Origin of the sequence: Acinetobacter sp. WC-743 (assembly GCF_000335555.1) — a bacterium.
Classification (GTDB): domain Bacteria; phylum Pseudomonadota; class Gammaproteobacteria; order Pseudomonadales; family Moraxellaceae; genus Acinetobacter; species Acinetobacter bereziniae.
The window spans coordinates 1-85,244 of the sequence record NZ_AMFQ01000113.1 but is presented as its reverse complement, the minus strand read 5'-3'; the positions used below and the strand labels follow the sequence as shown (position 1 = coordinate 85,244).

Genomic DNA, 85,244 nt, shown 5'->3' with positions numbered 1-85,244 from the left:
CAGGATCAAGTTGACCGAGTTCTGCGATTTCAGAAACCTGTGCAATGGTGACATCCGCCGCCATCGCCATAATCGGTCCAAAGTTTCGTGCAGATTTACGATAGACCAGATTGCCCCAACGATCGCCTTGATGGGCTTTGATCAAAGCAAAATCAGCTTTGATTGGATACTCAAGCACATAGTCTTTTCCGTCGATATGGCGGGTTTCTTTTCCTTCGGCAAGCAATGTACCAAAACCTGTTGGTGTGAATACTGCCCCTAAACCCATTCCCGCTGCTTGAATGCGGCATGCCAAGTTTCCTTGAGGAACAAGTTCTAATTCAATCTTGCCTGCATGATAGAGTTCATCAAATACCCATGAATCAGACTGGCGCGGGAATGAACAGATGATCTTACGTACAGCCCCTGATTTGAGGAGTTTTGCCAAACCATAATCGCCATTGCCTGCATTGTTGTTGACAATGACCAAGTCTTTGACGCCAAGCTCAATCAATCCATCAATTAGTTCTGCGGGTTGTCCTGCCGTTCCAAAGCCGCCAATCATAATGGTTGAACCATCCTTGATTTTTGATAGGACTTCCACCATGGATAAAGAACTTTTATCAATCATAAGACTTAACCTTTGTCTATGTTTCCAAATTGCTATGCATAAATGAGTCAGAACATATTTATGCATAGCGATCTAAAACAGGTCATGAGATAAACGCTGTTATCTCACGACCTAACGCATAAAAAATTTCTAATTAAGCACTTGCACGGCGACGATCTACTTCAGTCGTTGGTGCATCTACTTTTTCTTTTACTAATTCAACATTGAAAGTAATGTGTTTGAATGGTTTGTTAACACCACGACGAGCAAGTTCAGCTTCATCAGTGACATCTTCAGCAGTAGCAACTAAACCTTCACGTGTAGCAAATGCAAAGTCATCCCATAGGTACTTGTCACCTTCAATATTAAATTGAGTGGTGAGTTTGCGATAACCTGGTGCAGAGACAAAATAGTGAACATGCGATGGGCGATTTCCATGACGTCCCAGCAAATTGAGTAGCGCTTGTGTCGTACCTTCGGGTGGACAGCCATAACCCACGGGCATGGTGGTTTGCGCGACATACTGACCATTGGCATCAGTTAAAATACTACGACGTAAATTAAAATCAGATTGAGATTTATCAAAGAAAGAATAATTGCCTAGACTATTGGCATGCCAAACTTCAACTTTGGCACCTTCAATAATGTTGCCATCTGCATCTGTGACTTTCCCCTCGATAAACAGGGTATCAACATGATCTGATTCAGAACCATCATCCATACGGGCAAAGCCCACGGATTCAGGTGCACCTGCAACATATAATGGACCTTCGATCGTGCGTGGTGTTCCGCCTGTAATACCAGCTTTCGCATCTGCTTCATCAGCACGTAAATCTAAATAGTGTTCTAAGCCTAATCCTGCTGCCAACAGACCAAGCTCGTTGGCTTGACCAGCATCGGTAAAGTATTCTAAACCTTTCCAAAGTTCAGTTTGAGATATATCCAAGTCTTCAATAGCTTGGAATAAATCTCCGAGTAAACGAACGACAATTTGCTGAACACGTGGATTCACTTCACCTGTTGCAGTGTCTACATTCATTTGTTGAACTAATTTATCTATTTCTTGGCGGTTCATACTGATTCTCCTGAAGTATGAAAGGTGTTACGTGGCTTGCTTTGCTTACTCATGGTTGATTGATGAAATATTTAAACCAACAGCTTTGCTTGCTCCATTGCTCACCACAGTCCTTGTTAATTACGGTGATAAAAAAATGATCAATACAGTTTAACTGTCATCTTCACGCACAGATGATGGATGACGATTTAAAGCCATCACTTCAATATTCATGTAAGGGTACAGTGGAAGACCTTGTAAAATGCTATGCAGTTCTTCGTTGCTCTCAACATCAAAAATACTGATGTTTGAATACTGTCCTGTAATGCGCCAAATATGACGCCACTTGCCTTGTCGTTGTAAATCTTGTGAATATGCCTTTTCAACAGCTTTAATTTCATTGGCTTTTTCAGCAGGCATATCCAGTGGGATATTTACATCCATTCTGACTTGGTAAAGCATGGGAACTCCTTGAATTATTTACGACGTAGCTTGTCAATTTTGTCTTCATCCAGTTCAATACCTAACCCAGAAGCTGTCGGAATTTTCAGCTCAAAATTTTCATATTGAAGTGGTTTTTTTAAAATTTGTTCTGTGAGCAGCAATGGACCAAATAGTTCAGTGCCATAAGCCAAGTTACTGAATGTTGAAAAAACATGGGCTGAGGCGATCGTACCTACAGGTCCTTCCAGCATGGTGCCGCCATAGAGATCGATTCCCGCTAGATTGGCTAACTTTCCAACTTCACATGCTTCAATTAAGCCACCTGATTGAGCGACTTTTACTGCAAAAACGGATGCTGCATTGCATTTCGCCAGTTCATAAGCACTTTGTGGTCCCATCAAGGACTCATCTGCCATAATCGCAATATCAAACTTTCGCGTTAAGCGTTGCATAGCATCAATATTTTGAATTGCACAAGGTTGTTCGATCAAATCAACCCCGCCATCTTGAAGCATTTTGATGCCTTTAATTGCGGTTAATTCAGACCATGCTCGGTTGACATCGACTCGAATTGAAATCTCACTGCCCAATGCTTGTTTAATGGCCAACACATGTTCAATATCTTGCTCTAAAGGTCGCGACCCAATTTTTAATTTGAAAATGTTATGACGTTTTGCGGTAATCATTTTCTTGGCTTCAGCAATATCTTTTTCGGTATCGCCAGAAGCCAATACCCACAATACTGAAATACTGTCGCGTAAACGCCCACCTAATAATTCACTGACAGGAATTCCCAAACGTTGAGATTGAATATCCAATAAAGCAGTTTGAATGGCACATTTTGCAAAACGGTTACCATTGATATTACGCTGAATCACTTGCATGGTTTGTGCAATATTCAATCCAGACAAAGTCTTGAGTAAAGGTGCAAAATAAGTGTCAATATTGGTTTGAACACTTTCAGGACTTTCTTCACCATAACCTAAACCACCTATTGTGGTTGCTTCACCCCAGCCAACAAAACCATCTTCAGTCGTGATTTTAATCAGCACCAAAGTTTGTGTTTGCATCGTCGCAACCGCCATCTTATGAGGGCGTATTGTCGGGATCTCGACTAACAGTGTTTCTATGGACTTATACATACTGCGAATTTCTTAAGTATTAATCTATTTATATACCCTAAATTAATGTAATATCTTTAACTAGGCTGGATTTGGTATTTTTAGATACTTAAAAAGTATATTTTGGTGCGAGATAGATAAAATGGAATTAAGACATCTTCGTTACTTTGTGACTGTGGTTGAAGAGCAAAGTATTACCAAAGCGGCTGAAAAATTATGTATTGCGCAACCGCCCCTGAGCCGACAGATTCAAAATCTTGAACAAGAACTGGGCATCCTATTATTTGAACGTGGTTCGAGACCTGTAAGAACAACGGAAGCAGGGCAGTTTTTTTATCAACATGCAGTACAAATTTTAACCCATACTGCTCAAGCGGCATCTATGGCAAAACGGATTAGTGCAGTCAATAAAATTGTACGTATCGGTTATGTCAGTTCACTTTTATATGCGCTGTTACCCCAAATCATTTACTTGTTTCGTCAACGTCATCCTGATATTGAAGTGGAATTAATTGAATGTGGGACCAAAGACCAAATTGAAGCATTAAAGCAAGGTAAAATTGACTTAGGTTTTGGTCGTTTAAGAATTAGTGATCCTGCGATTAAACGCATTGTACTCCGTGAAGAAAAGCTGAAATTGGCTGTACATAAAAATGATCATCTCGCTGAATATATCGACCAAGGTGTTTATTTATCACAAATTACTCATGAAACGATTTTCTCTTATCCCGCAACTCAAAAACCCAATTTCTCTACCTTAATTCAGTCGATTTTTACTGAACTGGGATTGGTACCCAAAAATATGGTTGAAGTGCGTGAAATTCATATGGCTTTAGGCTTGGTCGCATCAGGCGAGGGGATTTGTTTGATTCCTGAAAGTGCCAGTGATATTGGGATGAAGAATTTAGTTTATGTGCCTATTTTAGATTTGGAAGCCTATAGTCCAATTTCGCTATCAGTTCGAAATATGGATCAAAGTAGTTATGTGCCGAACATACTTGCATGTGTGAGAGAGGTTTTTGAGCAAGAAAACATTAGCTTAAAAATGAATCTGTAAATGGTCTCAATCTATGCAACTACTGCATGGAAACGTTCTTATATTCTGGATTTGGAATACATGTGCTTAGAACGCTTCCATTTAACACTTCAAGTTTGAATGAAATAGTGCAATTCATTTTTAAACCATTGATCAATGCTTTAAATTTTTTTCCATTGCAGATTTTCTTCATCAAAATTGATTAAAAAAGATGTTCCCGATTCATCACCAACCAGATAAGAAGATGGATTGACCATGAGGACTTTTAATAAGGTTCCTGCTTCAATGGTGATCGGGCGTAAATTTTCTTTCGTTAATGTAACGGGTTGAAGTAATTCAATGATTTCCATTTTTTAAATTAACCTGTTGTTTGACTAAAAATTCATTCATTCATCATGACATAAATGAAGACCTGAGGCTGAAATTTAAATTAAAAAGGTTCAATTTAATGTATTTATATGTAATCTAAAGAATATTGATCAAGATTAAGCTAGATTTTGATGTGTATGCAAAATCTAGCTTTTCATGTTTACAAAGTGATGTTAGCACCAAGAACTTTAACAAATTGGGCTAACCAAGCAGGATGTGCAGGCCATGCAGGCGCAGTCACCAAATGACCATCAGTCACGGCTTCAGTAACAGCTATATCTGCATATTGACCACCTGCCAGTTTAACTTCAGCGGCACAAGCAGGGTAGGCAGAACATAGACGACCTTTTAATACATCAGCAGCAGCCAGTAGTTGTGCGCCATGACAGACTGCGGCAATCGGTTTCTTTACAGTATCGAATTCACGCACAATTTCAACAACACGTGCATTCATTCGCAAATACTCAGGCGCACGACCACCAGGAATTACCAAGCCGATATAATTTTGCACATCAACTTGGTCAAAATCATAGTTAATTGCAAAGTTATGACCACGTTTTTCACTATAGGTTTGTTCACCTTCAAAATCATGGATTGCCGTGGCTATACTGTCACCATTTTTCTTATCTGGGCAGACCGCATGGACTGTATAACCTAAGCCTGTAAGGAATTGGAAAGGAACCATGGTTTCATAATCTTCAGCATAATCACCGACTAACATCAAAATTTTTTTAGACATTTTTTCACCTGCTGTTCAAAAAATAGTTATCCTTTCAGGTAAAATAACATGCTCAGATTGCAGTTTTAAGTTGAATTTATACGGCTTTAGTCTTAATTTTATTCAGAACGTTGTAATCAATAGATATGTAAATTTCTTATTCTAAAGCAAGACTTTTCAGCTTGAGAAAATAACGCTTGAAGCTCAATCCACAACAGGAAGAAGTCGCCGACTTATTTTAAAAGTGATGAATACAGGATTAAAAAGGAAAAATATGAAAAAGTATCTTTTGGGTATTGGTTTAGTGCTTGCAGCAACAGTAAATCATGCTGCGACGCAACAAACAGTGTATCGGGGAATGGGGGAGGCATCTTCACAATTTCCAAGCTTTAAGAAAATGTTCAAAGATGGACTAATCAATAAAAAGGCAGAAGTTTCTAGATATGATTACAATGATGTCTATCGACTTAAGAAACCCCTAAATTTTATGGGACAAAGCGTCGTTTTGGTTTCAGATGAGTATATGTCTCAATACGCTGGGTGTTGTGTAAGTGAGGGTTGGGGAGCACTTGTCGCAAAAAATACAGATTTAAAACAATTAACTCAATTTGCAAAAGCCAATCAATGTTCATTGACTGAAATGGATCGAAGCAGTACAGACTACTATTATTACAAGCTGAAACAACTGCCAAAAGCACAATATTATGAACTTTCTTGTCGTGAACGAGATCTAGAAAACCAGCAGTAATTTGCATTCAATTCATTCGCCAAATCCTCTTTAAAGGGGATTTGGGTTTTATTCGCGATGTGTTTTATAAACGTTGCATTTTAAAGAAGTCGAGATTTCCAAGTTAAATTGAAGACAGTTAAACCTAATAATAACGTGACTACAGAATCAGTACACCTGTTCCTGCACCAATCAACATTAACCAAACTGGATGAACATTTTTAAACACACTAAGTACTATAGTCAGGACAACGATTGCAATCAGTAAAATATTTTGTGCAGATGCCTGAGCAATAATCCATGCACTGACAAGCACTAAACCTACAGTAGTGGGCTTTAATGCTTTTTCAAATCTCGCACGTAATGGATGGCTTTTAAAATTATTCCAAAATTTCAGTGCATAGACAGTGATAATTGAAGAAGGTCCGAATTTGGCAAAAGATGTAACAAGCAATCCCATCGGTCCTGCAACATGCCAGCCGACTAAAGGCACAATCACCATATTTGGACCAGGCGCAGCCTGTGCCATAGCAAACATAGAACTGAATTGTTCAGCGGTCATCCATTGATGAACCACAACAACTTGATGCTGCATTTCTGGCAAAATGGCATTACCACCGCCAAATGCCAGTAAAGACAATTGAGTAAAAACTAAAGTGAGTGCGATAAGGACATACATTTTGTTTTACTCCTGAGTGAATCTACGTTGTTTAAAGGCTAAAACAGCCATATTCACAGTGACTAAAATCAACAACGTCAATGCCAAAGGCAGTTTGATCAGCAACATGAAAATAATGGTCAGCAAGATGGTGAAATAAGTCAGTTTACTTTTCATGATTGGTTTCAACATTTTAAAGCCTGTGGCAAACAGTAAACCTGCTGCTGCAGCCGCTAAACCTTGGATCATGTGGCGAACGAGGACAATATCTTGGAAATTGACATACATTTGATACAGTGAAATCACAATCAATGTGGGTGCCAACATCAATCCGAATACCGCACTGAATGCACCTTTAACACCAGCAAAATCATAACCAATCGCGACAGCCATATTGACAATATTGCCGCCGGGTAGAATTTGGCAGACCCCAAGCAAGTCTGTAAATTTTTCAGCGGTTAGCCATTTTTGATCTTCAACAATTAAACGATGAGCCAGTGGTAGTACACCACCGAACCCCATTAAGCCAAGCTTCATAAAGCCTAAAAATAATGCTTTGCAATTCGGTGTTTCAATGGCTTGCTCCATTGGCATTGCTTCACTATTCATTTAGACCTCTTCAATTTGCTGTGCTGAGTGGATTGAATGTGATTATCTGCTTGTTGAGTTATAATTAAAAATGCTATTTTTGCTGTTATTCATACCTAAAAAGTATGGTTGTATTGAATTGTTTTCTACAACATGACGCATTATTCGCTTGATACATTTTTATATGGAGGGAGCCACATGATTGATATTCATAAACTCAATGCTTTTGTTGCTGTGGTTGAGGAAAGTAATATTTCTCGTGCAGCCGTACGTTTGAATATGCAACAACCACCATTAACACGCATAATCAAAAGTCTGGAAGATGAATTAGATACCCAATTATTAAAGCGATTACCTCGTGGAGTCGAGGCAACTGAAGCAGGTAAAGCACTCTATCAAGAAGCAGTCACGATCCTTGCACATGCCCAAGCGATTCCTAAACGTGTGCAGAATATCTCGAAAGGATTGGAAGGGCAGATCAATATCGGTTTCACCAATTCAGTCGGTTTGCATTCATTTTTACCTGCATTGTTACGGAATTTCCGTGAGAATTTTCCTGCTGTATCCATTCATTTAGAAGAAGATGCCAGTAGTTCATTGATTGATTCAATTATTAATGAAAAAAATGACATCGTATTTTTACGTAAACCCGCGCCGATAAACTTGGGGTTAAAAAGCTTACATGTCTTGGATGAGCCATTGATTGTTGCTTTGCCGAGTAATCATCCTTTAGCTTTACAGGGTGATGTGATTCATCTGTTGGATTTAGAACCCTATGACTTTGTACTATATCGTCGTTTGGCGGGGCAGGATTTATTTGACAATATTTTGGCATGTTGTTATCAGGCGGGTTTTAGTCCAAGAATTGTCCAAGAAGCACCTCGCTTAACCTCAAGTTTAAATTTGATCGCTGCAGGGATTGGCTTATCTATTGTTCCAGAAGCGATTCGCAATTTTTGGAATAAGCAGATCGTTTATAAAGCATTACAAGCAGATACCACTTGTATTGCACCGATTTATGCGGTGTATCAACAAGATACTGAAAATGTACGTTTAAAACATATTTTAAATTTACTGGATTAATGACATCATTTTTTGTATTTAAAGCAGGGCGTTTTTAGAACAGATATTCGTAAGTCCTATCTGACAATGACTCTATCGAGCATATGTATCGGTAAGCTAAGCGAAATTAAAAAATTAACGCAATCATTGCATTTTTGCTACACATAAAAGTTGAGCTCGGGATTAGTATTATCTTTTTAAATTCAAGCGTTAAAATTAAAATTGAGGATAGGCTTTTGAAACTCAAATTTGTAAAAAATGTTTTAGTATCAGCAATGATGTTGTCCTCTACAGTTTTATGGGCAGAAACAGTAGCGACAGCAGTTCAAATGACGCCTACCACTGTAAAAGATCAGAAAAAATCGGGGATTGACCATCAATATTTTGATCAAACTGTAAAAGGCAGTGATGATTTTTATCAACATGTGAATGGTGGCTGGATAAAAAATACGGAAATTCCAGCAGATAAATCTCGTTGGGGCACATTTGATATTTTGCATGAAGAATCATTAAAACAATTGCACGATATCGTCGATGAATTGTCTAAACAACAGTTGGTTAATGGAAGTTCTGAACAAAAAGTTGCGACCCTATATGCTAATTTTATGGATGAAAAGCGTATAGAAACATTAGGTATTCAACCGATTCAAGCTGAAATCGAAAATGTTGATGCCCTTAAAAATAAAAAAGATATTGCCCAATTAGCCGCACATTTTTCAAGAATCGGTGTCACCAGCCCGTTTGATGTTGGTGTTGATCAAGACATGAAAAACTCTACACAAATGATTGCAATGATGGGACAAAGTGGTTTAGGTTTGCCTGATCGTGATTATTACTTAAAAAATGATGCAAAATTTAAAAAGGTACGTTCACAATATTTAAGCTATATCGAGAAAACGCTAAAATTGGCGGGTGATACTCAAGCTGCACAACATGCTCAAGCCATTTTAAAATTAGAAACGCAGATCGCGAAAATACAGTGGAGTAATGTCCAAAATCGTGATGTAACCAAACTCTACAATATTTATAAGGTTGAAGACTTAGCCAAACTTAGTCCAAAAATTGATTGGAAAACCTATTTAGAAAAACAAGAATTGGCAGATAAAATTAAAACCATACAAGTGATTCAACCGAGTTATTTTAAAGGTTTGAGCCCAATTGTTGACAATACATCGTTGGATGCTTGGAAAGCTTATTTCAAGTTCCATTTGGTGAGTGATTTTTCACCTTTACTCAGTAAAGCTTTTGTAGATAACAGTTTTGATTTCTATAGCAATCAACTCCGAGAAATCAAAGAACAAAAACCGCGTTGGAAGCGTGGTGTGCAATTGGTCGAAGGTACTTTGGGTGAAAGTCTCGGACAGATCTATGTGAAAAAATATTTTTCTGCTGAGAAAAAGCAACGCATGGAATTACTGGTTCAAAACCTGATGAAAGCCTATTCACAAAGTATTGAACAATTGGATTGGATGAGTCCAGCAACCAAAGTCCAAGCACAGAAAAAGCTGGCAAGTTTTGCGGTGAAAATCGGGTATCCAAACAAATGGCGTGATTACTCAGCCTTGGACATAAAAAATGATGATTTGATTGGTAATGTGATTCGTTCACGTGAGTTTGAACATCAATATGCGTTGAATAAATTGGGCAAACCGGTTGATCGTGATGAATGGGGAATGACACCACAAACGATAAATGCGTATTACAATGCTTCTTTAAATGAAATTGTTTTCCCTGCAGCTATTTTGCAACCTCCATTTTTTGATATGAATGCTGATGATGCAGTCAACTACGGTGCGATTGGTGCAATTATTGGTCATGAAATCAGTCACGGTTTCGATGACCAAGGCAGTCAATTTGATGAGTTGGGCAATATGAAGAATTGGTGGACTGCCGAAGATCATCGAAAATTTAAAGAAAAAACCAATGCACTGGTGGCTCAATACAATGCCTATGAACCGATCAAAGGCTACCATGTTAATGGTGAATTAACTTTGGGTGAAAACATAGCCGATAATTCTGGCTTGGCGATCGCCTATAAAGCCTATCAATTGTCCTTAAATGGTCAGCCTGCACCAGTATTAGACAATTTAACCGGTGAACAGCGTTTCTATATCGGTTGGGCTCAAGCATGGCGTTCAAAAATCACTGATGCGATGCAAGTGGAATTCCTAAAAAGAGATCCACATTCGCCAGATAAAGTGCGTGGCAATGCAACTTTGCTGAATCAAGCACCATTTTATGATGCATTCCATCTTAAACAGGGAGATAAAATGTATTTGCCTGCAAATAAACGTGTCACTATTTGGTAATACCAAAAAAAACCTGCCAAGCTTGTTGATGGTTTGGTAGGTTTTTCATTCTCATCTCTATTACTGGCTCATTATTACCTTTTGAAAATCGCTGTTTAGGTTGAGCTTTTCTGACTTTAAATTAATTGATTATCCCTAATTCATTTTTTTGTGATTTTTTTATCATTTTATTCGGATAAATAGTGAATAAATTCAATAGAATAAGTTTGTTATTTTGGATTGATTACGCTATTTTGTTAAAAAAATACAATTGAGAAATGTTAGGTGAATTTAAAAGCATTCTTGTGGTTTGCTGGGGCTGGTTGTTTACTACAGGCTTGTACAAGCATTAATACTTCAACATCTGATACATTTAAACAATATGCGTCTCCGCAAGAAATGATTGATAAGAAAAATATCAATGATAATCAACGGTCATCTAAAGAATATGTTTATGATTGGGGACCTAAACAAGGTCATCAAACGGTGCAGTCATTGACACCGAAAACTTATTTAAACAGTTATTGTGTTGCTAAAGGTGGGCGTTTTAGCCAAGTTCAAACCAGTACGATGAATCTGGTCAAAGATGTATGGACAAAGAAATTATTGAATACCTATAGCAGTGTAAAACAAGGAGTTGGTGCATATCACTGTGTCGAAACGAATGGTCAACAATGGTATGTTTCAATTGAACCGTTATCTGAACGAAAGCTAGAGCAGAGTGAAACCCGTGCTGTTATCTTGCAAACCAAAATTATATCTCTGGATGAATTAAAAAAACTGTATAACACTAAATCCAATGTCACAAATGCCCAGCAAGAAAAGAAAGCAAAAAATCATCCTGCTAAAAGTACTGAAATAAAAGCCAATAATTCAAAAAATACACCTGTAAATATTGCCGTGAAAACTGCTCCTATAAAACCGATCGAGGAAAAGAAACCAGTTACGCAGATTGTGGAGGAAGTGAAAGAAAAACCGCAAACTGAAAAAGTAGTGACCACACCACAAGCACAGCAAATGCAATTATATAGCGCTGCACGTAAAGATTTAGGACGTGGACAAAATCAGATTAATGCCTGTAATAATGCTGAACGCGCCTATAATTATGGGCGTTTACATGGAGCAAGTGGAATCAATGTCTATGCAGAATCAGGTGTTTTGGTGGCAAGATGTTTAACCAATGTACCGAGTTATAATCAACGGTTCTCTAATCCGCAAGATCGAGCTAAACGGATTTTGCAGAATTTATCCACCAACCAAAATCATGCTGTTGCGAAACATATGTTAAAACAAATGAAGTGATAATGACTTGGTCGTAGTAGCTCAGTGGCATTGATTCAAACCTCAATTAGTCTAAGATTCTTGCAAGCAAATGAAATATTGCTTTGATGAGATTGAAAATTGAGCGAATGATCAGTTGAAAAATAACCTCAACAATAAATTCTTTTATAAAACTCCCCAGTTTTTTTAAGATGCGAAAGACCCATTTAAACATTGCACTGATTTTTTTAAAGATATAATCAAATATCCTTATAAAAGGTTTATGTTTATGCAATAGCCAGCACTGTTGGAGTTTGCTTATGCTGATTCTTGGAGGATGCTTACAAAAAATCAGCATGTACAGCCAAATCGAGAAAATAATACCTATACCTGAGAGTGTGATGTACAACATTGACATAAAGTTTTGTTTTTAATTTTCACATGATGTTTGCAGTGTATTCTAATCACATTCATGTAAATTTTTTTAGATAATGATCAATTTCTAAAAAAAGACATTGAAAAGCATGTATCGAAAAAATATTCAGCAACAAACGAACAGAAGAACCAGTAGACTGGGAAAAACTTTAGTGTCTTGCTTGAAAATGAGAACTCGGTCAAGTTACAGAGTCACAAAAGTGCTGATTCATCATTTATGTTAAAACTGGATCAGTCTTCAATTGGAAATTTTCCCATGTCACGCCCAGCTCTTTCCCTTATTTCAAATCAGTTCTCAAAACTTGGACGCACTGTGTTGATCGCTAGTGCATTGATGGGAACTACACAATTTGCTGTTGCAGGGCCTACAGTCGACCAACTGAGCGATTGTTTAGTCAAAGCGACAACTGCGACAGATAAGACCACTGTATTGCAATGGACTTTTGCCGCCTTATCAGCTCATCCTGACTTAAAAGCATTAAGTAATGTCAGTGATGCTCAAAGAACCCAACTTGATCAGAAATTCGCTCAGGTTTTACAACGTGTTATTGTTGAACAGTGTTCTGCACAAGCCAAAGCTGTTATTCAAACTGAAGGCTTACAAGCTGTTGGTGATAGTTTTCAAGAATTAGGGCGTAGTACAGGAGAAGATATTGTTAAAAACCCTGAGGTGAAGAAACAGTTACAGGGTGTACTACGCTATGTCGACTTAAACAAACTGGTCATGACATTTTTAACTCCAGATATTTGGAATAAATTGGGTACGATTCGTCAATAAACCATCTTTCTAAGCATCTTTAGCAAAGTGCGTTTTGTTCACTATATGAATTAAAAATTGTAATGCTATCCCCTGACTCTTTCTTATTTATGATTAAGGAGGGTAGAGGGGTATCCACAAAAAAAATTAAACTTAAACTGATTTTATGCCCATAAATGATAGTTGCTTGCACCTTATTGAAAGATTAGTTTTTTAAACTATTTACATGCTATCTTGATGATTGAATTGTAAGAATGCGCTAGGTCAATGGAATGGATTTTGTAAAACTGTTTCTTTATAAACAATGGTCAGATCAACGCTTATTCAAAGCCATTGCACAGATCGATCAAGAAAAATATTTAGATGATTATCAATTTGCCAAGCAGCAATTCAATCATATGATCATTGTCGAAGAGTTATTTCGAGCCCGACTAGAACATAAAAAAGCGTTACATACACAGACCAATACTGAAGTTTTACCTACATTTGATGAGTTACAACAACGGATTGAACATTCTCATGCGTGGTGGATTGAATTTGTAGAAAATATTCAATCAGATCAACTTGCTGAAATTGTGCATTTTCAATTTATCGATAAAAAAACAGGCTCTCTTTCAATAGAAGAAATTCTTTTTCATATCATCAATCATGGCACATACCATCGGGGGAATATTGCCCATGCTTTGCATCATGCTCAAGTGATTCATCCAGCGGATACATATACAGTTTTTATTCATCAACGTGAACCTGAGCGTAGAGCAGGCTAAAGCGTTTCATTTTCCAAATATTAAATTAAAATTTTTAACAATAGACCCAGACCTATGGATAAGAAAGCAGTCAAGATTTTACTTAAAGCCATGAAGCACTCACAGGATGAATGCTTAGAAAATTGGTTTTATTGGGACAGGTATATGAAATTTATTACGGATGATGAATTTGAATACGCAAAAAGTCATTCAGTCATGTTTGAACCAGAGAAAATAAGCCATAATGAGATTTGCACAAGAATCAAAAATGCAGTTGATCATATTGAAAAGCACGATGTCGTAAATGCATTTATCTATAGCCTCAGTACTAGACAATTAGAATATCGTTCCTTTTTATCAAGTTATTGTATTGGCAAAAGTTTGATCGAACATGATTTTGTAGCGAGCCCAGAGCCGAATTCAACAATCTGTGCTGTGTGCGGTCTACATCGATTTGAATTTGAAGATCTGATTGAATTTAATACGATGAATTATTTCAAATACAAACATGGAAGCTGTACAGTGAATTTGATTTCAGTTCTATTCGATTTAGAGCAGTTTCCTAGACTTCCTGTTGTTAAACCAAGTGAGGTAGATTTCAGTATTCTCAACCAACTCAAATCAATTATTGAGCATGCACAACCCAATGACAGAATAGCGCAATTGAAGAAGAGTATTGCTCAAGCTGTTAAATCAAATGATGAAGAGCGTTTGGGGCTTTTAGAAATTTTTGGTGTGATTGGAATTTTGCATGATGATGAACATTTTGGCTATGTAGACCAATATGTGACTTATCCTGAAAGGGTACATCGCCCTATTAGAAATGATGATGTGAATTACCCTACAAGATGGTGGCAAGGAAAGTTTGGCGTTGATCAAGAGAAATGGGATTATTGGTTTAAGAGTAAATAATCAGCAGTAGATATAAGGCATGGCAGTGAAAGCTTTATAAGATTAAACAATAGATTTATCGCATTGATTTTATTGATCTAGAAATTACATTTAATGAATGAGCTTTTCAACGCATTGACTACAAGAGATTTTTGCTTTCTGAAATAAAAAATAAGTCCTATGATCGTATCAATTGTTTTATAGATTGGTTAAGATTTAATTGTCAAAATTCAACCAATACGTATGATTAATTAAATGATACGCATGAGGTAAAATCTTATGCAAGCGAAATTGACCTTATCTATAAATAAAAAAGTGATTGAACGCGCGAAACTTTATGCTCAGGAACATGAGCAGAGTGTTTCGAGTTTGGTTGAAGCTTATTTAGATCGTATTTCAGCACACATTGAAACTTCCAGTAATATTCAAGCACCTATTACTGGAAGCTTAATCGGTATGTTTGCCGATCAAGACCAAGGGCAGGATTATAAGACACTGCTTTATGAAGCTTGTATGGAAAAACATAAATGAGCGAGCGGATATTTATTGATTCTGATGTGATTTTGGATGTGGCTTTAGCGCGTCAGCCTTTTGTTCAGGCAAGTCAAATTGTTTTAACGCTGTGTGAGAAAGGGTAATTTACAGGGTGCGTTTCTTCGGACAGTATTGCCAATATCTACTATATTTTGCGTAAGTTGGGGGTGATGAAAAAGCTCGTCTTTTTATTCAACAACTTTTAAAATTTTTGGTGATCATCCCTGTTGATCATGTTGGGATTTCTCAAGCGTTAGTGTCTAAGTTTTCTGATTCTAAAGATGCAATTCAATATTTATCTGCGTTGAGTTTTGGTTGCCGCAAAATCGTGATGAGAAATATTAAAGATTATAAATTTGCTGAAATAAGTGTTGTTTCACCGAGTTTTTTTGTGGAGTGATGGTACTTTGCTACAGGAAAAATTGAGAAAACAATAGATTTGAATATATGCCAATTTTTTTAAAGCTAAACATACCAATGCTTTAAAAAAAGAAAACCCGCTCTAAAGCGGGTTCTTTTCTAAGATTAAAGCAACTTAATCTAGTAATTTTTTCATTAATTCATTAACTTGAGCAGGGTTGGCTTTACCACGAGAAGCTTTCATCACTTGACCGACTAGACCGTTAAATGCTTTCTCTTTACCAGATTTATACTCTTCAACCATTTTTTCATTGGCAGCAAGTACTTCTTTGATAATAGCTTCAATGGCACCTGTATCAGTTTCCTGTTTCAAGCCTTTTTCAGCAATAATGGTATCGGCAGTTTTGCCTTCTTCCCACATAAAGCCAAAGACTTGCTTGGCAATCTTACCGCTAATCGTGTTGTCGACAATACGTGCGATCATACCGCCTAACTGTTCAGCAGAAACAGGAGAGTCAGCTAACTCTAAGCCAGCTTTATTTAAAGCACCTGAGAACTCACCCATCACCCAGTTTGCCGCAACTTTACCTTGAGCTGCGCCACCAGAAGCTGCAACAACCGCTTCATAGAAGTCTGCTAATTCACGAGAAAGTGTTAATACATGTGCATCATATTCAGTCACAGCGAAATCTGCGATAAAACGTGCACGACGTGCTTTCGGTAACTCAGGAAGAGCCGCACGTGCCGCCTCGATCTGTTCATCCGCAATGATCACAGGCAACAAATCAGGGTCAGGGAAGTAACGATAGTCGTTGGCTTCTTCCTTAGAACGCATTGAACGTGTTTCCATTTTATTTGGATCGAACAAACGCGTTTCCTGATCAATTGAACCACCTTCTTCCAAGATGTCCATTTGACGTTGGATTTCAACATTGATGGCTTGTTCGATAAAACGGAATGAGTTGAGGTTTTTTAACTCACAACGTGTACCAAATGGTTGTCCCGGACGACGTAATGACACGTTACAGTCAGCACGGAATGAACCTTCAGCCATGTTACCGTCAGAAATTCCTAACCAACGCACCAAAGTGTGAATAGATTTGATATAAGCAACAGCTTCTTCAACTGAACGCATATCAGGTTCAGAGACAATTTCAAGTAAAGGTGTACCAGCACGGTTTAAGTCGATACCAGACATGCCTTCAAATTGATCGTGGATTGATTTACCTGCATCCTCTTCCAAATGTGCACGAGTTACGCCTATACGCTTGACTGTGCCATCTTCAAGCTGAATGTCGATATGACCTAGCCCAACGATAGGATTGTCCATCTGGCTGATTTGGTAGCCTTTTGGAGAGTCTGGGTAAAAGTAGTTCTTACGTGCAAATACCGATGCTTGATCGATATAGGCATCAATACCCAAACCAAAACGAATCGCAAGATCAACCACTGCTTGGTTGAGTACTGGCAATACACCCGGCATCGCCAAATCAACAAGGCTGGCTTGGGTATTTGGATCTTGACCAAATTCAGTCGAAGAACCTGAGAAAATTTTAGACTGAGTTGCAAGCTGAGTGTGAATCTCAATCCCGATAACAACTTCCCATCCGTCAATCAACTTTGAAGGTGCTAATTTTTGAGCTTCAGTCATTATGCATTCTCCTCAGCAATTGCCGCACGTTTGGTATGCCAGTCCGTGTTTTGTTGATATTGATGAACAATCGACAACAGTTGTGATTCTGACCAGTAGTTACCAATGAGCTGTAAGCCTACAGGTAAGCTGTCTTTGTCAAAACCAACAGGTGCATTGATGGCTGGTAAACCTGCCAAGTTTACAGCAAGCGTATAAATATCGCCTAAATACATTTCTGTTGGACTGAGGTTTGCGCCAATTTTGTAAGCTGTGGTTGGTGCAGAAGGTGCAGCAATTACATCAACATTTTCAAATGCAGTTAAGAAGTCTTGTTGAATGAGACGACGTACTTTTTGTGCTTTTACATAATAAGCATCGTAATAACCCGCTGAAAGGGCATAAGTCCCAATCAAAATACGACGTTGCACTTCAGCACCAAATGCCTCAGAGCGAGAGCGTTTATGTAAATCTAAAATATCTTTTGGATTTTCACAACGATAGCCATAACGAACACCATCATAACGTGACAAGTTTGAAGATGCTTCAGCAGGCGCAATCAGATAATAGGTCGGTACATAAGCTTCAGTCATGTTGAGATCAATCTCAACCAAAATGGCACCCATGTTTTCCAATGTTTTTAACGACTCTTCAACACGTGCTTTGACCTCAGCATCTAAACCTTGAACATTGAAGTATTGTTTTGGAATACCAATACGCAAGCCTTTCACTGCTGTTGCATTTAAGTTTGCAACATAGTCATCTACTTCTTTGTTGATTGATGTTGAATCTTTTGCATCATGACCTGCGATGGTGTTCATGAGAAAGGCACAGTCTTCAGCAGAACGTGCCATAGGTCCACCTTGATCTAATGATGATGCGAAAGCAATCATCCCGAAACGAGAGACACGACCATAAGTTGGTTTTAGACCTGTCAAACCACAGAATGATGCAGGTTGACGAATAGATCCCCCTGTATCTGTGCCCGTTGCAAAAGGTGCAAGATCAGCGGCAACAACTGCAGCAGAACCACCAGAAGAACCACCCGGAACATGTTCTAAATTCCATGGGTTTTTCGTCGCACCATAAAATGAACTTTCAGAGGTAGAGCCCATGGCAAACTCGTCCATGTTCACTTTACCCAACGTCACTAAACCAGCGGCTTTTGCTTTGGCTACAACAGTCGCATCATAAGGTGAAATAAAATTATCCAACATTTTTGAACCCGCAGAAGTTTTAATTCCTTGAGTACAGAAAATATCTTTATGTGCCAGCGGAACTCCAGCCAAAGTACCCGCCGTGCCATTTTTTAATAAATTGTCAGCAGCATCAGCTTGAGCCAAAGCATATTCGGGAGTAACCGTTACATACGAATTAACACGATCATCAAGTTTCGCAATACGGTCTAAATAATGTTGAGTCAACTCGCGAGATGAAAATTGTGCAGATTTTAAACCTTCTGCCATTTCACGAATCGATAAACGGTGTAAATCAGTCATGAGTACAATTCTTTACGATTAATTTTTAAAAATAAGTTTAACTGATCAAATATTATTCAATCACTCTCGGAACAAGGTACAAACCATCCTGAACTGCAGGAGCAATGGCTTGATATTCTTCACGATGGTTGCTTTCCGATACAACATCTGGACGAAGTGGTTGTGGATGATCGAATGGGCTCTTAAGTGGCTCAACACCATCGGTATTGATCGCTTTTAAGGTCTCCATCATCCCTAAGATTTTATTTAAACTTTGAGCATATTCAGCAGATTGCGTATCATTCAGCGACAATCGAGCAAGATTGGCGATTTGCGATACAGTTTGTGCATTTAATTCTGCAGAATGCTGAACATCTGAACTTGACATGATGTCTCACCTAATCAGTTTTAAAAAAATTCAAAATATCGTGCGTTATAATAAGCGATTGACTTGTTCAAATCATCACATTTAGTTAAAGTTGCCATCTTGCGTCCATATAAAGTTTAAACTGAGAACGACCCGTGATTCTAAAACGACTAATTGGCTTGTTTTCGCCAGATCTAGCCATTGATTTAGGTACTGCAAATACACTTATTTATGCACCAGGAAGGGGCATTATATTAAACGAACCGACAGTTGTGGCGATTCGTCACAGTGGTTCGCAGAAAATTGTTGCAGCTGTGGGTTTAGATGCTAAGCAAATGCTTGGTCGTACCCCAGCCAATATTTCTGCAATCCGTCCGATGAAGGATGGTGTTATTGCTGATTTCGAAGTCACTGAAACCATGTTAAATCAATTTATTGGTAAAGTGCATGAAAAACGCCTATTCCCACCTGCGCCTCGTGTTGTGGTTTGTGTACCGTGTAAATCAACTTTGGTAGAGCGCCGTGCGATTCGTGAAGCTGTATTCAATGCTGGTGCCCGTGATGTACGTTTGATTGAAGAGCCTATGGCTGCTGCGATCGGTGCGGGTATGCCTGTAGAGCAAGCATGCGGTTCTATGGTCGTTGACGTTGGTGGCGGTACAACTGAAATTGCCATCATTTCCCTACAAGGGTGTGTATACGCAGATTCTTTACGTATCGGCGGTGATGTGTTTGATGAACAAATTATTAATTATGTACGTAAAGCACATGGTTGTGTAATTGGTGAAACGACTGCTGAGACCATCAAAAAAGAAGTTGGAATGGCAGTAGCAGACGGCAAGACTTTAGAAATTGAAGTTCGTGGTCGTAACCTTGCTGAAGGTGTTCCACGCGCGATTACAGTGACTTCCGATGAAATCACGCAAGCGATTGCTGATCCATTACAAAGTATTGTATCTGCTGTGAAATCTGCACTTGAACAAACTCCACCAGAATTATCTTCAGATATTGCTGAACGTGGAATAGTTTTAACAGGTGGTGGAGCATTATTGCGTAATCTGGATAAATTACTTGCCCAAGAGACAGGTTTACCTGTTGTTGTTGCTGAAGATCCTTTAACTTGTGTGACTCGTGGCGGTGGAAAAGTCTTAGAATTCTTTGACAATCCAAACCATGATATGCTTTTTGTAGGCTAAACTATACTCGATTAAGTTTAAGGATGAGGCGGTGCAACCGAATCTCTTTTCAAGACAACCGCCATCTTTTCGCTCTTTTATCATTGCGGTCATCACTTGCTTGGTAGTGTTGTTCTTTAACTGGCGCATGCCTCAAGTGATTCAACCTGCAAGAGAGGTCTTGTATGCGGCATATAATCCAATTTATGCCTTAGCAAGTTATCCTGTATTGTCGAAAGAATGGCTGAATCAACAAACAAAATCTGAAGCTCAGTTGCGTCGCGAAAACACTGCGATGCAAGCTGAATTGCTTCAGGCTCAGGTTCGTCTGCAAAAACTCTCAGAACTTTCTGCTGAAAATACCCGTTTACGAGGATTACTCGATACACCGTTAATTATTGATGGACGTATGGAGATTGCGGAAGTGATTGGAACAGATGCTGATCCATTACGTCATATCATTATCATCAACCGTGGTTCAGCCAATCATCTTAAAGTCGGTCAAACTGTTTTAGATGATAAAGGGATCATGGGGCAGATCATCAACGTTTATCCTCATAGTAGTCGTGTAATGCTGCTTTCTGATAAAGAACATTCTTTATCTGTACGACTTGAAAGCTCAGGTATGCGAGCCATCGTGACAGGAACAGGTGATTTAGGGCATTTGAAAATGGAATATGTTCCAACGAGTGCCAACATCAAAGTGGGTGATAAGGTTTATAGTTCTGGTTTAGGTCAGCATTTTCCAGCGGGCTATTTGGTCGGTGCTGTGTCTAAAGTGATGCGACATAATACTGGAGAGTTTGCACAAATTGATGTTGTTCCAGCTGCACAGTTAGCCGGTGGGCATCACGTTGTAGTACTTTTCTCGGATTCATTAGCGATGGAGCAGCCAAATGTTGATCGCTAAAAAGTTACCATCAGAAAAACAACGTAAAGATCCGCTATGGATTATCATTGTTTCAATCGTAATTGCTTCGATTTTGGTGGTCTATCCGATGTCCTATGCAATAGCAGGATGGCGTCCACTTTATATGTTTTTAATCATGCTATTTTGGGTGCTGTGTCAGCCAACTTGGTGTGGTATCTGGTTTGCATTTACGCTGGGTCTGTTTACTGATCTTTTGCTAGATGCACCTTTGGGCATGAATGCATTAAGTTATGTGCTGATTGCTTTTTTAACACGTTATTTTATTCGAGAGAGACGCGTGCTGACATTTAGTAACCTTTGGGTGATCACTATGTTGGCGATTCTTGCACATTTAACCTTTACCTTTATGGCGCAAGTGATGGCAGGAACGCATTTTTCGATAACACGTCATTGGCAAACTTTGATTTCCAGTATTTTTTGCTGGCCAATTCTTTATTATTTATTAAAAAGATGGCGCATTTAATTCTTGCTTCAAGCTCGCCAAGGCGTCAAGAACTGTTGTTACAACTGGGCTTGGCGTTTGACGTGCATAGCCCGGATGTTGATGAATCTGTAAATGAACATGAGCAGATTGATCACTATGTGTCGCGTTTGGCAAAAAGTAAAGCGCAAGCCGTTCTAAGCTTGTATCCTGAGGCGACCATCGTTGCTGCGGATACCAGTTTGGTTGTTGCTGATCAAATTATAGGTAAGCCAACATCCAAACAGCATGCTTTCGAAATTTGGGGAGTATTGTCAGGGCGGAAACATGAGGTGCTGACAGGAGTTTGTGTTGCAAATGCCAATCAATTATTGAGTACCGTGGTTCGCACAGAAGTTGAGTTTCAAGCGTTAAGTCTCAAAGATATGGAAGACTATTGGGCAACAGGTGAACCTCTAGGCAAAGCGGGTGGATATGCAATTCAAGGCATTGCTGCGAAATATGTGACACGGATAAATGGTAGTTATAGCAATGTGGTTGGGCTACCATTACATGAAACGATACAATTACTTGATCGTCTAGATCAATGCAGTTGAGGCACGAAATTAACTGCAAAAAAGAATTTTTATAATGTTTTGAGTTGAGTTATGTCTGACGAGTTACTGATTAACGTCACACCTATGGAGTGTCGTGTGGCGTTAATTCAAAATGGTACGGTCAATGAACTGTTTGTTGAGCGTACTGTTAAAAGAGGGTTGGTCGGTAATATTTACAAAGGAAAAGTCGTGCGTGTCCTACCTGGGATGCAAGCTGCTTTTGTGGATATTGGCTTGTCTCGTACTGCATTTTTACATATCAATGATATGATTTGGCCACGTCATCAGCCCACGCCGAATGTTTTTGAACTCTTACAACCCGGTCAGATTCTAACAGTACAAGTGATGAAAGATATGTTAGGCACTAAAGGTGCACGACTGAGTACTGATCTTTCTATTCCTTCACGTTATCTGGTTTTGATGCCTTATGGTAGTCATATTGGTGTATCACAACGGATTGAATCTGAAGAAGAACGTGACCGTTTGCGTTCAATGATTGAAAGGATTCAAGAAGAGCATAAGCTTCCGGGTTCAGTTATTGTACGTACTGCAGCTGATGGAATTGATGAAGCATCTATCGCGCAGGATATGGCTTATTTAGCGAAGCTTTGGGAATTTATTCAGAAAAAGCAAAAAATTATTGCAGTTCCCTCACTGATTTTTGAAGAACTTCCATTACCTCAACGGGTGATTCGTGATCTCGCCAATGAAGATACTGCCACGATCTATGTTGACTCTCGTGAAATACATGCCAAGTTACAAGAGTTTGTCGCTGAGTTTGTTCCGAGTATGGGTAGTCGTTTACAACATTATCCAGGAGAGCGCCCACTTTTTGATTTGTACAATGTTGAAGAAGACATTCAAAAAGCATTACAAACTCGGGTTGCATTAAAGTCTGGTGGTTATTTGATGATTGACCAGACGGAGGCAATGACCACGATTGATGTCAACACAGGTTCTTATGTGGGTGGTCGTACGCTTGAAGATACAGTCTTCAAAACCAACATGGAAGCCACCCAAGTCATCGCTCGACAGTTACGTTTACGCAATTTAGGCGGCATTATCATTATTGATTTCATCGATATGCAGGAAGCTGTACATCGTGAAGAAGTCATGAACCAGTTTGAGAAGATGCTTGAGCGTGATCATGCCAAGACAAAAATTACCCAAGTGTCTGAACTTGGTTTGGTGGAAATGACACGTAAACGTACACGTGAATCACTGGAACATTTGTTATGTGAATCATGTCCAACCTGTCAGGGGCGTGGATTTGTGAAAACAGCAGAGACAGTGTGTTACGAAATTTTTCGAGAAATTCTTAGATATACACGAGCTTATGAATCTCAGAGTGGCTTTACTGTTATCGGTCATCCATCTGTGATTGATCGACTCTTAACTGCAGAAGCCCCAGCTGTCGCGGATTTGGAGCATTTTATTAATCGTGTGATTAAATTCCAAGTTGAAAATTTATACACGCAAGAGCAATACGATATCATTTTAAGTTGAAATTGTAACAGGATGTCGTTAAACAGTTGTTACATCTGAAATTTTACTTTTTGAGCTGATTTCACAATACTAGATTACAAAGGTAGCCAAAGACTCTCTCCCTACCAGTCTTAGCAAGTGAGGTCATAAAATGAGCGTAAGTGAACAATTAATAAGTCGCGGTATCAAACATGTATTAGAAAACCAACCAAAGAATACATGTGTAATGTTAGATGACAATGGTCAAGAAGTGAAAATTACCAAAGACATGGTTGTAAACGTCTGTCACCAATTACTCAATAAGTGTCGTAACGTAAAAGATTAAGGGGCATTAATAAGCCCCTTAATTTTTTTAGAATTAAATTTTCGTGAATTGAATCTAAGAACAAAAATAAATCTAAATAGAAGATTGAGTAGAAAAGCCTAAGCAGGCTTTTCTACTGTGTTGGACTCAACAATCAGATCTTGTGCATAGACTTGTGTATCTTCGTTTTTTTCAACTGCCTTTTCAGTAGCTTTTTGCGTGACATTTTTCTGTGTAATCAGTTGTTCAAATTTTTGAATCTCATTCTCTAAATGTGTCAGTAGGTTTTGCAACTTCGGTAAAGATTTACGGCAGCCAGTTAAACCCACTTCCAACTTATCTAGATAACTGGTCATAGTAATATTTAATGCCTGACCATCTAGCACAATTGATGCTGGGTAAAGGGCATCCAGTTTAGCACCATTCCAATATAGTGGTTCTCTTGGACCGGGTACGTTAGAAATAATCACATTAAACGCCTGACGCTTAGGCATAAGCCCTGATGCAATGTTGATTCCCGCAGCACCAAAAACAAAAGCACTATAGTTCAGAATTTGGTCTGAACTCATACGTTTAAAGCGATTCTTTGCATTTTGCACACTACGTCGAATGATGTCTAAACGTTCTAATGGATCTTCTTTATGCGTGCCTAAATTCGCTAAAATCATGGTGATACGGTTACTCATATCTGAATCATCATCACGAAGAGAAGCAGGCACCATCGCAATGAGCGGTTTCTTAGGAAGTGCGTCTTGAGTAATTAAATAATCACGGATTGCGCCAGAGCAAACTGCGAGTACGACATCATTGATGGTTACACCCAGTGCTTTGGAAATATTTCTAAAACGATCTAGTTCAAAAGATTGGGCTGCAAAACGACGCGAAGAGCTTACTCGTTGATTAAATAAACTGCTCGGGGCTTGAAAGCTTGAAACATAATCAGGATTTTTCCCCATTTCTTTAAAGACTGTTTGAAATAATTCCTGAGTTACTTTTGGTGCTGCTTCGACTTGCCCCTTTAACGCGGCAAAAACTTTTTTGACTCGTCCAAGTTTGGTTTCTTTAAGACGTTTGGCACGTTTGCCTTCAACACACCAAGGGGGAACAATGGTTTTGGAATGCTCATCTTTAGAGAAAGACTTTTCTAAAAGACGCATACCTGCTACACCGTCAATCATTGCATGGTGGATTTTAAAGTACATGGCAAAACGATTGCCTTCGATCCCTTCAATGATATGACAGGTCCAAAGCGGTTTTGCACGATCAATCAGTGCGCTATGTTCTTGTGAAATATAAACCAATAATTCACGGATACGCCCGGGATGAGGTAAGGCGATATGACGGAAATGGTGGTCGATATCAAATTCTTCATCTTCGTCCCAAAATAAGCCATTGAGACGATTGTTAAATGGTGGAACTGGAATAGACTTTGAATTGCGAATATCAGCGACAAGGTCTTGTATAAACGTCGATGGTGCATGTTCAGGTATTTGGAATAAGAACAATCCACCAACATGCATCGGTTGTTGTCTTTTTTCTAAATTTAAAAAAATGAAATCAATGGGGTGTAATGGGCGCATGGTCTTGGATTGCCTCACTGCAATTTCTACAACAACTCATTTATGAGTGTTAGATTGTTAGAATTATAGAACCGAGTAAATAGTATAAAACTTTTTCAGGGATAAAATCCAAGCATTTCGATGAATGTAAAGTTTACAAAAAGTCATTAAATTTAATGACTTTTTTTTTACCATTATTTTTTTAAGTTACCCGCATGTAAACCGCATTCTTTATGCGTTGCTTCTTCCCACCACCAACGACCTTCACGTTCATGCTGATTCGGAAGCACTGGGCGAGTACATGGCTCACAACCGATTGAAATAAAACCTTTTTCATGTAAAGGATTATAAGGAATTTCCATCATGCGGATATAGTTCCATACATCTGCACTGGACCAGTTCGCCAAAGGATTGTATTTGATCAGCTGTTTTCCTTCACCTGAAAAACCTGCATCAGCTTGAATGACAGGAATCTCTGTACGTGTTCCTGGGCTTTGATCTTTACGTTGACCTGTAATCCAACCATCTAAAGTTGCCAGTTTTTTACGTAAAGGCTGTACTTTTCGGATACCACAACATTCTTTATGATCGTCTTGGTAAAAACTGAAGAAGCCTTTTTCATTGACCAATTGCTGAACAGCTTCTGATTCAGGAAAGCAAATCTCAATTTTAATACCGTAGTGCTTACGCACAGTATCGATAAACTGATAAGTTTCAGGATGCAAGCGTCCAGTATCTAAACTAAATACACGAAATGGCTTGCCTAAATTATGTGCCATATCAATCAGAACAACATCTTCTGCGCCAGAAAATGAAATTGCGATTTCACCCTCTTGAGAAAGTGCAAGTTCTAAAATTTCAGAAGGGGATTTGTCTGCATACTCTGTTGCTAAAGCGTCAACAAGATCTATGGTGGGAATGGCGGTCATATCTGCTCCTGGCAGTTAGCTTGAAGCTATGTTGTTCATCAACATTCTTAAAAGATATTTTAATTTAAGCATTTTAGCAAAAATTAAAGCAATTCAACTTTGTGTGAATGTTATCTTTGAGATGTGCAGATATTTTAAAGTAAATGAAATATTGTGCTTAGCAGATTAATTAAAATACTTATGAATAAAAAAGATTTAATCGATGGATTCATCTGAAGGGTAAAGTACCAAAGATACTTAATCGGATATGGATAAAAGCAGCATAATGCTCTCACCAACACATGCTGTCATTGATCAATGATTCGCTATCTCATTCTACAGCAAGGTTTTTATTAATCAGTGCCTTGTTAAGCTGTTTCTCAGTCTTATTTTATAAGTATTTGAATATTCTTTTAGGAATCTGATCAGATAATCCAGATTTTTTCATTTTATTGGCATAAATCAAATAATTTGACCGAGCTTGGCTTTGATTTTTTAAAGCCAAATAAGCATCAGCTAAATTTAGATAAGCGACTGTCCGATTTGGATCGAGCTGTATAACCTTTTTCAAAATTTCTAAAGATACTTTAGGATGACCCAATTGATTTAAATAGAAAGCAGCATCATTGAGTTCAACCACATCATCAATGTTATAGGAGGAAAGTTGGCATTGTAGTGTTGTAATTTGTTGTTCTATATTGGATATTTTGTTTTTATTGAGATTTTTCAAACTATTTGAGGTGTTGTAATGAAAATATGTGACTAAACCTCTACCCCCAGCAATATCATCAACCCAAACAGGTGTGCTTTCTTTCTTATCCCACATTCCGCCGCAAGTGTTTGAAAGCATTTTAGGAATAGCGTCAACAATGACCTGATTTTTATCATTGATAATTAGACAGTAATTTTCATTGCCTTTTGCTATAGGTAGACTGAGAAAGGAGTAGTTTTGTGTGCGATATATATAATCCTTTGGAATATCTTTTAATGAGAGACTGACTTGAGCATGGTCGAGATCTAAAGCACTACAATTTGTATAGCTCAGAAAACTATCATTCGCATATACGTAAGTACATATGCTACTCAAGAGAAACGGTGCTATTTTTTTCATAGTGTTGTTTGCCTAAATTAATTTTTATATGACTCAATGATGCGGTGCTTTTGTTCCCGTTTTTATAAGTGTAACAATAACAGTTAAAGCTGAGAGAGTCTCTACATGCAGTTGTTGTACTAAGGATGAATTGTGCTGGTACGACGATCTATGACTATTCAAAATGAATTGAGTTTAAAAAACTTTCAGCATTTTTTTTAAACTTTAGTGCTATGATAAGCCCAAAATTTTTAACCGACATTGGGAGAACCCATGGAAATCGTATGTCTTGATCTTGAGGGTGTATTGGTTCCAGAAATCTGGATCAATTTTGCAAAGAAAACAGGGATCAAAGAATTAGAAGCAACAACGCGTGATATTCCTGACTACGATGTGTTGATGACTCAGCGTTTAAACATCTTGAAGCAACATGGTTTAGGATTAAATGACATTCAAGCTGTGATTGCTGATATGGGACCATTTCCGGGTGCAAAAGAATTTGTTGAGTGGATTCGCACACACTTCCAATTGATCATTCTTTCAGACACATTCTATGAGTTTGCACATCCGTTGATGCAGCAACTAGGTTGGCCAACAATTTTCTGCCATAAATTAGAAACTGATGAAAATGGCATGATTACAGCATATAAATTGCGCCAGCCAGACCAAAAGCGTCAAGCTGTAAAAGCATTGCATGGTTTAAACTTCCGTGTGATTGCAGCAGGTGACTCTTATAATGATACAACGATGTTGGGTGAGGCGGATCATGGCTTCTTATTCGACGCACCTGAAAATGTGATTCGTGAGTTTCCTCAATTCCCACCAATTCACGGTTATGAAGCTTTAAAAGAAGCGATTCGTAATGCATCAATTCGCGATATCCCGGCTTAATTTTAAGTAAAATCAAAAGGCGCTTAATGCGCCTTTTGATTTTTTTAATGTGTCTCGTCCTGAAATAAGTGTCAACCTATCTCAGGACTAGACAAACATGAACAAAGCCAAAGAGTTAAACGTACTCAGAGGGATTATTCTTTTGCCTGTAAAATGATGGTGATACAGGAAGTTGAAAAAGAGCAACTTACTTACAAGCAAGTTTAGGCAAAATATGGTATTCAAAGAAGATCAACAGTTCTTGTCTGGCTTCGTAAGTTTGAACAACAAGATTGGATTTCGAAGACCACGCCAAAATCCTCTAAATGTCAGCTGACTCCACAGTAAATAATCTGTCAATTAGAAAAACAATTGGTTGAAGAGAAATTGAAGACTGAATTTGTAGATGATGCCATTTGCCATCTAGATAAAGAATGTAGGACTGACTTTCAAAAAAGTATATCGAGCACGTTTCGAAGATTGGAAAAGCAAAAGACGATTAAGTGTTACTCGTTTATGCCAATGGCTTAAGATTTCAACACAAGCTTACTATCAATCTGAAAAAATGAGCTCAAGTTAGGGCACCACACTTGGAGAAGTATTCGAACGACGCATTAACGAATATTCAAGAATGGCAAAATTGCTAATGAACATACAGCTGATACAGAAAAATTGAGTGAAACATGTCCTTCAAGTTATGAGCAATTCAGATAACCACTGAAATGTTATGTAGAGGTATCTTCATGATATATTCTTCTAGCCGTAGTCTTAATAACTTGTTCTATTGTTCGGACATTTGATACGCCTCATACTCAATTTGTAAATGGTCAAGTGTTGGTTTTCCTGCTTCACGGAAGTTAAAAAGTATTATTCAGGTGTACCGATGATTGTTTGCAAAATGTTAGAGAAAAAATGGCTTTATAGAAAATTTTTGCTCACCATAGGTGGAAATTCTTATTGTATAGAATATCATGGGCGAGGAGCAGGATATGAATATGTTACGCTTGATGGAAGTGCTGTAGCTGGTGGAACAAGTCAGCCTTGGTTTATTCCATCATTCACTTTTGAGATTGAACAGCATAGAATCGTATTAAATGTTCGTGTTTGGGCGTGGCTTGCGATTAGGAGTATAAAGATTACTCTCGATGGAATAGAGGTTTTTTCCATTTAACGTTAGGTCAATAATTTAGAAAGTCTAAAATTAAAATAATAAAGCTTGTGTGAAAATTTAGATAATTTTTCAAAACTCAAAACCCTTAAAACTTGAGTCAGGGAAATGTAAAGAAATCACACTTTGGATTATTGGTATTGCCTAAGTACAATGAATGCGGTGTTTTGAATGATGCGAAGAATAGAGCGCTTAGCTGAGTGCTATGATTAATATAACAACATCGATCTACAAACTCATTTTCATCGGATTTTTTATTCATTGCCTATTTTTTATTCTATATTTTAACTTCATAATTAATGGGTATAGTGATGAAAAAATTAATAATAGCAATACTAACTGGATTGATAAGTGTGAGTAGCTGGAGTGCTTGTACTTATAATTTTGATGCTACACAGGTGCAGATTAATGCCGCAAATGTAAATGGGGGAAGGCAAGTTAAGTTGATGCCATCAATAAATTTAATTGATCAAAAAGGAATAGGTTTTATTGAATATCTTAATGGAGTTGCTATTGATCAGATTGTAGCCTCATCAAAGGGTTTTTTAAATACTGATTTTAATAAACCATATATAGACAAAAAAGTGATTACAGAAGGTATTCTAGCAAGTGAATTTGTTTTTGATGTGTCAAATCTCCAAAATATCAATTTGGGAAATAGCAAAGAAATACAGCAGTTTTTTGGGCAAGTGATTGGATCATCTTCTTCAAAAATCGAGATTCAGTTAGATATTGGTTATTCTATTGTTAATAATAATTCAGATTATTCAAATGGTGAATATATAACATTAACAGCTGTATCAACCAAATTTGATACCAATAATGAAGTAATTGTTAAAGATGTAGATAGAAAAGTTCATCAAGTAAATACTCCATCATTAGGAAAAGTGATTTTTGGTATTTATTTGAATCAAACAAGCAAACAATTTGGCTACATGATAAATGGAGTCAATTATGGTTACTTAAATATTAATATGCAGAATCCCGTTAATAATATGGGGTATACATTGGGATTACAACAAACTCCAAATCCAAACTCAAAATTCATTGGAAAGCAGGTTAGTATGCAATTGATTACTGACTCTACAAAAATGACCCAAACCTATCCAATAGGCACCAAAGACATCTGTGGCAATACTATTTAACCAAACACCCTTTTACTAACTCTCCAAGTGGGAGTTAGTTTTTTTATATTAGGTTCTTAAAATGAATTCAAAATACTTTTACTCTTGCTGTTAAGCTCTTACACTTATGCAAATCAAGCCGATGAATGCAAAATCATTGAAGAAACAGCAGACATGATCATGCAGCTCAGACAAGGTGGAATTAATTTAAAAAATGCGATCAATCTTAAAGACCAATTAAGTGAACTTCAAAAGAACTTACTGCAAATCATGATTATTGATGCTGAAGCGGTACAAGTTTATGCAACCAATCTAGGTAAACAAAATGCAATAGATGAGTTTGTTGCGGATTGGAAGAAGTCATGTAATGAATCTGAAAATTAATCATTATTGAAAAAATATTGATATTAATCTTAAAAAACAATAGTTAGTATTCTTACAACTTTATAAGAGAGAAATAAAAATGCTTAGAAGAATTATGATTTTTTTAACCTCACTATTGCTGTTATTAAATTCAGCTTTAGTGAACGCTTCAATTGGGGGATGGACATGATCAAACCCAACCGCTATTGGAGCTTCAATTTTATATGATGGCACTAAAGGGGCAGCTACCTCATCAATTCTAATTTCTCCAAATGCTTCGCAAGTTGCTAAGGTTTTACGTGGTGGATTAGTAGGGTATGCACTTACATTTGCTGTTGAGCAGTTATTGGGTGCTGTAGATTGGGTACTGGATCCAACGAACAATCAAGTTAAGTATAAAGAATATTTCGGAACTATTGGATCATATTACAGGAGCGAAACGGTTTTTAATGTTGTTAATTGCAATGGTAACGATATGCCATACTTTAGCTCATCTGGGGATGCTGTGTCATATGTTTCAGGTTGTATGAGAGCAATTGGTTGGGGGAACCTGTATGCAATTTCGTTACATCAAAATTATATATATGCAAGTCACCTATAGGTCATCCTGTTGAAATTCGATTCTATGGAACACAAACTGAGGTAGAGAAAAACCTTTCCCTCATAACCGCGGCTCAACAAGTCATCGAGAATGCTGAAAGTGATAATCTTGATGCACAATTCGCCGTTTTAGCAGCAGCAACAAATATTCTATCTGAAGCTGAACAGGATGATGCGAAAGCGAAGCCTTTTGAAGATGAATTGGAACGCAATGCTGATGATAAATGTAAAGATCATAATTTCAAAATGGACAGTCAAGCTGCCATTGTGGAATGGAGATATAATGAATTAATTGCAGACAGATACAATCTGTTTATAAACAACAAGAGTGTATCTAATCCTCTTATACTGAATGGGGTCAACAAAGGATCATGGGACGGACATGTGGATCAATATAAGTATGCTCAAGGTGTGCTCAGAAATTTTATTACCAAAGCCTCTAATGCAGGATGCCTAGCAACACCTAGAGCTGATAAATGGGTAAATATAGAACCACCTTCTCAACCTGGATCTTCATTGTAAGGATATTTAAATGATTAATGTGGTTATCAGTGAGTACTCTAAAAAGTTTTCAGTTAAAAAAGTATGTTTTTCTAATTCATTTGGTCCGTTCCGTATAACGTATCAAGATAAAAATGGTGTACCTATTCTTGAGCGATTAGATGAAGAATCTTTTCAACGTAATGTTTATTCAACAGTAATATTTGTTGGTGCTGAATATAGAAAGGTAGCATATAGGAATCATATAAAAGACTCAGAAAATCAACGTTTGACACTAGAAGATTATAAGCTGGTTGGCGATGAGTTCATTCTTATTAATAAGATTGTAACTGAGCTTCACGATCCCAATAACCCTTATGAATTTAAACAGTCTTGTTATGATGGGAAAGGCAACCTTCATTACGTATCAATGGATATTGAAGGTGAGTCTAAACGATTTGACTCAGAAGGTAGAGAGATAGATGATTCATTGGATATTAAAGGATTGGAAACTATTGAGTATGTAGAGTCTCAATATTTAGAAGAGGCAATTAAAAACTCGTCAAATTTAAATTCCAATAGATAAAAATATGAAGTGCAACAATAATGCAACTAATTAAATTAAGTTATTGATTTTTATTAAATGTAAAGGCGCTTAATGCGCCTTTTAATTTGCACCAGAAACTGATGATTGTCGTCATTTACAAACTTATGGCGATTGAATTGCTCATTTTTAAATTTTTTAAAATGCTATGCTTTCGCGTTTTTGATAGTTCTTGTAGGTTAAAAGTGGCAGTTCATGATTTTCTTTTTAGTTATACTGTTTTGCCAAAAACTTCAGTATTTAAAAAATCAGCAGATGATATGAGATCAAAAATTGCTGAGATAAAAGTTTCATCATGGGTAAAATATACGGGTGTAGAAGTATTTTCAGGAGAGCTTGATTTGACTGGCATTGACCAGAATAAAAGAATCCAAGCGATGGATATAATAAAAAATACAATAAATGAAATATTAATTAAAAATCAATGTGTGTCAAAAGTCATGGTCAATGTAATTTTAATGGTTGATCAATTGGGTAAACCAATGCATTTTACTATTTGGAATTGATCGTAAAAGCTAGGAGGAAATACCTAATTAGTGGTTATTCAGAGAGCCTAAAGTCTGTATTGTCTGACTTGCTATGCGGAAATCAGGTGTAAATTTCATCCATAAAAAATAAAGAATTTGTTGGGTTTTTAACATGAATAATCACGAATTTGTTAAGTTCAAATGAGTTGGTTCTAAAAGTAATATTGTCGAATTTGGAGATATTCATTGCGTTTGGTAAAGAGCAATGAACATATAATTAAGTTAGATGAAAGGGTTTTGTGTTTGATGTTCTAGTGGCGAATAATTCAGAGAATGAAGGAATTAGAAGCGATGACCGAATGTAACTTTTCTTTGATAAGATCTTTATTTTTAAATGGATGTAGCAAATTGATAAGGATGTTGTTATGAAAAAAATATTATTTTTAGGTTTAATTTCATGTTTAACACAAGTTAGCGCATTAACGCCTAAAAGTGGAAAAGCACCAAGTTACTGTGAGCAGATTGTTTATGCGCATGGCATATTATTAAAAGCACAAATTGAATGTGGGTACCGTAAAAATAACAATAAACTAATTTCTAGTTCTACACAGTGTGTTAAAGATCAACTTGGTGAAGAATATGGTAAACAAGTGCTTAATTCTGGTATGAAAGAGTTTGATCGACATGTCAATAAAGACGGGAAAGAATCAAGTTGTAAATATGTTCTAGAAAAATTTCCAGATTATGTATGGAAATAAATTTTTATAAGATATTGATTAATATGTAAATATAATTTTAACGTGTCAATGGTTTGACTACAGCAAAAACTAAACCAAGTGGTAACAGGTATGATGAACAGTTTCATTTAAAGGATCAAATTATTGCTAAATCTTATTTGCGAAAAGCTTGTTTGAATAAATCAAATACTGAATTAAATGATATTTTTTCGATGTTTAAATGCAAACATAAGAGCCAAAGAAGCTAATAAAATAATCATGAGAATATAAATATCAGCAGTAAAAGTAAGACCGACATGGCTGACAAAATATCCCGCAATAATGGCAGGTATACTAAATGCTAAATAACTTTCAACATAAAATGTTGCCATTAACCCAGCACGTTGTTCAGGTAAAGCCAAGGGCATCACAGTACGGATTGCGCCCATAAATCCTGTACCAAATCCGACTCCAGTGACAACCGAACCAATAAATAGTAAGAGTGTAAGAGAGAAGTGAATGCCAGATAGAATTATTGCTGCACCAAATAGAATACTTAGCGAACCAGTAGTTAAGATTTTAAGTGTTTTTGCGCTACGGAGGGCTAAAATTCCGATTGCACCCGAAATGGTCAAAGTAATAAACATCATACCATTGAGCCATGCTGATTGAACTTTAAATGCTTGGGCTAATAGGGAAGGCATTAAGGATAAGAAAAAGCCACTGACCATCCATAAAGAAATATTGATTGGACTAACAATCCAAAGTGCTTTACGTGCTTGTGGTGGAACAGTAAGACGCGGTTTAAGTGATGAAAATGCTCCAGAACGTTTTTCAGCAGTCTCAGGGCTAAAATATACAATACACAAGGTACAAAAGAAAATAAAAATGAATATTTCAAAAATTAAAGTTAGTGCATGCGTTGATGTCGCCAATACAATACAGGTCATGAGCATGCCGATTGCCATACCCAACATAGGAGAAATACTGTTGATTAATGAACCATGAGTTTTACTTAAATCTAATAAAGCTGCACCAAAGGTTGATGCAGCCAAAGCTGTGGCGATTCCTTGTAAGGCTCGAGCAATAAATAACATTTCAATATTTGAGGCAAACAGAAAGAACCCCATAGAAATGATCTGTAAAAAGAGAGCGGTAAAAATAACTGGTTTACGCCCAATATAATCTGACAAAGAACCCATTACCAATAATGTTGCGAGTAAAGCAAAGGCATAAGTTGCAAAAATTAAGGTCAATAAAACGGGTGAAAACTGAAACTGTTGTTGGTAGAGACGATACAAGGGGGTAGGTGCGCTTGAAGCTGCCAAAAATGCCATCAAAGTAAAGGTATGTGTATAAAGTGCAGTTTGAGGGCTAAATTTAAATGAAGTCATTTGATGATTGAGATTATTAGAATTACTCATCATTTAAAACGCATATAAAAGAAAGGATAGATTCTGTTATACCTGATTTTAGTTGAAAGGCAAGAAGTGATTAAGGTTTTATTTGTGATAATTGACCATATGTTATATTTAACATGTTGAATATTATGGTTATTTTAATATTTTAAGGATGTGGTTCTTCAGCTTATATCAAAGGCTTCCATGCCTAAACCTAATTGGAATGTCTTGGTGTTAAAGTGCGCCTTGAATCAAAGGATAGGCATTATCAAGTAAGATTTTTTGTGCCACCGCATTAGGATGGATTAAGTCTTTTTGCATGAGGTTTTTATTGCCTGCAATGCCGTTCATAAAAAAGGGGTGCAGTTTTACTTTGTACTGTTGGCTTAAGGTTTGGTAATTTTTTTCGAAAGCTTGGCTATATGCTGCGCCGTAGTTGGGAGGAATCTTCATACCCAACAATACTACTTTGGCTTGGCTTTTTTGACTTTGTTGAATCAATTGAGCAAGATTTTTTTGAATCATTTGTGGTGGTTGACCACGTAAACCATCATTCCCACCCAACTCAATCACAACCACATCAGGTTTATGAGTTTGTAATAATTTAGGTAAACGCGCTAAAGCACCACTGGTGGTTTCTCCGCTGACACTGGCATTTACCACTTGGTGTTGTTTGGGAAATTGCTGATTTAAGCGTTGCTGGAGTAATGCGACCCAACCCTGTTGTGGGTTTAAACCATAGCCCGCACTTAAGCTGTCACCTAAAATCATGATCGTTTTTGCAAAACTACTAACGGGCAACAGACAGATCATGCTAAAAAATAAACAATGAAAAGCGCTTTTCATTATTTTCAAATTTAACAACGTTTTGATTTGCATATTTAAGGTACTTTACAATGTCTAAGGTTCAGGATGCTTTAACTTCTCCCATCATGCCACAAGTGATAATTTCTGCACAGCAACTTACACAAAAGATAGAATTACCTCATCAAACGCTTACAATTTTTGAAAATTTAAATCTCGACATTTATGCAGGCGAACAGGTTGCAGTTACAGGGCGCTCTGGTTCGGGTAAGTCAACCTTATTGGGTATTCTGGCAACTTTAGATCAGGCGAGTGCAGGTCAACTCAATGTATGTGGTGAGCGTATTGAACATTTAAATGAAGAGCAACGGGCTTTGGTGCGACTTAAACACATTGGTTTTGTTTTCCAGGCTTTTCAATTGTTACCGCATTTGTCGGCTTTAGAAAATGTCATGTTACCTTTACGTTTACATTCTGATTTTAATTATGCACACGCAGAGCAAAAAGCACTCGATTTATTGGAAAAAGTCGGTTTAGCACGCCAAAGTCAACAAACACCCAAAGTATTATCTGGCGGAGAGCAACAACGTGTTGCGATCGCACGTGCGCTTATTTCAGATCCACAGATTATTTTTGCTGATGAACCAACAGGTAATTTAGATGAGCATACTGCGTATGAGATTGAGCAGTTATTATTTAGTTTGAATCAAGCATTAGGTACAACCTTAGTTTTAGTCACACATAACCCACAATTGGCAGCGCAATGTCAGCGTCATTATGAGTTAAAAGATGGTCATTTGATTGAACATTTACGATCCCCACAGAGAAGTGAGGTTGTTTAAATGTTGAATCTTTTTAAACCTTTATTTCGGCAAAGTTTTGCTAGCTCAGGCATTTATTTACTGATCATTGCTTTGAGTTTAGCCATTAGTGCGACCACGGCTTTAAAGTTCAGTAACGATCAGGTTAAGCAAGCAGTTACTTTACAAGCCGCTAAAATGCAAGCTGCTGATTTGGTGCTGAGTGATACCAATCCAATTGACCCTCAATGGTTGAATAAAGCTGAACAACTCAAGTTAAAACAGTCACATGTTACGATGTTCAGTTCTATGGCGTCGACTCGTGATCAATTTGTGATGGTCAATGTCAAAGCCATTGATCCATCATTTCCTTTACGTGGTGAGTTAAGGATTCGCCCACAACAGTCCTTACAAAATGGCGGAATTTGGCTGAGTAAACGAGCCCAAGAATTATTAAAGCTCAATATCGGTGATCAAGTTCAAATTGCAAATGGTCAATTTAAAGTCACGGGCATCATTGAACATGATTCTAACCAAGAGTTAGGTTTTTCTGCATTTTCACCGACAGTGATTATTGCTCAGGCTGATGTTGCAAAAACTGGGGCAATCCAAATCGGCAGTCGCATTGAGTATCGGCTGTTAATGGCGGGTGAAAAACAGTCGATTGAAGCTTATCAAGCCTTCTTTAAAGCATTCAAAGCGCAAGAAAAGAAAAATTTTGCCCAGCAATTTACACAGGATCAGCAGAAAAATTCTACGACTTCAGAAACAGGGCAGTCAGCGTCTGAAACGCAACTCATTCATACCCCATCTGAACCATCTCCACAAGACTTGCAAACAGCGGATCAAGCTTTAGATGCCCAGAGCAACTTAAGACTACGTAATGCGGATGAAGGAAACTCACGTTTACTGAAACCGATTGAAAATCTTGATACGTTTTTACAATTGGCAAATATTCTAACGATTCTACTCTGTGGTTTAGCGATTGCTTTAACCAGCCAACGTTATGTGCAACAGAATCAAGATCATATTGCCTTGATGCGTTGCATGGGCGCAACCAGACGACAGATTTTTCAAGCTTACTTGAGTTTATTGACTGTGGTGATTTTGATTGCGATCGTGATTGGAAGTTTGTTGGGACTGGTTTTAGGTTATTCATTGCTACAACTCATGTTGCAAATGATTCCAAACCTAGAATTACAATTTTCAATATGGCAGATATTTTTAGGTCCATTACCGATCGCTATTTTCACCAGTGCAATTGTACTGATTGGATTTATTCTGCCGAGTTTATGGCAATTGCTCAATACACCTCCGATACGTGTTATTCGCCAGCAGGAAAAATCAGCAGGCTCTATATTATGGATGATGGCGACAGGTTTAATCAGTCTGATTATTTTTAGCTTGGTATTGACTGAGAATCTAACGCTGACAGCAGTGGTCATGGGTGCAGTCATTGTCCTCACGGGGTTATTGTATGTTGTGGTTTGGTCAGTCTTAAAGACGCTGAAAGCAATGAAAAGTCGTTTCTCTGCTTATATTCGAACACCTTCCCAAACAACTTTGCAAATCACAGCTTTGGCACTAGGTTTGAGTTTAATTACGGTATTGGCTGTATTACGTACTGATTTATTGGAGCGTTGGCAGCAACAGTTGCCTGAAGGTACTCCAAATCAATTTATTTATGGTTTACCTCCATTTGAACTTGAAGCATTTAAACAACAGTTGGCGCAACATCACTGGGAAAGTACACCACTATATCCCAATGTTAAAGGGCGCTTGCTGGCTAAAAATGGTCAGGCTTTTCCTGATTCGTTGGTAAAAAGTAATAATTCATTACGCCGTGAGTTAAATTTAACTCAAGCAGATCATTATCCACAGGACAATATCATTGTTGCTGGTCAGTCTAAATTGACAGAAGTTGGACAAGTTTCGGTTGAAGCAAAATTGGCTGAAGAGTTGGGGATTAAGATAGGGGATCGTTTAACCTTTAGTTTGCCAGAAGGAAACTTACAAGCTCAGGTGGTAAATTTACGTACTGTTCAATGGCAAAGTTTTAGCCCAAATTTCTTCTTTATTTTTACGCCTAAGACATTGGATGAAAATGCAGGAAGCTATTTAGGAAGCTTTTATGTGTCACCTGCGGACAAAGCTAAAATGATCAGTTTAATCCAACAATTCTCAAATACAGTGTTTATAGATGTGTCTTTAATTTTTGATGAAATTAAACAACTGGTTTCTGTCTTGGTGAAAATTATTACAGTATTGGCTGTCTTGGTCAGTTTGTCGGGTTTTCTTGTTTTGATTGCTTGTATTAATTTGTTGATGGATGAGCGCAAAAGAGAAGTCGCGCTATTACGTTCATTCGGTAGCTCAAAACGACAGTTAAAAAACATGATGAGCATGGAAATAGGTTTTATTGGATTGTTGGCAGGGATTGTGTCGTGTTTCTTTGCTGAAGTAATTAGCGCAATTGCCAGTTATCGTATGGAGATGCCTTTACAATTTCACTGGGAAATTTGGTTTATTCTGCCTATTTTGATGGCGGTCTTATGTGCAGTAATCGGAAGATACCGTTTAAGCTATTTGTCAGATATTCCACCTTTACAGAGCTTAAGAGAACTGAATTAAAACAAGATGATTGAACAGCAATCATTGCGCTATTCTGACGATTCCAGTTTATGGATATTATGAAGTGATGGCAATAAAGAGGCTCACTTTTTGGTGAGCTTCTTTGAATTACAACTTTAGATGTAAAGTGTCACATTGAATGCGTTATATCGCCAAACAATGATCCATAGTAGTAATTTTATGAATCAAGAAAACTTATATTTTGCTGTATGCATTTTTCAACAGATTGACTATAAATACTCGACTGAAATACTTTAATTTTTAGGGATGATTTAAATTTTGCAGATACACTGCTGATCAAAATTGAAATTGCGCTCGCATTTGTGAAACTGCTTCTTGCCAAAGTGGTGTAATTGGACCCACCAAATGTTGGCAATATAGATATGTTGCATATGTAACAGCGATGCCTAAAATCATAATGATCACATTTACAGCAATCGGTGCTTTCATACGTTGCATGACATACCAAGCTAAAGCCATCACAGCTCCCATTAACATGCCTCCAATATGCGCAGCATTGTTGATTCCAGAAGCAAGGAAGCCGAATGCTAAGTTGATTGCAAGCACCGTTAAGAGTGATCTTTTATCCAGAATAAATCTCTGATTTGGAGTAGGTGGGAATAAAGAAAGTAGGGTTAAAGCACCCCCTAAGCCCATTACTGCCCCAGATGCTCCAGCGGATACATGAGGAATCAGTTTTTGGTCAAAGTGCTGTAAAAATTCATAACTATTCCGAATATCCAAGTAGCTACTGAGTAGACTTCCCATCAACCCCGCTAATAAATACAGTCCCAGGAAATAAAATTTCCCAAAGGTTTTTTCAGCGACATCACCAAAAATATACAGTGCCCACATATTCATCAACAGATGCAAAATGCCAAAATGAAAAAACATACTGCTGAATAAACGATAAGGTTCCTCTAGAAAGGTTAAAGGTGCATAATCAGCACCCCAACGCAAAGCATCCAATGTGGTGGGGTCAGTAATATTAACGCCTGACAAAACTTGGATGGCGAATAAACCTACATTGATTGCAATTAACAATAAGGTGATTTTGCCAATCGTGTTGGGTGAGTTATAGATGGATGAGTCTTGATAATTCGACATGCTATTTCTTAGCTTTTTATTGATAGATTCAGCTTAACATGAAATGTCAGCATTTTCGGAGTAAACAGCTGAGATGAAAGCTTTTATTGTTCGTGCTTTGTTAATCATAATCAGTATTTTGATTTTGATTCAGCTATGGATTTTCTCCAGTTTAGTGTATTGGCGTACCCATGATGTAGAAACCACAATGTTTATGCGTTGGACATATTTCTCAGACTTTAAACCGATTGAACATCAATGGCGCAATTATGATGAGATAAGTGACAACATTAAGCATGCGATTGTTGCGGCTGAAGATGCCAAGTTTTTAGATCATCATGGTTTCGATTGGGATGGGATCGAAGATGCTTTGCAACGTAATTTAAAGAAAGACAAAGTTGTCGCTGGGGGTTCAACCATTTCGCAACAACTGGCTAAAAATTTATTTTTCTATAACCGCCGTTCAGTGATTCGTAAAGGGCAGGAAGCCATTGCAACGACCATGATGGAGCGTATGTGGACTAAGCAGCGTATTCTTGAAGTGTATATGAATTCTGTTGAGTTTGGCGATCATATCTATGGAGTAGAAGCAGCCTCACGTTATTATTTTGGTAAAAGTGCAAAAAGTTTAAACCGAGAGCAAGCTGCCTTTTTAGCGGTGATTTTGACCAATCCCAAATACTATCAAGAAAATCGCAATGATCCTAAATTGCTCTATCGAAAAAAACTGGTATTAAAATATATGCGTTATACCCGTATCCCAAATTAATCTGCAATATTTAAAAAGTGAAATTATCATGTTAGGGTCTGTGGACAATTCGTCTATGTTTGCGACTAGGTGTGTTTTTTAGACGATTCTAGGCATGAAATACGAAATTTAGTCATTCTAAATGAGTAGTTCGTAACGACGAAGCGACAAAAAACACACTAGTCCCGAAGGGTTGTGGCTAAAATTATCTCAGGCTATGTTATGAAACTTGAAAATAGTCTCGCTATTCTCTTCATTTCATGCCTTGCCTGCTCAATTTTAACCTACAACGCAAGTCATTTATGAAATGTCCACAGCCCCTAAGAAAAGCACAAAAAAATGTGCTTTTTTTATATCGTGATGCTTTTTTTATGAAATTGTCATAAATTTGAAGCATACTAGAATAATGACATTTTCCAGATGCAGGTTTATTGCATGAATACCGCAGTGACTCCAACAACACCGACAGAATATTCTTATAATGAACGATATATCAATCGTGAACTTTCTATCTTAGATTTCCATTTGCGTGTTTTAGAGCAAGCTGTTGATCCTCTGCATCCGCTATTAGAGCGTATGAATTTTTTGCTGATTTTTTCTCGCAACATGGACGAGTTTTTTGAGATTCGTGTCGCTGGAATGATGGAGCAATTAACGCTGGGGAATGAAAGTCGTTCACCTGATGGGCTTACACCTAAGCAAGTTCTAGATCAAATCTCTAAAACAGCCCATGAAGCCATTGAACGTCAATACCGTATCTTAAATGAAGAGATCTTCCCGAAACTCCGTGAAGAAGATATTTGTTTCTTACGTCGTGGAGAACTGACACCTGCTCAATCGGTGTGGATTAAAAAATATTTTCAAGAACAAGTTGCGCCTGTATTGACACCAATTAGTCTTGATCCTGCGCACCCATTCCCACGCTTAGTAAATAAAAGCTTAAACTTTATTGTCACTTTAGAAGGTAAAGATGCTTTTGGTCGACAAATTGATTTAGCGGTTGTTCCAGCACCTCGTTCTTTACCGCGTGTGGTACGTTTACCTGATGAGTTAACAGGTGGCAAAGAACACTTTGTGATGTTGTCTGCGATTATTCATGAACATGTCTCTGATTTATTCCCAGGGATGACTGCAACAGGTTGCTATCAGTTCCGTGTGACACGTAATGCAGATTTAGCGCTGAACGAAGATGTTGAAGACTTGGCGAAAGCACTTAAAGGTGAATTGAGTTCACGTCGTTTTGGTCGTGCGGTGCGTTTAGAAGTCACTGAAAACTGTCCAAAACATATTTATGAATATTTGTTGGATGAATTTGATTTAGAAGAAGAGCAACTTTATAAAGTCGATGGACCAGTAAATCTCGCACGTTTAGTATCGAACTTTAAACGTCCACATATGCGCTATGATTCACATGTGCCTGCAATTCCAAAAGTATTGAAAAAGTCTGAAAATATTTTTTCAGCGATGCAGAAGCAAGATATTCTTTTGCACCATCCCTTTGAATCTTTTGCACCTGTAATCAATTTGTTGCGTGAAGCAGCACGAGATCCTCAAGTCCTTGCGATCAAACAAACCTTGTATCGTAGTGGAGCGGATTCAGAAATCGTACAGGTATTAGCCGAAGCGGCGCGAAATGGTAAAGAAGTCACAGCAGTGATTGAACTGCGTGCTCGTTTTGATGAAGAATCAAACATTGCTGTTGCCAATGTACTGCAAGAAGCAGGTGCCGTGGTGGTGTATGGTATTGTGGGCTATAAGACACATGCCAAAATGATTTTGGTGGTTCGCCGTGAGAATAATAAACTTGTTCGCTATGTTCATTTAGGAACTGGCAACTATCATGCAACCAATGCACGCATATATACCGATTATGGTTTATTAACCACAGACAAAGAACTCTGTGAAGATGTGCATCGTATTTTTCAAGAGTTGACGGGCATGGGTAAAATGGCGAAGTTGAAAAAACTTCTACATGCACCGTTTACCTTACATGCACAGTTAATCGCTTATATTGATGATGAAATTGCCAATGCCAAAGCGGGTAAACCAGCTCAAATCATTGTGAAGGTGAATGCTTTAACAGAGGTTCAGTTAATCAATAAGTTGTATGAGGCTTCGCAAGCAGGTGTACAAGTCGATTTGATTATTCGTTCAATCTGCTGTTTACGTCCAGGTTTATCAAATCTCTCGGAAAATATTCGTGTACGTTCAATTGTTGGACGTTTCTTGGAACATACCCGTGTTTATTATTTTGGTAATAACGGAAATGCCCGTATTTATTGCTCAAGTGCGGACTGGATGGATCGAAACTTATTTAATCGTGTCGAAGTATGTTTCCCAATCGAAGATCCTGCACTGAAAAAGCGTATTTATCAGCAAGGTTTGGTGAATTATCTTAAAGATAATACTCAAGCTTGGTTGTTACAAGGTGATGGTACATGGGTTCGTGCTCAACCTAAAGAAGGTGAAACTGTACACAATGCACAAAAAACCTTATTAGAGCATTTTAACGGCTAAATTTAATATTTCACGATTTAAACCCGATTGATTTCAATCGGGTTTTTTTGTTTCTTCAGAATATGGCTAGAGATAAACCCGTTTATAAAACAAAGGTAGTTAGCTGAAAGTTAAAGCGGTTTAGCTTTGAGTTGAAACAGTATCAAAGGGAGGACAAACAAATAAATAATTGCAACGATTAACCAGATTGCACCCGACCATTGAGTATGAAAGTGAAAATAAATACTCGAAAAAAATAAGGGGGCAATGACTGAGGCTAGACTCACGGTAGATGCAATCAAGCCCTGAAATTGACCTTGTTGATCTGCGGAAACTCTTGCAGATGCTAACGCTTGTAAGGATGGTGTTCCAATACTGCCTAAGGCAAAAATTGGCATGATGACAAAGATGATCCAACCTTGTTGAGCAAAAGCCATGATATTTAGAGCAACCAAGAGACTGCCTAATCCAATGAGTACGGTATTTCGTTCACCCCAAAATTTGACAGCATGTTGAGGGAGCAAGGATTGAACCAGAACTTGGCATAATCCAAAAGTACCTAAAGAGAGCCCGACCCAAAAACTGTTCCAATGGAAGGTGTCATGTCCCCAAAGTGCCCAGCAAACCCCATAAGCCTCACCACAGGCACTGAATATAAAAAATATTACCATTAGAGGAATTAGGTTTCTTTGACTAAGTGCAACTTTAAATATTTTAAATGGATTTAAACTGGCATGGTTTTGAATGGTGGCATGTTGGGGGCGAGATTCAGCCAAAGCAAAGAGAGCAATTAAAAAATTCAATCCCGTCAAAAATGCGGCGATCAGAAAGGGGAGTTTGAGTCCGTATTGTCCTAATAGTCCACCGAGTACAGGACCTATAATGAAGCCCAAACCAAACATGGCATTGAATCTACCAAAGTACTTGGCGCGATTTTCTGTTGATGAAATATCAACGATATAAGCTGAAGCGACAGCCATATTGGCACTGGTCATTCCAGCAATGACTCTTCCGATGAACAACCAACTTAAATGCGAAGAGAAGGCCAATAATAGATAGCTGATCGTTGAGCCAGCTAAAGAAATTAACAGTACAGGTCTTCTTCCTATTTTATCGCTTAAACTGCCTAAAATCGGAGAGAAAATGAATTGCATCATTGCATAACAACCGATGAAAAAACCCATCAAGAGTGCTACGTTTTGTTGTTGGCTTAGCGTTTTAAGTAATGAGGGGAGTAATGGGAATACAATTCCGATTCCAATCGAATCTAAAACAATCGTTGAAAAAATAATAAATAAAGGTCGATTCATGGTGCGTCCTATCGAAAATTCAGGCACAGAAAAACTGTGGAAACCTGTTAACGATGCTTGAAATATCCAAGCCCTTGGGAACGCTGACCAATAGAGTGATTGGCTATGTGTCGCTTACAGCATTTTCAATGATTGAAAATAAAATCAAGTAAGTCGATTTTTCGCGATTTTTTTTATCGTAACAATACATACAAAATTAGAGTGCTAACTTTGTACTGAACAAATATTAGCATCTTTGTTTACTAAAAAACATCGTCTTTAAAATTTGGCAAACCCGCTAAACATAAATTCGGTGATTCAATGAATTATTTGCTTAACATTAAGGATTAAAAAAGGAGTCATATTTGACTCCTTTTAGAATTTCTTAGATTAACGTAAATTGGTGGTGATCTTTTGAAGAATTTGCAACAAGACATCAAATTCACTTTGCAGAGGTGTGCTTTTACGTGTGACCAAAGCGAGTGTACGAGATGGTGCATTTTCAATTGGTTTTACCACAATTTGATCATTGTTTTTCAGCATATGGGCATGAATCGCAATCTCAGGGAGTAAGGTATAGCCCAAGTTTGAACTCACCATTTCAACCAGTGTTGGTAAAGAACTTGCCTTTAAACGATGATCATTTTTACGTTCACCAATTGGGCAAACACTTAACGTATGATCACGCAGGCAATGTCCTTCTTCAAGCAACATCAGATGTGACAAATCTAGGTCGTCTAAACTTCTTGCATTTATGGCATTTTGATCTGCTTTATTGCAAACCAAGAATAAATCTTCTTTTGCAATTTCAGCAACTTTTAGACCGCGTGTGTCAAAAGGCAATGCCAGCATGATCACATCTAAATTACCATGCTCAAGTTTTTCAACAATTTTTTCACTTTGTGCTTCGTGTAAATGTAGTTGAATCTTAGGAAGTTGTTTATGCACTTCTTCCAAAAGTTGAGACAAAATAAATGGTGCGATGGTGGGAATGATCCCTAAATGTAAATCACCAGTCAAAGGCTCACTCATTTCACGACTTAAACGCATTAAGTCTTGTGCATCGGCGAGTAGAACACGGGCTCGGGCAACAACTTGTTCACCTAAGGGAGTTAAACGTACGTTTTGGCGATCACGTTCTACGAGTACGCCACCCAATAAACGCTCTAACTCCATAATTCCACCCGATAATGTGGATTGAGTTACAAACGAACGGCGCGCTGCTTCAGTAAAGTGCAACGTCTCAGACAATGTCACTAAATATGACAACTGTCTTAGGGATGGTAATGCAGCCATAGTGTCCTAATGCTTATGATTTAAAATGATGTGCAAATAAGCCGCTAAGTTGAGGAACAAAATGCGGTGGGATATCATGCCCCATTCCTTCAATTAATTCAAATTTAGCGCCCGAAATTGCTTTCGCAACTGCCTTACCATGACTTGGAGGTAGTAAACGATCTTTAGAACCATGTAACACCAGCGTTGGCTTATTGATCTGTTTATCCAATTTAAGTAAGGAACCTGTACATAATATTGCTAAAAACTGTTGAAGTACACCCGCAGGATGATAACTACGGCGATATAATTTACGCGCGGTCTGAATTGCCTCAACTTGATTAATATAACCTGGTGACCCAATCATTTGAAAAACCTTGAGTGAATGATTCACAATCCCTTCTTCATCGCGAGATTCAGGCTTGCCTATTAGACTAAAGAGTTGCTTCGGAAAAGGCGGGGGTAAAAGCGGTTGGTTGTTACTGGTAAACAAAAGTCCAACTTTCTCAATTTTTTCTGGATATTTTGCCGCTAAAATTTGAGAAATCATTCCACCCATTGAAGCACCGAGAATATGCGGTTTTTCAATTCCTAAGCGATCAATCAATAACGCGACATCATCTGCCATATCAAATAGATTGTATGGTGCGCCATCATTCGGTAAGCCTAATGCAAAACGCCCCATGAGTTTATACGAGTTTAAACGTGGACCTTTGTGGCGAATTTTTGACGATAAGCCAATATCACGATTGTCAAAACGAATGACATGAAAGCCTTGATCTATGAGGGACTTACAAAAAAAGTCGGGCCAAAATAACATTTGCGCTCCCAATCCCATAATCAAAAGAATCGAAGGGTGTTCGGGGTTTCCTCCTGTTTCGACATGAAGTTGAATACCATTACCTAAATCGACTTTGGTTTCATTCATGAATGAAGCATACGGTGAAATTTGGAATTGAAGTGCGCTATTCATTGTTATTTTCCTAAGCAAGGATATTTTGATTAAAAAATATCCTTGCTATTAAACCCTTAAACTGATGCAGGAATCAAGTCTGGAACCAGTTTTGTTAAAGTAAGGCGTTGTTTACCTGCTGTTGCTCCTAGTAAGACGAAACCACGTAATGTTCCATCAGCATCAGTGGCTTTAGATAACATTCCATCATCAAACTCTTCATTTTCCCAAGTCACTTCAACATCAATTGGAGCAGGAAGGACCGTCAAAGGCGCTGCAGGGGTTTTAACCGCGACAGGCATTGCTGGGTAATGAACTGTGGTCGTTTGACCACTTAATGTTTTGGCTAAAGCGCGAGCTTGTTGCATGATTGGCATTACATATGGCAACAGTGTTCCATTTACTTCCGCACAGTCTCCAATTGCAAAAATATCCGCTTGATTGGTTTCAAGTAAAGTATTGGTAATCACGCCGCGACTGGTGTTGATTTCTGCTGTCTTTGCCAACGCGATATTCGGTTGTAGACCAATCGCGGAAAGGACTACATCTGCGACCAATGACTGACCACTTGCCAATGAAACGATATAACCACGTTCGGTTTTAGATACTTTTTCTACAGTTGTACCTAAAACAAAGTTGATGCCCGATTCTTCAAGATTTTCTTTAAATGCTTGTGCGACATGCTGCGGAAGCAGACGACCTAAGGGTTGTGGTGCCAAATCAATCACTGTGACTTGATGACCTGTATTTTGTAAATCATTGGCAAATTCGCAACCGATCAGACCAGCACCCAAGATCACAACACGTTTATTTCCACATTCACCTGTCGTACAATGTTCCAGTGTTTCTCGAAATGCACGATAGTCAATCAGCGAGTTCACGACATGGATGTCGTCACTACCATCACCAGCAATGGCTAAGCGAATTGGGTTTGCACCAACAGCAAGGATGAGTTTCGAGTAGGCTTGAGTTGAAGTCTGACCATCTTTTTCAAGGGTCAACTCATGCTTTTCTGCATCAATGTTTTTTACCCAAGTTTCTTTTTCGATGCGCATATTTAATTGCGTACTCATTTTTTCAGCATCGCCTAAACCTATTTGCTCAGGTGCTTTTTTGCCAACTAAGGCATTCGACAATGTAGGTTTTGCATAATTGACCGCATCATCTGCGCAAATCATCACTAACGCTTGTTCAGTGTTTAACTTACGGAATTCTCTTGCCAGTGTATAACCTGCCATACCAGAACCGATGATGATGATTGGTTGCATATCTTTCTCCATACATGCCTAAAAGAGTGGGGGAATTGAATAATTTTTATGACGTAATATACGTAAAAAAGACCATGTAAACATGGTCTTTACGCGATATTTTAGATTTCTACCATTTCAAAGTCTGCTTTAGAAACACCGCAGTCTGGGCAAGTCCAGTCATCTGGGATATCTTCCCATTTGGTACCTGCTGCGATGCCGTCTTGTGGCCAACCCTCTGCTTCGTCATAAATCCAACCACAAACGATGCATTGATATTTCTTCATCTGATTCTCCGATAACTGACAGGTAGATTGCTTTTCTGCCAGTAAAATTCCATCCGCTGCTTGACTCAAATAATATGCAAATAAAGTGTGTACATATTCCTCTAAATTTTTACGCAGTTCTGTGTCTAAAGTAAAGTAAATATCGGAGTTTATCTCACTCTTGTAAAAGCTGAATGGCAGGTCAGGACAAAAGCAATGTTTATTATGCCAACTGATTGGGTAAAGTTTTTAAAGAAATTGATTTTTAGTAAATGTCAATCTGATGCCCTAAATTGTTTAAATCATTGAATATAGACTAAGGTCTGAATGATAAATTATAAAAGTATTGTTAAAATAAAATAAGGTTAAACTATAGTCAGTATTTTGTATAAAAATGGCTTTAATAAAATCAATAGCTTAAATAAGTGTAAGATTTTTCTGGGTTTGGTGTCGCTGTCAATTTTGCTTAAAAAGCGTTAAAATTCACGCATTAATTTTCTTTTAAATATCTCCCTAATGATGAACATGTCTACTGCTTTGTGGTCAAGTATTCGTACTGTCCAAGATTTTCCAAAACCAGGTATTTGTTTTTATGATTTAACCCCATTGTTTATGAACAATCTGGGTGAATTGGCTGATGCATTGATTACAAGTATTCCTGTTGAACAATTGGCAGAGGTGGAGAGTTTTGTTGCGGTAGAAGCGCGTGGTTTTGTTTTAGCGAGCTTATTGGCACAACGTACAGGCAAGGGGTTATTGCTGGTTCGTAAAGCAGGAAAATTGCCACCACCGGTTGTTGGCGTGGGCTATAGTCTGGAATATGGTTTAGATCGTTTGGAAATGTCCGCTAACATTGCACCACAAAAAGTGATTATTGTGGATGATGTATTGGCAACAGGTGGAACACTCAAAGCAGTCAACCAATTGATGCACAAATGTCATCATACAGTATTGGGTGCGAGTATTTTTCTTGATTTGCCTGACTTACATCAAGACTTGGGTTTAAAGATTTGGTCTGTCTTAGATGAACGCTCAAAACCCGTAGAAAAAGCAGTCGCTTAATCTGTTTAAAAGCCTTGTTTTAACAAGGCTTTTTTATATATGCATCGACAAGTTTAGCCTGTTCATAGAAATCAATAAATAAAAGTCTGTTCCATATAGCGAATTAAGCGATTTAGATTTTCGGGTTGAGCCAATCGATGATGTCCCCCTTCAACAGTTTCAATCTGCATATATGGGTCTAATTGTTCAAAAACTTTGTACATATCCAAGACTTCATCACCCAATTCAATATATGCAATTTGAGGAATATCATGCTCAAGATCAGCTTCATTGATCTCAGGATAATCGTCACGAAAGTCAGGTTTTAAACTTGGATTGGCAATCACAGTCGGGATACGATGTTTCTGAGACATTTTTAATGACCAATAGCCACCTAAACTATGTCCTACCAATAAATCTGGCTTAATTTTTTCAATGATATCGTGATAAAAACGTTCAACAGTTTGATAGTTTAAATTGCGATAATCCACATTAATGCAATATTTTTTAATTGCATTGATGGCATGGAACTTGGTTGATTCTTTAGATGAATCCAAGCCATGTAAAAATAAAATTTTAGTATTGCTCATTGTTATCACTTGCATATTGTCTTTATATCTATAGACAGAAACAATAATTCATGGATTTAAAAACTTTCCATTTCAACTATTTTTGGTATGAAGCTAGTGTACTGAGCAAGATATTTTTTATAACTTAGCTTTTGGTCTAAGAACTTTTATTTTTTTCATCAAATAAATTAGATTCTTTTGTAATGTATTGAAAAATAAATATTAAAATTATTTCTATTTAAATGCCTTGTTAACAAAAATTAATCATTTCTATCCGTGATTATACTAAGCTATATGCAACACAATTAAAAAAGAGATTGGGATGATCACATTAAAATACGATATCAAAATCCATGCAACTGCACAGAAAGTATGGAATATTCTTTGGGATACGCACACTTATTCTCAATGGACACAATCCTTTTGTGAAACGTCACAAATGCAATCGGATTGGAAAATTGGTGGTGAGACATTATTTCAAGATGCCAATGGTGATGGAATGGTTGCTACCATTGTCGAGTTAGAGCAATTTAAAAAAGTGGTTTTCAAACATTTAGGCATATTAAGAAATGGTATAGCGGATACCACAAGTGCCGAAACCCAAGAATGGAATGGCACATTTGAGCAATACCATCTAGATGAACAAGATGGTATAACCACTTTACACGCTGAGGTTGAAACTGCTGAAGAATATCAAGAAATGATGGATCGTGGGTTTCAACAAGGCTTTGCTGTTGTCAAATCATTGGCAGAACAACCTTAGTTAAATCAGACCTTTTTATTGATTTAGTAGGTTTAAGATAAATTGATGTTGTTTCGTTTTTGGGTGCATGACATTGAATAATGATCGGTTGTTCGATAGAAAAGGATGTTAATACACCTGAAATATTGCGTGGGTAAAAGCGAATTTTTTTAAGTAAGGGCTCTAATATCATTTTAATGTCATGATTTATTTTAGGGACATATTCCATTTTTCGAATTTGTCCTTCTGTGCCAACGAGAAATTTGACATTCAATGCGATATTTCCCTGTGAATCAAATTGTATTTTAGGGTTCGAGTTTGCATCTACAGGTTGGCAAAACGGTTCTAACACACTTTGTAATTGGGAAAAATGAGGCTTGATTGCATAGCTAATGGTCTTAGGAAATTTGATAAATAAGCTGTATTTTCCATAATAATATGTTGTTCTTGCAATATTTTCTTCATCAAGATTGAGGGGTTTATTTTTAAAATCATTATTGACCTGAGGAAGTTGTGCCAATGTTATTGTGTTGGCGATTTCTAAAGCTCTTTTGTTGAGTGTTTTTTGTGTGGGGTGTGGATTCATCAATTTAATTTGAATCTTTTGAGTCTGCTGATTTGGGCTGATTTCCAATTGCCAAATATAATCTTGATTTGCAATATTTGTCGTTTCAATTTTTATTGGGAGATCTTTGCGAGTATTACTCATGACAATGATTTGCTCTGCGGTAATTTCGCCTGAAAACAACAAAACATTGAAAAGAATGATACTTTGGGCGAATCCTTGCCAGTATTTATTCATGATTTTTAATTTTTACAGGGTTCATTGAGTTATATTCATACGCATTATGTTGTAAATCTGCTATGCTATGCAACTTCCGTTTTTTAATATAATCGAGGCAGAGATGACGCAACAAAACGCTCAATCGACTTCTGAACAACCCATTTCCGAAAACGATTTAATCGCACAGCGTCATGCCAAGTTAAAGCAAATTCAAGATCATGCCAAGGAAACTGGTGTTAGCCCGTGGCCAAATACTTTTAAGCGTGAGCATTACGCACAGGATTTACAAGATCAATTTGCAGATCAAACGAAAGAACAAATTGAAGCTGGTGAACAAGTCCACGTTTCTGTCGCAGGTCGTGTGATGTTGAACCGTGGATCATTTATTGTGATCCAAGACATGACAGGTCGTATTCAGCTCTATGTTCCTCGTAAAGAACTTGCTCCTGAAGTATTGGAAACTGTAAAAAGTTTAGATCTAGGCGATATTATCGCTGTTCAAGGCTATATTGGTCGTTCTGGTAAGGGCGATTTATATGTGCATATCGAACATTTTGAATTATTGACCAAATCTTTGCGTCCACTTCCTGATAAGTTTCATGGTTTAACTGATACTGAAGTGAAGTATCGTAAACGTTATTTAGATTTAATTGTGAATGAAGAAACACGTAAAACTTTTGAAATTCGTGCAAAAGTAGTCTCTGGTATTCGTAATTACTTAACCAATGAACGTTTTATGGAAGTTGAAACTCCGATGATGCATGTGATTCCAGGGGGTGCGTCAGCGCGTCCATTTGAAACACATCATAATGCATTGGACATGCCATTATTCTTGCGTATCGCACCTGAACTATATTTAAAACGTTTGGTTGTTGGTGGTTTTGAACGTGTATTTGAGATTAACCGTAACTTCCGTAATGAAGGGGTATCAACACGTCATAACCCAGAATTCACCATGATTGAGTTCTACCAAGCTTATGCTGACTACAAAGATCTTATGGCTTTGACTGAAGGTATGTTGGAAAAACTGGCGATTGATATTCTAGGGTCAACGGATGTGCCTTATGGGGATGAAGTATATAGCTTCAAAGGTCCATTTAAGAAAATCTCAATGTTCGATGCAATTTTAGAGCATAACCCATGTTTGACTGCAGAAAATGTATCTGATCGCGAGTTCTTGGCGACATTTGTACGCGAAGAGCTTAAAGAGCAAGTGAAGCCTGGCTTTGGTTTAGGTCGACTACAAACGATCGTATTTGAAGAAACTGTTGAAACTCAATTACGTCAGCCGACATTCATTACTGAATATCCTGCTGAAACTTCACCTTTGGCACGTCGTAATGATGACAATCCACATATTACGGATCGTTTCGAGTTCTTTATTGGTGGTCGTGAGCTTGCAAATGGTTTCTCAGAGTTAAACGATCCAATTGACCAAGCTGAGCGTTTCCAAGCACAAGTTGCTGAAAAAGATGCGGGTGATGATGAAGCAATGCACTTCGATGCGGACTTTATTGAAGCATTAGAATACGGCTTACCTCCAACAGCAGGTGAAGGCATCGGTATTGACCGTTTGGTGATGTTGTTTGCTAATGCACCAAGTATTCGTGATGTGATTTTATTCCCACATATGCGCCATAAAAATTAATTGATGCGATTAAAAAAGCCACTGAATTCAGTGGCTTTTTTTATTTTTAAATAGATTTAAGCAGATTAGAAATGGAATACACCTAAACCATTTTTGATTTCATCTAAGGTATCTTGGGTAATAACACGGCATTTTTCAGTGCCTGTTTTTAAGATGTCCATGATGTAATCTGGGTCTTTTGCAAGTTCCATACGACGTTCACGAATTGGTGTGATCAACTCTTTTAAAACACCTTCAAGGCGCTTTTTCACTGTGCCATCGCCTAAACCACCGCGACGATAATGTGCTTTCAGTTCTTCAACTTCTTCTTTGTTTGGATCGAAAGCATCTAAGTAGGTAAATACAATATTACCTTCTACTTGACCTGGATCTTCGATACGCAAGTGATTTGGATCAGTATACATTGCATTGACCGCTTTTTTGATGTCTTTATCTGTCGCATCTAAGACAATGGTATTGCCCAAAGATTTTGACATTTTAGCTTTACCATCAAAACCAGGTAAACGACTCATATTGGATAAAAGTGCTTTACACTCAGGTAAAACCTCTTGACCAATTTGACGATTTAAACGACGAACAATTTCGTTGGTTTGTTCGATCATTGGAATCTGGTCTTCACCTACAGGAACGACTGTCGCTTTAAATGCAGTAATGTCAGCAGCTTGAGCAACAGGGTAGCACAAGAAACCTGCTGGAATATCTCGTTCGAAGCCACGCAATTGAATTTCAGCTTTAATTGTTGGATTACGCTCTAAACGTGACACAGTGACAAAGTTTAAATATAACATGGTCAGTTCATTCAATGCTGGTAAGCATGATTGAACACAGATCGTGGTTTTGGTTGGGTCAATACCAACAGCCAAATAGTCTGTAGCGACTTCAATAATATTGCGGCGAACTTTTTCAAAGTTATCAGCATTATCAGTTAAAGCCTGAGCATCAGCGAGAAGTAGATGCTGATGATGAGAATCCTGTAAGCCTACTCGTGAGCGCAAAGAACCTACAAAATGTCCCAAATGTAGTTGTCCAGTAGGACGGTCGCCTGTCAAAATCACAGGACGATTATCTTGATTCGTCATTATCGCTTCCAAAGTCTTTATAGAGACAGTCGTGTTTTGTGAATGGGTACTATTGTACGAGATAATTTATTTTAATGTCAGCGAAAAATAGCGCAGAACCAATTTTTATGGATAAATGTGAAAATCTACAAAATTTTATATAGAAAAATGAAATTTCACTTTAAAATAGTGTGATAACTAAAATTTTGGATAAGAAATGGCAAGTAGTTTATTAATATTATTAGATGATATTGCAGCAGTGCTTGATGATGTTGCGGTCATGAGTAAAATGGCAGCAAAAAAAACAGCAGGCGTTTTAGGTGATGACTTAGCACTCAATGCACAACAAGTCAGTGGTGTTCGAGCTGAACGTGAACTTCCCGTCGTTTGGGGTGTTGCGAAAGGTTCATTTATCAATAAACTCATTTTAGTACCATTAGCTCTATTGATTAGTGTGGTTGCCCCTTGGCTGATTAATCCTTTATTAATGATTGGTGGTTTGTTTCTATGTTATGAAGGTGTAGAAAAAGTACTGCACAGTTTGAAGCATAAAAAAGCCACAACTGAAGAGGGTGCTCAACAAGAGCTTGAGCAGATTGAAACTGATTTAGCAACTTTTGAAAAAGAGAAAATTAAAGGTGCGATACGCACTGACTTTATTCTTTCTGCTGAAATTGTGGTGATTTCTTTAGGTACGGTTGCAACCGCTGCTTTTGGTACAAAAGTCATGGTGCTGTCCGTGATTGCCGTGATTATGACTGTAGGGGTCTATGGCTTTGTTGCGATGATTGTCAAAATTGATGATTTAGGTTTGTACTTGACGCAACAAGCATCGAATGTAAAACAAAGTATTGGTCGCGGCTTATTGGCATTTGCACCGAAACTCATGAAAACATTAACTATTGTTGGAACAGTTGCGATGTTCCTTGTGGGAGGCGGGATTATCAGTCATGCGGTATCTACTTTGCACCACTTGACTGAAGAAGCTGTCGATCATATTGAACACATTCCAACAGTGGGAAATATCATTGGTGCACTCACACCGACACTGATCAATCTGGTCATTGGTATTGTTGCTGGTTTGGCTGTGGTATTGGTGGTTGGACTGATTCAAAAATTACGTGGTCAATCTAAAACTGCTTCATAAAACAATCATTGTAAAACTGATTCCAATTTAAAAATAAAAGGACAAATCTATGCGTTGGAAAGGACGTAGAGAAAGCGATAATGTCGAAGATCGCCGTGGTGGTGGCGGTGTGAAAGCGGGTGGTATTAGCATTTTAGGATTGGTTGTTGCTTTTATTGCTTGGAAATTTTTTGGTGTTGACCCGCAGCAGGCATATCAAGCAACCAAGCAAGTCACCTCAGGTAATGTGAGCCAGAACACTGCACCTGCCAATGCGACGCCTGAACAGCAAGAAACAGCTTCTTTTGTTAAAACAGTCTTAGCAGATACGGAAGATACTTGGAAACAAGTGTTTATTCAACAAGGTGCCCAATATACACCACCAAAACTGGTGATGTTCAGTGGCGCTGTGCAATCAGGTTGTGGAACAGCTGAGTCTGCGATGGGACCGTTTTATTGTCCAGCAGACCAAAAAGTTTATATTGATACTCAATTCTTCAAAGATATGCGCCAACAAATGGGTATTTCAGGTGAAAAAAACCAATCTGAGTTATCTGCACAAGATGAAGCAGGTGATTTCGCACAAGCTTATGTAATTGCACATGAAGTTGGTCATCATATTCAAAATTTATTGGGTATTTCTTCGCAAGTTCAACAGGCTCGTCAACGTGCCAATCAAGCTCAGGGTAACCAACTTTCAGTGCGTTTGGAATTACAGGCAGATTGTTTAGCAGGTGTATGGGCGAATCGTACACAACAGCGTACACAATTTCTTGAGCAAGGCGATATCGAAGAGGCAATGGATGCCGCAGAGAAAATTGGTGATGACTATTTGCAGAAAAAGGCACGTGGTTATGCTGTTCCAGATAGCTTTACCCATGGTACCAGTCAACAACGTATGCAGTGGTTCAATACAGGGATGAAATCAGGCGATATCAATAGTTGTGACACGTTTAAATAAGTTGTTTAAGTTCAATGATTTAAAAAAGAGCACAAGATATGCTCTTTTTTTCTAAATAGATTTTCCAAGCCAATTTTTTATGTTAAAAAATATAACGAAAAAAGTCAGACTGTACTTTTTTTTGTAAAATTATATTGATTGTTAAATGGTCTTTTATTCTATATTTAATAAAGAAATGATTGAGTGTTTGATGTGCATTTAAATTAAAAATCGAAAATAGGGTTCGAATGGGTAATTATTTCTTTCTCCAAGTTTTTACAGTAGTTTTTGCGCTTTCTATTGCGACGACCATATTTAATAAACGTATACTCGGTTTTCCTCAAGCGATTGGTGTACCTATCGTTTCTGCAATTTTTGTCTTTATCTTGCAATGGGGTGCCAGTTTACTGAATGGTAACCAATTTATCTCGATTAATATTCATAATATTGAAGAGGCAGTGCGCCATGTCGATTTTTATGATTTTTTAGTCAATGGTGTGATTTGTTTCATTCTGACATCATCCGCATTGAAATTTAAAGTTTCTGATTTAAAAGTCTATTGGAAGCCGATCAGTATCTTAGCCACAATTGCACTATTGTTGTGTGCAGTATTTTTTGCAGGATTGGTGTTTGGCTTCCAGTTCTTGATTGGAAATCCTGTGCCTATTTTAGTGTTGTTATTACTTGGTTCAGCACTTGGAGCAACGGATCCAATTGGGATTAAAGGCGTACTGAGTTCAGTACGTGCACCACATCATTTGATGGTCAAATTAGAAGGTGAATCCTTATTTAATGACGCAATGTGTATTGCCGTGTTTATGACCTTATTGAATGTCCTTGAAGGTGAACATTTCAGTCTGATTGCAACCCTACAAACCCTATTATATGAAATTGTAGTGGCTGTGATCATTGGTTGGGCATTCGGTTTAGGGATTTTACGTTTATTACGTGGTAAACATGAGATGGAATCTCTCATCTTAACTACGGCATTGTTGGCGTGTGGTTCGTATCTTGTGGCATTGTTTGCGCACGCATCTGCACCAATTGCTTGTGTTATTGGTGGTTTGATTGTCGGGAATAAATGGAAAGAAATTCTACAAGACCGTGAAATTCGTGAGGTCAATCACTTCTGGCACACGGTAGAAGGGATTATTAATTCATTCTTATTCACTCTGATTGGTCTAGAAATCTTTATTTTGGATCTTAGTACCAGTCTTATTCTGGGTGGTATTTTTGCATTCTTTGCCCTGCATTTATCACGTTTTGCGGCAAATTTCCTTGCTTTTGCATTCTTCCCATCATTTCGAAAAAAGAGCTATAACGGTAGTCTTGCCATTTTGTCATGGGGAGGGGTTCGAGGAGGTATTTCACTCGCATTGATTCTTGCCGTGGCAAACGTACCAGAGTTACGTGATTACAGCAGTATTTTGATTGGTTATACTTTTATCAGTGTATTACTTTCAGGCGTGGTCTGTGGTCTGGGCTTACCTGCGGTAATGAATGCTTTTTATTACAATCCCAACGAAGAAACTCAAGGTTTCAAAGGCTGGTATCAACGCATGTGCAATAAAATGAATCGCAAAGGATTTAAATATATTGTGGGTGAGGATGCTGAAGGTCACGAAACAATTACGATTTATAATCCGGAAGCATTGGTTGATAAAAAATCTGATGATGGCGTTGCAACCGTTCATCACCCAGAAAAGGCTCAAGAAGTGAAGCGCTTGGAAAATCCAGCAAATTTCTGATTCAAAAAGTCACATTCAAATGTTGAACTTTAATGTCATACCAGCTTAAAAAATACCCTTCAACATGAAGGGTATTTTTTAAGGTCTCATAGATTAGCGAATCATTATTTCGCATTTTTTGCCAAGAAATCCAAATACGGCTTAATCAACAATTGCTCTTGTTCAAGAAGTGGTAAATGTCCTACACCTTTTAAGATTACAGGTTCTTGAGCATTTTTTAATAAACCCTTCAATTCAGCAGCAGCTTCAACATTGATAATTTGATCCTTATCACCCCATGCAATTAATACAGGCTGATCAATAGAGCGTGCTGCAATCGCAAATGAGTCAGGGGTAAACAATTTAGACATTACAATCAATTGTTCAACCAATTTTGTTGTGTTCGCAGATTGACTGATCATCAGTTTTTCTTGAGAGTCTTTTAATTCTTTTGGAATAAATGGTGGAAGGCTAGTCGCTATCTTCATTAAGCGATCAAAGTCGCCAGGTTTACTGACTATCATATTGCGTAAAGTGGTTGGATCTTTAAGATATGGCGTATTGGCAGATTTAAATACGCCTGCACTGTCGATTAAGAACAGTGACTTGGTATCGACAGGATACTGAGCAGCATATAGTAACGAAATCGAACCGCCCATTGAATGTCCAGCAATATTCAGACCATTCTCAACTTTGATTGCTTCTGCAAAACGACGTAACCTTTCAGTCAAATTCGGGAGTGAGTAATCAAAATCATTTGGAACTTTACTATCACCTTGACCTGGTAAATCAGGAATTATGACATGATAATATGGCGTTAAATAACGTGCTACACGGTTCCAGTTGTCTCGGCTACCTGCCAGCCCATGTACAAGCATAAGCGTCGGTTTTCCTGCGGGTCCACCTTCACTGTATGCCCAGTCAATATCACCAACTTTGACACGTTTGGTTTCCATTCCAGCCCAAGCGCGCTCTTGTTGAAGAACACTTTGAATATCAATACTTGGAGCTGCATAGGTATTGGACAAACCGAGTGATGTCACAGTGCCCATGACCAATGCGGTAGATAAAAGCAGTTTATTGAAGATTCCTTTCATTTTTGCATACTCTTGTTGTTGTATTTCAGGTAGGGTTTAAGATTAGAATATGTACTATTAAATTACATTTGCCTAAAATGTCAGAAGCTTATTTTCTAAGTCAATTTTGTTGAGTTATTTTCAACATTTTTTAATTATTCAAATGTAAAGGTCTAATGCAGAATCATGAACTGGCGCAGATGATTTTAAATGTCATCGTGCAGATTCCAAAAGGCAAAGTGGCAAGTTATGGTCAAGTCGCAAAGTTTGCTGGTTTACCAAAACATGCACGGCTTGTCGGGCGTGTACTGGGACAACTTCCAGAAGATCATGATATTCCGTGGTATCGGGTCGTCAACTCACAAGGTCGTATCAGTCTGAATAAATTGGATGAACATGGTATGTGTATACAGACGGCAAAATTACGCGAGGAAGAGGTGGTCGTTGTTGATGGCAAAATTAATTTAAAAAAATACCAATGGGCACCTTAAAATTAAAAACCTCACGATAATTCTAGCGTGAGGTTTTTAGACATTGAGTCAATTTATTTAATGACTAAAACAGGAATTTGTAATTCAGTTAACAAATTTTGTGCAACACTTCCCATGATAATTTTTTTCAATCCTGTACGCCCATGTGAGCTAAGGATGACTAAATCAGTTTTTAAATCTTGCACGGCTTGATTTAATGTATGCGCAATATTTTCACCTTCAAGTAAGCGAGTTTCTACTTGGACGCCTTCTGCAGCGAATTGTGCTTTGGCTTCGTTGATATTGGCTTGAATAAATTCACGGGCACGTTCAATGAGCATATTACTTTGACCGTTTGCCAAATATTCTGATGCAATATATGGGTCCAATGTCATGACTTGTACAACTGTAATTTTACTCTTAAATGCTTTTGCAAATTCCACAGCATGTTTAACAACAGATAAAGATGTTTCTGAGCCATCTACAGGCACGAGAATGTTTTGATAAGCCATGACTATTTTCCTTATTTTAACAAAAAGCTGAATTGAATATTTATACGCATCACCAGTCTATAACATGATCATAACGCGAATATGAAATGAATAAAACCCAGTAAAAGCATAGGGATAATTAATATAAATATCATAAATTTAAATCAATGCATTAGCATAAACTCTCATTAGTTATGCGAGGGCTCCTTGTGATACTGTGCTGAGACAGGAATCCGCCAAAAATGAATTTAATTCACGCTATAATTAATATGTATTTTATTGTTTTTAAAGATTAAATTACTTTGATTTATAAAACATATAGAGAATAAAGTACGGATAAAAAATCAATTGAGACAATTGGTAAATTGTAAATCAAAAACATGCTTTAGAATGAACTTGAAACAAATTTAAAGGGAATAAGACTGCTCCACATCATTTATACAAAAACATTGAGGAAATGATCATGGAATATCAAACAGTTATTATAGAAAAGAAAAATGGGGTAGGTTATTTAAAGCTTAACCGTCCAGAACAATTGAATAGCTTAACGCCTGAGATGAGTCTAGAAATTATAGAGATACTCAGGCAATGGAAAGAGGATGTTGAAGTTCGTGTGATTGTCATTGCAGCTGTTGGCAAAGCATTTTGTGCAGGGCAAGCAATAAGTCCAGAAGTTCTCAATAGTGGAGTCATTGACTTAGGTGAGGTGTTGGAAAAATACTTTAATCCACTCTTAGACATTATCAATGATATGCCCAAAGTCATCATCTGTGCGGTGAACGGCATCGCTGTTGGGGCGGGGGCGAGTTTACCATTGTTATGTGATATTACACTTGCAGCAAAATCAGCAAGTTTCTCGCAAATCTTTAGTAAAATTGGTCTTATTCCTGATTGCGGTGCAACATGGTTACTTCCACGCTTGATTGGCTTTGCTAAAGCCAAAGCATTGATGTTGACAGCAGAAAAGATCAGTGCAGAAGAAGCTGAACGAATCGGAATGATTTATAAAGTCGTGGCAGATGATCAGTTGGCTTTAGAAGTTGTACGTTTAGCTGAGTATTTTGCTACGCAAGCCAGTTTGAGTTTTGCATTGATCAAACAAGCGATGCGGGTCACCATGCACAATGATTTTTATACTCAAATTAAAGTTGAACAGGATTTACAAAGAAGGGCGGGTCAGTCGGAAGATTTTTTAGAAGGAGTCCGTGCTTTTTTAATGAAAGATCAAGCCCATTTTAAAGGACGATAAATCATAATGCCTATCTTTAAAAGCCAATCTAACAGCATTGTTCAATGGATAATATTGACATGGGTGTTCTTGCTCTCTCATGCTGCTGTTGCCGATCAAATTAAAGCTATTCCTTGGATAAAGTTAAAAACAGAAAGCTCACAAGCTAAACAAATTTGTCAGGCATTAAAAGTCAATTGTGGAAAGGATGTAGAAGTTCGGAAAAAGCCATCAGGGGCTGACACTCATTTATATTTAACTGACGATACACCGCAATTAATCGAATTTATAAAAGAAAACAATCAGTATGTTGTACTGAATTCTTGGAGTTTTCAGCAGTATCAGCATCATGGTCGTAACAGTGATTTTGATAACGAATTAAACAATGATGGATTGAGTATTTATCCTGCATTTTATCCTTTAAATCGTCAAAAGCTTGCTATTGCTGTAGTTAAGCGCTGGAGTACGACTTACTCTGGAGGTGGAAGAGCAGAAGAGATCGCTGATTTTGTCATGTTAGAACCGAATCATGCCTATAAACTGGCGTTGGCTGATGTTGCTTTTCATTCATATGAGATGATTCGAGCCTGTTTTTCTCAAGAGGAATATCAATCTTCTCCACACTGTCATGATGAAAGTGGTTCTAATTTATCCATTCAATTTAAAGATATTGGCAAAGAGTATTATCAATGGCGGTTAAATTTTACTGATTTTAATTGGGAAGCGTTCAAACCTGAATCATCAAAAGTTGTAGAAAAGTCGTATAACATTATGGTGCCTTTTCAGCAAAAATAGTGACCTGATATTTTGAGTAAATAATCAACAAGATTACACAATACATAATTTAATTATGTATTGCATAAATTATAGATTTCTTATAGGATGAATTTAGAGTAAAAGTTCACTGTCACCAAACTGATATTTTTGGCATTAGACAGGCTGAATGATGGAATGAAAAGGACCAGCTTTCATGGTGCTTTGATCAATGAATCAAAGTAACGATAAGCTGTTCTCAGCATTAAAAAACGGATGAATTTATCTAAATAAGGGAAACTAGATGGATATTTTAGATAACCCATTAGAATTATGTGGTTTTGCTTTTATTGAATTTGTATCGACGGAAAATGGATTAGATCAAATTTTTGAAACCATTGGTTTTAGCAAAGTTGCAAAACATAAATCTAAAAAAGTGTATTTGTGGCGTCAAGGTAATATCAATATTATTTTGAATTATCAACCAGAGTCTTATGCTTCATTCTTTTTCAAAGAGCATGGACCTTCTGCTTGTGCAATGGGATTTAGAACCCGTGATGCAGCTAAAGCTTTTAAAAATGCTATAGCACTAGGCGCTGAACCTATGTATTCACAAGCAGGACCGATGGAATTGAATATTCCAGCGATTAAGGGAATTGGAGGAATGCCAATTTTCCTTGTAGATCGTGATATTTACGAAAATGATTTTGTTTTCTTTGATGATGTAGAAAAAAATCCGCGTGGCGCAGGGCTTAATGAAATTGATCATTTAACCCATAATGTGTATAAAGGTCGCATGGAATATTGGGCGAATTTCTATGAAAAAATCTTTAATTTTCAGGAAATTCGTTACTTTGACATTAAAGGTGAATATACCGGTTTGACCTCTAAAGCATTGACTGCACCAGATGGTATGATCCGTATTCCATTGAATGAAGACTCAGACAAAGGGAATGGTCAAATTGCAGAATTTCTGGCTGATTTCAATGGTGAAGGTATTCAGCATATTGCCTTTATCACAGACGATTTAATTTCAACCTGGGATAAGTTGAAAGGTTTAGGTTTGAAGTTTATGACCGCGCCACCAGAAACTTATTATGAAATGTTAAAAGATCGTTTACCTGGTCACGGTGAGCCAACTGAAGAGTTACAAAAACGTGGAATTTTGTTAGATGGAAATACCAAAGAAGGCGAGAAAAAGCTGTTATTACAGATTTTCTCTGAAAACATGCTTGGACCAGTTTTCTTTGAGTTTATTCAACGTAAAGATGATGATGGCTTCGGTGAAGGAAACTTTAAAGCATTGTTTGAATCTATTGAACGTGATCAAATCCGTCGTGGTGTATTAGAAGCCAAATAAAGTGATTGGTATCAGTAGAAAAAGCCAAGAAAGTGTTTTCTTGGCTTTTTTATTTGGGAGATAAAGCTATAACTTAACGCGTTTGAATGTATTGATTAATTGCAGCCACTTCATGCCTAAATAATTCAAGTTTTTCACTGCCTGTATGCACAGGTAGAAATACTTCACTATCCAGAGCCACAATGCAGAATTCCATAGCTTGATGTGCATTAAAAATAGGTAAACCAATAGCATTGATGCCTGTAAGAAGATCACCTTGAGCAATTGCCATACCTTGTTCTAAAGTGGTTTCTTTAAGTTGAATAAATTCATCCCAATGACTCGGTTTAATCTGATAATGATTGATTGCGGCTTTTTCCCATTCCGCAAATATCAATGGTTTAATAATTGGCTCAGGTAAATATGCTGCAAAAACTCGCCCAGCAGCTGAGTTGACCAATGGCATAATTGAACCGACTTTGGTGACAATTGAAATTGGGTGATTAGATTCAATCGATTGTACAACCAAAGGACCTTTAGGTGACCATTTACTGATTTGAATACCACAGCCAATTTTATTTTGTAATTCATAAATTCGATGCTGTACCAACTGTAGGGCATCGGTATGTTGAATGCAGTTTAAACCTAAACGCCAAGCCTGATCACCCAGTGCATATTGACCATCTTCCAGTTGCTTTGCATAGTTCATGCGTATGAGGCTAACTAAATAACGATGTACTTTGGCAGGATGCATATCCAGCTTGCTTGATAGTTCTTTTAATATAATCGGTTTGTTATGTTCCAAAAGGGCATTGAGAACGGCTAAGCCCACTTCAAGTGATTGAACGCCACCAGATAACTTTTCTTCAATCATTCAACAACCCTTGATCGCATTTAATCTTGCAGCTTTGATTTGCTGTCGATATTTGATTTTACATTCAGCACATAATGCCTGAGCATGCTACAAAATAGAAATCATCTTTTTAAATGAGATAAATAGATGAATAGCATAAGCATACTATGCATTGAGTATTTTAGTGTGACTTTACCACGTATTGTATATCAACATGCTCAAGTTAAAATAACAGACCTTGCTGAAATTTAGGCAATAAAAATCGGGATCGAAGCCATTGATCTTCCATCCCGATCAGATTGTGCTTTATGCAGCTTGAATATTTTTAATCCTGACTGCTGTCGCCGCTTGAATGTCATCAAAACTGACATTATCTGCTAACTCAACCAGTTCTAAACCATTCTGAGTTACATCGAGTACACCTAAGTCGCTGATAATACGATGAACCACTCTGCGACCAGTCAATGGTAGGGTGCATTGAGGTAAAATTTTAGCTTGACCCTCTTTGGTCGTATGCTCCATTAAAATCACGACTTTTCGAACACCTGCAACAAGATCCATTGCACCGCCCATGCCTTTGACTTTTTTACCCGGAATCATCCAATTGGCGAGATCGCCATGTTCAGAAACTTCCATCGCACCTAAAATAGCAAGGTCAACCCGACCACCGCGAATCATGGCAAATGATTCTGAACTTGAAAAAAATGCACCACCTTTTTTAACGGTGACAGTTTGTTTACCAGCATTGATCAAGTCCGCATCTACATTGTCTTCAGTTGGAAATTCATCAATGCCCAATAAACCATTTTCGGATTGTAACCATACATCCATTCCTTCAGGGATGTAATTGGCAACCAAAGTCGGTAAGCCAATGCCGAGATTGACATAGAAACCGTCTTGCAACTCTTTGGCAGCACGTTGAGCCATTTGTTGTTTTGTCCAAGCCATTCTGTCACTCCTTATACTGCAACTTTTAATGTACGTTGTTCGATACGCTTTTCAGGCTGAGCATTGAGTACAATGGCATTGACATAGATTCCTGCTAAATGAATGTCATCAGGATCAATTTCACCAAGTTCAACAATATGCTCAACTTCAACAATCGTATAACGACCTGCCATTGCACACTCAGGATTGAAATTACGTGCAGTTTTTCGGAATACCAGATTACCAGCTTTGTCCGCTTTATAAGCTTTGATTAATGCAATATCTGCACAAAGTGAAGTCTCTAGGAGAAAAGACTGACCATTAAACTCACGAAGCTCTTTACCTTCAGCAATACTGGTACCAACACCAGTTGCAGTATAGAACGCTGGGATTCCAGCTCCGCCTGCACGAAGTTTTTCTGCCAATGTGCCTTGAGGTGTCAATTCAACTTCAAGTTCACCATTTAAAAACTGTCGTTCAAATACTTTATTTTCCCCAACGTAGGATGAAATCATTTTTTTGATTTGTTTAGACTGCAATAACAGCCCTAAACCATAATCATCCACGCCTGCATTATTACTGATGCAGGTTAGTTGCTTTACTCCACTTTGTTTAAGCGCTTTGATCAAAGCTTCAGGAATACCACAAAGTCCGAATCCGCCCACAGCAATGGTTTGTCCATCTTGCACGATACCTTGCAGGGCTGCTTCGGCACTCGTTGATACTTTATTGACCATAATGATTACCCTAACTCAGCTTCATGTAAGAAATGCGTATGTTGAGGTGCGCGTTTGGTTCTACTCCATTCATCCAGCATATCGACCTTCATTTCTTCAGTAATTTTTGAAATTTTTGCATCGGCATGAACATCGTTATATGTTAGTTCTAAACGATGTCCATTCGGATCAAAGAAGTAAATCGAATGGAATATCCCATGATTGGTAATACCGAGCACTTTGACACCATTGGCTTCAAGATGAGATTTTGCAGCAAGCAAGGCATCTAAGTCTTCAACTTCAAATGCGATGTGTTGAACCCATTGAGGCGTATTTTCATCACGTCCCATTTCTGGTTGAGTCGGTAATTCAAAAAATGCCAACACATTGCCTTGACCTGCATCAAGAAATAAATGCATATAGGGATCAAATGCTTTAGTTGATGGAACATGGTCTTCTGCAAAAGCCAGAATAAACTCCATGTTGAGCATTTTTTTATACCATTCCACCGTTTCTTTGGCATCTTTACAACGATAAGCCACGTGATGAATTTTTTTAATTGCAAAGCTCATGATAAAACTCCTTTTTTTGTTTATTCCCAATCTGGTTGTTGTTCTGGGATCGCCCTTAAGAATGCAGGCAGGCTTAGGCAGTGTTGATCAATGGATTGAATCTTTGGAAAGTCGCTTAGATCAACATTGAAACGTTTGGCGTTATACACTTGAGGAATCAAACAACAATCTGCAAATGTGGCTTGAGTGCCGAAGCAGAATTGACCATTTGAGTCTTTTAATTGCATCTCTAAGCTTTTAAAACCTTCAATAATCCAGTGTTGGTACCATTGATTTTTCTGTTCATCATTTACAGCGAGTTCATGTTTTAAATATTTCAGCACTCTGAGATTATCTAAGGGATGAATATCACAGGCGATGGTTTGTGAAAAAGCACGGACATTGGCGCGCTCAACAAGATCTGTAGGTAATAAAGGAAGGGATGGGTAACGTTCTTCCAGATATTCCAAAATATTGAGTGACTGTATAAAAGACTGATCTTGATCAATCAAACTTGGTACAAGCTGGCTTGGATTGAGTGCGATGTAGCTTTCTTGTTGTTGCTCATTTTTGAGCAAATGGACAGGCTGTATGACATAATCTAATTGCTTCAGGTTTAAAGCGATCCGAACTCGATAAGCCGCAGAGCTACGAAAATAACTATACAGTTTCATCACACAATTCCTTGTGCTGCTTAAAGCTAAACTGTTTGGCTGGTAAAATCGTATTTGCCACCTGACCAAAGCCTACTCGAATAGCACCTTTTTCAGCATAGCCTTTCATCACTATACTGTCGCCATCTTCAAGGAAGCCGCGCTTTTCACCATTGGATAAGGTGAGGGGTTTTGTGGTGTTCCAAGTAAGCTCCAGTAAGCTTCCATAAGAATTTTCTGTAGGACCTGAAATTGTGCCAGAACCCATTAAATCTCCGACTTGAACATTACAACCTGAAATGGTGTGGTGAGTCAGTTGCTGTGCCATTGACCAGTACATGTATTTAAAGTTGGTTTGGCAAATCACTTCAGTATGTTGTGATTGCGCCGTTTGTAGTTCCACACTGAGATGAATATCAAAACTGTTGGGAGTATGTTCTTTTAAATAATCTAATGGCTCTGGCAGTTGTTGCGGACCTTTGACTTTAAAGGGTTCTAAGGCTTGCATCGTTACCACCCAAGGTGAAATTGCACTGGCAAAGGTCTTGGCATTAAATGGACCTAAGGGCACATATTCCCATTGTTGAATATCACGTGCAGACCAATCATTCAGCAAGACCATGCCAAAAATATGATCCCACGCATCTTCAATTGCAATCGGTTCACCCAACTCAGTTGTCTTACCTACGATAAAAGCTGTTTCGAGTTCAAAGTCGAGTTTACGGGTTGCCGAAAAGAGAGGGCGTTCTTCATGAGGAAGTTTAATTTGACCAGAAGGGCGGACAATCTCCTTACCGCTAACAACCACAGAACTGGCACGACCATTATAACCCACAGGTAGCTCACTCCAATTTGGAAGCAAGGCATTTTTAGGATCTCTAAACATAGTTCCAACATTGGTTGCATGTTCTTTAGAGGAGTAGAAATCCGTATAGCCAGAGATTTGTACTGGTAAATGTAAGGTGACTGTATTTTGTTTGAATAATACTTTTTGGCGTAATTCCGGATGATCACGAAGTGTTGGATTGTCTGCAGAAAGCAAGTCTTGTAGGGTTTGGCGAATGTAATGCCAATTTTTTTTACCTGTTTCGATAAATTTATTCAGGCTGCTTTGATTAAAACACTGAGTTTTGCAATTTGGAAGTAATCCTAATGTTTCTAAAGCAGCGAGGTCGATTACCCAATCACCAATCGCGACACCGACACGTTTATCTCCCTGAGCGGTTTCACTAAAAATGCCATAAGGTAAATTATGAATGCTGAAATCAGATTGAGGTGCGATCTCAAGAAAGGTTGTTAAATGTTGTGTCATGGTGCGCTTTCCTTGTCTCTTATGAATGAGAACTTATTTCGTTTTCTCTTTTTCCACTCAAGCTTATGAAAAACAAATAAATATTATTGTTTTTATCCGTCTTCATTATGCTGACTAGTCCAGAATGATCTACATGATGATTTCTATCATACTGAAAATTAATAATTACGCAATACATAATTTAATTACATAATTCATAATAATTGTTATTTGTTGAAATTTCTGCTTATATGCGCAGTTATGAGAAAAGTAAATCAATTATTTTTCGATTAGATATAGGCATTTTTGATTAACTTATGATATACGTAATTTTGAATATAAAAATTACGCGACAAGGATGAGAATAATCATATGTCAGAACACGAGCAAGGAAACCTGAAACATGGTTTAAGCAATCGCCATATTCAGTTGATTGCACTGGGTGGTGCAATTGGTACTGGATTGTTCCTCGGGATCTCGCAGTCGATCAAACTTGCGGGACCTTCGGTGATCCTCGGTTATGCGATTGCAGGGCTGATTGCGTTTCTTATGATGCGACAGTTAGGTGAGATGGTGGTGCAAGAGCCAGTCAGTGGCTCATTCAGCCATTTTGCTTATAAGTACTGGGGCTCATTTGCAGGGTTTATGTCAGGCTGGAACTATTGGGTACTCAATGTTCTGGTTTGTATGGCTGAACTCAGTGCAATTGGTTTATATATCCAATATTGGTGGCCTGAAATCCCAACATGGATTTCAGCATTGGCGTTTTTTATTTTAATTAACGGCATTAATCTTCTGCATGTAAAATTTTTTGGTGAAATGGAGTTTTGGTTCTCCATCGTCAAAATTTTGGCAATCTTGGCGATGATTGGCTTTGGTTCCTATTTACTTGCAACGGGTACAGCAGGACCACAAGCAAGTATTACCAATCTCTGGGCATTGGGCGGTTTCTTCCCATTTGGTGTTGAAGGGTTGATCATGGCAATGGCAGTGATTATTTTTGCTTTTGGCGGTATTGAATTATTTGGAATCACTGCCGCAGAAGCGAGAGATCCTGATAAAACTTTGCCTAAGGCTGTGAATCAAATTATTTATCGTATTTTGATTTTTTATATCGCAACACTGTTTATTTTGTTTGCCTTGTTCCCTTGGAACAAAATGGCGGAAGGTGGAAGCCCTTTTGTTATGGTCTTTGCTTCGCTGGATAGTCAAGGCGTAGCGACTCTGTTGAACTTCGTGATTCTTACTGCAGCAGTTTCGGTATATAACGGAACGAGCTATTGTAGCAGCCGTATGTTATTGGGTTTGGCTCAACAGGGCAATGCACCGAAATTCCTTAAACATATCAATAAACGTGGCATCCCAACCAATGCAGTGCTTGTTTCTGCATTTGTCACTGTTTTATGTGTATTGTTGAATTATGCATTTCCAGAAAAAGCATTTGGTTTGTTAATGATGCTCGTGGTTGCCGCGATTGTGATTAACTGGGTGGTGATTTCATGGACACATCTAAAATTCCGTAAAGCTATGCAAGCGCAAGGGCAAACCACCAAATTCCCTAGCATTGCTTATCCATTCAGTAATTATCTGTGCATGATTTTTATGTTCGGTATTCTTGTTGTGATGTCATTTACACCTGATATGCGCATCGCCGTAATGATGATTCCTGCTTGGATATTGTGTTTGATGTTTGCCTACTATCTAAAACAAAAAAAGTTAAAGAATGCGCATCGCGATGTGGCTTTAAATTCCGATCTATAAGCAACGATTGGTTAAATCTTATAAAAGGGTTAAATGAAAATTTACCCCTTTTTTGTTTTGATAAGATTGAGCCTACATTTTACTGATTGGCTTGATTTTTTAAGAACTGTATTAGCTGAATTAGATCATCAGTCTGTAATTGCGCTCGCATTTTTAATATTTGCTTTTCATCAAGGTCATAAAGCCTTAGGGAGAGTAGTTGTGCAATCTCTTGCTCAGTAAAGCGATATTTAATGAGCTTCGCAGGTACACCGCCCACAATTGCATACGGTGGGACATCTTGGGTGACTACTGCACCTGTTGCAACAACAGCACCTTCACCGAGTTTTACCCCTTGCATGATCATGGCGCGACTCCCAATCCAACAACCATCCGCAATGACTGTATCCCCAGCAGGTAAAAAACTACGGGTATCAAAAGGAAATGTTGAGATCCAGTCAGGACGGTGTAACTGATTCCCTCCCATCATGATTACGGATTCAGCACCAAAACAAACGAAGTTACCGATATACAATTGGTCAATCGGCTTTTCAGTAGTGGATGCTTTGTCATGTAAATAACGCACTACACAACGCTCAAAACCTTGATCCCAATACGCTGAGTAATAGGAGTAATTACCTTTTATATGAATGTTTGGATTTTTAACAGTTTTGGAAATAAATTCAAATTCACACCAGTGTTTTACTGGTGAATTTATCGAGTTAGGCATTCTAAAGGTTGCTTGATGTGCGGAGAGTGTTGTGACTATTTTATATGAGCTTTATAGGATTGAGCTATATAAATTCAATAAAATAGCCTAAGTAAATCAGCATCATTTCCATATTCTATCTTTAAAAAGTGAGAAATATTTGAATGATATTTCAGCTTGGTTTGTTTTAAATAAGTTTTAAATGAAGCAAATGCGAGCCATGCGTATGACGAATATGATCTGCACGATGGTTAAAATAGCGCTCAGTGATCTGTTGACCTGATAAATCTTCCAAGACTTGATATCCCATTTTGATCACTGCCTGATGTAAAGCATCTGAACCAAAAGTACCGATCAAAGGTTCTTTAAGAAATTGAGTAAATTGAGTTAAAGCGAACGCACCAAACCGTTCTATACCTTGTAATTCTCTATAATCAATCGAGTAGTCCATAACCACTTCACTTTGTTTATGTGCAATGGATGCAATATTTTGCAAAGTGGCTAATGTGGTTTGCGGTGTTAAATAATGCGTTGTGCCTAACCAAGAGAAAAAAGCAGGGTGTTTAGATTGGAAACCACTACGGGTTAAAGCTTCAGAAAGCTTTTCTTTTTCAAAATCAATGCTGACAAATTCTACATTTTCAGGCAATTGTTGGGATTTAGAAATCTTTTTTAACTTTTGTATTTTGGTCTTCTGTGTATCAGGATGATCAACTTCGAATATTTTAAGTTGCGGATATTGAGCTGCTAAACGTAAAACAAATGAATCTAAGCCTGCACCGACCAAGACATATTGATGAATTTGATGGTTCTCAATTGCATGTTGTAAAAGATCTTCACAATATCGTGAACGACCAACCACTTGCCCAGTCAATTTACCAAAGGTTTGATTCATCAACTTTGAATTAAGCGTTTTGCAAAACAAGGCATTATTCAGTAATACCCGCCAGCGACTATTGGTCATTGCTAAAGCGTACGGATCTGAAAATACAGGATCGCTAGCGTTCAAATGGTGGTTGGCACGCAGAGCAGCCGCTGCTTCTGCTGTGCGACTTACACGCCCAGCTTTCATATTGTTCCTCAAGAAATTTTTATTTTCCATCAATCTAATGCAAATAGATTATTTAACAATGGCAATAAATTTGGACAAGGTGGTGATAATTGCTATTTTTAAGGCATCAGATCTTTCTCTGTATAGCCAATTTGTTAAAAACTCATCCAATAAAATATAATTTATCCTAAATGAAAATATTGAAAAATTAGAATATGTAATTGAAAAATATAACTTTTATTTTTTTGTTTTAGCTCTGGAGTGTAAATTGATTTGCGTAAGCGATGCCTCCTTAACAATTGCATATGATGGATTAGTTTTTACAGGTTGTTTGAATTATTGTTGTTGTAGAATCAAATATTATTCTCGAAAAGAAAAAGGGCTGAATAATCAGCCCTCAATATGATGAGTAGTTTTACTTAGATATACTCAACACTGACCACTTCATATTCTACTTCGCCTTGAGGCGTGACGATTTTTACTTCATCGCCTTCATTTTTACCTAAAAGACCACGTGCGATAGGAGAGTTCACTGAGATTTTATTAATTTTAAAATCTGCTTCATCATCACCTACAATCTTATAGGTTTTCTTTTCTTCAGTATCTAAGTTTTCAATCGTAACTGTTACACCAAAAACAACACGACCTGTTTGCTCAAGTTCTTTTACATCGATCACTTGGCAAGCACCGAGTTTACCTTCAATGTCTTGGATACGACCTTCACAGAAACCTTGTTGTTCACGTGCTGCGTGGTATTCTGCGTTTTCTTTTAAATCCCCATGTTCACGAGCTTCTGCAATTGCAGCAGTAATACGTGGACGATCAACAGATTTCAACTGTTGTAATTCTTTCTCTAAGGCAACCTTGCCTTCGGGAGTCATAGGATAACGTTGCATTGTTGTCCCTCAGTTTCGTATTTAAAAAAATACTGGTTTAGAAATGAAAAAAGCCCGCCACCGATAAGGTGACGGGACTTATCGGAAACGAATTAACCTAGTGTTTGCAAATCTTGCAAGCGATATACATCCATTGGCAATTGAATTGCTAAAGCTTGGCATACAGCATCAGCACCATTCAAGGTTGTTGTGTAATACACTTTACCTTGGAGTGCAGAGCGACGGATTGAGAATGAATCCTGCTGAGCTTGTTTGCCTTCAGTGGTATTGATAATGAGGTGAATCTCGCCATTTTTCAAGCGGTCAACAATATTAGGACGACCTTCTGTGACTTTGTTCACACGTTCACATTCAATACCAGCGTCTTTAATGACATCATAAGTACCGCCAGTTGCGATAATTTTGAAGCCTAAATCCACCAATTGTTTCGCAATACCAGGTGCACGAGGTTTGTCTGAATCACGTACTGAAATAAATACATGTTTCACTTCACCTTCAGTTGGCTTTCCTGGTAAACGATCATTAGAGCCTAACACAGCTTTGTAGAAAGCTTCACCAAAAGTTTTACCAACACCCATAACTTCACCAGTAGATTTCATCTCTGGTCCAAGAATTGGATCAACACCTGGGAATTTATTGAATGGGAATACTGCTTCTTTTACTGCAAAATGAGTTGGGATAATTTCTTTTGTGAATCCTTGAGATTCTAAAGATTGACCCGCCATACAACGTGCAGCAACTTTTGCTAACGATTCACCAATACATTTCGATACAAATGGTACTGTACGAGATGCACGTGGGTTAACTTCAAGAATATAAACATCGTTGCCTTTTACAGCAAATTGAACGTTCATCAAACCAATAACGCCAAGCTCTTTCGCCATAGCCACTGTTTGACGACGCATTTCGTCCTGAATCTCTTGAGAAAGAGAGTAAGGTGGAATCGAACATGCTGAGTCACCAGAGTGAATACCTGCTTGTTCGATGTGCTGCATAATTCCACCAATCACAACATCTTTACCGTCAGATACGCAGTCAACATCAACTTCTGTCGCATCATCAAGGAAGTGATCGAGTAATACAGGTGCTTCGTTAGATGCTTGAACCGCATCACGTAAGTAGCGCTTAAGTTCATCGTCATTGTAGACGATTTCCATTGCACGACCACCAAGCACATAAGAAGGACGTACTACCAATGGATAACCCACTTTAGATGCTTCAGCCATACCTTCTTCAGCAGATTTTACAATGCTGTTGCTTGGTTGGCGAAGATTCAAACGTTGAATCATTTGTTGGAAACGTTCACGGTCTTCTGCACGATCAATTGCATCAGGAGATGTACCAATAATTGGAGCCCCAGCTTCTTCCAAAGCACGTGCCAATTTCAATGGTGTTTGACCGCCATACTGCACAATGATGCCTTTTGGCTTTTCAGTACGCACGATTTCAAGTACGTCTTCCAGTGTGATTGGTTCGAAGTACAAACGGTCAGAAGTATCATAGTCTGTTGAAACAGTTTCTGGGTTACAGTTGACCATGATGGTTTCATAACCATCTTCACGCATAGCAAGCGCAGCATGTACACAGCAGTAATCGAACTCAATACCTTGACCAATTCGGTTAGGACCACCACCGATGACCATAATCTTGTCTTTGCTAGACGGATTAGATTCACATTCTTCATCATAAGTTGAATACATATAGGCTGTATCTGATTCAAACTCAGCAGCACAGGTATCAACACGTTTGTAAACTGGATATACACCCAAGTTCCAACGATGCTTACGGAATTGCTTTTGCGAAATACCCATTAAGTTTGCGATACGCAAATCAGATAAACCTTTACGCTTAAATGAACGGATATTGTCAGCGTTTAAGTCACCAAAACCTAAAGTTTTAATTTGTTCTTCAGTCTTGATGATGTCTTCGATTTGGATCAAGAACCAACGATCAATATTGGTTGCAGCGAAAACTTCTTCTAGAGTAAAGCCATGACGGAAGGCATCAGCAACATACCAAATACGATCTGGACCAGGTACTTTAAGCTCAACTAAGATTTTATCTTTTGCGCCTTCTGTACCCACAGCGATTTGTTCATCGAAACCACAAGTACCGACTTCAAGACCACGTAATGCTTTCTGTACAGACTCTTGGAAGTTACGACCAATCGCCATCACTTCGCCCACCGACTTCATTTGTGTTGTCAATGTTGCGTCAGCTTGTGGGAATTTCTCGAAGTTGAAACGAGGAATTTTAGTCACTACATAGTCAATTGCAGGCTCGAATGATGCAGGTGTAGTACCGCCAGTGATGTCATTTTTCAATTCATCAAGGGTATAACCGACTGCAAGTTTCGCTGCAATTTTTGCAATAGGGAAACCTGTTGCTTTAGATGCAAGAGCCGAAGAGCGAGATACGCGAGGGTTCATCTCGATCACGACCATACGACCGTCTTTCGGATTAATACCGAATTGAACGTTTGAACCGCCGGTTTCTACACCAATTTCACGAAGTACCGCTAAAGACGCATTACGGAGTAATTGGAACTCTTTATCAGTCAGTGTTTGTGCAGGCGCAACAGTGATCGAGTCACCTGTATGGACACCCATTGGGTCAAAGTTTTCAATGGTACAAACAATGATACAGTTGTCGTTTTTGTCACGCACAACTTCCATTTCGTATTCTTTCCAACCAATCAATGATTCATCGATCAACAATTGTTTAGTTGGCGAAAGATCGAAACCACGCTCACAAATTTCAATAAATTCTTCTTTGTTGTAAGCGATACCACCACCTGAACCACCCATCGTAAATGATGGACGAATGATGACAGGGAAACCAAAACGCGCTTGAATTTCAAGTGCATGTTCCATGCTTTCAGCAACATCGGCACGAGGACATTCTAAACCGATCTTACGCATTGCGATGTCGAACAATTTACGGTCTTCAGCTTTTTCAATCGCTTCTTTGGTTGCACCGATTAATTCAACATTATATTTTTTTAAGATACCGTTGGCATCAAGTGCAAGTGCACAGTTCAATGCCGTTTGACCACCCATAGTTGGAAGAACAGCATCTGGGCGTTCTTTCTCAATGATCGCAGCTACAGTCTGCCACGTAATCGGTTCAATATACGTTGCATCTGCCATTGTTGGATCAGTCATAATGGTGGCTGGGTTAGAGTTCACCAAAATAACACGATAGCCTTCTTCACGAAGGGCTTTACATGCTTGTGCACCTGAGTAATCGAACTCACATGCTTGTCCGATGACAATCGGACCCGCACCAATAATTAAGATGCTTTTAATGTCTGTACGTTTAGCCATGGTCGCTTCCTTAATTACTTCTTAGATGCTTCAATAAGTTCGATGAAATGATCGAACAATGGGGCACAGTCATGTGGACCAGGGCTTGCTTCAGGGTGACCTTGGAAGCTAAACGCAGGTTTATCTGTACGATGAATCCCTTGTAGAGTTTGATCGAATAAAGATTTGTGCGTTGCTTTAAGATTTGCAGGTAAAGTTTCTGCATCTACAGCGAAGCCATGGTTTTGAGAAGTAATCATCACTGTACCGTGGTATTGACTTTGGTCATCAATGTTTTGTACAGGATGGTTTGCACCATGGTGACCATGTGGCATTTTTACTGTTTTAGCACCAGATGCTAAAGCAAGAATTTGGTGACCTAAACAAATACCAAATACAGGCAGGTTTGTAGTTTCAACAATAGTCTTCACAGCTTCAATCGCATAATCACATGCTGCTGGATCGCCAGGACCATTTGAAAGGAACACACCATCTGGATTAAGTGCGAGCACTTTTTCAGCAGGGGTTTGAGCAGGAACCACAGTCAACTTACAACCGCGATCTACAAGCATACGTAAGATGTTGGTTTTGACACCATAATCGTATGCAACTACATGAAATTTAGTTTCAGGTTGAGAGAAGCCTTTGCCTAATGTCCATGAACCTTCAGTCCATTCAAAACCTTCAGGATCGCAACATTCTTTAGCAAGGTCTAAACCGTTTAAGCCACCAAAGGCACGTGCTTGAGCAATTGCTTCTTCTTCAGTGATGTTTTCACCTGCAAGAATACAACCGTTCTGTGCACCTTTGTCACGTAAGATTCGTGTTAATTTTCGTGTATCAATATCAGCAATGGCAACGACGTTATGTTGTTTTAAATATTCGCCAAGAGATTGATTTGCGCGGAAATTGCTGTGTAATAAAGGAAGGTCACGAATGATGAGACCATTCGCCCAGACTTTATGAATTCGACCTGATTCAGTGTCTTCTTCATTACAACCAGTATTACCGATATGAGGATAAGTTAAAGTTACAAGTTGCTGTGCATAACTTGGATCAGTCAAAATTTCTTGATAACCAGTCATGGCAGTGTTAAAAACGACTTCACCAGTCGTACTTCCCGTAGCGCCGATCGATGTACCTTTAAAAACAGTACCGTCAGCAAGGGCTAAAATGGCGGGGGTGCTCAAACCATAGCTCCTGAACTAAAACCACAAAAATAGGGCTGTAAAAAAGCGAGTAGACGAAAAAAAAGGAAGGCTAATTAAATCCTACCCTCCTCATGTCTGCTCGCTTATAACTTAACAGCGCATTATACGCATGAACTGATTAAAAGTCCATTTTATTTAGGTGGATATTGTGAGATAAATGCCTTGCTATTTTTTACTAGTTCTGCTTTTCATATGAATTTTTTGAAATTGTAAGTATTTAATAATTGTCAGACAAATCAAAATCTAAAATTTATTTCTTCACGCTATCTTATTGTTTCGTATTCCAGGGGGAATCAATATGACGATATCTAAAGAAAGTGTGACTGAAAAAGTAACAAAAGATACAGCAGCTTTGAAAGAGGTTGTAGCTGAAACTGCGGAAAATTTAGAGAAACTGGGCAAAGATGCGCAGCAAAAAGTCTCTCAAGCTGTGGCGGATACTCAGAAAAAACTGGAAGCTGAAACAGAGCAACTGAATGAACAGGTTCAAGATCAAGTCCAAAACTTCAAACAAGATTTGGTACAACGTCTTGATGTAATCAAAACCCAATTTTCTACTTCACAAAAAGACTTGGTTGAATTAGCTGATTTCTTAAAATCGGAATTAAGCCTTTTGGTGAAAGAGTTGACTGAAGTAGGTAAAGAAATTCGTGAAGATGTTTCACAAATTTCCTCTAAGCATAAAGTTCAGCTCACTGAAACACTAAAACGTTCTAAAGAGCATACGTTGGAAGTTTGGCATAAAGTTACGACAAAGCAATAAGTTGTTGTTGTTTGGGCTGTATATAAACAACTATACCTAAATAAAAAGTGAGGCAAATGCCTCACTTTTTATTTAAAAGACAATTCAACAGTGACGATTAAAAGGTATGTAACCAGTCGCGTTTGTTGTGAAAGTCAGCTTGCTGTCCGCTATGCTGCATGGCGAAGAAGTGTTGACCTTGTGTGGTATTCAAAACAGCACTGAGTCCTATAAATAGATCAGACCACTTGAGTTTATGTGCAAGCATAAACTCAGTCAGATCTAAACTCACATTTAATCCATAATGTGTACGCTTAAGCTGATTTAACTCAATATCGTATGCAACTACAGGAGGCATATTTTCAGGATAGCGATATTCTTCAAATTGATAGGCTTGCCAAGCTTGAGAAGGGGAGAGGTTAACTTCTCGATATTGATCTTCACCCTGCACGCCAATAAAAATTTCAAAACAGGTATTTTCCCAAAGAAAATCTTGACGCGGATGTGCTGTAACAGGTTCAGGGTATACAATAAATTGATTGGGATCTCTTAACCAATAACCTAGATTTAAGGTGTAGGGATTGACCTGCTCAATCGCACCCACTAAAGAGATACTTTGAAAACGACGATCAAAAGCATTCAGTTCGTAACTTGCCATGAAAATAAATCTTAATTAGAAAGATGAGCGTGACGAACCAAATTAGAGAGTTTTTGATTTTGTTTGGCTGCTTTTTTGTAAAGCAAAGCAATTTTACCGATGGTTTGCACCACTTCTGCGCCAGTTGTTTCAGCTATTTCAGTGATGGTTGCTGTGCGTGCTTCGCGATCTTCGCCCGCAATTTTAACTTTAATTAACTCATGATCATTTAAAGCACGGTTTAATTCTTCAACGACACTTTCAGTCAAGCCTTTATCACCAAGCATTACAACTGGATTTAATGCATGTCCGATTTGACGTAAACGTTTACGTTCTTGGATAGATAGAGTCGCCATAAAAAATAACCTGATTTTAAAAACGACTTAGTATAACAAAAGCCATATCGCTGCGCTGTAAATTCTGTAGAAATATTCGATGAAGCTTATTCAAAAAAACATATCAATATCTATCGATTTTAATCCATATGTATACTGCAATGAGAATATTTTTCACGTACAATCACAAGTTAGTTATCCGTTTAGATCAAGAGAGTTATGGCTACACGCATTACCAACCAGAAGTTATCCAAAAGTAGTCGTGCGTGGATGAGAGAGCATTTAGATGATCCTTTTGTGAAAAAAGCACAAAAAGAAGGCTATCGTGCTCGCGCAGCATATAAACTTCTTGAAATTCAAGAAAAATATAAAATGATTAAACCCGGAATGACTGTAGTTGACTTGGGAGCTGCACCAGGAAGCTGGTCGCAAATCGCAGGAAAACTGGTCGGTGATAAGGGTTTAGTGATTGCTTCAGACATTTTGGAAATGGACGCTTTACCAGATGTTACTTTTTTACAAGGTGACTTTAGAGAAGAAGAAGTTTTCGAAAAATTGTTAAATATTTTAAATGGACGCACTGTAGACGTTGTAATTTCAGATATGGCCCCCAATACATCAGGTAATAGGGCTGTAGATCAACCTCGCCAGATTTATTTGTGTGAACTTGCGTTAGATTTTGCCAATAAAGTTCTAGGACCTAAAGGGCAATTTGTAGTTAAGGTTTTCCAAGGCAGTGGATTTGATGAGTTCCGAAAGCAAGTCGTGGACAGTTTTGATGTATTGAAAACAGCAAAACCTGCTGCTTCACGTGCACGTTCAAAAGAAGTTTTTTTAATTGGACAGGGTCGTAAAAAAGTTTCGCAATAGCGGGCATTTTTAAGGTATGTTCGTAGTTCGTAATGAATTGCCAACAAATGCTTGCCAAGTTGTTAAAAATTGTGCATTTTGTACCTTTTTAATCTTTATTGCGAAATTCATTACTCGCTTTTTGTTACGATCAAGCATGATTGAGCCTGATCAAAATAGTTATATATGGGAATAAAGCTTTGAGCGATTACTTCAAAAATGCCGTATTGTGGCTGGTCATACTGGGTGTGCTGATCTTAATCTTCAGCAATCTCAGTGACCGCAGTAAGCCTTCTGCGATGAATTATTCTGAATTCGTCACAGCGGTGAATGCTGGTCAAATTAGTAAAGTCACAATTGATGGTGAAAGAATAAGCGGCGAAAAAAAGAACGGTTCGAACTTTGAAAGTATTCGCCCAGCAGTTCAAGATCCTGAACTGATGCCTACACTCATCAAAAATAACGTTGTTGTTGAAGGTACTGCACCTCAACGTCAAGGTTTGTTGATGCAACTTCTCATTGCAAGTTTCCCTGTACTCTTAATTATTTTATTGTTCATGTTCTTCATGCGTAACATGGGCGGTGGTGCAGGCGGTAAAAATGGCCCAATGAGTTTTGGGAAATCGAAGGCAAAAATGCTTTCGGAAGACCAAATCAAAGTAACATTTGTTGATGTTGCAGGTTGTGATGAAGCGAAACAAGAAGTTGTTGAAATCGTAGATTTCTTAAAAGACCCTGCAAAATTCAAACGCTTAGGAGCAACAATTCCTAAAGGCGTGTTGATGGTTGGTCCTCCAGGTACGGGTAAAACTTTACTTGCGAAAGCGATTGCGGGTGAAGCAAAAGTTCCTTTCTTTAGCATCTCTGGTTCTGATTTCGTTGAAATGTTTGTAGGTGTGGGTGCTTCGCGTGTACGTGATATGTTTGAACAAGCGAAACGTCATGCACCATGTATCATCTTTATTGATGAGATTGATGCTGTTGGTCGTCATCGTGGTTCAGGTACTGGTGGTGGTCATGATGAGCGTGAGCAAACATTAAACCAGATGTTGGTTGAAATGGATGGTTTCGAAGGTAACGAAGGTATTATCGTTATTGCTGCAACCAACCGTGCCGACGTACTCGATAAAGCATTGTTACGTCCTGGACGTTTTGACCGTCAAGTGATGGTGGGTCTTCCTGACATCAAAGGTCGTGAACAGATTTTGGCAGTGCATTTGAAGAAACTTCCATCTGTAACAGGTGTTGATCTTAAAGTACTTGCACGTGGTACACCGGGCTTTTCTGGTGCGCAATTGGCAAACCTTGTCAATGAAGCGGCATTATTTGCTGCACGTCGTAATAAGAACACTGTCGACATGCATGACTTTGAAGATGCTAAAGACAAGATCTATATGGGACCTGAACGTAAGTCGATGGTGATTCGTGAAGAAGAACGTCGTGCGACCGCTTATCATGAAGCAGGTCATGCGATTGTAGCGGAAATTCTTCCGGGTACAGACCCAGTACATAAAGTAACCATTATGCCGCGTGGTTGGGCGCTTGGTGTGACTTGGCAGCTGCCAGAACATGACCAAACCAGCCATTACAAGTCTAAGATGTTGAATGAACTTTCTATCTTATTCGGTGGTCGTATTGCAGAAGAAGTATTCATTAACCAAATGTCGACAGGTGCTTCTAACGACTTTGAACGTGCAACTAAAATGGCGCGTGCAATGGTCACCAAGTACGGTATGTCTGACAAAATGGGTGTGATGGTTTACGAAGATGAAAACCAAAATGGTTTCTTTGGAAACGTAGGTAGTCGCACTATTTCTGAAGCAACTCAACAACAAGTTGACCAAGAAGTACGTCGTATTCTTGATGAACAGTACAAAGTTGCACGTGATATTCTTGAAAATAACAAAGATATTGCGCATGCAATGGTGAAAGCCTTGATGGAATGGGAAACTATTGATCGTGATCAAATCCGTGACATCATGGAAGGTCGTGAGCCGCAACCACCTAAGGTTTATGTTGCTGATAATCCAGTGATTGATGTGACGCCTACAGATGGTCCATCAACTCCGCCACCATTACCAGCAACCTGATTGGAATAAATCAAAAAGAGTCTCATACGAGGCTCTTTTTTTATGCAAATACAATTTATTATTAAAAGAATTTATCTTGAAATGGAGTGTAATTGCTAAACTAAAGCGACTTAATCATGGAGAGGCGACATGCAATTGGTGTCACTGCCGAATAAAATTTTGCGTTGCGGGCGTTTGAGTTTAGATCTATCAAAAGCGCATGTTATGGGGATACTGAATGTAACTCCAGATTCTTTTAGTGATGGAGGTCTACATAATCAAAAAGATCAAGCCATTGCATATGCTAGACAAATGATTGATGCAGGTGCAACTGTGATTGATGTCGGTGGTGAATCTACACGACCTGGTGCATCAACTGTAGCAATCACTGAGGAAATCCAACGCGTCATTCCTGTAATTGCTGAGCTTGCCCAATATGACGTGGTGATATCGGTTGATACTTCGCAACCAGAAGTGATTCGTGAAGCAGTCAAGGTCGGCGCACATATTTGGAATGATGTAAGAGCATTAACTCGTCCAAATGCATTGCAAACAGCTGCAGAACTAGATATTCCTGTGATTATTATGCATATGCGTGGTGAACCAACAACCATGAACCAACTGGACCAATATCAGGATGTAACTCTGGATGTGATTAAGGAACTTCAACAACGTGTCGATCAAGCGATACAAGCAGGGGTTAAGCCTGAAAACATCATGATTGATCCCGGTTTTGGTTTTGCTAAAAATGCGCAACAGAACTTAAAATTATTGAATGAGTTTTATAAATTGAACGCAATGGGATATCCCATTTTATCCGCCTTATCACGTAAGCGTTTTATTGGAGAGGCTTTAGGTGGAGCAGATGCTCAAAATCGTGCGATAGGCAGTGTCGCTGCGCATTTGATGAGTATTCAGCAAGGTGCATGTATGGTACGTGCACATGATGTAAAAGCAATGTCAGACGCCATTCAAATTTGGCAGGCAATGCGTACCGCGATTTAGCGATAGGTGTTTTAAATTGAATTTGATTGGATCAAATGATCTTTCTTCATAGGTATAAGTATGACGATTGAAGCGCATTTCTCTCTCTAATCAGAAAAGTGATTTAAAAAAATAGCATTAAGGTCGCAAGTAGATTTGGTGAATTGTATGGTTTGTGTTATATAAGCGCGTGAATTGCTGTTTTATTTTAGGTTGCTATGTTTAACGATCTACTTCTCCCAATGTTCGATGATGAATATTATCCCGATATTCTAGTTGCCGAAATAAAGCAACTCATTGAACAATTTGCTAAAAAGGTGGCTAAAACCAGTTTTAGCGATGCTGAAATTTATTCTTTGGCAAATCTGACTGTGACTGAAATTAATGAAATGAAGCCTCAGTTTGAAGACTTAGACTCCTCACTGGATGATACTGCTGCAGATTATATTGCTGAAGCGTTGATGATGGTGATACAGGATCAAGGTTATCTTGATCTTGAAATGGAAGAGCTGGTTGCAAATAGAGAGTGGTAAACACTCTCTTTTTTATTGCAAGATTTGAATCTTGGAAACATTAAAATTCGATAGTTGCTATAGTGCTCAATGGTTATAAAATTATTTTGGGTCGTTTGTTTTGTTTAAGTCTTATTTTATTCAAACATCTTCATGTATAAAAAACTAAATCTTTAATTTAGCGACGATTAAAATATTGTAGATAGATTACAGGATAATTTTATCGCTTGAATATGCTAATTTTCTGATAAAAACATAAATATGTATTAATTTTAAACATTTAAATATCAATTGTTTAAAGTGTGAGCATTAGTTTATTTAAGTGCTTGACGTAGGGTGTATAACTTTAGATAATGCGCACACAGTTTATGGCTATGTAGCTCAGTTGGTTAGAGCACCGCACTCATAATGCGGGGGTCACAGGTTCAAGTCCCGTCATAGCCACCATTTTTATAGACCATGCTCACCGCATGGTCTCTTTTTTTGTGTGATCAGGCTGAATTAAATCAAACATTATTTTAATAAAGCTTGATATGTTTATAACAAAAACAAGAGAACTGAAATTGTTACATGAGGATGTTCAATTTATCCAACACATCGTAGTCATATATTAGCCTTTTACCAATGTACGTGTCGTGATGGTTTTTTAAATAAGGGCAAGCTTTATCAACCATAAAATTTCTCGTACTACTTATACATATCCTCAATCTGTTGAGAGCAGTTACAGTAAAATATAATTTGCTTTGACTCACAAAATCTATGATATGAAAATGTTGTTTGATGATATTAAGCTTTTATTAATGTAACGTTAATTCGATACAATTAAATCTTCAACTCATTGAAAGATAATAAATCTATGTGGATTTTTTCTGGATTTTCATCCGATTTTAGGATGAGGAGCGGAGCTCCGCAAGGGCTCGCCATACTTGTTTTGGTATGAGGAGCGAAGCTCCGTAAGCGCAACCATCAATATAGTTTTATTTCTCTTGACCAATAAAATGAAGGCGATCAATAGATTGTTTGATGATCTAAAGCTTGTACTGCCACGCTTTAGTGCTAAAGTTTAAATTCTTTTGCGTAGCCGATGGCTCACTTTTCAGAGATGAAAAGTGACAAAAATCTTTCGTTGAGCGAGGGGTACATCCTTTACCCCCGCTCAACATGGCGACATTCATGTCGCCTCACGATAGCAAGACCATCAATGATTCAAAAAGTACAAAATAAATGAATCATCCAAATCACTTGTATGAATAA

General features: G+C 38.0%; 83 protein-coding genes, 1 tRNA gene and 1 pseudogene. 45 read left to right on the top strand and 40 right to left on the bottom strand.

Translation table 11 applies throughout. From position 1 onward, the window contains the following. The 4 genes from ACINWC743_RS17460 to ACINWC743_RS17445 all read right to left on the bottom strand — a co-directional run. The coding region (locus ACINWC743_RS17460; RefSeq protein WP_009586344.1) for a 3-oxoacid CoA-transferase subunit A at positions 1 to 610 on the bottom strand (610 nt) is incomplete at its 3' end. A gap of 133 nt (positions 611 to 743) precedes the next feature. Beyond that, complete coding sequence (gene catA / locus ACINWC743_RS17455) at positions 744 to 1,664, bottom strand: catechol 1,2-dioxygenase (RefSeq protein ID WP_005033098.1); 921 nt, start codon at positions 1,662 to 1,664, stop codon at positions 744 to 746. Positions 1,665 to 1,814: 150 nt separating this feature from the next. Then, a complete protein-coding gene (catC, locus tag ACINWC743_RS17450; protein WP_005033095.1) occupies positions 1,815 to 2,105 on the bottom strand; it encodes a muconolactone Delta-isomerase in 291 nt (96 codons plus the stop codon). Positions 2,106 to 2,119: 14 nt separating this feature from the next. Beyond that, positions 2,120 to 3,229, bottom strand: a complete 1,110-nt coding sequence (locus ACINWC743_RS17445) for a muconate/chloromuconate family cycloisomerase (protein WP_035301364.1) — start codon at positions 3,227 to 3,229, stop codon at positions 2,120 to 2,122. A 121-nt stretch (positions 3,230 to 3,350) separates the two neighbouring features. Between ACINWC743_RS17445 and catM the strand changes: the two genes are divergently transcribed. Then, complete coding sequence (gene catM / locus ACINWC743_RS17440) at positions 3,351 to 4,265, top strand: cis,cis-muconate-binding transcription regulator CatM (protein ID WP_009586366.1); 915 nt, start codon at positions 3,351 to 3,353, stop codon at positions 4,263 to 4,265. Between the two features lie 140 nt (positions 4,266 to 4,405). Here catM and ACINWC743_RS17435 read toward each other — a convergent pair whose 3' ends face one another. Continuing rightward, complete coding sequence (locus ACINWC743_RS17435) at positions 4,406 to 4,594, bottom strand: hypothetical protein (RefSeq protein WP_004829530.1); 189 nt, start codon at positions 4,592 to 4,594, stop codon at positions 4,406 to 4,408. A gap of 179 nt (positions 4,595 to 4,773) precedes the next feature. Beyond that, positions 4,774 to 5,352: a DJ-1/PfpI family protein gene (locus ACINWC743_RS17430; protein WP_009586334.1), complete on the bottom strand. Its 579-nt coding sequence runs from the start codon at positions 5,350 to 5,352 to the stop codon at positions 4,774 to 4,776. A gap of 253 nt (positions 5,353 to 5,605) precedes the next feature. Between ACINWC743_RS17430 and ACINWC743_RS17425 the strand changes: the two genes are divergently transcribed. After that, positions 5,606 to 6,079 (top strand): hypothetical protein, encoded by a 474-nt coding sequence (locus ACINWC743_RS17425; protein WP_009586349.1) that lies wholly within the window; start codon positions 5,606 to 5,608, stop codon positions 6,077 to 6,079. A gap of 139 nt (positions 6,080 to 6,218) precedes the next feature. Here ACINWC743_RS17425 and ACINWC743_RS17420 read toward each other — a convergent pair whose 3' ends face one another. Both ACINWC743_RS17420 and ACINWC743_RS17415 read right to left on the bottom strand, forming a co-directional pair. Beyond that, positions 6,219 to 6,737, bottom strand: a complete 519-nt coding sequence (locus tag ACINWC743_RS17420) for a chromate transporter (RefSeq protein WP_009586322.1) — start codon at positions 6,735 to 6,737, stop codon at positions 6,219 to 6,221. 6 nt (positions 6,738 to 6,743) lie between these two features. Next, on the bottom strand, positions 6,744 to 7,325 hold the full coding sequence (locus tag ACINWC743_RS17415) for a chromate transporter (RefSeq protein WP_009586330.1): 582 nt from the start codon (positions 7,323 to 7,325) through the stop codon (positions 6,744 to 6,746). A gap of 177 nt (positions 7,326 to 7,502) precedes the next feature. Here ACINWC743_RS17415 and ACINWC743_RS17410 point away from each other — a divergent pair, with 177 nt between their 5' ends. From ACINWC743_RS17410 to ACINWC743_RS17375, 7 genes are all read left to right on the top strand, one after another. Continuing rightward, positions 7,503 to 8,387 carry a LysR family transcriptional regulator gene (locus ACINWC743_RS17410; protein ID WP_009586336.1) on the top strand — a complete coding sequence of 295 codons (885 nt, stop codon included), beginning with the start codon at positions 7,503 to 7,505 and terminating at the stop codon, positions 8,385 to 8,387. Positions 8,388 to 8,602: 215 nt separating this feature from the next. Further along, positions 8,603 to 10,675 (top strand): M13 family metallopeptidase, encoded by a 2,073-nt coding sequence (locus tag ACINWC743_RS17405; RefSeq protein ID WP_005033073.1) that lies wholly within the window; start codon positions 8,603 to 8,605, stop codon positions 10,673 to 10,675. Positions 10,676 to 10,939: 264 nt separating this feature from the next. Beyond that, positions 10,940 to 11,956: a hypothetical protein gene (locus tag ACINWC743_RS17400; protein ID WP_009586340.1), complete on the top strand. Its 1,017-nt coding sequence runs from the start codon at positions 10,940 to 10,942 to the stop codon at positions 11,954 to 11,956. A 649-nt stretch (positions 11,957 to 12,605) separates the two neighbouring features. Continuing rightward, positions 12,606 to 13,127 carry a hypothetical protein gene (locus ACINWC743_RS17390; protein ID WP_035301361.1) on the top strand — a complete coding sequence of 174 codons (522 nt, stop codon included), beginning with the start codon at positions 12,606 to 12,608 and terminating at the stop codon, positions 13,125 to 13,127. Positions 13,128 to 13,378: 251 nt separating this feature from the next. Next, the gene (locus ACINWC743_RS17385; RefSeq protein ID WP_009586342.1) at positions 13,379 to 13,873 is read left to right on the top strand and encodes a DinB family protein; all 495 of its coding nucleotides are present in this window, start codon (positions 13,379 to 13,381) and stop codon (positions 13,871 to 13,873) included. A gap of 54 nt (positions 13,874 to 13,927) precedes the next feature. Beyond that, positions 13,928 to 14,764, top strand: coding sequence for a hypothetical protein (locus tag ACINWC743_RS17380; RefSeq protein ID WP_009586359.1), 837 nt, complete (start codon positions 13,928 to 13,930; stop codon positions 14,762 to 14,764). 258 nt (positions 14,765 to 15,022) lie between these two features. Continuing rightward, positions 15,023 to 15,274 carry a DUF6364 family protein gene (locus ACINWC743_RS17375; RefSeq protein ID WP_009586309.1) on the top strand — a complete coding sequence of 84 codons (252 nt, stop codon included), beginning with the start codon at positions 15,023 to 15,025 and terminating at the stop codon, positions 15,272 to 15,274. Positions 15,275 to 15,812: 538 nt separating this feature from the next. On the opposite strand, the gene gatB is transcribed toward ACINWC743_RS17375, so the two are convergent. The 3 genes from gatB to gatC are packed head-to-tail and all read right to left on the bottom strand — an operon-like array spanning position 15,813 to position 19,133. Next, positions 15,813 to 17,288, bottom strand: coding sequence for an Asp-tRNA(Asn)/Glu-tRNA(Gln) amidotransferase subunit GatB (gatB, locus tag ACINWC743_RS17365; protein ID WP_009586329.1), 1,476 nt, complete (start codon positions 17,286 to 17,288; stop codon positions 15,813 to 15,815). Continuing rightward, positions 17,288 to 18,766: an Asp-tRNA(Asn)/Glu-tRNA(Gln) amidotransferase subunit GatA gene (gene gatA, locus ACINWC743_RS17360; protein WP_009586353.1), complete on the bottom strand. Its 1,479-nt coding sequence runs from the start codon at positions 18,764 to 18,766 to the stop codon at positions 17,288 to 17,290. The genes gatB and gatA overlap by 1 nt, the downstream gene beginning before the upstream one ends. Before the next feature lie 52 nt (positions 18,767 to 18,818). Further along, the gene (gatC, locus tag ACINWC743_RS17355; RefSeq protein WP_004829513.1) at positions 18,819 to 19,133 is read right to left on the bottom strand and encodes an Asp-tRNA(Asn)/Glu-tRNA(Gln) amidotransferase subunit GatC; all 315 of its coding nucleotides are present in this window, start codon (positions 19,131 to 19,133) and stop codon (positions 18,819 to 18,821) included. Positions 19,134 to 19,267: 134 nt separating this feature from the next. Between gatC and ACINWC743_RS17350 the strand changes: the two genes are divergently transcribed. From ACINWC743_RS17350 to ACINWC743_RS24550, 6 genes are all read left to right on the top strand, one after another. Continuing rightward, positions 19,268 to 20,308, top strand: coding sequence for a rod shape-determining protein (locus ACINWC743_RS17350; RefSeq protein ID WP_005033052.1), 1,041 nt, complete (start codon positions 19,268 to 19,270; stop codon positions 20,306 to 20,308). Positions 20,309 to 20,339: 31 nt separating this feature from the next. Continuing rightward, entirely contained in the window at positions 20,340 to 21,197 is an 858-nt protein-coding gene (mreC, locus tag ACINWC743_RS17345) for a rod shape-determining protein MreC (RefSeq protein WP_004829512.1), read from the top strand. Next, on the top strand, positions 21,184 to 21,681 hold the full coding sequence (mreD, locus tag ACINWC743_RS17340; protein WP_004829511.1) for a rod shape-determining protein MreD: 498 nt from the start codon (positions 21,184 to 21,186) through the stop codon (positions 21,679 to 21,681). Before mreC ends, mreD begins: the two co-directional genes overlap by 14 nt. After that, positions 21,669 to 22,235 carry a Maf family nucleotide pyrophosphatase gene (locus ACINWC743_RS17335; protein WP_035301359.1) on the top strand — a complete coding sequence of 189 codons (567 nt, stop codon included), beginning with the start codon at positions 21,669 to 21,671 and terminating at the stop codon, positions 22,233 to 22,235. Before mreD ends, ACINWC743_RS17335 begins: the two co-directional genes overlap by 13 nt. Before the next feature lie 51 nt (positions 22,236 to 22,286). Continuing rightward, the gene (gene rng / locus ACINWC743_RS17330) at positions 22,287 to 23,741 is read left to right on the top strand and encodes a ribonuclease G (protein WP_004829509.1); all 1,455 of its coding nucleotides are present in this window, start codon (positions 22,287 to 22,289) and stop codon (positions 23,739 to 23,741) included. Positions 23,742 to 23,871: 130 nt separating this feature from the next. Next, entirely contained in the window at positions 23,872 to 24,045 is a 174-nt protein-coding gene (locus ACINWC743_RS24550; RefSeq protein WP_004829508.1) for a PA1571 family protein, read from the top strand. 98 nt (positions 24,046 to 24,143) lie between these two features. Here the strand turns inward: ACINWC743_RS24550 and ACINWC743_RS17325 are convergent, their stop codons facing one another. From ACINWC743_RS17325 to ACINWC743_RS17315, 3 genes are all read right to left on the bottom strand, one after another. Next, positions 24,144 to 25,604, bottom strand: coding sequence for a WS/DGAT/MGAT family O-acyltransferase (locus tag ACINWC743_RS17325; RefSeq protein ID WP_009586308.1), 1,461 nt, complete (start codon positions 25,602 to 25,604; stop codon positions 24,144 to 24,146). 173 nt (positions 25,605 to 25,777) lie between these two features. Further along, positions 25,778 to 26,512: a phosphoadenylyl-sulfate reductase gene (locus tag ACINWC743_RS17320; RefSeq protein ID WP_009586347.1), complete on the bottom strand. Its 735-nt coding sequence runs from the start codon at positions 26,510 to 26,512 to the stop codon at positions 25,778 to 25,780. Positions 26,513 to 26,882: 370 nt separating this feature from the next. Beyond that, on the bottom strand, positions 26,883 to 27,602 hold the full coding sequence (locus ACINWC743_RS17315) for a tetratricopeptide repeat protein (protein ID WP_035301355.1): 720 nt from the start codon (positions 27,600 to 27,602) through the stop codon (positions 26,883 to 26,885). Positions 27,603 to 27,854: 252 nt separating this feature from the next. Here ACINWC743_RS17315 and thrH point away from each other — a divergent pair, with 252 nt between their 5' ends. The 9 genes and pseudogenes from thrH to ACINWC743_RS17275 all read left to right on the top strand — a co-directional run bounded on the left by thrH (position 27,855) and on the right by ACINWC743_RS17275 (position 34,015). Then, a complete protein-coding gene (gene thrH, locus ACINWC743_RS17310; protein WP_004829504.1) occupies positions 27,855 to 28,472 on the top strand; it encodes a bifunctional phosphoserine phosphatase/homoserine phosphotransferase ThrH in 618 nt (205 codons plus the stop codon). Between the two features lie 78 nt (positions 28,473 to 28,550). Further along, positions 28,551 to 29,016: pseudogene (locus tag ACINWC743_RS25315) on the top strand (IS3 family transposase); the annotation flags it as partial. A gap of 333 nt (positions 29,017 to 29,349) precedes the next feature. Beyond that, complete coding sequence (locus ACINWC743_RS17305; RefSeq protein WP_009586316.1) at positions 29,350 to 29,622, top strand: hypothetical protein; 273 nt, start codon at positions 29,350 to 29,352, stop codon at positions 29,620 to 29,622. Positions 29,623 to 29,930: 308 nt separating this feature from the next. Further along, positions 29,931 to 30,764: a DUF4882 family protein gene (locus ACINWC743_RS17300; RefSeq protein ID WP_035301353.1), complete on the top strand. Its 834-nt coding sequence runs from the start codon at positions 29,931 to 29,933 to the stop codon at positions 30,762 to 30,764. A 159-nt stretch (positions 30,765 to 30,923) separates the two neighbouring features. After that, complete coding sequence (locus ACINWC743_RS17295) at positions 30,924 to 31,127, top strand: hypothetical protein (RefSeq protein ID WP_009586323.1); 204 nt, start codon at positions 30,924 to 30,926, stop codon at positions 31,125 to 31,127. 519 nt (positions 31,128 to 31,646) lie between these two features. Then, positions 31,647 to 32,228: a hypothetical protein gene (locus ACINWC743_RS17290; protein WP_009586333.1), complete on the top strand. Its 582-nt coding sequence runs from the start codon at positions 31,647 to 31,649 to the stop codon at positions 32,226 to 32,228. Positions 32,229 to 32,238: 10 nt separating this feature from the next. Continuing rightward, on the top strand, positions 32,239 to 32,772 hold the full coding sequence (locus ACINWC743_RS17285; protein ID WP_009586343.1) for a hypothetical protein: 534 nt from the start codon (positions 32,239 to 32,241) through the stop codon (positions 32,770 to 32,772). 101 nt (positions 32,773 to 32,873) lie between these two features. Then, positions 32,874 to 33,296: a hypothetical protein gene (locus ACINWC743_RS17280; protein WP_228129115.1), complete on the top strand. Its 423-nt coding sequence runs from the start codon at positions 32,874 to 32,876 to the stop codon at positions 33,294 to 33,296. Between the two features lie 386 nt (positions 33,297 to 33,682). Next, positions 33,683 to 34,015 carry a hypothetical protein gene (locus tag ACINWC743_RS17275; RefSeq protein WP_009586367.1) on the top strand — a complete coding sequence of 111 codons (333 nt, stop codon included), beginning with the start codon at positions 33,683 to 33,685 and terminating at the stop codon, positions 34,013 to 34,015. Positions 34,016 to 34,188: 173 nt separating this feature from the next. On the opposite strand, the gene ACINWC743_RS17270 is transcribed toward ACINWC743_RS17275, so the two are convergent. Then, positions 34,189 to 35,400 carry an MFS transporter gene (locus tag ACINWC743_RS17270; RefSeq protein ID WP_009586348.1) on the bottom strand — a complete coding sequence of 404 codons (1,212 nt, stop codon included), beginning with the start codon at positions 35,398 to 35,400 and terminating at the stop codon, positions 34,189 to 34,191. Positions 35,401 to 35,607: 207 nt separating this feature from the next. Then, positions 35,608 to 36,219 (bottom strand): arylesterase, encoded by a 612-nt coding sequence (locus tag ACINWC743_RS17265; RefSeq protein ID WP_042090027.1) that lies wholly within the window; start codon positions 36,217 to 36,219, stop codon positions 35,608 to 35,610. A 50-nt stretch (positions 36,220 to 36,269) separates the two neighbouring features. Here ACINWC743_RS17265 and ACINWC743_RS17260 point away from each other — a divergent pair, with 50 nt between their 5' ends. Both ACINWC743_RS17260 and ACINWC743_RS17255 read left to right on the top strand, forming a co-directional pair. Then, positions 36,270 to 37,019, top strand: coding sequence for an ABC transporter ATP-binding protein (locus tag ACINWC743_RS17260; protein ID WP_009586358.1), 750 nt, complete (start codon positions 36,270 to 36,272; stop codon positions 37,017 to 37,019). Continuing rightward, positions 37,020 to 39,608: an ABC transporter permease gene (locus ACINWC743_RS17255; RefSeq protein ID WP_009586351.1), complete on the top strand. Its 2,589-nt coding sequence runs from the start codon at positions 37,020 to 37,022 to the stop codon at positions 39,606 to 39,608. A 297-nt stretch (positions 39,609 to 39,905) separates the two neighbouring features. Here ACINWC743_RS17255 and ACINWC743_RS17250 read toward each other — a convergent pair whose 3' ends face one another. After that, positions 39,906 to 40,715, bottom strand: coding sequence for a rhomboid family intramembrane serine protease (locus ACINWC743_RS17250; protein ID WP_009586346.1), 810 nt, complete (start codon positions 40,713 to 40,715; stop codon positions 39,906 to 39,908). A gap of 73 nt (positions 40,716 to 40,788) precedes the next feature. Between ACINWC743_RS17250 and mtgA the strand changes: the two genes are divergently transcribed. Both mtgA and ppk1 read left to right on the top strand, forming a co-directional pair. Then, positions 40,789 to 41,463, top strand: a complete 675-nt coding sequence (mtgA, locus tag ACINWC743_RS17245) for a monofunctional biosynthetic peptidoglycan transglycosylase (RefSeq protein WP_009586332.1) — start codon at positions 40,789 to 40,791, stop codon at positions 41,461 to 41,463. Positions 41,464 to 41,877: 414 nt separating this feature from the next. Further along, positions 41,878 to 43,959 carry a polyphosphate kinase 1 gene (gene ppk1, locus ACINWC743_RS17240; protein WP_009586341.1) on the top strand — a complete coding sequence of 694 codons (2,082 nt, stop codon included), beginning with the start codon at positions 41,878 to 41,880 and terminating at the stop codon, positions 43,957 to 43,959. Between the two features lie 110 nt (positions 43,960 to 44,069). Here the strand turns inward: ppk1 and ACINWC743_RS17235 are convergent, their stop codons facing one another. The 5 genes from ACINWC743_RS17235 to rubA all read right to left on the bottom strand — a co-directional run bounded on the left by ACINWC743_RS17235 (position 44,070) and on the right by rubA (position 48,988). Continuing rightward, entirely contained in the window at positions 44,070 to 45,248 is a 1,179-nt protein-coding gene (locus tag ACINWC743_RS17235) for a TCR/Tet family MFS transporter (protein WP_009586365.1), read from the bottom strand. 369 nt (positions 45,249 to 45,617) lie between these two features. Continuing rightward, a complete protein-coding gene (gene oxyR / locus ACINWC743_RS17230) occupies positions 45,618 to 46,523 on the bottom strand; it encodes a LysR family transcriptional regulator OxyR (protein WP_009586369.1) in 906 nt (301 codons plus the stop codon). 13 nt (positions 46,524 to 46,536) lie between these two features. Further along, the gene (gene estB, locus ACINWC743_RS17225; RefSeq protein WP_009586324.1) at positions 46,537 to 47,475 is read right to left on the bottom strand and encodes an esterase EstB; all 939 of its coding nucleotides are present in this window, start codon (positions 47,473 to 47,475) and stop codon (positions 46,537 to 46,539) included. A gap of 56 nt (positions 47,476 to 47,531) precedes the next feature. Then, positions 47,532 to 48,722, bottom strand: a complete 1,191-nt coding sequence (locus tag ACINWC743_RS17220) for an NAD(P)/FAD-dependent oxidoreductase (protein WP_009586325.1) — start codon at positions 48,720 to 48,722, stop codon at positions 47,532 to 47,534. Positions 48,723 to 48,823: 101 nt separating this feature from the next. Next, positions 48,824 to 48,988 (bottom strand): rubredoxin RubA, encoded by a 165-nt coding sequence (rubA, locus tag ACINWC743_RS17215; protein WP_004678010.1) that lies wholly within the window; start codon positions 48,986 to 48,988, stop codon positions 48,824 to 48,826. Positions 48,989 to 49,483: 495 nt separating this feature from the next. On the opposite strand from rubA, the gene ACINWC743_RS17210 reads away from it, so the two are divergent. After that, positions 49,484 to 50,029, top strand: a complete 546-nt coding sequence (locus tag ACINWC743_RS17210; protein ID WP_035301350.1) for an adenine phosphoribosyltransferase — start codon at positions 49,484 to 49,486, stop codon at positions 50,027 to 50,029. A gap of 71 nt (positions 50,030 to 50,100) precedes the next feature. On the opposite strand, the gene ACINWC743_RS17205 is transcribed toward ACINWC743_RS17210, so the two are convergent. Then, positions 50,101 to 50,598, bottom strand: a complete 498-nt coding sequence (locus tag ACINWC743_RS17205) for a YqiA/YcfP family alpha/beta fold hydrolase (protein ID WP_004829489.1) — start codon at positions 50,596 to 50,598, stop codon at positions 50,101 to 50,103. Between the two features lie 301 nt (positions 50,599 to 50,899). Between ACINWC743_RS17205 and ACINWC743_RS17200 the strand changes: the two genes are divergently transcribed. Further along, complete coding sequence (locus ACINWC743_RS17200) at positions 50,900 to 51,340, top strand: SRPBCC family protein (protein ID WP_005033023.1); 441 nt, start codon at positions 50,900 to 50,902, stop codon at positions 51,338 to 51,340. On the opposite strand, the gene ACINWC743_RS17195 is transcribed toward ACINWC743_RS17200, so the two are convergent. Continuing rightward, positions 51,315 to 52,121, bottom strand: a complete 807-nt coding sequence (locus tag ACINWC743_RS17195; protein WP_009586355.1) for a hypothetical protein — start codon at positions 52,119 to 52,121, stop codon at positions 51,315 to 51,317. The two genes, ACINWC743_RS17200 and ACINWC743_RS17195, sit on opposite strands and share 26 nt — an antisense overlap. 103 nt (positions 52,122 to 52,224) lie before the next feature. On the opposite strand from ACINWC743_RS17195, the gene lysS reads away from it, so the two are divergent. Then, positions 52,225 to 53,751, top strand: a complete 1,527-nt coding sequence (lysS, locus tag ACINWC743_RS17190) for a lysine--tRNA ligase (RefSeq protein WP_009586357.1) — start codon at positions 52,225 to 52,227, stop codon at positions 53,749 to 53,751. A 65-nt stretch (positions 53,752 to 53,816) separates the two neighbouring features. Here the strand turns inward: lysS and trpS are convergent, their stop codons facing one another. Continuing rightward, positions 53,817 to 54,830 (bottom strand): tryptophan--tRNA ligase, encoded by a 1,014-nt coding sequence (trpS, locus tag ACINWC743_RS17185; RefSeq protein ID WP_005033016.1) that lies wholly within the window; start codon positions 54,828 to 54,830, stop codon positions 53,817 to 53,819. Between the two features lie 196 nt (positions 54,831 to 55,026). Between trpS and ACINWC743_RS17180 the strand changes: the two genes are divergently transcribed. The 3 genes from ACINWC743_RS17180 to ACINWC743_RS17170 all read left to right on the top strand — a co-directional run bounded on the left by ACINWC743_RS17180 (position 55,027) and on the right by ACINWC743_RS17170 (position 58,623). Then, entirely contained in the window at positions 55,027 to 55,956 is a 930-nt protein-coding gene (locus ACINWC743_RS17180) for a DUF808 domain-containing protein (RefSeq protein ID WP_009586368.1), read from the top strand. 49 nt (positions 55,957 to 56,005) lie between these two features. Next, positions 56,006 to 56,896 carry a neutral zinc metallopeptidase gene (locus ACINWC743_RS17175; RefSeq protein ID WP_004829483.1) on the top strand — a complete coding sequence of 297 codons (891 nt, stop codon included), beginning with the start codon at positions 56,006 to 56,008 and terminating at the stop codon, positions 56,894 to 56,896. 227 nt (positions 56,897 to 57,123) lie between these two features. Beyond that, positions 57,124 to 58,623 (top strand): cation:proton antiporter, encoded by a 1,500-nt coding sequence (locus ACINWC743_RS17170; protein ID WP_005033010.1) that lies wholly within the window; start codon positions 57,124 to 57,126, stop codon positions 58,621 to 58,623. A 104-nt stretch (positions 58,624 to 58,727) separates the two neighbouring features. Here the strand turns inward: ACINWC743_RS17170 and ACINWC743_RS17165 are convergent, their stop codons facing one another. Next, on the bottom strand, positions 58,728 to 59,699 hold the full coding sequence (locus ACINWC743_RS17165; protein WP_009586311.1) for an alpha/beta fold hydrolase: 972 nt from the start codon (positions 59,697 to 59,699) through the stop codon (positions 58,728 to 58,730). 155 nt (positions 59,700 to 59,854) lie between these two features. Between ACINWC743_RS17165 and ACINWC743_RS17160 the strand changes: the two genes are divergently transcribed. Then, positions 59,855 to 60,169, top strand: a complete 315-nt coding sequence (locus tag ACINWC743_RS17160; protein ID WP_009586318.1) for an MGMT family protein — start codon at positions 59,855 to 59,857, stop codon at positions 60,167 to 60,169. 53 nt (positions 60,170 to 60,222) lie between these two features. Here the strand turns inward: ACINWC743_RS17160 and ACINWC743_RS17155 are convergent, their stop codons facing one another. After that, positions 60,223 to 60,660 carry a universal stress protein gene (locus tag ACINWC743_RS17155; RefSeq protein ID WP_009586320.1) on the bottom strand — a complete coding sequence of 146 codons (438 nt, stop codon included), beginning with the start codon at positions 60,658 to 60,660 and terminating at the stop codon, positions 60,223 to 60,225. 442 nt (positions 60,661 to 61,102) lie between these two features. Here ACINWC743_RS17155 and ACINWC743_RS17150 point away from each other — a divergent pair, with 442 nt between their 5' ends. From ACINWC743_RS17150 to hppD, 3 genes are all read left to right on the top strand, one after another. After that, positions 61,103 to 61,888 (top strand): enoyl-CoA hydratase-related protein, encoded by a 786-nt coding sequence (locus ACINWC743_RS17150; RefSeq protein ID WP_009586328.1) that lies wholly within the window; start codon positions 61,103 to 61,105, stop codon positions 61,886 to 61,888. Positions 61,889 to 61,894: 6 nt separating this feature from the next. Beyond that, positions 61,895 to 62,662 (top strand): hypothetical protein, encoded by a 768-nt coding sequence (locus ACINWC743_RS17145; protein WP_009586312.1) that lies wholly within the window; start codon positions 61,895 to 61,897, stop codon positions 62,660 to 62,662. Positions 62,663 to 62,924: 262 nt separating this feature from the next. Next, positions 62,925 to 63,980 (top strand): 4-hydroxyphenylpyruvate dioxygenase, encoded by a 1,056-nt coding sequence (gene hppD / locus ACINWC743_RS17140; RefSeq protein ID WP_004829476.1) that lies wholly within the window; start codon positions 62,925 to 62,927, stop codon positions 63,978 to 63,980. Between the two features lie 73 nt (positions 63,981 to 64,053). On the opposite strand, the gene ACINWC743_RS17135 is transcribed toward hppD, so the two are convergent. The 6 genes from ACINWC743_RS17135 to fahA form a co-directional block, all read right to left on the bottom strand. Further along, positions 64,054 to 64,833, bottom strand: coding sequence for an IclR family transcriptional regulator (locus ACINWC743_RS17135; RefSeq protein WP_004829475.1), 780 nt, complete (start codon positions 64,831 to 64,833; stop codon positions 64,054 to 64,056). 285 nt (positions 64,834 to 65,118) lie between these two features. After that, positions 65,119 to 65,760 carry a CoA transferase subunit B gene (locus ACINWC743_RS17130; RefSeq protein ID WP_005032991.1) on the bottom strand — a complete coding sequence of 214 codons (642 nt, stop codon included), beginning with the start codon at positions 65,758 to 65,760 and terminating at the stop codon, positions 65,119 to 65,121. An 11-nt stretch (positions 65,761 to 65,771) separates the two neighbouring features. Next, complete coding sequence (locus tag ACINWC743_RS17125) at positions 65,772 to 66,476, bottom strand: CoA transferase subunit A (protein WP_004829472.1); 705 nt, start codon at positions 66,474 to 66,476, stop codon at positions 65,772 to 65,774. 5 nt (positions 66,477 to 66,481) lie between these two features. Then, positions 66,482 to 67,027, bottom strand: coding sequence for a VOC family protein (locus ACINWC743_RS17120; protein WP_004829471.1), 546 nt, complete (start codon positions 67,025 to 67,027; stop codon positions 66,482 to 66,484). 20 nt (positions 67,028 to 67,047) lie between these two features. Continuing rightward, positions 67,048 to 67,680, bottom strand: coding sequence for a maleylacetoacetate isomerase (maiA, locus tag ACINWC743_RS17115; protein ID WP_009586345.1), 633 nt, complete (start codon positions 67,678 to 67,680; stop codon positions 67,048 to 67,050). Then, positions 67,667 to 68,971 (bottom strand): fumarylacetoacetase, encoded by a 1,305-nt coding sequence (gene fahA / locus ACINWC743_RS17110; RefSeq protein WP_009586356.1) that lies wholly within the window; start codon positions 68,969 to 68,971, stop codon positions 67,667 to 67,669. Before fahA ends, maiA begins: the two co-directional genes overlap by 14 nt. A gap of 351 nt (positions 68,972 to 69,322) precedes the next feature. On the opposite strand from fahA, the gene ACINWC743_RS17105 reads away from it, so the two are divergent. After that, complete coding sequence (locus ACINWC743_RS17105) at positions 69,323 to 70,711, top strand: amino acid permease (protein ID WP_009586360.1); 1,389 nt, start codon at positions 69,323 to 69,325, stop codon at positions 70,709 to 70,711. Between the two features lie 79 nt (positions 70,712 to 70,790). Here ACINWC743_RS17105 and ACINWC743_RS17100 read toward each other — a convergent pair whose 3' ends face one another. The 5 genes from ACINWC743_RS17100 to carA form a co-directional block, all read right to left on the bottom strand. Continuing rightward, positions 70,791 to 71,420: a CatB-related O-acetyltransferase gene (locus tag ACINWC743_RS17100; protein WP_009586362.1), complete on the bottom strand. Its 630-nt coding sequence runs from the start codon at positions 71,418 to 71,420 to the stop codon at positions 70,791 to 70,793. Between the two features lie 166 nt (positions 71,421 to 71,586). Further along, entirely contained in the window at positions 71,587 to 72,471 is an 885-nt protein-coding gene (locus ACINWC743_RS17095) for a class I SAM-dependent methyltransferase (RefSeq protein WP_009586327.1), read from the bottom strand. Positions 72,472 to 72,869: 398 nt separating this feature from the next. Beyond that, positions 72,870 to 73,346, bottom strand: a complete 477-nt coding sequence (greA, locus tag ACINWC743_RS17090) for a transcription elongation factor GreA (RefSeq protein WP_004829465.1) — start codon at positions 73,344 to 73,346, stop codon at positions 72,870 to 72,872. 92 nt (positions 73,347 to 73,438) lie between these two features. After that, complete coding sequence (carB, locus tag ACINWC743_RS17085) at positions 73,439 to 76,672, bottom strand: carbamoyl-phosphate synthase large subunit (RefSeq protein WP_009586339.1); 3,234 nt, start codon at positions 76,670 to 76,672, stop codon at positions 73,439 to 73,441. Positions 76,673 to 76,686: 14 nt separating this feature from the next. Further along, entirely contained in the window at positions 76,687 to 77,841 is a 1,155-nt protein-coding gene (gene carA / locus ACINWC743_RS17080; protein ID WP_009586352.1) for a glutamine-hydrolyzing carbamoyl-phosphate synthase small subunit, read from the bottom strand. 319 nt (positions 77,842 to 78,160) lie between these two features. Between carA and ACINWC743_RS17075 the strand changes: the two genes are divergently transcribed. After that, a complete protein-coding gene (locus ACINWC743_RS17075) occupies positions 78,161 to 78,625 on the top strand; it encodes a hypothetical protein (protein ID WP_004829462.1) in 465 nt (154 codons plus the stop codon). Between the two features lie 97 nt (positions 78,626 to 78,722). On the opposite strand, the gene ACINWC743_RS17070 is transcribed toward ACINWC743_RS17075, so the two are convergent. Beyond that, on the bottom strand, positions 78,723 to 79,262 hold the full coding sequence (locus ACINWC743_RS17070) for a DOMON-like domain-containing protein (RefSeq protein WP_009586326.1): 540 nt from the start codon (positions 79,260 to 79,262) through the stop codon (positions 78,723 to 78,725). 11 nt (positions 79,263 to 79,273) lie between these two features. Continuing rightward, positions 79,274 to 79,597: a ribosome assembly RNA-binding protein YhbY gene (gene yhbY, locus ACINWC743_RS17065; RefSeq protein WP_004829460.1), complete on the bottom strand. Its 324-nt coding sequence runs from the start codon at positions 79,595 to 79,597 to the stop codon at positions 79,274 to 79,276. A 198-nt stretch (positions 79,598 to 79,795) separates the two neighbouring features. On the opposite strand from yhbY, the gene rlmE reads away from it, so the two are divergent. The 5 genes from rlmE (at position 79,796) to ACINWC743_RS17040 (ending at position 84,437) form a co-directional block, all read left to right on the top strand. Then, positions 79,796 to 80,446 (top strand): 23S rRNA (uridine(2552)-2'-O)-methyltransferase RlmE, encoded by a 651-nt coding sequence (gene rlmE, locus ACINWC743_RS17060; protein WP_004829459.1) that lies wholly within the window; start codon positions 79,796 to 79,798, stop codon positions 80,444 to 80,446. Between the two features lie 179 nt (positions 80,447 to 80,625). After that, positions 80,626 to 82,515: an ATP-dependent zinc metalloprotease FtsH gene (gene ftsH, locus ACINWC743_RS17055; RefSeq protein WP_004829458.1), complete on the top strand. Its 1,890-nt coding sequence runs from the start codon at positions 80,626 to 80,628 to the stop codon at positions 82,513 to 82,515. A 129-nt stretch (positions 82,516 to 82,644) separates the two neighbouring features. Beyond that, positions 82,645 to 83,499, top strand: a complete 855-nt coding sequence (folP, locus tag ACINWC743_RS17050) for a dihydropteroate synthase (protein WP_004829457.1) — start codon at positions 82,645 to 82,647, stop codon at positions 83,497 to 83,499. Positions 83,500 to 83,696: 197 nt separating this feature from the next. Next, positions 83,697 to 84,011 carry a DUF5713 family protein gene (locus tag ACINWC743_RS17045; protein ID WP_004829456.1) on the top strand — a complete coding sequence of 105 codons (315 nt, stop codon included), beginning with the start codon at positions 83,697 to 83,699 and terminating at the stop codon, positions 84,009 to 84,011. 349 nt (positions 84,012 to 84,360) lie between these two features. Further along, a tRNA-Met gene (locus ACINWC743_RS17040) sits at positions 84,361 to 84,437 on the top strand. Positions 84,438 to 85,244 lie beyond the last annotated feature (807 nt).

Excerpts from the sequence above, each read along its gene's own strand:
- ACINWC743_RS17435 (WP_004829530.1), bottom strand. The coding sequence starts at position 4,594 with ATGGAAATCATTGAATTACTTCAACCCGTTACATTAACGAAAGAAAAT.
- ACINWC743_RS17280 (WP_228129115.1), top strand. The coding sequence starts at position 32,874 with ATGATTGTCGTCATTTACAAACTTATGGCGATTGAATTGCTCATTTTT.
- ACINWC743_RS17125 (WP_004829472.1), bottom strand. The coding sequence starts at position 66,476 with ATGGTCAATAAAGTATCAACGAGTGCCGAAGCAGCCCTGCAAGGTATC.
- ACINWC743_RS17445 (WP_035301364.1), bottom strand. The coding sequence starts at position 3,229 with ATGTATAAGTCCATAGAAACACTGTTAGTCGAGATCCCGACAATACGC.
- catC (WP_005033095.1), bottom strand. The coding sequence starts at position 2,105 with ATGCTTTACCAAGTCAGAATGGATGTAAATATCCCACTGGATATGCCT.
- yhbY (WP_004829460.1), bottom strand. The coding sequence starts at position 79,597 with ATGGCGACTCTATCTATCCAAGAACGTAAACGTTTACGTCAAATCGGA.
- ACINWC743_RS17375 (WP_009586309.1), top strand. The coding sequence starts at position 15,023 with ATGCAAGCGAAATTGACCTTATCTATAAATAAAAAAGTGATTGAACGC.
- ACINWC743_RS17275 (WP_009586367.1), top strand. The coding sequence starts at position 33,683 with ATGAAAAAAATATTATTTTTAGGTTTAATTTCATGTTTAACACAAGTT.
- catM (WP_009586366.1), top strand. The coding sequence starts at position 3,351 with ATGGAATTAAGACATCTTCGTTACTTTGTGACTGTGGTTGAAGAGCAA.
- ACINWC743_RS17150 (WP_009586328.1), top strand. The coding sequence starts at position 61,103 with ATGGAATATCAAACAGTTATTATAGAAAAGAAAAATGGGGTAGGTTAT.
- ACINWC743_RS17425 (WP_009586349.1), top strand. The coding sequence starts at position 5,606 with ATGAAAAAGTATCTTTTGGGTATTGGTTTAGTGCTTGCAGCAACAGTA.
- ACINWC743_RS17160 (WP_009586318.1), top strand. The coding sequence starts at position 59,855 with ATGCAGAATCATGAACTGGCGCAGATGATTTTAAATGTCATCGTGCAG.
- ACINWC743_RS17420 (WP_009586322.1), bottom strand. The coding sequence starts at position 6,737 with ATGTATGTCCTTATCGCACTCACTTTAGTTTTTACTCAATTGTCTTTA.
- catA (WP_005033098.1), bottom strand. The coding sequence starts at position 1,664 with ATGAACCGCCAAGAAATAGATAAATTAGTTCAACAAATGAATGTAGAC.
- ACINWC743_RS17410 (WP_009586336.1), top strand. The coding sequence starts at position 7,503 with ATGATTGATATTCATAAACTCAATGCTTTTGTTGCTGTGGTTGAGGAA.
- ACINWC743_RS24550 (WP_004829508.1), top strand. The coding sequence starts at position 23,872 with ATGAGCGTAAGTGAACAATTAATAAGTCGCGGTATCAAACATGTATTA.
- folP (WP_004829457.1), top strand. The coding sequence starts at position 82,645 with ATGCAATTGGTGTCACTGCCGAATAAAATTTTGCGTTGCGGGCGTTTG.
- ACINWC743_RS17180 (WP_009586368.1), top strand. The coding sequence starts at position 55,027 with ATGGCAAGTAGTTTATTAATATTATTAGATGATATTGCAGCAGTGCTT.
- ACINWC743_RS17105 (WP_009586360.1), top strand. The coding sequence starts at position 69,323 with ATGTCAGAACACGAGCAAGGAAACCTGAAACATGGTTTAAGCAATCGC.
- ACINWC743_RS17175 (WP_004829483.1), top strand. The coding sequence starts at position 56,006 with ATGCGTTGGAAAGGACGTAGAGAAAGCGATAATGTCGAAGATCGCCGT.
- hppD (WP_004829476.1), top strand. The coding sequence starts at position 62,925 with ATGGATATTTTAGATAACCCATTAGAATTATGTGGTTTTGCTTTTATT.
- oxyR (WP_009586369.1), bottom strand. The coding sequence starts at position 46,523 with ATGGCTGCATTACCATCCCTAAGACAGTTGTCATATTTAGTGACATTG.
- ACINWC743_RS17415 (WP_009586330.1), bottom strand. The coding sequence starts at position 7,325 with ATGAATAGTGAAGCAATGCCAATGGAGCAAGCCATTGAAACACCGAAT.
- gatA (WP_009586353.1), bottom strand. The coding sequence starts at position 18,766 with ATGACTGATTTACACCGTTTATCGATTCGTGAAATGGCAGAAGGTTTA.
- ACINWC743_RS17205 (WP_004829489.1), bottom strand. The coding sequence starts at position 50,598 with ATGAGCAATACTAAAATTTTATTTTTACATGGCTTGGATTCATCTAAA.
- mreD (WP_004829511.1), top strand. The coding sequence starts at position 21,184 with ATGTTGATCGCTAAAAAGTTACCATCAGAAAAACAACGTAAAGATCCG.
- ACINWC743_RS17305 (WP_009586316.1), top strand. The coding sequence starts at position 29,350 with ATGTTAGAGAAAAAATGGCTTTATAGAAAATTTTTGCTCACCATAGGT.
- ACINWC743_RS17130 (WP_005032991.1), bottom strand. The coding sequence starts at position 65,760 with ATGGCTTGGACAAAACAACAAATGGCTCAACGTGCTGCCAAAGAGTTG.
- gatC (WP_004829513.1), bottom strand. The coding sequence starts at position 19,133 with ATGTCAAGTTCAGATGTTCAGCATTCTGCAGAATTAAATGCACAAACT.
- ACINWC743_RS17210 (WP_035301350.1), top strand. The coding sequence starts at position 49,484 with ATGATGAACATGTCTACTGCTTTGTGGTCAAGTATTCGTACTGTCCAA.
- ACINWC743_RS17165 (WP_009586311.1), bottom strand. The coding sequence starts at position 59,699 with ATGAAAGGAATCTTCAATAAACTGCTTTTATCTACCGCATTGGTCATG.
- ACINWC743_RS17250 (WP_009586346.1), bottom strand. The coding sequence starts at position 40,715 with ATGTCGAATTATCAAGACTCATCCATCTATAACTCACCCAACACGATT.
- ACINWC743_RS17200 (WP_005033023.1), top strand. The coding sequence starts at position 50,900 with ATGATCACATTAAAATACGATATCAAAATCCATGCAACTGCACAGAAA.
- rubA (WP_004678010.1), bottom strand. The coding sequence starts at position 48,988 with ATGAAGAAATATCAATGCATCGTTTGTGGTTGGATTTATGACGAAGCA.
- ACINWC743_RS17135 (WP_004829475.1), bottom strand. The coding sequence starts at position 64,833 with ATGATTGAAGAAAAGTTATCTGGTGGCGTTCAATCACTTGAAGTGGGC.
- gatB (WP_009586329.1), bottom strand. The coding sequence starts at position 17,288 with ATGACTGAAGCTCAAAAATTAGCACCTTCAAAGTTGATTGACGGATGG.
- ACINWC743_RS17315 (WP_035301355.1), bottom strand. The coding sequence starts at position 27,602 with ATGAAAAAAATAGCACCGTTTCTCTTGAGTAGCATATGTACTTACGTA.
- carB (WP_009586339.1), bottom strand. The coding sequence starts at position 76,672 with ATGGCTAAACGTACAGACATTAAAAGCATCTTAATTATTGGTGCGGGT.
- trpS (WP_005033016.1), bottom strand. The coding sequence starts at position 54,830 with ATGACGAATCAAGATAATCGTCCTGTGATTTTGACAGGCGACCGTCCT.
- ACINWC743_RS17380 (WP_009586359.1), top strand. The coding sequence starts at position 13,928 with ATGGATAAGAAAGCAGTCAAGATTTTACTTAAAGCCATGAAGCACTCA.
- ACINWC743_RS17255 (WP_009586351.1), top strand. The coding sequence starts at position 37,020 with ATGTTGAATCTTTTTAAACCTTTATTTCGGCAAAGTTTTGCTAGCTCA.
- rng (WP_004829509.1), top strand. The coding sequence starts at position 22,287 with ATGTCTGACGAGTTACTGATTAACGTCACACCTATGGAGTGTCGTGTG.
- ACINWC743_RS17390 (WP_035301361.1), top strand. The coding sequence starts at position 12,606 with ATGTCACGCCCAGCTCTTTCCCTTATTTCAAATCAGTTCTCAAAACTT.
- ppk1 (WP_009586341.1), top strand. The coding sequence starts at position 41,878 with ATGAATACCGCAGTGACTCCAACAACACCGACAGAATATTCTTATAAT.
- ACINWC743_RS17070 (WP_009586326.1), bottom strand. The coding sequence starts at position 79,262 with ATGGCAAGTTACGAACTGAATGCTTTTGATCGTCGTTTTCAAAGTATC.
- rlmE (WP_004829459.1), top strand. The coding sequence starts at position 79,796 with ATGGCTACACGCATTACCAACCAGAAGTTATCCAAAAGTAGTCGTGCG.
- ACINWC743_RS17195 (WP_009586355.1), bottom strand. The coding sequence starts at position 52,121 with ATGAATAAATACTGGCAAGGATTCGCCCAAAGTATCATTCTTTTCAAT.
- ACINWC743_RS17300 (WP_035301353.1), top strand. The coding sequence starts at position 29,931 with ATGAAAAAATTAATAATAGCAATACTAACTGGATTGATAAGTGTGAGT.
- ACINWC743_RS17265 (WP_042090027.1), bottom strand. The coding sequence starts at position 36,219 with ATGAAAAGCGCTTTTCATTGTTTATTTTTTAGCATGATCTGTCTGTTG.
- ACINWC743_RS17170 (WP_005033010.1), top strand. The coding sequence starts at position 57,124 with ATGGGTAATTATTTCTTTCTCCAAGTTTTTACAGTAGTTTTTGCGCTT.
- ACINWC743_RS17295 (WP_009586323.1), top strand. The coding sequence starts at position 30,924 with ATGCAGCTCAGACAAGGTGGAATTAATTTAAAAAATGCGATCAATCTT.
- ACINWC743_RS17120 (WP_004829471.1), bottom strand. The coding sequence starts at position 67,027 with ATGAGCTTTGCAATTAAAAAAATTCATCACGTGGCTTATCGTTGTAAA.
- fahA (WP_009586356.1), bottom strand. The coding sequence starts at position 68,971 with ATGACACAACATTTAACAACCTTTCTTGAGATCGCACCTCAATCTGAT.
- ACINWC743_RS17270 (WP_009586348.1), bottom strand. The coding sequence starts at position 35,400 with ATGATGAGTAATTCTAATAATCTCAATCATCAAATGACTTCATTTAAA.
- ACINWC743_RS17235 (WP_009586365.1), bottom strand. The coding sequence starts at position 45,248 with ATGAATCGACCTTTATTTATTATTTTTTCAACGATTGTTTTAGATTCG.
- greA (WP_004829465.1), bottom strand. The coding sequence starts at position 73,346 with ATGCAACGTTATCCTATGACTCCCGAAGGCAAGGTTGCCTTAGAGAAA.
- ACINWC743_RS17155 (WP_009586320.1), bottom strand. The coding sequence starts at position 60,660 with ATGGCTTATCAAAACATTCTCGTGCCTGTAGATGGCTCAGAAACATCT.
- ACINWC743_RS17145 (WP_009586312.1), top strand. The coding sequence starts at position 61,895 with ATGCCTATCTTTAAAAGCCAATCTAACAGCATTGTTCAATGGATAATA.
- ACINWC743_RS17045 (WP_004829456.1), top strand. The coding sequence starts at position 83,697 with ATGTTTAACGATCTACTTCTCCCAATGTTCGATGATGAATATTATCCC.
- ACINWC743_RS17325 (WP_009586308.1), bottom strand. The coding sequence starts at position 25,604 with ATGCGCCCATTACACCCCATTGATTTCATTTTTTTAAATTTAGAAAAA.
- ACINWC743_RS17075 (WP_004829462.1), top strand. The coding sequence starts at position 78,161 with ATGACGATATCTAAAGAAAGTGTGACTGAAAAAGTAACAAAAGATACA.
- estB (WP_009586324.1), bottom strand. The coding sequence starts at position 47,475 with ATGAATAGCGCACTTCAATTCCAAATTTCACCGTATGCTTCATTCATG.
- thrH (WP_004829504.1), top strand. The coding sequence starts at position 27,855 with ATGGAAATCGTATGTCTTGATCTTGAGGGTGTATTGGTTCCAGAAATC.
- lysS (WP_009586357.1), top strand. The coding sequence starts at position 52,225 with ATGACGCAACAAAACGCTCAATCGACTTCTGAACAACCCATTTCCGAA.
- ACINWC743_RS17260 (WP_009586358.1), top strand. The coding sequence starts at position 36,270 with ATGTCTAAGGTTCAGGATGCTTTAACTTCTCCCATCATGCCACAAGTG.
- ACINWC743_RS17430 (WP_009586334.1), bottom strand. The coding sequence starts at position 5,352 with ATGTCTAAAAAAATTTTGATGTTAGTCGGTGATTATGCTGAAGATTAT.
- ACINWC743_RS17095 (WP_009586327.1), bottom strand. The coding sequence starts at position 72,471 with ATGAAAGCTGGGCGTGTAAGTCGCACAGCAGAAGCAGCGGCTGCTCTG.
- ACINWC743_RS17335 (WP_035301359.1), top strand. The coding sequence starts at position 21,669 with ATGGCGCATTTAATTCTTGCTTCAAGCTCGCCAAGGCGTCAAGAACTG.
- maiA (WP_009586345.1), bottom strand. The coding sequence starts at position 67,680 with ATGAAACTGTATAGTTATTTTCGTAGCTCTGCGGCTTATCGAGTTCGG.
- ACINWC743_RS17100 (WP_009586362.1), bottom strand. The coding sequence starts at position 71,420 with ATGCCTAACTCGATAAATTCACCAGTAAAACACTGGTGTGAATTTGAA.
- ACINWC743_RS17320 (WP_009586347.1), bottom strand. The coding sequence starts at position 26,512 with ATGACCGCCATTCCCACCATAGATCTTGTTGACGCTTTAGCAACAGAG.
- ACINWC743_RS17220 (WP_009586325.1), bottom strand. The coding sequence starts at position 48,722 with ATGCAACCAATCATCATCATCGGTTCTGGTATGGCAGGTTATACACTG.
- mtgA (WP_009586332.1), top strand. The coding sequence starts at position 40,789 with ATGAAAGCTTTTATTGTTCGTGCTTTGTTAATCATAATCAGTATTTTG.
- ACINWC743_RS17285 (WP_009586343.1), top strand. The coding sequence starts at position 32,239 with ATGATTAATGTGGTTATCAGTGAGTACTCTAAAAAGTTTTCAGTTAAA.
- ACINWC743_RS17385 (WP_009586342.1), top strand. The coding sequence starts at position 13,379 with ATGGATTTTGTAAAACTGTTTCTTTATAAACAATGGTCAGATCAACGC.